112 protein-coding genes, 13 tRNA genes, 2 pseudogenes, 1 riboswitch and 2 other annotated features are annotated in these 107,323 nt (G+C 42.0%); of the genes and pseudogenes, 89 read left to right on the forward strand and 38 right to left on the reverse strand.

Going from position 1 to position 107,323, the window contains the following annotated elements:
• The first annotated feature begins 53 nt into the window (after nt 1–53).
• The 13 genes from C6W18_RS16650 (at nt 54) to C6W18_RS16710 (ending at nt 1,235) form a co-directional block, all read left to right on the forward strand.
• Nucleotides 54–126 (forward strand) — tRNA-Ala (locus C6W18_RS16650).
• A 25-nt stretch (nt 127–151) separates the two neighbouring features.
• Nucleotides 152–225 (forward strand) — tRNA-Met (locus tag C6W18_RS16655).
• Nucleotides 226–229: 4 nt separating this feature from the next.
• Nucleotides 230–306, forward strand: a tRNA-Ile gene (locus C6W18_RS16660).
• A gap of 7 nt (nt 307–313) precedes the next feature.
• A tRNA-Ser gene (locus C6W18_RS16665) sits at nt 314–406 on the forward strand.
• A 24-nt stretch (nt 407–430) separates the two neighbouring features.
• Nucleotides 431–507, forward strand: a tRNA-Met gene (locus C6W18_RS16670).
• A gap of 25 nt (nt 508–532) precedes the next feature.
• Nucleotides 533–609 (forward strand) — tRNA-Asp (locus C6W18_RS16675).
• 17 nt (nt 610–626) lie between these two features.
• Nucleotides 627–699: transfer RNA gene (locus C6W18_RS16680), tRNA-Phe, on the forward strand.
• A 27-nt stretch (nt 700–726) separates the two neighbouring features.
• Nucleotides 727–802, forward strand: a tRNA-His gene (locus tag C6W18_RS16685).
• Between the two features lie 11 nt (nt 803–813).
• Nucleotides 814–887 (forward strand) — tRNA-Gly (locus C6W18_RS16690).
• Between the two features lie 16 nt (nt 888–903).
• Nucleotides 904–980 (forward strand) — tRNA-Ile (locus tag C6W18_RS16695).
• Between the two features lie 6 nt (nt 981–986).
• Nucleotides 987–1,061: transfer RNA gene (locus tag C6W18_RS16700), tRNA-Asn, on the forward strand.
• Between the two features lie 4 nt (nt 1,062–1,065).
• Nucleotides 1,066–1,156, forward strand: a tRNA-Ser gene (locus C6W18_RS16705).
• Between the two features lie 7 nt (nt 1,157–1,163).
• A tRNA-Glu gene (locus C6W18_RS16710) sits at nt 1,164–1,235 on the forward strand.
• A gap of 76 nt (nt 1,236–1,311) precedes the next feature.
• Here the strand turns inward: C6W18_RS16710 and C6W18_RS16715 are convergent.
• The 3 genes from C6W18_RS16715 to C6W18_RS16725 form a co-directional block, all read right to left on the reverse strand.
• On the reverse strand, nt 1,312–1,788 hold the full coding sequence (locus C6W18_RS16715; RefSeq protein ID WP_034325148.1) for a TspO/MBR family protein: 477 nt from the start codon (nt 1,786–1,788) through the stop codon (nt 1,312–1,314).
• 86 nt (nt 1,789–1,874) lie between these two features.
• Nucleotides 1,875–2,609, reverse strand: a complete 735-nt coding sequence (locus C6W18_RS16720) for a TraR/DksA C4-type zinc finger protein (protein ID WP_034325147.1) — start codon at nt 2,607–2,609, stop codon at nt 1,875–1,877.
• A 117-nt stretch (nt 2,610–2,726) separates the two neighbouring features.
• Nucleotides 2,727–3,665, reverse strand: coding sequence for a 1,4-dihydroxy-2-naphthoate polyprenyltransferase (locus C6W18_RS16725; RefSeq protein ID WP_034325146.1), 939 nt, complete (start codon nt 3,663–3,665; stop codon nt 2,727–2,729).
• Between the two features lie 381 nt (nt 3,666–4,046).
• Here C6W18_RS16725 and C6W18_RS16730 point away from each other — a divergent pair, with 381 nt between their 5' ends.
• The 6 genes from C6W18_RS16730 to menC all read left to right on the forward strand — a co-directional run bounded on the left by C6W18_RS16730 (nt 4,047) and on the right by menC (nt 11,488).
• Nucleotides 4,047–5,465 carry an isochorismate synthase gene (locus C6W18_RS16730; RefSeq protein ID WP_105928306.1) on the forward strand — a complete coding sequence of 473 codons (1,419 nt, stop codon included), beginning with the start codon at nt 4,047–4,049 and terminating at the stop codon, nt 5,463–5,465.
• Nucleotides 5,458–7,200, forward strand: a complete 1,743-nt coding sequence (gene menD / locus C6W18_RS16735) for a 2-succinyl-5-enolpyruvyl-6-hydroxy-3-cyclohexene-1-carboxylic-acid synthase (RefSeq protein WP_105928307.1) — start codon at nt 5,458–5,460, stop codon at nt 7,198–7,200. Before C6W18_RS16730 ends, menD begins: the two co-directional genes overlap by 8 nt.
• Nucleotides 7,185–8,012, forward strand: a complete 828-nt coding sequence (menH, locus tag C6W18_RS16740) for a 2-succinyl-6-hydroxy-2,4-cyclohexadiene-1-carboxylate synthase (RefSeq protein WP_105928308.1) — start codon at nt 7,185–7,187, stop codon at nt 8,010–8,012. Before menD ends, menH begins: the two co-directional genes overlap by 16 nt.
• Nucleotides 8,013–8,026: 14 nt before the next feature.
• On the forward strand, nt 8,027–8,845 hold the full coding sequence (gene menB, locus C6W18_RS16745) for a 1,4-dihydroxy-2-naphthoyl-CoA synthase (protein ID WP_034325142.1): 819 nt from the start codon (nt 8,027–8,029) through the stop codon (nt 8,843–8,845).
• Nucleotides 8,846–8,915: 70 nt separating this feature from the next.
• Nucleotides 8,916–10,367, forward strand: coding sequence for an o-succinylbenzoate--CoA ligase (locus C6W18_RS16750; protein WP_105928309.1), 1,452 nt, complete (start codon nt 8,916–8,918; stop codon nt 10,365–10,367).
• Nucleotides 10,364–11,488 (forward strand): o-succinylbenzoate synthase, encoded by a 1,125-nt coding sequence (gene menC, locus C6W18_RS16755; RefSeq protein WP_105928310.1) that lies wholly within the window; start codon nt 10,364–10,366, stop codon nt 11,486–11,488. The genes C6W18_RS16750 and menC overlap by 4 nt, the downstream gene beginning before the upstream one ends.
• A 106-nt stretch (nt 11,489–11,594) precedes the next feature.
• Here menC and C6W18_RS16760 read toward each other — a convergent pair whose 3' ends face one another.
• The 4 genes and pseudogenes from C6W18_RS16760 to C6W18_RS16775 all read right to left on the reverse strand — a co-directional run bounded on the left by C6W18_RS16760 (nt 11,595) and on the right by C6W18_RS16775 (nt 14,439).
• On the reverse strand, nt 11,595–11,786 hold the full coding sequence (locus tag C6W18_RS16760) for a hypothetical protein (protein ID WP_034325139.1): 192 nt from the start codon (nt 11,784–11,786) through the stop codon (nt 11,595–11,597).
• Nucleotides 11,787–11,811: 25 nt separating this feature from the next.
• The gene (locus C6W18_RS16765; RefSeq protein ID WP_008360682.1) at nt 11,812–11,970 is read right to left on the reverse strand and encodes a DUF1540 domain-containing protein; all 159 of its coding nucleotides are present in this window, start codon (nt 11,968–11,970) and stop codon (nt 11,812–11,814) included.
• 72 nt (nt 11,971–12,042) lie between these two features.
• Nucleotides 12,043–13,089 carry a cytochrome d ubiquinol oxidase subunit II gene (locus C6W18_RS16770; RefSeq protein ID WP_189318114.1) on the reverse strand — a complete coding sequence of 349 codons (1,047 nt, stop codon included), beginning with the start codon at nt 13,087–13,089 and terminating at the stop codon, nt 12,043–12,045.
• Nucleotides 13,090–13,111: 22 nt separating this feature from the next.
• A pseudogene (locus C6W18_RS16775) lies at nt 13,112–14,439 on the reverse strand (cytochrome ubiquinol oxidase subunit I).
• Nucleotides 14,440–14,615: 176 nt separating this feature from the next.
• Between C6W18_RS16775 and C6W18_RS16785 the strand changes: the two are divergent.
• Nucleotides 14,616–14,858: a type B 50S ribosomal protein L31 gene (locus C6W18_RS16785; protein ID WP_105928311.1), complete on the forward strand. Its 243-nt coding sequence runs from the start codon at nt 14,616–14,618 to the stop codon at nt 14,856–14,858.
• Between the two features lie 77 nt (nt 14,859–14,935).
• On the opposite strand, the gene C6W18_RS16790 is transcribed toward C6W18_RS16785, so the two are convergent.
• On the reverse strand, nt 14,936–15,922 hold the full coding sequence (locus C6W18_RS16790) for a metal ABC transporter solute-binding protein, Zn/Mn family (RefSeq protein ID WP_034322628.1): 987 nt from the start codon (nt 15,920–15,922) through the stop codon (nt 14,936–14,938).
• Between the two features lie 214 nt (nt 15,923–16,136).
• Here C6W18_RS16790 and C6W18_RS16795 point away from each other — a divergent pair, with 214 nt between their 5' ends.
• Nucleotides 16,137–16,703, forward strand: coding sequence for a beta-class carbonic anhydrase (locus C6W18_RS16795; protein WP_034322641.1), 567 nt, complete (start codon nt 16,137–16,139; stop codon nt 16,701–16,703).
• Between the two features lies 1 nt (nt 16,704).
• On the opposite strand, the gene yidD is transcribed toward C6W18_RS16795, so the two are convergent.
• Nucleotides 16,705–16,929 carry a membrane protein insertion efficiency factor YidD gene (gene yidD / locus C6W18_RS16800; protein WP_034322626.1) on the reverse strand — a complete coding sequence of 75 codons (225 nt, stop codon included), beginning with the start codon at nt 16,927–16,929 and terminating at the stop codon, nt 16,705–16,707.
• Nucleotides 16,930–17,056: 127 nt separating this feature from the next.
• On the opposite strand from yidD, the gene C6W18_RS16805 reads away from it, so the two are divergent.
• Entirely contained in the window at nt 17,057–17,530 is a 474-nt protein-coding gene (locus C6W18_RS16805) for an S-ribosylhomocysteine lyase (protein ID WP_105928312.1), read from the forward strand.
• Nucleotides 17,531–17,653: 123 nt separating this feature from the next.
• A complete protein-coding gene (locus C6W18_RS16810) occupies nt 17,654–18,091 on the forward strand; it encodes a FixH family protein (RefSeq protein WP_105928313.1) in 438 nt (145 codons plus the stop codon).
• Nucleotides 18,092–18,099: 8 nt separating this feature from the next.
• On the opposite strand, the gene ytzI is transcribed toward C6W18_RS16810, so the two are convergent.
• Complete coding sequence (ytzI, locus tag C6W18_RS16815) at nt 18,100–18,246, reverse strand: YtzI protein (protein WP_034322620.1); 147 nt, start codon at nt 18,244–18,246, stop codon at nt 18,100–18,102.
• Between the two features lie 131 nt (nt 18,247–18,377).
• Between ytzI and C6W18_RS16820 the strand changes: the two genes are divergently transcribed.
• The 4 genes from C6W18_RS16820 (at nt 18,378) to C6W18_RS16835 (ending at nt 20,046) form a co-directional block, all read left to right on the forward strand.
• Entirely contained in the window at nt 18,378–18,815 is a 438-nt protein-coding gene (locus tag C6W18_RS16820; protein ID WP_034322617.1) for a Dps family protein, read from the forward strand.
• 121 nt (nt 18,816–18,936) lie between these two features.
• Nucleotides 18,937–19,128: a hypothetical protein gene (locus C6W18_RS16825; protein ID WP_105928314.1), complete on the forward strand. Its 192-nt coding sequence runs from the start codon at nt 18,937–18,939 to the stop codon at nt 19,126–19,128.
• Nucleotides 19,129–19,289: 161 nt separating this feature from the next.
• Complete coding sequence (locus C6W18_RS16830; protein ID WP_105928315.1) at nt 19,290–19,694, forward strand: phage holin family protein; 405 nt, start codon at nt 19,290–19,292, stop codon at nt 19,692–19,694.
• Between the two features lie 43 nt (nt 19,695–19,737).
• Nucleotides 19,738–20,046 carry a hypothetical protein gene (locus C6W18_RS16835; RefSeq protein ID WP_034322611.1) on the forward strand — a complete coding sequence of 103 codons (309 nt, stop codon included), beginning with the start codon at nt 19,738–19,740 and terminating at the stop codon, nt 20,044–20,046.
• 29 nt (nt 20,047–20,075) lie between these two features.
• On the opposite strand, the gene C6W18_RS16840 is transcribed toward C6W18_RS16835, so the two are convergent.
• Both C6W18_RS16840 and C6W18_RS16845 read right to left on the reverse strand, forming a co-directional pair.
• On the reverse strand, nt 20,076–20,867 hold the full coding sequence (locus C6W18_RS16840) for an AIM24 family protein (RefSeq protein WP_105928316.1): 792 nt from the start codon (nt 20,865–20,867) through the stop codon (nt 20,076–20,078).
• A 22-nt stretch (nt 20,868–20,889) separates the two neighbouring features.
• Entirely contained in the window at nt 20,890–21,543 is a 654-nt protein-coding gene (locus C6W18_RS16845) for a TerD family protein (protein ID WP_105928317.1), read from the reverse strand.
• Between the two features lie 246 nt (nt 21,544–21,789).
• Here C6W18_RS16845 and ytkD point away from each other — a divergent pair, with 246 nt between their 5' ends.
• Entirely contained in the window at nt 21,790–22,266 is a 477-nt protein-coding gene (gene ytkD / locus C6W18_RS16850) for an RNA deprotection pyrophosphohydrolase (protein WP_034322603.1), read from the forward strand.
• 33 nt (nt 22,267–22,299) lie between these two features.
• Here ytkD and C6W18_RS16855 read toward each other — a convergent pair whose 3' ends face one another.
• From C6W18_RS16855 to C6W18_RS16865, 3 genes are read right to left on the reverse strand one after another with little or no spacing between them, the layout of a single operon-like run.
• The gene (locus C6W18_RS16855; protein WP_105928318.1) at nt 22,300–23,094 is read right to left on the reverse strand and encodes an ABC transporter permease; all 795 of its coding nucleotides are present in this window, start codon (nt 23,092–23,094) and stop codon (nt 22,300–22,302) included.
• A complete protein-coding gene (locus C6W18_RS16860) occupies nt 23,081–23,851 on the reverse strand; it encodes an ABC transporter ATP-binding protein (protein ID WP_105928319.1) in 771 nt (256 codons plus the stop codon). Before C6W18_RS16860 ends, C6W18_RS16855 begins: the two co-directional genes overlap by 14 nt.
• A 15-nt stretch (nt 23,852–23,866) precedes the next feature.
• Nucleotides 23,867–24,868 (reverse strand): ABC transporter substrate-binding protein, encoded by a 1,002-nt coding sequence (locus C6W18_RS16865; RefSeq protein WP_034322595.1) that lies wholly within the window; start codon nt 24,866–24,868, stop codon nt 23,867–23,869.
• 173 nt (nt 24,869–25,041) lie between these two features.
• Between C6W18_RS16865 and C6W18_RS16870 the strand changes: the two genes are divergently transcribed.
• From C6W18_RS16870 to C6W18_RS16895, 6 genes are read left to right on the forward strand one after another with little or no spacing between them, the layout of a single operon-like run.
• Nucleotides 25,042–25,770: a carotenoid biosynthesis protein gene (locus tag C6W18_RS16870; protein WP_105928320.1), complete on the forward strand. Its 729-nt coding sequence runs from the start codon at nt 25,042–25,044 to the stop codon at nt 25,768–25,770.
• Nucleotides 25,739–26,485, forward strand: a complete 747-nt coding sequence (locus C6W18_RS16875; RefSeq protein WP_105928321.1) for a lysophospholipid acyltransferase family protein — start codon at nt 25,739–25,741, stop codon at nt 26,483–26,485. The genes C6W18_RS16870 and C6W18_RS16875 overlap by 32 nt, the downstream gene beginning before the upstream one ends.
• Nucleotides 26,470–27,597: a glycosyltransferase family 2 protein gene (locus C6W18_RS16880; protein WP_105928322.1), complete on the forward strand. Its 1,128-nt coding sequence runs from the start codon at nt 26,470–26,472 to the stop codon at nt 27,595–27,597. The genes C6W18_RS16875 and C6W18_RS16880 overlap by 16 nt, the downstream gene beginning before the upstream one ends.
• Nucleotides 27,594–29,075, forward strand: a complete 1,482-nt coding sequence (locus C6W18_RS16885) for a phytoene desaturase family protein (protein WP_105928323.1) — start codon at nt 27,594–27,596, stop codon at nt 29,073–29,075. Before C6W18_RS16880 ends, C6W18_RS16885 begins: the two co-directional genes overlap by 4 nt.
• 26 nt (nt 29,076–29,101) lie before the next feature.
• A complete protein-coding gene (locus tag C6W18_RS16890; protein ID WP_034322583.1) occupies nt 29,102–29,896 on the forward strand; it encodes an alpha/beta hydrolase family protein in 795 nt (264 codons plus the stop codon).
• Nucleotides 29,897–29,934: 38 nt separating this feature from the next.
• Nucleotides 29,935–30,177 (forward strand): DUF2584 domain-containing protein, encoded by a 243-nt coding sequence (locus tag C6W18_RS16895; RefSeq protein ID WP_034322580.1) that lies wholly within the window; start codon nt 29,935–29,937, stop codon nt 30,175–30,177.
• Between the two features lie 38 nt (nt 30,178–30,215).
• Here the strand turns inward: C6W18_RS16895 and pckA are convergent, their stop codons facing one another.
• Complete coding sequence (gene pckA, locus C6W18_RS16900; protein ID WP_034322578.1) at nt 30,216–31,802, reverse strand: phosphoenolpyruvate carboxykinase (ATP); 1,587 nt, start codon at nt 31,800–31,802, stop codon at nt 30,216–30,218.
• A 227-nt stretch (nt 31,803–32,029) separates the two neighbouring features.
• A riboswitch (SAM riboswitch) is annotated at nt 32,030–32,164 on the forward strand.
• 193 nt (nt 32,165–32,357) lie between these two features.
• Between pckA and metK the strand changes: the two genes are divergently transcribed.
• Together metK and asnB are read left to right on the forward strand one after the other, a co-directional pair.
• The gene (gene metK / locus C6W18_RS16905) at nt 32,358–33,560 is read left to right on the forward strand and encodes a methionine adenosyltransferase (protein ID WP_034322577.1); all 1,203 of its coding nucleotides are present in this window, start codon (nt 32,358–32,360) and stop codon (nt 33,558–33,560) included.
• Between the two features lie 148 nt (nt 33,561–33,708).
• Entirely contained in the window at nt 33,709–35,607 is a 1,899-nt protein-coding gene (gene asnB, locus C6W18_RS16910; protein WP_034322575.1) for an asparagine synthase (glutamine-hydrolyzing), read from the forward strand.
• Between the two features lie 142 nt (nt 35,608–35,749).
• Here the strand turns inward: asnB and C6W18_RS16915 are convergent, their stop codons facing one another.
• Nucleotides 35,750–36,265 carry a gamma carbonic anhydrase gene (locus C6W18_RS16915; protein WP_105928324.1) on the reverse strand — a complete coding sequence of 172 codons (516 nt, stop codon included), beginning with the start codon at nt 36,263–36,265 and terminating at the stop codon, nt 35,750–35,752.
• A 45-nt stretch (nt 36,266–36,310) separates the two neighbouring features.
• Here C6W18_RS16915 and C6W18_RS16920 point away from each other — a divergent pair, with 45 nt between their 5' ends.
• Both C6W18_RS16920 and C6W18_RS16925 read left to right on the forward strand, forming a co-directional pair.
• Nucleotides 36,311–37,090, forward strand: coding sequence for an alpha/beta hydrolase (locus C6W18_RS16920; RefSeq protein ID WP_105928325.1), 780 nt, complete (start codon nt 36,311–36,313; stop codon nt 37,088–37,090).
• A gap of 29 nt (nt 37,091–37,119) precedes the next feature.
• On the forward strand, nt 37,120–38,199 hold the full coding sequence (locus tag C6W18_RS16925) for a tetraprenyl-beta-curcumene synthase family protein (protein ID WP_034322571.1): 1,080 nt from the start codon (nt 37,120–37,122) through the stop codon (nt 38,197–38,199).
• 15 nt (nt 38,200–38,214) lie between these two features.
• On the opposite strand, the gene mnmM is transcribed toward C6W18_RS16925, so the two are convergent.
• Together mnmM and mnmL are read right to left on the reverse strand one after the other, a co-directional pair.
• Nucleotides 38,215–38,790 carry a tRNA 5-(aminomethyl)-2-thiouridylate-methyltransferase MnmM gene (gene mnmM, locus C6W18_RS16930; protein WP_105928326.1) on the reverse strand — a complete coding sequence of 192 codons (576 nt, stop codon included), beginning with the start codon at nt 38,788–38,790 and terminating at the stop codon, nt 38,215–38,217.
• Nucleotides 38,787–39,752 (reverse strand): tRNA modification radical SAM protein MnmL/YtqA, encoded by a 966-nt coding sequence (gene mnmL / locus C6W18_RS16935; protein WP_034322567.1) that lies wholly within the window; start codon nt 39,750–39,752, stop codon nt 38,787–38,789. The genes mnmM and mnmL overlap by 4 nt, the downstream gene beginning before the upstream one ends.
• A gap of 152 nt (nt 39,753–39,904) precedes the next feature.
• On the opposite strand from mnmL, the gene C6W18_RS16940 reads away from it, so the two are divergent.
• The 7 genes from C6W18_RS16940 (at nt 39,905) to C6W18_RS16970 (ending at nt 44,790) form a co-directional block, all read left to right on the forward strand.
• On the forward strand, nt 39,905–40,180 hold the full coding sequence (locus C6W18_RS16940; RefSeq protein WP_034322564.1) for a YtzC family protein: 276 nt from the start codon (nt 39,905–39,907) through the stop codon (nt 40,178–40,180).
• A gap of 142 nt (nt 40,181–40,322) precedes the next feature.
• On the forward strand, nt 40,323–40,502 hold the full coding sequence (locus C6W18_RS16945) for a hypothetical protein (protein WP_034322561.1): 180 nt from the start codon (nt 40,323–40,325) through the stop codon (nt 40,500–40,502).
• Nucleotides 40,503–40,519: 17 nt separating this feature from the next.
• Nucleotides 40,520–40,912 (forward strand): GntR family transcriptional regulator, encoded by a 393-nt coding sequence (locus C6W18_RS16950; protein WP_034322559.1) that lies wholly within the window; start codon nt 40,520–40,522, stop codon nt 40,910–40,912.
• A complete protein-coding gene (locus C6W18_RS16955; RefSeq protein WP_034322556.1) occupies nt 40,905–41,783 on the forward strand; it encodes an ATP-binding cassette domain-containing protein in 879 nt (292 codons plus the stop codon). The genes C6W18_RS16950 and C6W18_RS16955 overlap by 8 nt, the downstream gene beginning before the upstream one ends.
• Nucleotides 41,777–42,772, forward strand: coding sequence for an ABC-2 transporter permease (locus tag C6W18_RS16960; protein ID WP_105928327.1), 996 nt, complete (start codon nt 41,777–41,779; stop codon nt 42,770–42,772). The genes C6W18_RS16955 and C6W18_RS16960 overlap by 7 nt, the downstream gene beginning before the upstream one ends.
• Before the next feature lie 19 nt (nt 42,773–42,791).
• Nucleotides 42,792–43,490, forward strand: coding sequence for an ABC transporter ATP-binding protein (locus C6W18_RS16965; protein WP_105928328.1), 699 nt, complete (start codon nt 42,792–42,794; stop codon nt 43,488–43,490).
• The gene (locus C6W18_RS16970; RefSeq protein WP_105928329.1) at nt 43,480–44,790 is read left to right on the forward strand and encodes an ABC transporter permease; all 1,311 of its coding nucleotides are present in this window, start codon (nt 43,480–43,482) and stop codon (nt 44,788–44,790) included. Before C6W18_RS16965 ends, C6W18_RS16970 begins: the two co-directional genes overlap by 11 nt.
• A 57-nt stretch (nt 44,791–44,847) precedes the next feature.
• Here C6W18_RS16970 and C6W18_RS16975 read toward each other — a convergent pair whose 3' ends face one another.
• Both C6W18_RS16975 and ytvA read right to left on the reverse strand, forming a co-directional pair.
• Complete coding sequence (locus C6W18_RS16975) at nt 44,848–45,549, reverse strand: sunset domain-containing protein (RefSeq protein WP_105928330.1); 702 nt, start codon at nt 45,547–45,549, stop codon at nt 44,848–44,850.
• Nucleotides 45,550–45,633: 84 nt separating this feature from the next.
• Complete coding sequence (gene ytvA / locus C6W18_RS16980) at nt 45,634–46,437, reverse strand: YtvA family blue-light photoreceptor (RefSeq protein ID WP_105928331.1); 804 nt, start codon at nt 46,435–46,437, stop codon at nt 45,634–45,636.
• A gap of 424 nt (nt 46,438–46,861) precedes the next feature.
• On the opposite strand from ytvA, the gene C6W18_RS16985 reads away from it, so the two are divergent.
• The 6 genes from C6W18_RS16985 (at nt 46,862) to C6W18_RS17010 (ending at nt 54,463) form a co-directional block, all read left to right on the forward strand.
• A complete protein-coding gene (locus tag C6W18_RS16985; RefSeq protein ID WP_223249904.1) occupies nt 46,862–47,191 on the forward strand; it encodes a DUF4257 domain-containing protein in 330 nt (109 codons plus the stop codon).
• Between the two features lie 103 nt (nt 47,192–47,294).
• Nucleotides 47,295–47,516: a binding site (T-box leader), on the forward strand.
• A 97-nt stretch (nt 47,517–47,613) separates the two neighbouring features.
• The gene (gene leuS, locus C6W18_RS16990; protein WP_105928332.1) at nt 47,614–50,028 is read left to right on the forward strand and encodes a leucine--tRNA ligase; all 2,415 of its coding nucleotides are present in this window, start codon (nt 47,614–47,616) and stop codon (nt 50,026–50,028) included.
• Between the two features lie 130 nt (nt 50,029–50,158).
• A complete protein-coding gene (locus C6W18_RS16995) occupies nt 50,159–51,061 on the forward strand; it encodes an alpha/beta hydrolase family protein (RefSeq protein ID WP_105928333.1) in 903 nt (300 codons plus the stop codon).
• A gap of 47 nt (nt 51,062–51,108) precedes the next feature.
• Nucleotides 51,109–51,861: an NAD-dependent epimerase/dehydratase family protein gene (locus C6W18_RS17000; RefSeq protein WP_105928334.1), complete on the forward strand. Its 753-nt coding sequence runs from the start codon at nt 51,109–51,111 to the stop codon at nt 51,859–51,861.
• Between the two features lie 219 nt (nt 51,862–52,080).
• Complete coding sequence (locus tag C6W18_RS17005; RefSeq protein WP_105928365.1) at nt 52,081–52,941, forward strand: carbohydrate ABC transporter permease; 861 nt, start codon at nt 52,081–52,083, stop codon at nt 52,939–52,941.
• A gap of 25 nt (nt 52,942–52,966) precedes the next feature.
• On the forward strand, nt 52,967–54,463 hold the full coding sequence (locus tag C6W18_RS17010) for an extracellular solute-binding protein (RefSeq protein ID WP_105928335.1): 1,497 nt from the start codon (nt 52,967–52,969) through the stop codon (nt 54,461–54,463).
• A gap of 42 nt (nt 54,464–54,505) precedes the next feature.
• Here the strand turns inward: C6W18_RS17010 and C6W18_RS17015 are convergent, their stop codons facing one another.
• Together C6W18_RS17015 and C6W18_RS17020 are read right to left on the reverse strand one after the other, a co-directional pair.
• Nucleotides 54,506–55,345, reverse strand: coding sequence for an aldo/keto reductase (locus C6W18_RS17015; protein ID WP_105928336.1), 840 nt, complete (start codon nt 55,343–55,345; stop codon nt 54,506–54,508).
• Nucleotides 55,342–56,544 (reverse strand): MFS transporter, encoded by a 1,203-nt coding sequence (locus tag C6W18_RS17020; protein WP_411266079.1) that lies wholly within the window; start codon nt 56,542–56,544, stop codon nt 55,342–55,344. The genes C6W18_RS17015 and C6W18_RS17020 overlap by 4 nt, the downstream gene beginning before the upstream one ends.
• A 155-nt stretch (nt 56,545–56,699) precedes the next feature.
• On the opposite strand from C6W18_RS17020, the gene C6W18_RS17025 reads away from it, so the two are divergent.
• Entirely contained in the window at nt 56,700–57,071 is a 372-nt protein-coding gene (locus C6W18_RS17025) for a winged helix-turn-helix transcriptional regulator (protein ID WP_034322520.1), read from the forward strand.
• Between the two features lie 38 nt (nt 57,072–57,109).
• On the opposite strand, the gene C6W18_RS17030 is transcribed toward C6W18_RS17025, so the two are convergent.
• Complete coding sequence (locus tag C6W18_RS17030; RefSeq protein ID WP_105928338.1) at nt 57,110–59,410, reverse strand: helix-turn-helix domain-containing protein; 2,301 nt, start codon at nt 59,408–59,410, stop codon at nt 57,110–57,112.
• 231 nt (nt 59,411–59,641) lie between these two features.
• Between C6W18_RS17030 and C6W18_RS17035 the strand changes: the two genes are divergently transcribed.
• The 7 genes from C6W18_RS17035 to C6W18_RS17065 all read left to right on the forward strand — a co-directional run bounded on the left by C6W18_RS17035 (nt 59,642) and on the right by C6W18_RS17065 (nt 64,923).
• Nucleotides 59,642–60,607 (forward strand): ABC transporter permease, encoded by a 966-nt coding sequence (locus tag C6W18_RS17035; RefSeq protein WP_105928339.1) that lies wholly within the window; start codon nt 59,642–59,644, stop codon nt 60,605–60,607.
• A 17-nt stretch (nt 60,608–60,624) separates the two neighbouring features.
• Nucleotides 60,625–61,737: a glycoside hydrolase family 88/105 protein gene (locus C6W18_RS17040; protein ID WP_105928340.1), complete on the forward strand. Its 1,113-nt coding sequence runs from the start codon at nt 60,625–60,627 to the stop codon at nt 61,735–61,737.
• Nucleotides 61,734–62,258: a lipoprotein YteS gene (locus C6W18_RS17045; RefSeq protein ID WP_105928341.1), complete on the forward strand. Its 525-nt coding sequence runs from the start codon at nt 61,734–61,736 to the stop codon at nt 62,256–62,258. The genes C6W18_RS17040 and C6W18_RS17045 overlap by 4 nt, the downstream gene beginning before the upstream one ends.
• A 17-nt stretch (nt 62,259–62,275) precedes the next feature.
• On the forward strand, nt 62,276–63,565 hold the full coding sequence (locus tag C6W18_RS17050) for a Gfo/Idh/MocA family protein (RefSeq protein WP_105928342.1): 1,290 nt from the start codon (nt 62,276–62,278) through the stop codon (nt 63,563–63,565).
• Between the two features lie 24 nt (nt 63,566–63,589).
• Nucleotides 63,590–64,273: a YesL family protein gene (locus C6W18_RS17055; RefSeq protein ID WP_105928343.1), complete on the forward strand. Its 684-nt coding sequence runs from the start codon at nt 63,590–63,592 to the stop codon at nt 64,271–64,273.
• 54 nt (nt 64,274–64,327) lie between these two features.
• Nucleotides 64,328–64,639, forward strand: coding sequence for a rhodanese-like domain-containing protein (locus C6W18_RS17060; RefSeq protein ID WP_034322503.1), 312 nt, complete (start codon nt 64,328–64,330; stop codon nt 64,637–64,639).
• A gap of 101 nt (nt 64,640–64,740) precedes the next feature.
• The gene (locus tag C6W18_RS17065; protein ID WP_003217582.1) at nt 64,741–64,923 is read left to right on the forward strand and encodes a sporulation protein Cse60; all 183 of its coding nucleotides are present in this window, start codon (nt 64,741–64,743) and stop codon (nt 64,921–64,923) included.
• 40 nt (nt 64,924–64,963) lie between these two features.
• Here C6W18_RS17065 and C6W18_RS17070 read toward each other — a convergent pair whose 3' ends face one another.
• From C6W18_RS17070 to C6W18_RS17085, 4 genes are all read right to left on the reverse strand, one after another.
• On the reverse strand, nt 64,964–65,488 hold the full coding sequence (locus tag C6W18_RS17070) for a CbrC family protein (RefSeq protein ID WP_105928344.1): 525 nt from the start codon (nt 65,486–65,488) through the stop codon (nt 64,964–64,966).
• A 127-nt stretch (nt 65,489–65,615) separates the two neighbouring features.
• Nucleotides 65,616–67,148, reverse strand: coding sequence for a glycine betaine transporter OpuD (opuD, locus tag C6W18_RS17075; protein ID WP_034322497.1), 1,533 nt, complete (start codon nt 67,146–67,148; stop codon nt 65,616–65,618).
• A gap of 140 nt (nt 67,149–67,288) precedes the next feature.
• On the reverse strand, nt 67,289–67,486 hold the full coding sequence (locus C6W18_RS17080; protein WP_034322495.1) for a hypothetical protein: 198 nt from the start codon (nt 67,484–67,486) through the stop codon (nt 67,289–67,291).
• On the reverse strand, nt 67,483–68,754 hold the full coding sequence (locus C6W18_RS17085; protein WP_105928345.1) for a BaiN/RdsA family NAD(P)/FAD-dependent oxidoreductase: 1,272 nt from the start codon (nt 68,752–68,754) through the stop codon (nt 67,483–67,485). Before C6W18_RS17085 ends, C6W18_RS17080 begins: the two co-directional genes overlap by 4 nt.
• Nucleotides 68,755–68,929: 175 nt before the next feature.
• On the opposite strand from C6W18_RS17085, the gene C6W18_RS17090 reads away from it, so the two are divergent.
• Both C6W18_RS17090 and C6W18_RS17095 read left to right on the forward strand, forming a co-directional pair.
• Entirely contained in the window at nt 68,930–70,552 is a 1,623-nt protein-coding gene (locus C6W18_RS17090; protein ID WP_105928346.1) for a putative polysaccharide biosynthesis protein, read from the forward strand.
• Nucleotides 70,553–70,567: 15 nt separating this feature from the next.
• The gene (locus C6W18_RS17095; protein ID WP_034322487.1) at nt 70,568–71,284 is read left to right on the forward strand and encodes a pseudouridine synthase; all 717 of its coding nucleotides are present in this window, start codon (nt 70,568–70,570) and stop codon (nt 71,282–71,284) included.
• Between the two features lie 54 nt (nt 71,285–71,338).
• On the opposite strand, the gene C6W18_RS17100 is transcribed toward C6W18_RS17095, so the two are convergent.
• Both C6W18_RS17100 and C6W18_RS17105 read right to left on the reverse strand, forming a co-directional pair.
• A complete protein-coding gene (locus C6W18_RS17100) occupies nt 71,339–71,560 on the reverse strand; it encodes a DeoR family transcriptional regulator (RefSeq protein WP_008356419.1) in 222 nt (73 codons plus the stop codon).
• Nucleotides 71,561–71,929: 369 nt separating this feature from the next.
• The gene (locus tag C6W18_RS17105) at nt 71,930–73,228 is read right to left on the reverse strand and encodes an NCS2 family permease (protein WP_105928347.1); all 1,299 of its coding nucleotides are present in this window, start codon (nt 73,226–73,228) and stop codon (nt 71,930–71,932) included.
• A 94-nt stretch (nt 73,229–73,322) separates the two neighbouring features.
• Here C6W18_RS17105 and pepV point away from each other — a divergent pair, with 94 nt between their 5' ends.
• Complete coding sequence (pepV, locus tag C6W18_RS17110) at nt 73,323–74,723, forward strand: dipeptidase PepV (RefSeq protein WP_105928348.1); 1,401 nt, start codon at nt 73,323–73,325, stop codon at nt 74,721–74,723.
• A 28-nt stretch (nt 74,724–74,751) separates the two neighbouring features.
• A complete protein-coding gene (locus C6W18_RS17115; RefSeq protein WP_105928366.1) occupies nt 74,752–75,372 on the forward strand; it encodes a Type 1 glutamine amidotransferase-like domain-containing protein in 621 nt (206 codons plus the stop codon).
• A 53-nt stretch (nt 75,373–75,425) separates the two neighbouring features.
• Here C6W18_RS17115 and cysK read toward each other — a convergent pair whose 3' ends face one another.
• Entirely contained in the window at nt 75,426–76,355 is a 930-nt protein-coding gene (gene cysK / locus C6W18_RS17120) for a cysteine synthase A (RefSeq protein WP_105928349.1), read from the reverse strand.
• Between the two features lie 94 nt (nt 76,356–76,449).
• On the opposite strand from cysK, the gene thpR reads away from it, so the two are divergent.
• From thpR to C6W18_RS17145, 4 genes are all read left to right on the forward strand, one after another.
• Entirely contained in the window at nt 76,450–77,001 is a 552-nt protein-coding gene (gene thpR / locus C6W18_RS17125; protein ID WP_034322639.1) for an RNA 2',3'-cyclic phosphodiesterase, read from the forward strand.
• Nucleotides 77,002–77,030: 29 nt separating this feature from the next.
• Complete coding sequence (locus C6W18_RS17130; RefSeq protein ID WP_105928350.1) at nt 77,031–77,966, forward strand: hypothetical protein; 936 nt, start codon at nt 77,031–77,033, stop codon at nt 77,964–77,966.
• A gap of 48 nt (nt 77,967–78,014) precedes the next feature.
• On the forward strand, nt 78,015–78,944 hold the full coding sequence (locus tag C6W18_RS17135) for a YegS/Rv2252/BmrU family lipid kinase (RefSeq protein ID WP_034322471.1): 930 nt from the start codon (nt 78,015–78,017) through the stop codon (nt 78,942–78,944).
• 285 nt (nt 78,945–79,229) lie between these two features.
• Nucleotides 79,230–80,030 (forward strand): phosphotransferase family protein, encoded by an 801-nt coding sequence (locus C6W18_RS17145; protein WP_034322638.1) that lies wholly within the window; start codon nt 79,230–79,232, stop codon nt 80,028–80,030.
• On the opposite strand, the gene C6W18_RS17150 is transcribed toward C6W18_RS17145, so the two are convergent.
• Nucleotides 80,027–80,302 carry a YtzH-like family protein gene (locus tag C6W18_RS17150; RefSeq protein WP_034322465.1) on the reverse strand — a complete coding sequence of 92 codons (276 nt, stop codon included), beginning with the start codon at nt 80,300–80,302 and terminating at the stop codon, nt 80,027–80,029. The genes C6W18_RS17145 and C6W18_RS17150 overlap by 4 nt on opposite strands.
• Before the next feature lie 188 nt (nt 80,303–80,490).
• On the opposite strand from C6W18_RS17150, the gene trmB reads away from it, so the two are divergent.
• The 3 genes from trmB (at nt 80,491) to C6W18_RS17165 (ending at nt 83,869) form a co-directional block, all read left to right on the forward strand.
• Entirely contained in the window at nt 80,491–81,132 is a 642-nt protein-coding gene (gene trmB / locus C6W18_RS17155) for a tRNA (guanosine(46)-N7)-methyltransferase TrmB (protein WP_034322462.1), read from the forward strand.
• Nucleotides 81,133–81,248: 116 nt separating this feature from the next.
• Nucleotides 81,249–82,097, forward strand: coding sequence for a YtnP family quorum-quenching lactonase (locus C6W18_RS17160; protein WP_034322460.1), 849 nt, complete (start codon nt 81,249–81,251; stop codon nt 82,095–82,097).
• Nucleotides 82,098–82,171: 74 nt separating this feature from the next.
• Nucleotides 82,172–83,869, forward strand: coding sequence for an NAD-dependent malic enzyme (locus C6W18_RS17165; protein WP_034322458.1), 1,698 nt, complete (start codon nt 82,172–82,174; stop codon nt 83,867–83,869).
• A gap of 48 nt (nt 83,870–83,917) precedes the next feature.
• On the opposite strand, the gene C6W18_RS17170 is transcribed toward C6W18_RS17165, so the two are convergent.
• Entirely contained in the window at nt 83,918–84,232 is a 315-nt protein-coding gene (locus C6W18_RS17170) for a PepSY domain-containing protein (RefSeq protein ID WP_034322455.1), read from the reverse strand.
• Between the two features lie 199 nt (nt 84,233–84,431).
• On the opposite strand from C6W18_RS17170, the gene C6W18_RS17175 reads away from it, so the two are divergent.
• A complete protein-coding gene (locus C6W18_RS17175) occupies nt 84,432–85,505 on the forward strand; it encodes a M42 family metallopeptidase (protein ID WP_034322452.1) in 1,074 nt (357 codons plus the stop codon).
• Between the two features lie 249 nt (nt 85,506–85,754).
• Here C6W18_RS17175 and C6W18_RS17185 read toward each other — a convergent pair whose 3' ends face one another.
• Complete coding sequence (locus tag C6W18_RS17185; RefSeq protein WP_034322451.1) at nt 85,755–86,201, reverse strand: YtoQ family protein; 447 nt, start codon at nt 86,199–86,201, stop codon at nt 85,755–85,757.
• A 200-nt stretch (nt 86,202–86,401) separates the two neighbouring features.
• Between C6W18_RS17185 and C6W18_RS17190 the strand changes: the two genes are divergently transcribed.
• The 12 genes from C6W18_RS17190 to C6W18_RS17245 all read left to right on the forward strand — a co-directional run bounded on the left by C6W18_RS17190 (nt 86,402) and on the right by C6W18_RS17245 (nt 98,279).
• A complete protein-coding gene (locus C6W18_RS17190) occupies nt 86,402–87,430 on the forward strand; it encodes a PTS sugar transporter subunit IIC (RefSeq protein WP_105928352.1) in 1,029 nt (342 codons plus the stop codon).
• The gene (locus C6W18_RS17195) at nt 87,417–87,737 is read left to right on the forward strand and encodes a thioredoxin family protein (protein ID WP_034322446.1); all 321 of its coding nucleotides are present in this window, start codon (nt 87,417–87,419) and stop codon (nt 87,735–87,737) included. Before C6W18_RS17190 ends, C6W18_RS17195 begins: the two co-directional genes overlap by 14 nt.
• Before the next feature lie 20 nt (nt 87,738–87,757).
• A complete protein-coding gene (locus C6W18_RS17200) occupies nt 87,758–88,567 on the forward strand; it encodes a DUF1444 domain-containing protein (protein WP_105928353.1) in 810 nt (269 codons plus the stop codon).
• A gap of 19 nt (nt 88,568–88,586) precedes the next feature.
• Nucleotides 88,587–89,192, forward strand: coding sequence for a YtpR family tRNA-binding protein (ytpR, locus tag C6W18_RS17205; RefSeq protein ID WP_034322440.1), 606 nt, complete (start codon nt 88,587–88,589; stop codon nt 89,190–89,192).
• A 198-nt stretch (nt 89,193–89,390) separates the two neighbouring features.
• On the forward strand, nt 89,391–92,144 hold the full coding sequence (locus tag C6W18_RS17210) for a DNA translocase FtsK (RefSeq protein ID WP_105928354.1): 2,754 nt from the start codon (nt 89,391–89,393) through the stop codon (nt 92,142–92,144).
• Nucleotides 92,145–92,445: 301 nt separating this feature from the next.
• A complete protein-coding gene (gene murC / locus C6W18_RS17215) occupies nt 92,446–93,744 on the forward strand; it encodes a UDP-N-acetylmuramate--L-alanine ligase (RefSeq protein ID WP_034322432.1) in 1,299 nt (432 codons plus the stop codon).
• A gap of 226 nt (nt 93,745–93,970) precedes the next feature.
• Nucleotides 93,971–94,390: a DUF948 domain-containing protein gene (locus C6W18_RS17220; protein WP_024424855.1), complete on the forward strand. Its 420-nt coding sequence runs from the start codon at nt 93,971–93,973 to the stop codon at nt 94,388–94,390.
• A gap of 26 nt (nt 94,391–94,416) precedes the next feature.
• On the forward strand, nt 94,417–94,887 hold the full coding sequence (locus C6W18_RS17225) for a YtxH domain-containing protein (protein WP_105928355.1): 471 nt from the start codon (nt 94,417–94,419) through the stop codon (nt 94,885–94,887).
• 30 nt (nt 94,888–94,917) lie between these two features.
• Nucleotides 94,918–95,241 carry a bacillithiol system redox-active protein YtxJ gene (gene ytxJ / locus C6W18_RS17230; protein ID WP_034322426.1) on the forward strand — a complete coding sequence of 108 codons (324 nt, stop codon included), beginning with the start codon at nt 94,918–94,920 and terminating at the stop codon, nt 95,239–95,241.
• A 217-nt stretch (nt 95,242–95,458) separates the two neighbouring features.
• Nucleotides 95,459–96,535 carry a bifunctional 3-deoxy-7-phosphoheptulonate synthase/chorismate mutase gene (locus C6W18_RS17235; RefSeq protein WP_034322634.1) on the forward strand — a complete coding sequence of 359 codons (1,077 nt, stop codon included), beginning with the start codon at nt 95,459–95,461 and terminating at the stop codon, nt 96,533–96,535.
• A 453-nt stretch (nt 96,536–96,988) separates the two neighbouring features.
• Complete coding sequence (gene ccpA, locus C6W18_RS17240) at nt 96,989–97,993, forward strand: catabolite control protein A (RefSeq protein ID WP_034322424.1); 1,005 nt, start codon at nt 96,989–96,991, stop codon at nt 97,991–97,993.
• 64 nt (nt 97,994–98,057) lie between these two features.
• On the forward strand, nt 98,058–98,279 hold the full coding sequence (locus C6W18_RS17245; RefSeq protein WP_142392823.1) for a hypothetical protein: 222 nt from the start codon (nt 98,058–98,060) through the stop codon (nt 98,277–98,279).
• A gap of 16 nt (nt 98,280–98,295) precedes the next feature.
• On the opposite strand, the gene C6W18_RS17250 is transcribed toward C6W18_RS17245, so the two are convergent.
• The 3 genes from C6W18_RS17250 to C6W18_RS17260 are packed head-to-tail and all read right to left on the reverse strand — an operon-like array spanning nt 98,296 to nt 100,778.
• Nucleotides 98,296–99,468 carry an acetoin utilization protein AcuC gene (locus C6W18_RS17250; RefSeq protein WP_105928357.1) on the reverse strand — a complete coding sequence of 391 codons (1,173 nt, stop codon included), beginning with the start codon at nt 99,466–99,468 and terminating at the stop codon, nt 98,296–98,298.
• Nucleotides 99,465–100,106 (reverse strand): CBS and ACT domain-containing protein, encoded by a 642-nt coding sequence (locus C6W18_RS17255; RefSeq protein WP_105928358.1) that lies wholly within the window; start codon nt 100,104–100,106, stop codon nt 99,465–99,467. The genes C6W18_RS17250 and C6W18_RS17255 overlap by 4 nt, the downstream gene beginning before the upstream one ends.
• 39 nt (nt 100,107–100,145) lie before the next feature.
• Nucleotides 100,146–100,778 carry a GNAT family N-acetyltransferase gene (locus C6W18_RS17260; protein ID WP_058337273.1) on the reverse strand — a complete coding sequence of 211 codons (633 nt, stop codon included), beginning with the start codon at nt 100,776–100,778 and terminating at the stop codon, nt 100,146–100,148.
• A gap of 155 nt (nt 100,779–100,933) precedes the next feature.
• Here C6W18_RS17260 and acsA point away from each other — a divergent pair, with 155 nt between their 5' ends.
• Both acsA and tyrS read left to right on the forward strand, forming a co-directional pair.
• Nucleotides 100,934–102,658, forward strand: coding sequence for an acetate--CoA ligase (gene acsA / locus C6W18_RS17265; protein ID WP_105928359.1), 1,725 nt, complete (start codon nt 100,934–100,936; stop codon nt 102,656–102,658).
• A gap of 59 nt (nt 102,659–102,717) precedes the next feature.
• Nucleotides 102,718–102,955 (forward strand) — a binding site (T-box leader).
• A 53-nt stretch (nt 102,956–103,008) separates the two neighbouring features.
• A complete protein-coding gene (tyrS, locus tag C6W18_RS17270; RefSeq protein WP_105928360.1) occupies nt 103,009–104,277 on the forward strand; it encodes a tyrosine--tRNA ligase in 1,269 nt (422 codons plus the stop codon).
• Nucleotides 104,278–104,417: 140 nt separating this feature from the next.
• On the opposite strand, the gene C6W18_RS17275 is transcribed toward tyrS, so the two are convergent.
• The gene (locus C6W18_RS17275; RefSeq protein WP_105928361.1) at nt 104,418–104,774 is read right to left on the reverse strand and encodes an antibiotic biosynthesis monooxygenase family protein; all 357 of its coding nucleotides are present in this window, start codon (nt 104,772–104,774) and stop codon (nt 104,418–104,420) included.
• Nucleotides 104,775–105,045: 271 nt separating this feature from the next.
• On the opposite strand from C6W18_RS17275, the gene C6W18_RS17280 reads away from it, so the two are divergent.
• From C6W18_RS17280 to C6W18_RS17295, 4 genes and pseudogenes are all read left to right on the forward strand, one after another.
• Nucleotides 105,046–105,624, forward strand: a complete 579-nt coding sequence (locus tag C6W18_RS17280; protein WP_373465712.1) for an esterase/lipase family protein — start codon at nt 105,046–105,048, stop codon at nt 105,622–105,624.
• A 117-nt stretch (nt 105,625–105,741) separates the two neighbouring features.
• Nucleotides 105,742–105,960 (forward strand): hypothetical protein, encoded by a 219-nt coding sequence (locus C6W18_RS17285; protein WP_105928363.1) that lies wholly within the window; start codon nt 105,742–105,744, stop codon nt 105,958–105,960.
• A gap of 71 nt (nt 105,961–106,031) precedes the next feature.
• Complete coding sequence (locus tag C6W18_RS17290) at nt 106,032–106,595, forward strand: cysteine hydrolase family protein (protein ID WP_105928364.1); 564 nt, start codon at nt 106,032–106,034, stop codon at nt 106,593–106,595.
• A 280-nt stretch (nt 106,596–106,875) separates the two neighbouring features.
• Nucleotides 106,876–107,323 (forward strand): annotated as a pseudogene (locus tag C6W18_RS17295) (collagen-like protein); the annotation flags it as partial.

Raw genomic sequence — 107,323 nt, forward strand, 5'->3', positions numbered from 1 at the left:
TTTGGGACCAAGGGGTCGCAGGTTCGAATCCTGTCTTCCCGACCATCTTTTATGGGGCCTTAGCTCAGCTGGGAGAGCGCCTGCCTTGCACGCAGGAGGTCAGCGGTTCGATCCCGCTAGGCTCCACTTTCTAAAGGAATATTTTTATCATGGCGGTGTAGCTCAGCTGGCTAGAGCGTACGGTTCATACCCGTGAGGTCGGGGGTTCGATCCCCTCCGCCGCTATAAAGGACCTTTAGCTCAGTTGGTTAGAGCAGACGGCTCATAACCGTCCGGTCGTAGGTTCGAGTCCTACAAGGTCCACCATCTATACGGAGGAATACCCAAGTCCGGCTGAAGGGATCGGTCTTGAAAACCGACAGGGGTGTCAAAGCCCGCGGGGGTTCGAATCCCTCTTCCTCCGCCATATCTTTTTAAAAAACCATATCATCGCGGGGTGGAGCAGTTCGGTAGCTCGTCGGGCTCATAACCCGAAGGTCGCAGGTTCAAATCCTGCCCCCGCAACCAAATTTTTTCGTATCTCTTCTATATTGGTCCGGTAGTTCAGTTGGTTAGAATGCCTGCCTGTCACGCAGGAGGTCGCGGGTTCGAGTCCCGTCCGGACCGCCATTTTTAAATGAATACATGGCTCGGTAGCTCAGTTGGTAGAGCAACGGACTGAAAATCCGTGTGTCGGCGGTTCGATTCCGTCCCGAGCCACTTTTACAAATAAATATTGACAGTATGGCGGTTGTGGCGAAGTGGTTAACGCACCAGATTGTGGCTCTGGCACTCGTGGGTTCGATTCCCATCAATCGCCCCATACATATTTTTGCGGGTGTAGTTTAGTGGTAAAACCTCAGCCTTCCAAGCTGATGTCGTGGGTTCGATTCCCATCACCCGCTCCATTTGTATATCGTTCATGGGCCTGTAGCTCAGCTGGTTAGAGCGCACGCCTGATAAGCGTGAGGTCGGTGGTTCGAGTCCACTCAGGCCCACCATGATCTTCCGCAGTAGCTCAGTGGTAGAGCTATCGGCTGTTAACCGATCGGTCGTAGGTTCGAGTCCTACCTGCGGAGCCAAAATGGAGAAGTACTCAAGTGGCTGAAGAGGCGCCCCTGCTAAGGGTGTAGGTCGCGCAAGCGGCGCGAGGGTTCAAATCCCTCCTTCTCCGCCATTTATCTGGCCCGTTGGTCAAGCGGTTAAGACACCGCCCTTTCACGGCGGTAACACGGGTTCGAATCCCGTACGGGTCATTTTGAAAAGAGATCTTTCATAGATCTCTTTTTTCTTTTTATCAAAACGAAAGACCGCCATTATCGCGGTCTTTTTTTACATATTCATGGAATAGATCATATAAGACAAATATGTCGCAAAGAATCCCCATAAGACATAAGGGATCATTAATATAGAAACGACTTTACTGAGCTTTCGTGAGACGATGACAAGTGCGAGTGCTGTCAGTGCAACAAGCAGACAGTCAATGGTAGCGGCAAACAAATCTTTTTGTGTAAATTGAAAAAAGCTAAAGGCTTGATTGAACACGTAATTTAAAAGAAAAAGAATCCAAAACGGTAAAGTGATTTTTTGAAATCCGTACTTCCCATAAATAATCGCTGCAGACAACGAGATGAGAGCAAATAAGACAGCCCAGACAGCTCCAATCACGCCCCCACTAGGTGTCCATTCCGGTTTGTTTAATGCATCATACCATTCTCTGTCGATAGGGAACAAGAACCCTGCAATAGAGAATAGAGCGTATGTAATAAAGAAGACGATAATCGCCCAAATGATACTTTTTCTAGCCATCAAGAATCTCCTCCAATCAAATTCACTCTTAAAGTGATTTCCCAATTATTACATGATATAAACATAAAGCCCCCAATATGAGGGGACTATTGATTTTTTTCTGTATAAGGTTCTTCTTCGTACGGCTTCAAGTCACCAAACACCGTCATGACGCCTTCTTCATCTAATGCATCTTCATAAGCTTCGTGTGCTTTATTTGGATACACCTTGCTTGCTTTGCCTTCGATATCAGCAGCCGCGAATCCTTCATAGTCTTCAACATAATCTTCATCTTCTGATTGTGTATACACATCATCGTAAGTTTGCGGAGGAAATTCCATATCGGACGGGGTATCAGAGTTGCCGTAGCGTTCTACGTCTTGATATGCATCTTCTCCATCGTAGGCAGCACTTTCTTCATTTTCAAATTGTCCTGATGGCGGATTTAATAAATCCTCTTCAATGGGACGATTTTGTGAAACGGTCTGCTCTTTTGAATGCTCTAGGCATGTGACGGCGGTAGGCAAGGCTTCTAATCGTTCTTTAGGAATAGGGGCTTTACATACCTTACACACACCATATGATCCGTCTGCGATTGCTTGGAGTGCTTCATTGATGTCTGACAAATGTTCATGTGCCAAACTGTTTAAGGCAATATCTTTTCCGCGCTCGAACAGTTCTGTTCCTTGGTCACCAGGATGGTTGTCATAGGCAGACAGTTCTCCGACTGCATCATAAGGAAATGATACTTTCTGTTCTTCGTCATGGCTATTGGCTTCAATTTCTTGTTTTTCATCGAGAAGTCGCTGCTTCAAATGATGTAATTCGTCTTTAGACAACAAAGCGATCATCCTTTCATATCAAACATATTGTTAGTATGAACAATTTTGCATGTAAGACTAGTTCCAATTTGAAGCAATTCCTCATAAAAAAACGCCTACGGCTGCAGGCGTTGGATATTACGCAATATAATATTGTAGTATCAATGCGATCGTTAACAGGAAACCGAAAAAAGTATTGGTTTGAGCTGTAGATTTCATCGCATTCATTAATTCAATTGGCTTTTCTTTTTGCTTAAACTCTTTAATGGCTGTATATGCTTTTGGCACACTGAGTAAAACAAGAAGACTCCAAAGGCCAACGATATCTGTGAAGATATAAACAAAAATGAGTACATATGATACCAAAAACATGGAAAGTAGAATGTTCACTGCATTTTTACGTCCAGCAAGGATAGCAAGTGTTTTACGTCCATTTTCCTTGTCGCCGTCTAAATCCCGGATATTGTTCGACAGTAAGATGGCTCCAACTAAAATAGAAATTGGCAATGACACGAGAATAGCTTTTGACGTCAATGTGCCTGTTTGGATATAGAAACTAATGAGGATAATCCCTAATCCCATAAAAGCACCTGATACAAGTTCTCCAAATGGTGTATAAGCAATTGGTACAGGTCCACCGGTATAGAAATAACCTGCTGCCATACAAATAAGTCCTATAAGTGCAATCCACCAGCTAGACATCATGCAAATATAAACCCCAAGTAATAAAGAAAGCGCGAATAATGCATAGGCGAGGCTGAGAACTGTTTTTGGTTTCACACCATTTCTAACAATGGCGCCGCCGATGCCGACAGATTGCTCATTGTCCAACCCGCGAACATAGTCAAAATACTCATTAAACATGTTCGTTGCGATTTGGATAAACATAGATGCAAATAGCATAGCTAAAAATAGCCCAACATGTATTTGACCACTCGGAAGTGCTAGAACAGTTCCTAAAGTAACGGGAATAAATGCCGCTGTTAATGTATGCGGTCGTAGTAAATTCCACCAAATTCGCCAGTTTTTATCAGGCTTAATCGGTGAAAGCTGATCTGTTATCGATTGATGCTGCATAAAATATACTCCTTTAAATAAAAAAATACGTACACGTCCAAATTCCAGTTTAGCAAAGTTCAAAAAGGTGTCAATATATTGATGCGATGAAACATGAAAAAGATGTTTGCTAATCGTTTCCATATAGAGAGAAAGCTTGATCTTAGAACAGGTCCTGCCATTTTTCTTTAGATGCTCTCGTTTCGATAAGCGGGAGCGAAAAAATCTTGAAAGCGTGATATAATAAGGATTCGAGGTTTTAAAAGCTGTTTTCTTTACTAAGTTCATCTGTTAAGGTTTATAATAGAAAAACAGGTCATTCGACATACTCGAATGTTCATGTATTTTTTACATGATGGTTTTATTTTTTATGTTATTTCATGGATTTTGGAGGAATGTATCATGGTGACAACAGTGCAAAGTACTTTCCGGCAGGAAGCGCTTGCGACATTAGAAGAAGCGAATAACGTCAACCATGCTGTTTTGATAAGCTACTCCAGAAGAGTTGACGATCTAGATCCTCTTGCCTTTTTCCAAAGTGGCGAAGCGGATTTTTTAGGCGAGCGGTTTTTTTGGTCTGATCCAGAAAGCCAAATGATATTTTCTGGACTTGGCAGAGCGGCCGTCATTAAATCATCTGAGCAAGGCAAGGAACGATTCGATACAGTTCATCATGAATGGGAACAGCTAAAACAGCACATGTTCCATTTTCATGATGAGAAGGAGCTAAAGCAAGCAGCTGTTGGTCCGCTTTTATTTGGAGGATTTTCATTTGATCCGTATGAAGAGAAGGCGCGTCACTGGGAAGCGTTTGGCGAGGCTCATTTTTTTGTGCCATCTATGATGCTGACTGTCTCCAAAGAAGGCACGTTTCTTACGATCAATGAATGGAAGCAGGTGGACGGGAATGTTCATCAGCTCATTCAAGAGGTAGAACAGAAAGCCTCTCGTTTCGAGACATTACCGGTACGAACTGATGGACAAGCTGAGCTAGTTCATATGGAAGAGCTGGATGTGAAGGAATGGATGAAGGCAATCCTTGAAGCGACAGAACACATTCGTGCGAACGAATATGAAAAGGTTGTTTTAGCAAGAGAAGTCTTGCTTCACTATAAAAATCAAGTTGAACTTGCTCCACTATTAGCAGAATTATTAAAGCACCAAACGACGAGTTACGTATTTGCTATAGAACAGGGAAGACAAGCGTTTGTCGGAGCTACGCCGGAACGTTTAGTCAAAAAAAGCGGTGAAGAAGTCTTTTCATCTTGCTTAGCAGGTTCCATTGTACGTGGGAAAGATGAAACCGAAGATCAAGCATTGGGTGAGGAACTGCTTCACGATGAGAAAAATTTGATTGAACATCAAATTGTCGTCAATATGATTGAGCAAGCATTTGAGGCAAACTGCCATCACGTGCATAAACCTAATCAACCAAGTCTTTATAAAACAAAAAACATTCAGCATTTATTTACACCGATTGTAGGAGAAATCAAAAGCAGCTGTTCCCTCTTTTCATTAATAGAGCAGCTCCATCCAACGCCGGCATTAGGAGGATATCCGAAGGAAAAAGCGGTTGAGGTGATCCGTGAAATCGAACCGTTGAAACGTGGTTGGTATGCCGCACCGGTTGGCTGGATTGATTCTCAGGACAATGGAGAATTTGCTGTGGCGATTCGGTCAGGTCTTATTGAGGAAGACCATGTTCGTTTGTTCGCAGGCTGCGGAATTGTCGAGGATTCCCTTGCAAAGCAGGAGTACGAGGAAACGCAAGTGAAATTAAGACCAATGCTGTCTGCTCTTGGAGGTCGTCCTATTGAATAATCAAATCATGACAACATATATTGGCAGATTGATGGATGAATTTGTACAAGGTGATGTGAAGGAGGCGGTTGTCTGTCCTGGTTCTCGTTCAACCCCGCTTGCGATGTTGGCTCTTGCCCATCAAGACATCAATGTCCATGTGTTAGTGGATGAACGATCTGCTGCTTTTTATGCGCTTGGTCTTGCGAAAGCGAGTCAAAAACCAGTGCTGCTCATTTGTACATCAGGTACGGCAGCTGCTAACTTTTACCCAGCCATTGTAGAGGCGCATTATTCAAGGGTACCACTCATTGTTTTAACTGCTGATCGGCCGCACGAATTGAGGGAAGTTGGGGCACCTCAAGCGATTGATCAGCAATTCTTATTCGGTAAGTTTGTTAAATGGTTCACAGACTTAGCATTGCCTGAAGAAAGTCAAACGATGCTGCGGTATGTACAGACTGCTGCCGCTAGAGCAAGTCACATCTCAAAGCAGGAGCCAAAGGGACCTGTTCAGGTCAATGTGCCACTGAGAGAGCCGTTGCTTCCTGATCTGGCCATTGATCCTTTTCATAGAGAAGCAACAGACACGAAAAAGGTATTATCAGCAGGTCACGCTTTCCCAAATGATCATGTCATGTCTGAATTAGTGACAATCATGAACCAATCTACAAGAGGGCTGATTGTTGCTGGTGAACTTCATACGAAGGAAGAGCAAGAGGCAGTGTTGCGTCTTTCGAAAGCCTTGCATGTTCCCATTTTAGCTGACCCGCTTTCTCATTTGCGAAATGGGCATGAAAATGAAGAGTTGATTATCGATGCGTATGATTCTTTATTGAAAGATCAAGCATTACAGCAGCATCTATTGCCTGATATGGTGATTCGTTTTGGACCGATGCCTGTGTCTAAGCCTTTATTCAAGTGGTTGGAAAAGCATGCAGAAGTGAAGCAGATTGTCGTAGATGCTGGCGGAGGTTTTCGAGATCCTGGATTAAGTGCATCATACGTGATTGAAAGTCATGTGGCTACTTTTGTAGATGAAGTCTTAAATAGAGCGGATCAACGTGAGGATACAAATTACTTAAACTGCTGGCAGAGTGTCAATTCTTCTTTTAGAACGCATGCAGCCCAATATTCTGATGAGGACCTGACATTCGAGGGAAATGTGTATCGTCAGCTTCAGCACCTCTTGCCAAAGGAGAGTGTGCTTTTTATCGGAAATAGTATGCCGATTCGTGATGTGGATACATTTTTTGAAACTCAGTCGAAACCTTTTCGTATGCTGGCGAATCGCGGGGCAAATGGCATTGATGGCGTTGTGTCCACAGCACTCGGAACGTATGCGGCTCTGAAGCAACCGATTACCTTGGTCATTGGAGACTTGTCTTTTTACCATGATATGAACGGGCTTCTTGCCGCTAAGTTGATGGAAATTCCACTGACGGTTGTTTTGTTAAACAATGATGGTGGAGGAATCTTTTCTTTCCTTCCGCAGGCATCTGATGAGCCGTATTATGAGAAACTCTTCGGTACGCCGACTGGGTTGAATTTTGAGTATGCATCGAAGCTGTATGGGGGAACCTATTCGAAGCCAAAAACGAAGCAAGAATTACACGATGTGTACATGTCGCATATCCATGAGCCTGGGCTTCATTTAATTGAAATTGAAACAGACCGGCATTCCCGTGTAGGCAAGCACCGCCAGATGATGGATGAGGTTTTAGGAGAAGTGAAAAAAGAATGTCTTCTCTCATAATACGAATGCGTGATGGTGTTGCGTATGAGGTGGTGGATCAAAACCGATCGGCTGAGAATGCCACGTTATGTTTACATGGATTTACAGGTAGTGCCGCCTCTTGGCAGTTTCTGAATGCTTATACGGAGAATACAAGATTGATTCAGGTCAGCTTGCTTGGGCATGGCCGCACGGACTCACCAAAAAGCGTGAGAAGATATGCGATGTCGCAGCAGCTGATAGATCTTGCTGAAATTTTAGATCAATTAAAGCTTCACAAAGTGAATATTCTCGGATATTCTATGGGAGGGCGTATTGCTTTATCGTTTACCTCCCGTTATCCAGAACGTGTAAACAAACTGATCCTTGAGAGTGCGTCTCCAGGGCTTCGTTCTTTCAAGGAGCGGATGACAAGGCTAAAGCATGATCATCAGCTGGCTCAAAAGATTAGACATGAAGGCTTAACTCAGTTTGTGGATTTTTGGGAGAACATTCCGTTGTTTGCTTCGCAGAAATCCTTATCAGCAGGCACACTGGCTCAACTGAGAGAGGGAAGGCTAAAATCCAATCCCCTTGGGCTAGCTCGCAGCCTAGAAGGCATAGGAACAGGTTCACAGCCGTCTATGTGGCAGGCACTAAAGCATATCAAACTGCCTGTTTTGTTCATATGCGGAACGCTGGATGAAAAGTTCTGTCATATCGCCAAATGTATGCAGCAGGAGCTTGAAGGTAGTCAATTAACATTGGCAGAGCATGCTGGGCATACAGTTCATGTGGAACAGCCACATTTTTTTGGTAAAATAGTAAGTGAGTTTATTTTAGCGCAAGATTAAAGGAGGAAATATTGATGGCTATTGAATGGCAAACTGAGCGTCAGTATGACGAAATTTTATATGAAACGTATCATGGGATTGCAAAGATCACCATTAACCGTCCACATGTACATAACGCGTTTACACCAAAGACCGTCAGTGAATTAATTGATGCATTTTCACGCGCTCGTGATAATTCTGATGTTGGCGTGATCGTACTTGCAGGTGCTGGAGGTAAAGCATTCTGTTCTGGTGGAGACCAAAAAGTACGCGGCCATGGCGGCTATGTAGGAGACGATCAAATTCCGCGTCTCAACGTATTAGACTTACAGCGTTTGATTCGTGTCATTCCAAAACCAGTCATTGCGATGGTTGCAGGTTATGCGATTGGCGGGGGACATGTTCTTCATATCGTTTGTGATCTGACCATTGCAGCAGACAATGCCATTTTTGGACAAACAGGACCAAAAGTAGGCAGCTTTGATGCTGGTTATGGCTCAGGCTATCTTGCACGTATTGTTGGTCATAAGAAAGCGAGAGAAATCTGGTACTTATGCCGTCAATACAATGCACAAGAAGCGCTTGATATGGGACTTGTCAACACAGTTGTACCATTAGAGCAGCTTGAAGAAGAAACAGTGAAGTGGTGTGGGGAAATGCTAGAAAAGAGCCCGACTGCTTTACGATTCTTGAAGGCTGCATTTAATGCAGATACGGATGGATTAGCTGGGATTCAGCAATTTGCAGGGGATGCGACACTTCTTTATTACACAACAGATGAAGCAAAAGAAGGACGCGATTCCTTTAAGGAAAAACGCAAGCCGGATTTCGGTCAGTTCCCGCGTTTCCCTTGATTCAATGATATGAATGAAAACAGCTTAGTGCATCAGACTAAGCTGTTTTCTTTTACGAAAAGGAGGTGTCATGATGAAGCAACCCAATTGGCTGCTGCACCGTGCCTATTTAACGCCAGACCGAGTCGCGCTCATTTATCAAGATAAAAAGTGGACATTTCGCGAATTAGCCTTTGAAGTAGATGAGCTTTCAAATAGACTTGCACGTACATCACTGAAAAAAGGGGAGACGGTTGCGCTTTTGATGAACAATCATCCTCAAATGGTGATGCTTGTTCATGCTTGTTTTTTAATAGGATTAAAAATCGTGCTATTGAACAATAAGTTAACAAAAGTTGAAAGGCTCTATCAGCTTGAAGATGCAAAAGCAGCGGCTTTATTAACAGAACCTGTTTATGCAAATGATCATGATGGTGATTTACCTGTTTATACAATTGAAACTTTGCCTGAAGCTGATCAAGATCATAAAAAGAAAATCGAGAAAGACTTTGATTTGAATGAAACAGCGACCATCATGTATACATCTGGAACGACAGGGCGTCCAAAAGGGGTGGAGCAAACGTTTGGCAATCATTTTCATAGTGCTGTTTCCTCTGCACTGAATGTAGGCCTCAGAGAGGACGACCGCTGGCTTATTGCGCTGCCCCTTTTTCATATAAGCGGCTTATCAGCTCTATTTAAATCTGTTATATACGGCATGACCGTCGTGCTTCAACAAAAATTTGATGTCGATGAGGTAAAGGCTTCAATTGAACAGCATCGTGTGACGATGATTTCAGTTGTTCAAACGATGTTATCCCGTTTATTAAGTAGGTTAGAAGAATGTCCGTCTTCTTTACGCTGTCTTTTATTAGGCGGAGGGCCCGCGCCTTATGCCATGCTTCAAGAGAGCAAAGAGAAGGGCTTTCCTGTGTTTCAATCGTACGGTATGACGGAAACCTGCTCACAAATTGTGACACTTGCGCCTGAATTTAGTGTAGAAAAGCTTGGATCGGCGGGAAAACCTCTATTTGGGTGTGAACTGAAGATTCAAGATGGTGAACGCACTTGTCGACCTTTTGAGCATGGTGAAATCATGGTTAAAGGTGCAAATGTAATGAAAGGATACCTTCACCGTGAAGAAGAAACCGCTGCTGCCTTTGATCAAGGCTGGCTGAAAACAGGTGATATTGGATATGTGGATGAGGAAGGGTTTTTATTTGTGCTCGACCGACGTTCAGATTTAATTATTTCTGGTGGAGAGAATATTTATCCTGCAGAAATTGAAGCGGTTCTCTTAACACATCCGTATGTAAAGGAAGCCGGAGTGACGGGTATGTATGATGATAGATGGGGAGAGGTACCTGCTGCCTTTCTTGTGACAGACCATAAGATACCTGAGAATGAGCTCTATGCTTTATGTCAGTCGCATTTAGCCAAGTATAAATGGCCAGCTGTTTTTCAATTTGTGGACGAGCTGCCAAGAAATGCGTCGAATAAATTGCAGAGGCACAGACTCAAGTCAAAGGGGTTTTTTAGATGATTCAAATTGAACGAGTGATATTATATCATGTCACGATGAAGCTCAAGCAGCCATTTACAACAAGTTTAGGAACAATCTCAGAGCGTGAGTTTATTATTGTCGAGGTAAAAGATCAAACAGGATTGACTGGGTGGGGAGAGGTGTCTGCCTTCTCTTCCCCGTGGTATACAGAAGAAACAATCGAAACCTGTTATCACATGCTAAGGGCTTTCTTTATTCCGAATGTGCTGACGCGTTCTTTTACACATCCTTCAGAAATTCCAGATAGCCTATATCACTTTAAAGGCAATAGAATGGCCAAAGCGGGAATTGAAGCGGCTGTTTGGGATATTTATGCGAAGCGTGAGAATAAGTCCTTACGCGACGTATTAGGCGGCAAAAAAGAGAGAATTCCATCTGGTGTTGTGGCGGGTTTAGGACCCATTGATGAAATGCTTCAGCAAATTCAGCAATATGTTGACCAAGGCTACCAGCGTGTGAAGGTGAAGATTAAGCCGGGACAAGATATTGGACTTCTTCAAAAGATACGAGAGTCTTTTCCTGATCTTCCGTTAATGGCGGATGCAAACTCTGCCTATGAATTAAAGGATATTAGCAAACTGAAGCAGCTTGATGACATTCGTTTATTAATGATTGAACAGCCTTTAGCTGCTGATGATATTGTGGATCATCGTCATTTGCAAAAGCATTTAAAAACACCTATTTGCTTGGACGAAAGTATTTGTTCTTTAGACGATGCCCGAAAGGCTATAGAACTAGGCAGCTGTCAAATTATTAATGTGAAGCCTTCACGAGTTGGTGGGCTGACAGAAGCACTTAAAATTCATGCGTTTTGTAAGGAGCATCAAGTTCCGTTATGGTGTGGGGGGATGATTGAAACAGGCATTTCTCGCGCGCAGAACGTGGCACTTGCTTCGCTTCCGCAATTTATAATCCCAGGTGATATTTCAGCTTCGTCAAAATACTGGGAGCAGGATATCATTTTTCCTGAAATCAAAGTTGAAAATGGGTTTATTGAGGTGCCTCGTTCTCCAGGAATGGGTGTGGAAGTTGATTATCAAGCGCTCCGTTCTTTTTCAGATAAAATTGACGTATTTACAAAACATGATTTTGTGAAATGAAAACAAGATTATCACCTTTTGCACATCCAATAGAAAATATGTATAGTGGGGGAAAGTTTTTCCTTCCTGTCTGAACAAAAAAGAAAGAGCGGTGATCCGCTCTTTCTTACTCTTCTACCAGCTCGCTGTCGTACGCAAGCTGTCCAATATACTGATGCATCTCATGAGGCATGTTTGTTACATGACCATATTCATCATCCCAAAGGTTTAAAAAGGAGTGAGCTGCCTGATAAAATGTGGCTTCGTCCGCGTCATGAATATCGTCAAAAAACGTTTGAAGCAGCCGATCGTGTTTCAAAGTGAAGCGCCTCCTTTAATGAGACTTAAAGATCTTGAGGTTTAAACGTTTTACAGTCAGTTTCTTCACTTTTCTCAGCCGTATTTCCTGTATGGCTGACGACATAGATTGCATCTGCACCACAGCGATTTCCAGCATTCCAATAGGAACAGTTGTTTACTTCACAAAGGATTTTTTGACTCATACAGATGACCTCCTTTTGAGTATGTCTTTCTTTCTTTTATAATGTAACCGAAATGAACGTCGTCCATTCATGTTAATCTTCCTGACGTATATAACGCTTATCCTTCATAAACAATTTCCAGAAGAAATAGAACCCAGGAAATAAGATGATAAAACCTACAATATACGTAATAAATAATGCCCTAAATGTGACAGGGTCTGTAAATCCAGACATGATTGTAATATCTGGATAAGCCATATAGGGTAAATGTGCACGTCCATACACATAGCTTGCTAAGAAATATTGAATGGTAATCGCAATGACGGCTAAACGTGGTCTCCCTCTCCGATGCTTAAATCGGCTGTTTGGTATAAATAGGGCCAATCCTGCAAGCAAAAACATGAGTAGGGAAACAATCAGAATGGGGATGTTCTCCATCATTTTTGAAAACAGCCAATTGGCCTCGCTTCGAAGAGTCAGCATGATAAAGAAGGCCATCATGAGAGAAAGCGGACCAGTAATGAGAGCACCTCTTCTATAAATGCTGTAGGCTTCATCTTCATCTGCCACATTAGAGAAATCAGCTAAAAGCAAAGACGAGAGAAAAAGGGTGCTGAAAATCGCAAAGCCCACGAAGGAATAGACATTTGCACTTGTAAAGACCAGTCCTAAATCTAACGAGTAGATGTTGTTCTCCTGAAAGATAAACCCACCATGGGTAATCGGAAGAACCATGATGAGGATGGACGGAATGATAAAGCCGCTAATCCCTGAAATGTATGTGACGGCTTTCCGGTATTTTTTAGGCAGTGAATGAGAAAATACGAGAAACCCGCTTCGCAGTGCAAGAAGCAATAAAATGATGCTGCCTGGTATTAATAAAACGGTGCCAAGTACAAAGGTCGCACCTGGAAACAGGCTAAACAAAGCGACGACGATGGCCACAATGAATACGTTTGTCACTTCCCATGTTGGAGAGAGGTACTTATTTGCGATATTAGCAGCCTTTGTTTGCTCTCTATTCATATAAATCATCGACCAAAATCCTGCGCCGAAATCCATTGATGCCATCACTGCGTAGATAAAAACGAATCCCCATAAGATGGTGATTGCAATGAGCGCATCAGTTGTAACATCCATTTGCATCAAGATCGCTCCCTTTTTAAGATTCTGTTAACCGTAGGTCTTCTTCAATTGAATGTTTTCTAAAGTAGTACGTCAGTACAATAACGGTTGCTATGCCTAAAATGAGATAGACAATGGCAAAAAGAATGAAGAGTGTCCCAATAGAGCCTGATGACGTGACAACCTCTGAAGTTTTAAGCATTCGATAAATGACCCATGGCTGGCGGCCTGTACATGCAAAAATCCAGCCGAATTCAATGGCCAAGAGACTTAGTGGTCCGCCGAATAAGTAAAGAAAAAGGAGCCACTTGGGATAATGTTCACGTTTTAAAATTTTACGATAGAACAGTGCTAACACAGCAAATAGAATGAGCACTGATCCAATAATGACCCGTTAAATAACGTGTGAATAAATAAAGGCGGCCACTCGTCACGAGGAAAATCATTTAAGCCTTTGACCACCGTATCAAAACTATTTCCTGCCAGAAAACTAAGGGCCCATGGGATTTCAATCGCACCTTTAATTTCCTGCGAATCGGCATCAGTAAAACCACCTATTGCAAGAGGCGCATGTGATTGCGTTTCAAATAAACCTTCTGCACCCGCTAACTTTTCAGGCTGATATTCATACAGGAGCTGAGCGGATTCGTGACCGTTTAAGGCTGTAAGAAAAGAGAAAAGTCCACCTACAATGAGTCCAAGAAAAAGGGCTTTTCGATGAAACGAATAGAGCTTCTCGTTTTTTCTTGTTTTGAGCATTTTAAAAGCAGCCACTGAAGCAATCACAAAAGCACCTGTTGTAAAAGCAGACAGCACGACATGTGTAGCGGTCACAACAAAACTTGGATTGAAAAAGGCCTTCCAGGGCTCGATATTCGTGATTTCTCCATTGACCATCTGAAAGCCAGCAGGTGTTCCTTCAAAAGCATGTACGTTTGTAATCAGAATCGCTGAAGCGGCTGCGCCAATCACGACAAAAATTACGGTAATGATGCGCATAGCAGGTGAGAGGCGATCCGCTGCGTACACATAAATAGACATAAATAATGCTTCAATAAAGAAAGCATAGATTTCAATCTGAAATGGAAGTGACATGACCTTTCCGATAACCTCCATAAAACCTGGCCATAGTAGGGCAAGCTGCGTACCGGCAATGGTACCTGTTGGAATGGCAACGCCTAATAGGACAGCCTGTGCCTTTGTCCATCGCTTGGCCATGACGGCATAATGCGGGTCTTTCGTTTTTTGAAAGATGAGTTCAGCTAATAAAATCATTAGCGGGATGCCGACACCAAGCGAGGCATAAATAATATGAAAGCCCATTGTTGTGCCGAACAGGCTTCTAGCTAAAACGAGATCAGTCAATTTTTTCTCCGCCTTTCTTATCACTTCTCTTTTTCATGATGCTTATTATTCTCCACCATTTTTAGATTATTCTTCCTGACTAAGAAAGCTTGTTTTTTGACAAGTTGTAAAAGAGGGAGTAGAATATAATCATAAAGCGTAATCATTACGTTTTGTTATGAAAGGAGTTTTTGACATTGAAAAGAGATATTCATCCAACCTCACATGAAGTTGTATTTATGGACGTAAACAGCGGTTATCGCTTCTTGAGTAGATCAACAAAGACATCAAACGAAACTGTAGAGTGGGATGATGGGAAAACGTATCCTGTCATTAAGATAGAAACAAGCTCTGATACGCATCCATTTTATACAGGACGTCAGAAATTCGGAGAAAGAGGCGGCAGAGCCGAACTATTTAAGAAAAAATACCAAATGTAAAAAAAGAAGCACACCCTATAAAGGTGTGCTTTTTTATGCAGCAAAAAACCCCAGCTGGTCGCACGGGGTTCGAGGAATTAATCATTTAAAGCGGTTTTTAAGGTGTTTAAATTTTGTTTCATTAAGCTGACGTAGCTTTCACCATTTTTGGCATCATCTTCAGTAATGGATTCTAGATTTTTGAGTGTGAGGCTTTTTGCCCCAATTTCACTGCGGATCGTATCTGAGACTTTACTGCTGACGTTATTTTCAAAAATCACATATTGAATGTGATGCTTTTCAGCTTGTTGTACAATTCTTTCGAGTTGCTTTTGTGAAGGCTCTTCAGAAGCGGAGAGTCCTAATACACTGATCTGCTCAATGCCATAGCGCTTTTCCCAATAACCGTAAGCTGCATGAGAAACAAGAATTTCTTTATGTTTTGCTTTAGATAATGTTGTTTTGAATTCCTGATCTAACGATTGTAATTCTTTTTTTAGTTTATCATAGTTTTTTGTGTATTCATCTTTATGATCAGGATCTAATGAAACGAGTGTATCTTTAATGTTTTTCGCCATTTGCTGGGCGTACACAGGGTCTAACCATGCATGTGGATCTTTATCCCCGTGATCGTGTCCATCATGGTCGTGATCTTCACCTTCATGGTCATGATCGTCTTCGCCTTCTTCATGTGCATGTTCTTCTTTTGTCGATAACAGTTTGATGCCTTCAGCAGCTTTGACGGTTTTCACGCCTTGGTCTTTTAACGTAGCAGCTGTTTTGTCGGCGAATGCTTCAGCACCTGTGCCGCTGTAAATAAAGGCGTCACCTTCAGCCATTTCAACCATCGTTTTTGAACTTGGTTCAAAGCTGTGTGCATCTGCATTGGCAGGGTACACACTTTGAGCATGAACGTGAGAGCCGCCAATTTTTTCAGTGAAATCTTGAATTGGGAAGATCGTGGTGTAAATGGTTAATTTCCCGTCTGCCTTTCCTTTTGAAGCATTTGTCCCCGCACTGCTTGAGCAAGCGGCAAGACCGATCGCGAATAAAGCAGCTGTTAAAATAAAAAAGATTTTTTTCATGTAGAAAATGTCTCCTCTCGAACTATTAGATAGAAATGATTACGATTTAATGTCCTGAGTTATTGTATCGTAATAATTACGATTTGAAAAGAGGAAAATAAAAATTTCTCATCAAGCAGATGTTTCCTCTAAAAAAAACGATGCAAAACGTGACGAAATTTCAAACATTGTGCTATATTTATTTTTAAAAAACGATAAAGGAATGGACAAACATATGAAACTTTTAGACGAAATCATCGAATACAATCAACAATTTATTGAAGAGAAGAAATACGAAGAGTTTACAACAACAAAGTTTCCACAGAAAAAAGCTGTCGTTCTATCATGTATGGATACAAGACTTGTTGAATTGCTGCCACGTGCAATGAACATGAAAAATGGAGATATTAAGATTGTCAAAAGTGCTGGTGCTCTTGTTTCTCATCCATTTGGAAGTATTATGCGAAGCATTTTAGTGGCTGTCTATGAATTAAATGCTGACGAGGTTTACGTCATCGGGCATCACGATTGCGGTATGAGCAAAATAGATAGCCAAACACTTTTAAATAAAGCCATTGAGCGTGGTATTCCAGAAAAACGAATTGAAGTACTGGAATACTCAGGAATCGATTTTAAACAGTGGCTCAAAAGCTTTGGCTCAGTTGAAGAGAGTGTGAAGGACAGTGTGTCCGTTGTGAGAAATCATCCGCTTCTTCCATCAGATGTGCCTGTACACGGGCTTGTGATTGATCCTGGAACAGGTAAGCTTGACTTAGTTGTCAACGGATATGAAGAAAAGTAATTTATTTTTCCTTTTTAGGCGGAACTGGGTCGATGCCGCCGGGGTGCAGCGGGTGACATTTTAAAATCCGTTTGATTGTGAGCCAGCCACCTTTTAAAGCGCCATGCGTTTTGATCGCCTCTAGTCCATAGTTTGAGCAGGTTGGATAAAACCGGCAGCTAGGCGGTGTAAGAGGGGAAATACATTTTTGATAAAAGCGAATGATGCCGATAAAAATTGGTTTCATCGAGGTTCCTCCTTGTCTGTCTTTCACAGTATAAGAAAAAAGGACAAGGAAGGGAAGTTTTATAAACTAAACTGGTCGGAGAAATATGTTATAATATAGGAAATCGCAATTATAGGAGTGGTGATTAATGCCTTCAGTTGAAAGCTTTGAACTTGACCATAATGCTGTAAAAGCGCCTTACGTTCGTCATTGCGGCGTTCATAAAGTGGGATCAGATGGTGAAGTAAATAAATTTGATATTCGTTTCTGTCAGCCAAACAAGCAGGCGATGAAACCTGATACGATTCATACATTAGAGCATTTACTTGCGTTTAATATTAGAACACACTCAGAGAAATATGATCATTTTGATATCATTGATATTTCTCCAATGGGCTGCCAAACAGGCTACTATTTAGTCGTCAGTGGTGCACCGACACCAAAAGAGATCGTTGAACTGCTTGATACAACATTCAAGGATGCAGTTGAGGTAACAGAAATTCCTGCTGCAAATGAAGAGCAATGCGGTCAAGCGAAGCTTCATGATCTTGAAGGCGCAAAACGTTTAATGCGTTTCTGGCTTTCACAGGATCAAGAAGAGCTTTTAAAAGTATTTGGTTAATGGGATGATGAACCGGGCATATCATATGTCCGGTTTTTTATATGAAATCGCTCATCAGATGTAAAAACAGGGGATATTTGTTAAAATGGACATGTCAGTCAGTAAAAGAAGGGGGAAACTAGAATGCGAAAAATGATGGGAATCCTTCTGATGCTCGCGTTACTTAGTGCATGTGGAAACTCCGCAGCGAGCAACGACAAAGGAGAAGTGCCTGAGCTATTAGAAGTTAAGCTTACAGGGCCGGATCAAGTGGAGAAAAATGAAAGCGTTATAGTAAAAGCAGCTGTCACATATGGTGATACGCCTGTTGATGATGCAGATGATGTTCAATTTGAAGTGTGGAAAGATGGTGACAAGGATAACAGCAAGATGATTCAGCCAAAGAAAGAGAATAAAGGTGTATATGAATTGCATACAGCCTTCAAAAAAGATGGCCTTTATATCATACAAGTCCATGTGACAGCTAAACAGCAGCATAATATGCCGAAGACAAACATCCACGTAGGTGAGGTGAAAAAAGAAAGTTCATCTACTGAAGAAGAAGAAACCTCACATCATTGAAAGCGGTTTTATTTTGGATTAGGACGATGGTTTGGTTCAGCATCCTTTGGTGAATCGACTTTATGCTTATATTCATAAGCCTTCGCTGTCGTCCACAATGATAAAAAGACAACGATTGAGATAATGATAAAGCTGATAATCCCAAGTAACAGCATCTAACTCCCTCCTTATTTCCATATTAACATATATTTCATGCAGTCAAAATAGAAGAAATTGATGGCAGGTTTCAGTATAATAAAAAAAGGGTATTCTCATACTAAACGCAACTACATAAGGAGGAATTAACATGTCAGAAAAATTATTAGACGTCGTCAATAAACAAGTAGCTGATTGGACTGTGCTTTACGTAAAATTACATAACTATCACTGGTATGTAAAGGGAAAAGACTTCTTTACACTTCACGAGAAATTTGAGGAATTATATACAGAAACAGCCACATACATTGATGATTTGGCTGAGCGTATGCTTGCATTAAATGGAAAGCCTGTTGCGACAATGAAAGAGTGCTTAGAAATCTCTAGCATTCATGAAGCTGAAGGCAAAGAATCAGCTGAGCAAATGGTGAAAAATCTATTTGATGATTTCTCCAATATCGCAGAGGAATTAAAGCAAGGAATGGAACTGGCTGCAGAGGTTGGTGATGAAACAACAGGTGATATGTTACTAGCCATTCATCAATCCATTGAAAAACACAACTGGATGCTAAAAGCATTTTTAGGATAATACGAATGTGTAAGGAATGCCGATCATTAGATCGGCATTCTTTTTTGATGGATTTGTGACAGACAGCCCATTCAAATCATAGGGCTTTGAGCCGAAGAGAAAAGAGAAGGGAGGGGAGAAGATGTCCTCAATTGCAGGAATGATGAGTCAGCAAGTGGCAAGTATTCAAAAAACACTCAATATTAGTTTGTTGAATTCACAGCTTGCCACCAACACAGCACAAGCCATGGTGATGCTGGATCAAGTTCAGCAGCAGCCCCAAGCTGTTCAGCCTAAAGGTTCAGATGCTACATTTATTGATGTCAGGGTTTAACGAAGAAAGTCGCCTTTTGCAGGCGGCTTTTTTTTTTCGGTTTCATCAGTGTTTTCGAGCAAAATGACCCCGCCTTTCTTTTTTGTCGTCCAAGCTATTGATAAGTTCTGGCATATACTATTTACGTAAAGAGTTCCACTATGAAAGGATGTTGATGCCAAGTGAGCAAAGATTTAGGCATCTTTTCGTTGTTTACAGTTAGTTTGTCGGCAATGGGCTTTCTGTTTGGTGGAGCAGGATATTTACTGATGACATTAGTGACACTGATGGCCATTGAATTGATTTGTTCAAGCCTTAGAGAATCTGTGACTGGACAGCTCACAATGAAGCGGTTTTTTACTCGGCTAGTTCGAAAGGTTGTGACGATCTCCTTAATATCCATGGCACATTTCTTCGATGGTATGCTGAAAACAAACGGGACGATCAAGGATTTAGCGCTTATCTTTTATATCATTTATGAATCCTACCAAATCGTCTCGACAGCCAAAGCCCTCGGAATTCCCATTCCACAGTTATTTATTGATGTGTTAGACATGATTAAAAATAAATTGCGCAAAAAGCCGTAATTTGTCCATATCTGGTCATACTAAAGAAAAAAGGATGAATCAGATGGCGAGACACACGTACTATGTATCCGTGCAAGATGGGTCGATATCACAGCACAGAGATGCGGCTGCTTGGCAATTTCAAATAGAAGCAGACGATGATCAAATTTTGCAGCTGAGAGACTATTTTGACGAGCAGTATATGACAGATTGGAAAGGCTTCTTTCGGGCACATGTTCCATTCCTTGAATATCATTATGATAGTCCAAATGACGAAATGGATAGAAAAAGAAAAGAGATTTATGCGATGATTTATGAGCTGGGTAATGAAGAGACAAAAAACTTTATTGAGACAAATGGGTTAATGAATTGAAAAGGCATGTAGAGATTTTCTACATGCTTTTATTTTCGCGGATTTAAGATGCCTCCGATCAGATCACTGATCCCGCCTCTGTTTTCCTGCTGTGATTGATGTGAATTTGTTAATTCGTGAGAGGAGCCTTGGCTCTGAGGCTTGTAGCGGTTATCATCCAAACCGACCCGCATGCCGGATGTGCGTTCAAATGGCTGGATAATGACAATTTGGTCTTGTTCTTGGAATTCAAATAAATAGGATTCGCCAGAAGTTTGTCCAATGAAGGTTTTCCAGTTCACATCTAATTTGACTTTCGGTGCTTTGCCCGTCCAAGCGACAATAGCGTCAGGATCTACACGGCAGGGTGCTTTTAAAATAAGCGGGTTTCCGTTCGTTTTAATGGCAACCTGCGCCCCGTGACCTTGATAGGAGAGCTTTGAGGTAAACAGTCCTTTCTGTGATAAAATACCAACGCCTACTGGTGTCACACCGTAGTGGCATTCCTCAGTAAAGGCGAGTAAATCTTCGCTTTCTACGCTCACATGCTGCCAAGGGCCGCTCGGCTCTAGATTAATCACTGTCACGTGCTCGCTTGAATCAGCTAAATAGCAAGTACCTGGACCACTCACCTCCATCATCTCAAGGTTTTCACCTGTCAATTTCCTGCTGATATGGTTAAATACTTGGCTGACCATATTTCCTTTATTCGTTCCAAGTAATCTCTTGCGGTATTGAAATGTCCCTTGGTCTGCAATCATGGCGCCTTTTTTAGCAAAAAAGATCCCACTACCCTCTGCTTGTAAGGTGAGTTCTTCTATCGTGTTAAAATGAAATCCCATTAGTGCCGGCTCCTTTCCTCCATCAAGATGTGAATCCATAGATGCGGCATAAATCGTTTAAATCCAGGGTGGTACCTTGTCCGGTGGCGGTGATTTTCCATTCATGCTGATCTCTCGTTAGTTCAGCACAAATGATGGATGTGCAATACGAATAATCCTCTGTTAACTGAAAGGTACAAATCTCTTGTTGTGTGATTTGATCAGAAAGGCGCAGGTAGGCATTGGTGACTTGTCCAAAATGATGTGAGCGCTCGTGTGCATCATGTATCGTCGCTGTTACGACAATTTTATGAATATCAGGAGAGACTCTGCTTAATTGCATAATGATCATCTCATTGTCTCGATACCCTCCGCCAAACTGATGATCACCAAGATGACGAACAGCTCCGTCTAAGCTTTGCTGCTGGTGATAATAGATCAGATGTTTTGGAGACAACAGCTTGTCCTCCTCATTTAAGAGAAAAACTTGCGTATCTAAATCAATCGGCTGTCCAGACAAATCCCAGCTGAGTCCGATATGAATTTGGTCGATATTTGGATTGTCTTTCGTCAAGTCTAGCTTTTGCCCTTTCATGAGGTGTTTCTTGATCGCCTCATGAGGTGCGTCTTCTTTTTTGTTTTTGTTAAGCGGAATCGGTTGATTCTTTTCTTGTTTTGACCCATTTGTTATGCTCATGCTGTTTTCCTCCTCGTGTTATAGGACAAACACTGATTAATTTACGTCATAAGGGGCAAAAGGTTTCATGATTAAAAATGGACCGAAATGGAGATGATAAAAAGGTTTTAGCGAGAATACCTCATTTTAAATACAGACGAGATGGAACCACTCGTTTGTTTCACTTTTGATAAAAATTCTTCAGAGAAATGTGATCTGTGGTATGATGTTTTACAAGAAGCAAGGACAGGATATGAGGGATTTCACATGCATGTATTTAAAGACTATTATCATAATACGGTCAAGCTCTCTTTTGAAAAAAAGCCTTTTTCAAGTCATCCTAAGCATGTTTGGGCCATCTGCCGCTACCAGGGGAAATGGCTGCTCACTGAACATGAGGATCGGGGCTATGAGTTTCCAGGAGGGAAAGTAGAGCCAAATGAAGAAGCGGACCAAGCCGCTATACGGGAGATTCAAGAAGAGACGGGTGCTGTTGTTCGTGAATTAACGTATATTGGTCAATATCAGGTGCTTGGCAGAGAAAAGGTCATTGTGAAGAATATTTATTTCGCCGATATTGAAAGGCTTGTTAAGCAAGACACGTATTTTGAAACGAAAGGACCCGTTCTTTTCGCAGACTTACCAAGATCCATCTCAAAAAATAAAAATTTCAGTTTTATTATGAAAGATGATGTCTTAAGAAAGAGTCTTGCTTATTTAGAAAAGAACGGTTTGATTCGTTAAAAAAAGCGCAGGGAGACAGTCCCTGTGCTTTTTTTATTTTTGAAGAAAACGACGTTCAAGCCACTCAACGAGCTGATACATGATTGTAGCAAACACGGCGATAATGAAAAGACTTAAAAACACGAGTGTGAAGTTGAAGACTTGAAAGCCATAAATGATCATGTAGCCGAGCCCTTTTGAGGAAACTAGGAATTCCCCTACAATGACTCCAACCCAAGAAAGACCAACATTGACCTTAATGGCAGAGATCATCGTTGGAATACTCGCTGGCAAAATGACCTCACGAAAGACAACTCTTTTTTTCGCACCAAAGGTTTTCATTACTTTTAAATAGTTCTCATCAACCTCTTGAAAGGCTGTGTAAATGACAATCGTTGTAATGATCACACTAATGATCGCGCCCATGGCAACAATGCTGATCATGCCAGGTCCAAGTGCAACAATTAAAATCGGGGCGAGTGCGACTTTCGGCATGGCATTTAAAATGACTAAATATGGATCAAGAACGTTCGCGAGACGGGAGGACCACCATAAGGCGGCGGCGAGCAAAATGCCGCAAAAGGTACCAAGTAGAAATCCGAGCATCGTCTCAAACAACGTAATACTCATATGATTCATTAAAGAACCATCTGATATTTTTTGCACAAACAATTGGCAGACCGCAGATGGTGAACTAAAAATCAACGGATCTATGAGTCTAAAGTGACTGGCAAGCTCCCAAAGAGAAAAGAAGCTGGCGAAAATGATGAGCTGATAGACACGTGTGATGCGTTTTTCTATTCGAACTTTTTTTCGATAGGCTTCATGTAAAAGGTCACTGTGTTTCAACTGTTTTCAGCTCCTTCCATATCGTTTGAAAGAGCTCTTGGAAACTCGGTGTCTGTCTTGCTTCAAAAGGAGAGAGAGTCCTCAGTTCATCAGGAACGGTAAAGATCCGCTGGATAGAGCCGGGATGCTTTGAGAATAAGAAAATACGATCACTCATCGCAATGGCTTCACCGATGTCATGCGTCACAAGGACCGCTGTTTTTTGATAGTTTTTTAAGGTGTGAAAGACGAGATCTTCTAATGTCAGTTTGGTTTGGTAGTCTAGAGCTGAAAATGGCTCATCTAGTAAAAGCAGGCTGGGATCAACTGCAAGCGTTCGGGCGAGTGCTGCCCGCTGCCTCATTCCGCCTGACAGCTCCTTCGGATATTTTTCCTCCACATCATCAAGTCCAAGCTTTGGCAGTAAGCCAAGGGCAGCTGAAATGGCCTCATGTGAATCTTGTTTCGCAATTTTTAACCCGAGAATGACATTTTCCTTGATGGTTTTCCAAGGGAACAAATAATCTTGCTGGAGCATGTAGCCAATTTGATGCTCCTTTTGATTCGGTTCTTTTCCTTCGATTAAAATTCGACCTTCAGAGGGCAGTGTAATTCCTGCGATGATGGACAGCAGGGTTGTTTTCCCGCAGCCGCTGGGACCAATAAATGAGATGAATTCACCTTGGTCAATCTCCATATTGATGTGCTGAATGGCCGTTGTTTTTTCTTTTAAAGAGAAGTACGTGTGGGTCACATGGTCAATTTGAAGGAAAGACATGTGCTACCTCCTATTCTATTTGTGATCTGTGACCTTCTTTGCAATGGATGAATCGACAAGCTGTTTGTACGGGATAAATTCCGGCAATTCACCGCTCGCCTTCATGATTTCCTGTAACTTGTTCCATTCCTCTTCATTCAGAAGGGGATCTGTTGCATATGAGTGTTGCTGCTTGTAGCGTTTGATGGCAGTTGATAAGACATCAAGGTCCGTATCAGGAAAATGAGATTGGATCGTTTTTGCAATCTCCTCTGGGTGCTTGGCTTCTACCCATTTCTGCGCTTTGTAAATGGCACGAGTAAAGGCTTCAGCCGTCTCTTTGTTTTCCTCTAAGTAACTCTTCTTTGCCATGAAGGTGGTATAAGGCACCTTGCCAGAAGCCTCTCCAAAGGAGGCGGTAATGTACCCTTTTCCTTCTTTTTCAATTAAGGAAGCGGTCGGTTCAAATAACTGCACAAAATCGCCAGTTCCAGAGGAGAAAGCACCTGAAATGTTGGCAAAATCAATATTTTGGATCATGCGAAGATCCTTTTTTAAATCAATGCCTTCCTTTTTCAGGACATATTCACCGACCATTTGCGGCATGCCGCCTTTACGCTGTCCAAGAAAGTCTTTTCCTTTCAATTGATCCCAAGAGAATTGGTTTACTTTCTCCCTTGAAACAAGAAATGTGCCGTCTGTTTGTGTCAGCTGTGCAAAGTTGATGACAGAGTCTTTTGTGTCTTGTGCCTCCACATAGATAGAAGATTCAGATCCGGTCAGGGCGATATCGGCACCGCCGGATAAAAGAGCTGTCATCGTTTTATCGCCGCCCCAAGTGGTTTTTAATTCAACCTCTAAGCCTTCTTCTTTGAAGAATTCCTCTGATAAGGCGACATAAAGCGGAGCATAAAAAACCGAATGGGTGACCTCGGCTACTTGTACGGTCTGCTCTTGGTCTTGTTTACAGGCGACAAATGGAATAAAGAGCAGGACAACGAATATGAATGCCAGTCTGACTTTGATGGAACGATTCAAGAGTAATTCGCCTCCTTTGTTCTAGATCACTAATTAAAGTATGACAAAAGGGATTTTTGGTGAGTGCCTAGATGAAATAAGAAGCGCATTGTTTATTTATAGAACGTGTCTTTTTTTCTATACTAGAAGCATGAATGCTTTCTTGAATTTGGTAGAAATAAAGGGGCGGTTTCGTGTATAGAGTGAGTTGGGTATTTGTTGGATGGTATATGGTAGGCCTCATATTAATGGTCTTTTTTGAAGTGCCGGCATGGCTTCAGTTTGCAAATGGGATTTTTCTTGTGCTGTACGCTTGCTGCGTCATAGAGATTGGCCGAAATATTTATGGCTCATGGGGCATTATGATCAAAAGAGCAGCCGTTGTGGGCGTTCTTACGTTTACGGTTGAATGGATAGGAATCACAACCGGGTTTCCATTCGGGGCCTATGATTATTATCCGACGTTAGGTTTTCTTGTGGCAGGAGTGCCTTTAACGATAGCTTTTGCATGGGTTGGCGTATTTTTAAATAGTCTTTTTTTATCAAGTCAACAGTCAAAGTGGAAACGAGCTATTGAAACGGGGATATGGATTGTGCTGCTTGACCTCATATTAGATCCAGTAGCAGCTGAGCGGAAGTTTTGGGTGTGGTATGACGGCGGTGGTTTTTTTGGTATTCCTTTTGAGAATTTTGTGAGCTGGGGTATCATTGGAGCAGGACTCTCATTTCTTTTCCCGCTTGTCTCAATTGATCAAAAGGCACTGCGCTGGACGAGTCGTATTTATCAGGCCATGGTGTTCTTTTTTGGTCTTTTGGCATTAAAGGGCGGGCTCGATGTGATTTTTTATTTAGCACTTATGATTGTCATTTTGTGTGAAGGAAGGGTTCGATTTGAAAGAAAGCGACAAAAGCCGATCGTTTAGACGAATATTTTCTCTTTATCTTGAACGGTATTTACTTCATAAACATTTCCGCTTTGTGATGATGAAAGGCACGGTGGACCCAAAGGAAAAGCTGCCTGTTCTTTATCTCGCGAATCACAGCTCATGGTGGGATGGACTGATCATTTTTCTTTTAACAGAAAAAGCGTCTGAACTCGATCACTACATGATGATGGAAGAGAAGCAGTTAAAGCAATATGCTTTTTTCCGCAAGCTTGGTGCGTTTCCAGTTCATAAAGAGAAGCTGAAAAGCGTAAAACAGTCACTAATGACGGCAAAAGAGAGCATGCAGTCTGGTGCAGCAGTATGGCTTTTTCCGCAGGGGAAAATCATGCATCAGGATATGCGGCCGCTTGAACTGGAAGGCGGAGCTTCTTTTTTAGTGAGGCAATTTGAGCAGGTCGTGATCAAGCCTGTGACCTTGCAATATACATTTAATCAATTTCAAAAGCCAACAGTATCAGTCGTGTTCGGAGAAGATGCCTTAGTATCTGGCGGCTTACTTCGAAGCAAGGAAGCAACACGCATGCTCGGAGACCTGCTTGAAAAGCAGTTAAACTCTCATCAAGCGCAGGTCATCGCTGATCCTGATTTTTCAACAAACGAAGAATTTAGACAGGTGACAAGGACAAGCCGGTCAACAAGTGATGCGTTTGATTCCTTTAAAAAGTGGGTGAAAACATGGCGATCTTCTTAACCGTGATCAGTGTACTGCTGCTCTGCCAATTTATTTTTACTGTATGGAATATGAAGCAGTTTCCTGTACTACAGCCAGCGTCTGTTTCTCCCGATGAACCTATTTCGTTATCGATCCTGATTCCAGCAAGAAATGAGGAAAATCGGATAGAAGCATGTCTTCAGTCGATTGTTGATCAGCGTCTTTATCCGAAAGAGCTGATTGTACTAGATGATCATTCGACAGATCAGACAAGAGAGATTGTGGAGCGCTTCGCAGAGACCTATCCGTGGATTCGTGTGCAATCAGGTCAAGCATTGAAGCGCGGCTGGCTTGGGAAATCGTATGCTTGTTCTCAGCTTGCTGAAGCGGCATCTTCTGATTGGCTGCTATTTTTAGATGCAGATGTCAGGTTGAAAAGAGGGGCCATTGAAGCGGTGTACAAACAGTTATGCATGCAAAAAACAGGAATGCTATCAGGCTTTCCAGAGCAAAAAACAGGCACACCCTTTGAGCATCTTGTAGTCCCAATGATGATGTTTACGATTGGCTGTCATCTGCCAGTGAAATGGATAAGGAAATCCCAAAACCCTGCTTTTGCCGCAGCGCATGGCGGTTTTATTGCAATTGAAAAGAATTGTTATCACGAAATCGGCGGGCATGAAGCAATCAAGGATTCGCTAGTTGATGATATGGCCTTGGCTAGACGAGTGAAAGAAAAGGGCTTTCCGTTCACACTTGCAAGTATTCATCCATTTGTTTATATGAGAATGTACGAGAGTAGACAAGAAGTTTGGGAAGGCTATCGAAAAAATTTGTTCCCTGGTGTGAATCGAAGCATTGCTTTGTTAAGCAGTGTCTTTTGTTTATACACAATGCTTTATTTGGTTCCCGTCATTTGTTTCATGATCGCACTCATTCAGCTTGATGTGTTAAGTCTATGTTTAGCCATTCTTTGCTACGGGCTGGGTGTGTCAATCAAAGCGGCAATTGATATCGAGAATGGGAGAACATCTGCTATGGCCTTTTTATTGCCGATGAGCATTTTGAGCCTCATCGCCATTGGCTTTGCTTCTATGAAAATTGGGCTGAAAAAAGAGGGGTATGAATGGAAAGGGAGAAGGTACGAATGAAAAAAGTGATCATCATTGGCGGCGGACTAGGCGGATTATCAGCTGCGATTCGCTTACAGTCACGCGGGGTCCAGGTCACAATACTTGAGAAAGAAGCTGCTTTAGGTGGGAAGTTACAACGTCATCAAGGAGCAGGTTACTCTTTTGATCTCGGGCCAAGCACCTTAACAATGAAGGCGTATTTTGAAGAAGTGTTTACGTCTTGTAGCAGACGGATGGAGGATTATGTGACATTTTATCCGATTTCTCCACTTACCAAAAACGTTTTCTCAGATGGTCATACGGTTGAGTTTACGCCGGATATCGAGCAAATGGAATCACAAATTGCAGCATTTAGTCCTGAGGATGCGAAGCAATACCGTGCATTTTTACAGGAATCGAAGACGCTTTTTCAAAAGGCAGAGGAGCAGTTTTTAAATCGCTTGTTATTGACCTGGAAGGATAAGGTGGATCTAAAGCTGATGAAAGCACTTCTTGCTGTCAAACCGTTTACATCCGTTCAGCGCCTGCTGCGTCAATATTTTCGTCATCCTCATACATTGGCGATGTTTGGTCGGTATGCAACATACATTGGCTCTTCTCCCTACGAAGCGCCCGCTATTTTTAATATGATGGCTTATTTAGAAGGGGAAAAAGGTATTTATGGGATAAAGGGCGGCACTTATCGTTTAGTCGAGGCATTTGAAACACTCGCAAAGGAACTAGGCGTTCAAATTCACCTTAATGAACAAGTAAGCAAGATTCATGTGAAAGATCGGCGTATCCAAGGAGTGGAGACTGCTCAGCAGATGTATGAGGCAGATCAAGTGATTGCAGGGGCGGATGCACTGACTGTCTACCGTCATTTGATTGATGAAAAAGACCGCCCTAGCTTTTTAAATCAAAGGCTGTCAAACATTGAGCCATCGTTATCTGGCTTTGTTCTCTTATTAGGAGTACCCAAAGTCTATGAACAGCTGTCCCATCACACTGTATTTTTCCCTGAGCATTATGAACAAGAATTCAAGGATATTTTTCAGAAAAAGCAATTGCCTCAGGATCCGACGCTTTACATATGTTATTCGGGCCATTCAGAGCCAGCCTTAAGCGGAGGACCGGGAAGAAGCAACCTTTTTGTCTTGGCCAATGCTCCTTATGTGACAAAAGAGCAAAATTGGGACATGCTAAAGGAGACGTATCGTCAGCATATCAAAACCAGTTTAAAGGAAAAGGGTCTCTTTGATATTGATCAGTTTGTCGAATATGAAGCGGTTCAAACCCCGCTTGATTTGCAGCAGAAAACGGGGGCATATCATGGAGCCATTTATGGCATGTCTTCAAACTCGTTCAAGCAGGCGTTCTTCCGTATCAATAATCAGTCAAAAGACATTGAAGGGCTTTGGTTTGTTGGAGGGACAAGTCATCCAGGCGGCGGCACCCCGATGGTGACAAAATCAGGCCAGCTTGTTGCAGAAGCGATCAGCAAGCAATTGACGTAATACCGGATGAAAAGGAGAGAAATCAAGTGATTGTGGAAAAAAGAAGATTCCCGTCGCCCCATCCGCATATTCATTTATATACAGTGACCTATGAGGCAGATGGACTTCGGATAAAGGGGCTGCTCGCTGAACCAGCCGGAGAAGGTCTCTATGACGGCTTTTTGTATTTACGAGGCGGCATTAAAAATGTGGGTATGGTGAGACCTGGCCGAATCGTGCAATTTGCAGCACAAGGCTTTGTTGTCTTTGCTCCCTTTTACCGAGGGAATCAAGGAGGCGAAGGAAACGAGGATTTTGCCGGAGAGGATCGTAAAGATGCATTCGCTGCATTTCAGCTGTTGAAGCATCACAAAAAGGTGAAGCAGGATCGTATACATATCTTTGGTTTTTCACGCGGCGGTATTATGGGTATTTGGACTGCTGTTGAAATGAAACAGGAGGCCGCTTCCTTTGTGACATGGGGAGGCGTAAGTGATATGAAGCTCACCTATGAAGAGCGTGTGGACATGAGAAGAATGATGAAGCGCGTGATTGGCGGTCCGCCGCATAAGGTACCTGAGGCTTATGAGGTCAGAACGCCATTGAATGTTGTAGATCAAATGGAAGCGCCTGTTTTAATCATCCATGGAGAGCAGGATCAGAATGTATCCATTGAGCATGCGTATTTATTAGAAGAAGCGCTTCGCAAACACGGGAAGTCTGTGGAAACATGGTATTTTCACGGATACAATCATTATTTCCCGCCTCAGCATAATCGAGAGATTGTCAGAAGGCTGACGACATGGATGCACAGCCGAAAAAGCGGAAATGTGGTAAAATAAACGGTATAACGAATATAGAAAGTAGGGGGATTTTCATTATGGGAATGCCTGTTGAATTTAATACAATGATTGTTACAAAAGGAAATGAGACAAGAATTGAAGAAAATGTGTTTGAGCTCATGAAGGAAGGGTACCGCATTTATCCATTAAATATTCCGCTTGAGGTGCGCAAAACGAAAGACGGAGAAAAAACAGGGACAGCACATGTCGAAAAGCTGGAACTCACAGACAATGTTACGAAAGTGACTTACCGCCTTGTGTCATTGCATTCAACAAACTAAAAAAAGCTGAGGGGTATATTCCCTCAGCTTTCGTCTTTTTATACGAGTGGTCCGCCTTTTGCTTCAATGTCACTTGCCGCATGGCTAAATTTTTTGAAGTTCTTTTTAAATTCATTGGCAAGGAAGTGTGCTTTTTCTTGGTAAGCATTTTGGTCTTCCCACGTTTTAGCAGGTTGAAGTACTTCATCTGGTACACCTGGGATATGAAGTGGAATGTGTAATCCAAAGATGTCGTCAGTGATCATTTCAGCATTGTCAAGGTCACCTTCGATTGCTGCTTGCACCATCGCTCTTGTATGAGCAAGATTCATTCGTTTGCCCGTACCATAGCCGCCGCCAGTCCAGCCTGTATTTACAAGGAATACTTTTGCGCCATGCTCATCAATTTTTTTGCCAAGCATTTCAGCATAGACGTGAGCTGGAAGTGGCAAGAATGGTGAACCGAAGCAAGTAGAGAATGTTGTTTCTGGTGACGTCACACCACGCTCAGTTCCTGCTAATTTACTTGTGTAACCACTCAAGAAATGGTACATTGCCTGTTCTTTTGTTAAACGGCTGATTGGAGGTAAAACGCCAAACGCATCAGCTGTTAAGAAGACAATGGCAGATGGATGACCTGCAATACTCGGTTTCACAATGTTATCAATCATTTCGATTGGGTAAGCAGCACGTGTGTTTTCAGTAAAGAATGTGTCATCATAATCCGCTTCACGTGTTTCCTCATCAAGCACAACATTTTCAAGCACTGATCCGAAGCTGATGGCTTTGTAGATTTGTGGTTCTTTTTCTTCACTTAAGTTCACACATTTCGCATAGCATCCGCCCTCGATATTGAAGACACCTGTGCCAGACCACCCGTGTTCATCGTCTCCGATCAGCTTACGGCTTGCGCTTGCAGAAAGCGTTGTTTTCCCAGTACCTGAAAGGCCGAAGAATAACGCGACATCTCCCTCTTGACCAACGTTTGCTGAGCAGTGCATTGATAAAATATCTTGCTCAGGCAGCAGGTAGTTCATGACAGAGAAAATCGATTTCTTCATCTCTCCTGCATACTCTGTTCCACCGATAAGAATCGTCCGTTTTTCAAAAGAAACGATAATGAACGTTTCAGAGTTCGTTCCATCTGTTTCAGGATCTGCTTTAAAGTGAGGTGCAGATAAGATGGTGAAAGGTTTTTCGTTTGATGATGGCGTTGATCCATCAGGTCTGATGAATAGCTGCTTTGCAAAGAGATTGTGCCATGCAAATTCGTTTATCACTGTAATCGGCATACGGTATCTTTCGTCAGCGCCGGCAAACCCTTCAAAGACAAATAGTTCATCACGTTCTTTTAAGTATGAGACAACCTTTGTATATAAACGATCAAATGCATCTTTAGAGATCGGCTGGTTTACATGACCCCAATCGATTTTATGCTCAGAGCTTTCTTCTTTGACGATAAATTTATCTTTAGGCGAACGTCCAGTGTAAGCACCAGTTGTGGCGCGGACAGCTCCTGTTGATGTTAAAACGCCTTCATTACGTGCCAAAATCTTTTCAACAAGTTTCGGAACAGATAAATTTTGGTGCGTATTTTCTAATGAGAGCAATGACTGCAAATCTTCTTTTAAATCCACTGAGTTCATAAAAAAACCCTTCCTTTACCGTTGAATTTGTTTGTTTTGATTAGTATAACACATTGATAATAATAGTCTATACTATTTAAATATTTTTGTGTGTGTTTTTTCATTTCTGCTATGAAAATATGCTTTTTGGTGATGCTAATGATGTGGTGAAAAAAGCGGGGAGATAATTCCTATGAAGCATTGACATGACGCAAGGGTTTAAGATAAGATATCTTATTGAACGGATACTCTTATCCCGAGTTGGTGGAGGGACAGGCCCGATGAAGCCCAGCAACCGGTTTCTTACGAAAAAGGCATGAAAATGCTGAGAAACCAAGGTGCTAACCTGATGCAAGGTACAAGAACACCTTGAGCGATAAGAGTGAAAGGCATGCGATCTCAGACCCTTTCCTCGCAATGAAGGAAATGGTTTTTTTATTTTTGGGACATCATATGAACAAATTGCCAATAACATCTCTAATATAAACGTTTTCATATAAGAGGGAACGAGTTCCGTATCATATTGGAGGCCTCATCTTGGGATGATGTGGCCTTGTACAGGAGGAAATAGCCATTATGAGTCAAAATCGTCGTTTATTTACATCAGAATCAGTGACAGAAGGACATCCGGATAAAATCTGTGATCAAATTTCAGACAGCATTTTAGATGAAATTTTAAAGAAAGATCCAAATGCACGTGTCGCCTGTGAAACTTCTGTAACAACCGGTCTCGTATTAGTAAGCGGTGAAATTACAACGTCTACTTATGTCGATATTCCAAAAACGGTACGTGACACGATTAAGGAAATTGGCTACACACGTGCGAAATATGGTTTTGATGCGGAAACATGTGCTGTGCTAACATCAATTGATGAACAGTCTGCTGATATTGCGCAAGGTGTAGACAAAGCGCTTGAAGCACGTGAAGGAACAATGACTGACGAAGAAATTGATGCGATTGGTGCAGGTGACCAAGGGCTTATGTTTGGTTTTGCAAACAACGAAACAGAAGAGCTGATGCCGCTGCCGATTTCACTAGCGCATAAATTATCTCGTCGTTTAACAGAAGTACGCAAGGATCAAACACTTGCATACCTTCGCCCAGATGGAAAAACACAAGTAACAGTTGAATATGATGAACAAAACAAACCAGTTCGTATTGACACGGTGGTTATCTCTACACAGCATGCACCAGAAGTGACGCTTGAACAAATTCAAAGCGACTTAAAAGAGCATGTCATCCGCCCAGTGGTTCCAAGTGAACTGATTGATGAAGAGACAAAATACTTTATTAACCCAACAGGCCGTTTCGTGATCGGTGGACCTCAAGGGGATGCTGGTTTAACTGGACGTAAAATCATCGTTGATACGTATGGCGGCTACGCTCGTCATGGCGGCGGTGCTTTCTCTGGTAAGGACGCAACAAAGGTTGACCGTTCTGCGGCATATGCTGCTCGTTACGTAGCGAAAAACATCGTAGCAGCTGGCCTTGCAGATTCTTGTGAAGTACAACTTGCTTATGCAATTGGTGTTGCACAGCCTGTATCGATTTCAATTGATACATTCGGAACAGGAAAAGCTTCTGAAGAAAAATTAATTGAAGTGGTTCGTGCGAACTTTGATCTACGTCCGGCTGGCATTATTAAAATGCTCGATTTGCGTCGTCCGATCTATAAACAAACAGCTGCATACGGACATTTTGGCCGTCACGACTTAGATCTCCCGTGGGAAAAAACGGATAAAGCCGACACGCTTCGCAAAGAAGCATTAGGACAATAACAACATAGAAAACCGCTTATTTTAAGCGGTTTTCCTTTTGATTAAAAAAAATTCTACAAAAAGCAAAAAAATGTGAAACAAAATCGGACAAATAACTGTCTAATTATAGGTCTACTTTTAAGAAATAACATAACGTGGAGGCAATAATATGTGTGGGTTTGTTGGTGTATTTAATCACCGTCCATTGTCCGAAACTACTGAGCAGGAAGAGTTAATTAAACAAATGAATCGTCTCATCGTTCATCGTGGTCCGGATGATGAGGGATACTTCCATGATGAACATGTAGGATTTGGATTTAGACGTTTAAGTATTATAGATGTTGAACATGGAAAGCAGCCGCTTTCTTATGAAGATGAAAAATATTGGATTGTTTTCAACGGAGAAATTTATAACTATGTGGAGTTGAAGGAAGAGCTTGTGAAAAAGGGCTATACGTTCAGCACAGATTCTGATACGGAAGTACTTCTTGCCACATATCGTCACTATAAAGAAGAAGCTGCTTCTAAGCTTCGCGGAATGTTTGCATTTTTAATTTGGGATAAAGAAGCGCAGTTATTATATGGCGCAAGAGATCCTTTTGGCATCAAACCGCTTTATTTTACACAAATGGATGATCAAGTGTACTTTGCTTCTGAACGCAAAAGCTTAATGGCTGTGAATGAAAACATTTTATTTGATGAAACCTCTTTGCAGCAATACATGTCTTTCCAGTTCGTTCCTGAGCCAAATACACTTGATCAAAAGGTGCATAAAGTGGAGCCGGGTCATCAGTTTACACTGCGCCCAGGCAAGGAGATTGAATTTAAGACTTACTGGAAGGTTCAATTCAAGCCTGAACAAACACAAGAACAAAAATTAATAGAAGAAGTGCGCGATGCAATCTATGATTCTGTGAAAGTGCACATGAGAAGTGATGTACCTGTTGGTTCATTCCTTTCTGGCGGTATCGATTCTTCTTTCATCGTGTCTGTTGCAAAAGAATTACACCCTGAGCTGAAGACATTCTCGGTTGGCTTTCAGCAGGACGGTTTTAGTGAAGTGGATGTGGCAAAGGAAACAGCTGATAAGCTAGGCTTGCAAAACTTCAGTGCTGTCATTTCCCCTGAGGAATATATGAACGAACTTCCGAAAATTGTTTGGCATTTAGATGATCCTTTAGCTGATCCGGCGGCGATTCCATTGTATTTCGTGGCAAAAGAAGCGAAAAAACAAGTCACAGTGGTTCTTTCTGGTGAGGGAGCGGACGAGCTGTTCGGTGGATATAATATTTACCGCGAGCCTCTTTCTCTAAAACCATTTGAATCTGTTCCATCTATGCTGAAAAAGCTTCTTCTTCGTCTGGCGCGTTTAATGCCAGAAGGAATGAAAGGGAAAAGCTTTATCGTTCGCGGCTGTACGCCGTTGGAGGAACGCTATATTGGCAATGCGAAAATCTTCGAAGAGCCAGTGAAGAAAAACCTCTTAAAGCAGTATGATCCGAACATCACGTATCGTGACGTGACGAAGACATACTTCGAGGAAAGTGCAGGCTACAGTGATATTAACAAAATGCAATATGTTGATATTCATACGTGGATGCGCGGAGACATCCTGCTTAAAGCAGACAAGATGACGATGGCGAATTCTCTTGAGCTTCGTGTGCCATTCCTTGATAAGGTCGTATTTGAAGCGGCTTCTAAAATTCCAGAAGAGCTGAAAACAAAAGATGGTACAACGAAATATTTATTGCGTAAAGCAGCAGAAGGCATTGTGCCAGACCATGTGTTAAATCGCAAGAAGTTAGGTTTCCCTGTTCCAATTCGTCATTGGCTGAAAAATGAGATGAACGCTTGGGCGAAAGATATCATTAAAAACAGTCAAACTGATGAATACATTAACAAGGAATATGTTCTGGATTTACTAAATGACCATTGTGCTGGCAAAGCAGATCATAGCCGCAAGATTTGGACAGTCCTGATCTTTATGATCTGGCATAGCATTTATGTGGAGCGCAGTATTGATCCAGAGCAGTTGAATCATCAACCGAAAGAAGTCATCTTTAGTTAATGAAAAAAGGTTTTCAGCTTTGTGCTGAAAACCTTTTTTGTCATGATAGAAAGTGGTGGAAAAGGGTAAAATAACAAGCGGTTCACAGTTATTGCTTAATATCCTGAAAAAAACATGATAAAGTGAAGATACACGTATGATGTTAACGGGATAAAAGGGAACGATAGTATTGTCCCTTTTCTACATATTCTCTGCGGATACGGTCCATGTCTTGGATATCCTCATCTGTTAACAGTCGAACCACTTTGGCTGGACGGCCAAAAGCGAGGGAGCCTTTTGGGATGACCTTTCCTTGAGGGACAAGACTTCCTGCACCGATAAAGGCACCTTCGCCAATTTCCGCACCATCGAGAATGATGGACCCCATACCAATGAGGGCATGTTTTCGAATGATTGAGCTATGTAATGTGACTTGGTGTCCAATGGTAGCACCATCTTCAATAAGAAGTGTTTTTCCAGGACTTTGATGCAGACAGGATAAGTCTTGAATGTTGACGTTTTTTCCAATTCTCACTGGAGCAACATCGCCTCTGATGACGGTTTGGAACCAAACGCTCGAATATTCTCCAATCGTGACATCGCCAGTAATGGTGGCGTTATCTGCGACAAAGACCGATTCATGAATCTCAGGTGTAAACTGATGATATGGATAAATCACTTTTTCGACTTCCTTTCTAAATACAACATTTGTGAGGTGTTTACTTTGTGGACTTGGCATGCTGAAAGACCAGTTGGTACAATTGTGATTGTACATGGTGCCAGTGAATATCATGGCCGATATAAATGGCTAATCGAAATGTGGCGAACTGCCGGCTATCACGTCGTCATGGGTGACTTGCCTGGGCAAGGAACATCAACACGTGCGCGCGGCCACATTCGCTCTTTTCAAGAATACATTGATACAGTAGATGAATGGATCGAACATGCGAAGTCATTCAGACTTCCTACATTTTTACTTGGGCACAGTATGGGTGGACTCATTTCAATTGAGTGGGTCAAGCAGTATACCCATACGAAGATTGATGGCCTTATTTTATCATCACCTTGTTTAGGTCTGCAATTTAAACCGAAGAAGCTGATGGATTTTGCGTCAAAAGGTCTAAATGTGCTGGCTCCGTCTTTTAAAGTAGAGTCTGGACTGTCCATTGAACTTGCCACACGGAATCAGGCCGTTATTGAGGCAGATTCAAATGATTCACTTTATGTGACAAAGGTGTCGGTTCGCTGGTATCGAGAGCTGGTGAAAAATATCGATGCAGCGATGCAGCCAACGAATGTCTTTCGCTCGATTCCGCTCCTGTTAATGCAGGCAGGCGATGACAAGATCGTGGATAAAACAAGGGTGATCAAATGGTTCAATGGCATTGAATCGTACAATAAATCATACCGTGAATGGGAAGAACTGTATCACGAAATATTTAATGAGCCGGAACGAGAAGATGTGTTTAAGGCGGCAAGAGCCTTTACAGATCAATATATTTGATTGTGAGCTTAAGTTGGGGGTGGATTGATTTGTCAGTACCAGAGCGTCCTTTTGCACTGATGACGAAAGTGTATAAAGATATTTTTCCGCTAGTTCATCAGGAGCTAAAAAAGTGGCGGGCTCATGCAGAAATGATTGAAAATGAAGAACTGAGAACGCAGGCACTAGCGAGCATTTCCAGTAAAACCTTTCACTGTGAAGGCGGAGGAATCTTATCTCTTCTAGCAGGTGAAGCGAAAGAAACGTGTATTGAATTCATTGTGGCGTACCAAACGATCAGTGATTACTTAGATAACCTATGTGACCGCAGCACGTCGCTTGATCCAAAGGATTTTCATATGCTGCATCAAGCGATGAGAGATGCGCTTGATATTCATGCTGAGCTCAAGCCGTATTATCAATTCCGTGATGAGCAAGAGGATCATGGGTATTTACATGCGCTTGTCCGCACATGTCAAGACGTGCTGTCACGCCTTGAGCATTATCCGATCATTCAGCCGTATTTACATAAGCTGTGTGATTATTATAGTGATTTACAAGTACATAAGCACGTGGTCCCTCATGAACGTGTGCCTCGACTAGAGTCATGGTTCCGCCAATATGAAAAGGATTTGCCGAAGATGGAATGGTATGAGTTTTCAGCATGTGCAGGATCAACGCTAGGCATTTTCTGTCTTGTGGCTTATGCACTGCAGCCTGATTTTACAGAGAAGCAGGCGAAGCAAATTTACGAAAGCTATTTTCCTTATATCCAAGGTCTGCACATTTTACTCGATTACTTAATTGATCAAGAAGAGGATCGGCTTGGGGGCGATCTGAATTTTTGCTCATACTATGATTCTCATCAAGAGATGATGGACAGACTTCAGCATTTTATTGAAAAAGCGGATGAGCAGCTGAAAGGCATCCCTCACGAAAATTTTCACAAGCTGATTAACAGAGGATTACTAGCGGTCTATTTGTCCGATGAAAAAGTGACAGAACAAAAAGAGATGAATAAGCTGGCAAAACGGCTGATCAAATCAAGCGGGAAAACGTCGTTCTTTTTCTATATCAATGGAAGAGCCTATCGGACCTATCAGAAAATGCCTTGGATGAAATCCTCATAAAAAAGCTCAAATCCATTAGGATTTGAGCTTTTTTTCAATCGCGACCACAAAGGGCGGGTCGTTATGAATATTCATGTATTGATAAGACAAGACTTGTACTTCTTCATGGTGAAGAGACCTGCAATAGTCGAGAAGCACTTCTTTTTCTCTTTTTCCTTCAGGATGACCGTGGTAAATCACAAGAACGATCAGACCTCCGGGTTTTAGCCAGTCAATGAGTTGTTTGATCGCTTCAATGGTCGTATGAGCCTGAGTGGTGACGGCTTTATCGCCTCCGGGCAAGTACCCAAGGTTAAACACCGCAGCAGATATGTGTCCATAAACATCCGCTGGTAAGTGATCAGCCAGCTTTTCATGTCCATCGTGGATGAGGTGAACGTAAGGGTATTGCTCACCAAGCCTTTTGCTTGTTTGCTTTAAGGCCTCCTCCTGAACGTCGAATGCAAAAACTTGTCCATCTTTTCCTACAAGGTCGGCTAAATAGAGCGTATCGTGACCATTTCCCATCGTTGCATCAATGACGATGTCGCCTTTTTTACAAGCACGTTCTAACAGCTCTTTACTAAAAGGGAGCATGCGCTTTAAAATCATTTGGCCGCTTCTTCCAATCTGACGAAACGTTTGCCTTGATAGCTGTTTCGTCTTTCAAGTTCAGCATTAATGGCATTCAGTACTTCCCACTTATTTACGCTCCACATCGGACCAACCATTAATTCAATAGGACCATCGCCTGTAATCCGATGAATAATCATTTCTGGCGGCAGGATCTCCAGCTGATCACAAACAAGCTGAACATATTCCTCCTGGCTTAAAAACTCAAGCTTGCCTTTTTCGTATTGCTTGACCATTGGTGTTCCTTTTAAAAGGTGAAGCAAATGAATTTTGATTCCTTGTACATCTAAATCAGCGACAGCTTTTGCTGTTTCCATCATCATGTCTCGGTTTTCAAGAGGCAATCCGTTAATGATATGCGAGCAGACACGAATTCCGTGTTTTCGCAGTTTTTCTACACCTTCTACGTAGCATTCATAATCATGGGCACGGTTGATGAGCATAGCTGTCCGTTCGTGTACGGTTTGAAGGCCAAGCTCTACCCATAGATAAGTGCGCTCGTTTAATTCAGCTAAATATTCCACAACGTCATCTGGCAGACAGTCAGGTCTTGTGGCAATAGATAAACCAACCACTCCATCCAGGTTCATGACGGTTTCGTATTTTTCTTTTAAGACAGATAGGGGCGCATGTGTGTTTGTATACGCCTGAAAATACGCCATGTATTTTCCGTCTTTCCATTTTGTGTGCATCCGGTCTTTGATTTCATTAAATTGAGTGATGAGATCATCAGCCCGGTTTCCTGCAAAATCACCAGACCCAGCGGCACTACAAAATGTACAGCCTCCGTGAGCTACAGTACCATCACGGTTTGGGCAATCAAAGCCACCATCTAAGGCGACTTTAAACACCTTATGACCGAAGTGCTCACGCAAATGATAGTTCCATGTGTGATAACGTTTTTCGCTGTTTGAATATAAAAAAGGGTTATGCTGATCCAAGTCAGTAACCTCCTTGCATAATAATAGGCATCCTAAAAGTTTAACAAAAATTACGGAGTAGGACAATTGAATCTGTCCAACATTTTCTTTAGTGAAAAAGCTTCACCTGGGCAAAATAGGTGGGAGCGATGATGAAATGGAGGGATTGCAAGGTGGCAACAAGAAAATCAATCGATGAATTTATGCAAAAAAGCACTGAGACTCTTGAGTTTGCAAGTGAACAATTTGATTTGAGCTCACGCCAAGAGCATTATAACGAAGAAGAGTTTTCTAAAGCGCAGCTCATGCTTGAGGATGCGGTCAACGAATTAGAAAAATTAAAAGATGTCGCCAATGACCAACAAAGAGAGCGTTTAGACAGGGCGCGTGTTCAAATTCAAAGTTTGCAAAATCAAATGATTTTAGGTATTTCATACGATAACGAATGATAAACAGATCCTTCTTTTAAGGGTCTGTTTTTTTATTTTCAGAAAAGCTATTGACTTTTTGAGTGAGTGTTATTATTGTATTAAGTGTACTACGTCAACTAATACACTATAGACACTTAAAAGTGAAGAAAGGTGTTCAACCATGAAGAAAGAAAAAAAACCAATCAATATGAAGTGGATGGTACTGGCTGTTGCGTTAGCATGTACATTTTTTTTCGTTCTCGTTTTCATTGGTTTTGAGGTTCAGAAAGATTTGATTCCAAATTCGGTCCCTTTAATGCAAGGACATGATCAAGCAATAGGACTGCAAAAGCATGAATGAGGAAAGAGGGAGCCATTATGATTCAAATAGATCCAAGAAGCGCTGCGCCAATATATGAACAAATCATTGAGCAGTTAAAAATTTTGTGCCTAAAAGGTGTGATGAAACCTGGCGACAAACTGCCTTCTGTAAGAGAGCTCGCCACCATCATCATCGCCAACCCAAACACCGTCAGCAAAGCGTATAAAGAGCTTGAACGGGAAGGGATTATTGAAACACTAAGAGGCCGTGGAACGTATGTAACAGAAGGTGCACAGTTAAAGCTGAATGAAGGGAAGGTGTTGGAGATGAAGGAGCAATTAAGACAACTCATCATAGAAGCTCATTATGCCGGTATTGACATTCATCAACTCAAAGAATGGCTAGAAGAGATCGGCTCAAGTCTAAAAGGAGGACAACAAGTTGATTGAGGTCAGAAATGTATCGAAGAAATTAAATGGACGCGAAGTACTCAGTGACGTTTCCTTCGAGATAGGCGAAGGAGAGATCTTCGGTCTACTTGGCCGTAATGGCTCAGGAAAAACAACACTTCTCAGATTGATTCAGCAAATTCTTCTTCCGGATGAAGGGGAGATTTATTTTAAAGGTGTACTAGTGAAAGATCACCCCTTAGTGAAGCAAAATATTGTGTATATGCCGGTCGTGAATCCTTACTTTGACCGGTACAATTACGGACAGCTAGTCCAGCTATTAAAGCATATTTATCCGAAGTTTGACGTGACATATGCCAATGAGCTTGTGAACCGTTATGAGATTCCGGAAAAAGTGAAATATCGTGAATTGTCGACAGGTTTAAAGAAACAGCTGTCACTCATTTTAAGCTTTGCGATCAAACCAGCGGTCATTTTGTTAGATGAACCGACAGATGGAATTGATGCGGTCACAAGAAACGACGTTCTTCAGCTGATGATTGATGAGGTGGCAGAACGACAAACGACGATTTTCATTACCTCTCATCGCCTAGAGGATATTGAGCGTATGTGTAATCGAATTGGGTTTTTAGAAGGAAATCAACTCACAAGTGTCATGGATTTAGATGAATTAAAGAATGACTATGTCAAAATCCAAATGGCATTTGAAGAAGATATGAATTTAAGTATTAGAAAAAACGGCGTCTCCATTTTAGATCAAGCAGGTGTTTTCTATACAGCGCTTGTGCTCAAAACAGATGTTGAGGCAAAAGAGTATCTGAAATCGCTACAGCCGAAAGTATGGCATGAACTGCCTGTGAATTTAGAAGAAGTATTCATTGCGAAGTTTGGAGGGAAACGCAGATGGTAAAGCGGCAATTATTATATAAGGAGTGGAAGCAATCAGAGCTGACATTCATTTTAGTGATGCTTGTTGCAGTATTTGCGACGCCATTATCCTTCTTAATGGGATACTCATCCTTTCAAACTTGTTTAAACGATCCCACATGTACAACAGCGGATAATTACTTTTATTATAATTTTAGTTCTGACATTTTTATCGTCCTCTCATGGACGATGGGTTTGGTTTTTGCGATTATCCAGCTGGGATATGAAAGAAATAAAGGACAGATCGATTTTACTTTATCTTTGCCATTTAGTAGAAGTACCATATATCACACAAAGTTTTTTCTAGGTGCCGGAATTATCGCACTCGTTCATGTATTGTCATATGCCTTAACTTACTTACTCATATTAGGAATTGAACCAAAGGAGACGTTTGGGTTTAACAGTGGTTACTTCATCGCACTTGTGTCATCCTTGATGATTTATAGTTTGTGTCTCGCAGCAGGTGCTTTAACAGGAAACGCAACTAGTCAAATGATTGTTACCTTCAGTACAGCGATATTGCCTTATTTATTAATTTGGCTTCCGATGTTTCATTTAGACTTTATTTTTAAAACGAATAGAAACTGGGTCGATGTCAGTTATGACTACTTTATTATGCCCATTGCTCCAATTACTTATATAACGGATCGTTTTCAATATCGAGATCCAAGTGAATATCCAATTTGGTTTACTGGAGAAGAATTCATCGTACCAATTGTGATGATAATTGTATTTTATCTCATTGGTTTGTTTAGTTTTATTAAGCATCCAATTGAACGAAACGGCAGCTTCTTCCTTTACTCAAAAATGGATAGACCCATTCAGATTATGGTCATTGTCTTCGGTGTTCTAGGATTTGGCTGGGTTGGATTTTCGTCAGACAATTCCATGTTTGGTTATATCGCTGGCATGTTAATTGGTGGAGGAGTAGGTGCACTAACGAGTTATTTCTTAATCTATAGAAAAAGATAAAAGAGAGTAGGGGAGTAAGATGATTCAGATTCAAGAATTAGACCATGTATTTAAAATTGGTAAAAAGGGCAGAGAGAACGAAATTCCTGTGCTCAAAGGCATTGACCTATCCATCAAAAGAGGCGATATTGCTTGTATCGTTGGACGAAGTGGTTCGGGGAAATCTACCTTATTAAACTTAATTTCAGGATATATTACGCCAACGAGCGGACAAATTGTCATCGATGGCACCAATGTGACTGGTTTTAATGAAAAAGAATGGGCGGACTTTCGGTTAGATCATTTTGGCTTTATCTTTCAAAGCTTTCAATTGATCGGGAGCTTAACAACGTTTGAGAATGTTGAACTTCCGCTCACTTTAAAAGGTGTGAAGCCGTCTGAACGTAAGGCGAAAGTAAAAGAAATGCTCAAACGAGTAGGCCTTGAGCATCATGCAGAACATTATCCGAATGAGCTGTCAGGTGGACAGCAGCAGCGTGTGAGTATTGCAAGAGCTTTGATTTTAAATCCATCTATTATTTTAGCGGATGAACCAACAGGCAGTTTGGATTCAGAAACCGAAGGAGAAATTCTGGCCTTTATCCAGCAGCTCAATCGTGAAAAAGGAATTACGTTTGTCATCATTACACATGACGATGAAGTCGCTTCCATCGCAGACACAACGTTCCAGCTTCATGATGGTGTGTTAAAGAAAGGGGAACAGTCCATTGAAATTTAGAGATCAGGTCAAATTCATCAGAAGAAATATGAAGAAAAATAGATTGCGTGTGTTTATGACCATACTTGCAACGACAATGGCATGCTCTTTCTTAATCGTTCTAGCGTCAGTTGGTTTTGGTCTGCAAAAATCGGCTCAAGATGAAATCATGAAACAGCAAATCATCACAGAAATTAAAGTGTTAGGCAAAGAAAAAGGTGACGTCAAAGTTGACGATTTAAAGAAATATGATCATGCGAAATCTGTTGTTGCAAGAACGTCAATCATTTCATCGGTTAACGTCGAGCTCGATAATCGCTCAAGTGAAACACAGGCTGCTCTGACAGATATGAAAGAAGAAAAAGAGGCAGGCCTTGAACTAGACCGTGGAAAAGTCCCAACATCGGCGAATGAAATTGTGGTTGGGTATCATATGGCAGAACAACTTTGGACGGAAAAAGAACGAAAAGACTATGAAAAAGAAATGAATCAGACATCAAATGGTGAAGATACACCGGAAGAGCCAAAAGGCTATACGAAGGAAATTTTAAACAAAGTCATTCAAATCAAGGTGCCAAAACTTAATGAAGAAAATGAAGTTGTGAAAGAAAAGACGTTCGATTTCCGTGTAGTCGGCGTATTAAAGAAACCGAATTTGGAGTGGCAGCAGGATCATAAAATTCTTATTCCAAATGCTTATGAAAAAGAATTTGGTCAAGTGCTCGATCTGTCTCCTGATGCAGGAAATGTCGAAAAAATGACTTCTGTCTATGCTGATAAGTTCGACAATGTCGGTGCGCTCACGGATAAGCTGACAGATGACGGCTATCAAGTAATCTCTGTGACGAATCAGCTTGAAGGAATGGATATGTTCTTTACAGTCTTTAAAATTGGACTCATCTTTGTCGGATGTATTGCGGTCATTATTTCGGCGATCGGCATTTTCAATACGATGACAATGGCGGTAACAGAACGAACACAAGAGATTGGTATTATGAAAGCCATTGGTGCTAATCCTTCCATTATCAAGCGAATGTTCCTAATGGAAAGTGCTTATATTGGGGTGATTGGATCGGTCATCGGTATCATCATCTCGTATATCATTAGCTTCGCAGTCAACTTAATCATTCCAGCCATTTTGTCTTCCATGTCTGAGGGAGGATCAAGCGATCAATTCTCGATTACTTTCTCCTATATTCCGCTAAGTCTTGTGATCACAGCAACATTGATTAGCGCAGGGGTAGCGATTATTTCTGGACTGAACCCAGCACGTAAGGCAACAAAAACAAATGTATTAGCAGCATTAAGAAGAGAAATTTAAAAAAGAACCTCCTGTTCCCTAGTGGACTAACAGGAGGTTTTTTATCGTGAAGTATAGCTATTGCTTAGGTGCCCTGTACCCTGCTCGCTCTGCCTCTTCTACGGAGCAGAACAGCTTGGTTACATTTTTTGTTCGCGAGTAGTATCTGCTGCTCGGTGTGTGATAAATGCCATTCACACTTCCTTTGATGTTACAGGCGGCCGATTCTTTTTTTGTTTCCTTTTGTGACTCATGCCCGCCCGTATTCGTGCCTTCATCCTTAGGAGCGGAGCGCTGGACGGTTGAGGACTGAGTCTCTTTATTTTTTTTCTTGTTTTCTTTTTTGAGTGTTTCGTTGCTAGAGGTCAGCTTGTCTATTTTCTCTTCAAGCTCTTGAATGGTCTCTTTTTGCTGTTTGACCGTTTCTTTTTCTGAGGTGATGTTTTCTAGCTTTTTTGACAGTTTTTCTTTTTCTTTTGTCGCGTCTTCTAAAGAGGACGTAAGCGACTCTTTATCTTCCTTCAGATGGGAAATTTCAGATGCTAATTGTTTTTGATCCTTTAACAGCTGTTCCGAAGATGGATCTGCTTGTGCCTTCGGAGCATCTGTGGCAACAAACGGTAACGACATGATGGAAAAAACGAGACCAATAATCAAAAAAGGATAAAAGAGTCCTTTTGAAAAAATCCTTTGGTTCCGGTGTTTGAATAAGAAGAAATTAGCGGCATATCCTATGGCGAAACAAAAGCATAAAAGACCTATGATGAGTAAAAAGATCATCTAGTAGCCCCCCTAAATCTCTATTTACCCCTATCATACCTCATTTTTCCATTTTGTGGAGTGATTCAAATAAAAAAACCCTGTTCAAACAGGGTTTTCAGCTAATGGCAATCCTTTTATAGCTTCTTTTACCGTCAAATATGTGATGGTATGTTGGAAATCTGTATCCAAGTCTTTCATTTTCATCGCAAGCTGTGGTTTGATCCCAGTAATGATCAGTTCCGTTCCAGTTAAGCTGAGGAGATGGTGCAGTTTGAAAATTCGTGATGCGACGGAATCATCTACATCAATTAAACCAGAAAGATCGACGATTAAATAATCATCCTTTGAATCATCTAATATACAAGTTAACTTAGCGACAATGGCATCAAAGCGTTCTTCAGATAGTTTTCCGATGAGTGGAAGAGCGGACACACCATTTTTGATTGGGACGATTGGCGTCGAAAGAGAGGTGACTTCCTTTAAGGAATCTTCTAGGAGCTGTTCATATTCTTTCTGTTTCGTAATATCCTTTTGAAAGCCAATGAAAAATGTTTTGTCATCTTGTTCAATGTATAGAGGATCTATGTTGAGTTCATTCCAAAAAAAAGTGCCGTCTTTTTTATAATTTTTAAGCTGTGTGGTAATAGGTGTTTTGTTTTGTATTCCATGACGTATTAAATCAAGCTGATCTTGATCTGTGTCTTTTCCTTGGAGGAATCGACAATTACGCCCAAGAATCTCGTCTGGTTTGTATCCAGTCATTTGTGTAAAGCCATGATTCACATAAACGATAGGATTATCCTCTAAAGAAGGGTCTGTAATCACAACACCAATCCGCGCATGATCTAGCGCTTTTTTTATGAGTTCAAGCTGTTTTTGCAAGCCGAAGATGTTCGAGCTGACCATATTACCCTCCTTTGATGCTACTATAGACATTCAAATTGGTTTCTTTTCGAGCAAAATAATTCTTTATAAACGTAACATAACATATGTTCTGTTTCAATGATTGCAAACGCTTTGTTAAATTTGTCATCATAGTTTGTCCTCCATTAGAATAGAGTAAGTAAGGAGACTTTTCTTTAGAAAAAGAAGGAATCAATTGCTTATCATTCATAAAATACCAAAAATAGTTAATATGGATTAGGTAAAAATGATTCCAATGCATCAAGATTGTTTCTAGGTCATTCACATATAATGGAAGAAACAAGCTTTTTTTCTTCGTTAGAGAGAATAGACCTTTTACATGGATTATGACGTAACAGCAGAATGGCATTACAGGGGGCTGGACAGCCTGAAGTCGCTTTACTATTCTAAGGGCTTTAGGAAGGTGATGAAAATGCTGCAACAAGTCATTATTGCTTGCGCCATTGGAGGGGTCATGGGCATTCTCGGTCACGTAAAGAAAAAAGGCAGGCTAGAGAAGCCCAGAATGACAAAAAAGTTTATTTATCTAGGGTTTATTGAAGATTGGCTCGTTGGGATGATTGCCGCTACACTGCTTGTCTTATCCTCAAATCCCGATTCTAGTCTGCACTTGGTCATCTTATCAATTATTTCAGGTTACGGAGGAGAAGCAGTTCTGCGAAGCTTCGATTTTGTGAGAGAACAGCGTTCACAGGATGCAGACTCCAACCGTCATAACCGATCTCCACACGAATAATATCCTCTACTTTACCCTAGTCTAGGGTACATTCCCATTGTATACAAACCTGCTTGCACTTATGATCATAATTCTATAAAATACTACTTAGATGACGGTTACGATAAGAACAGTGAAGAGGAGTAGTAGGAAAGCAGTATTTGTCTTTAGAGAATTGACGGCTGGTGAAAGTCAATCAAATCTGCTTCTGAACTCGCCTCAGAGTTGCAGTTGCGTTAAAGCTTCTGTCGCATGTCTGCGTTAAAGATATTAAGTGAGCGTACGAACAGCAAGTTACGCTAACAAGGGTGGTACCGCGGGAACCAAAAAATCTCTCGTCCCTTTCCAGGGATGAGGGTTTTTTGTTGATTTTAGAAAAATCTGAATTCTTGCAGTGGTCATCTGAGCAGATAAAGCCGTACATATTAAAGGAGGTTTTCATATTGAGTTTTCAGCATCGGGAAATTGAAAAGAAGTGGCAGGATCATTGGCTGACACATAAAACATTCGCCACATCTGACTCGGAAGATAAACCAAAGTTTTATGCGCTTGATATGTTTCCATATCCATCAGGAGCAGGGCTTCATGTCGGGCACCCTGAGGGCTACACAGCAACGGATATTTTATCACGTATGAAACGTATGCAGGGATATGATGTTCTTCATCCAATGGGATGGGATGCATTTGGTCTTCCAGCGGAGCAGTATGCACTGGATACAGGGAATGATCCGGCGGTCTTTACAGAAGAGAACATCAATAACTTCCGCCGCCAAATTCAATCTTTAGGATTCTCATACGACTGGGATCGAGAAATCAACACGACAGATCCGAATTATTACAAATGGACACAATGGATTTTCTTAAAATTGTATGAAAAAGGATTGGCTTATATCGATGAAGTACCAGTGAACTGGTGCCCAGCGCTCGGTACGGTCCTTGCAAACGAAGAAGTCATTGATGGAAAAAGTGAACGCGGAGGACATCCAGTTGAAAGACGTCCGATGAAGCAATGGATGCTGAGAATTACGGCATATGCGGATAGGCTGTTAGAAGATTTAGAAGACATTGATTGGCCTGAAAGCATCAAAGATATGCAGCGTAATTGGATCGGACGTTCTGAAGGTGCGCATGTTCACTTTGAAGTAGAAGGACATAACGAACAGTTTACCGTTTTTACAACGCGTCCTGATACACTATTTGGTGCAACGTATGCGGTGCTTGCACCAGAACATGCGCTTGTTGAGAAAATTACATCAGCTGCTCAAAAAGAAGCAGTGGATGCGTATATCAAAGAAATTCAATCTAAGAGCGACTTAGAGCGGACAGATCTTGCTAAAACGAAAACGGGTATTTTCACAGGTGCGTATGCCATCAATCCATTAAATGGTGAAAAGATGCCGATCTGGATTGCAGATTACGTGTTAGCTACTTATGGAACGGGAGCTATTATGGCGGTACCTGCTCATGATGAGCGCGATTATGAATTCGCTAAGACATTTGATCTTCCAATTAAAGAAGTTGTAGCAGGCGGAGACATTGAAAAAGAAGCTTACACAGGTGATGGAAAACACATTAACTCTGACTTCTTAAATGGATTAGGGAAAGAAGAAGCGATTGAAAAAGCCATTGCATGGCTTGAAGAACATCAAAAAGGTGAAAAGAAAGTCACGTATCGTTTAAGAGACTGGTTATTCAGCCGTCAGCGTTACTGGGGTGAGCCAATTCCAATTATTCATTGGGAGGACGGAACATCTTCAGCTGTTTCGGAGGAAGAGCTTCCACTGATCTTGCCTAAGACAACGGAAATTAAGCCAAGTGGAACAGGTGAATCACCTTTAGCCAATATAAAAGAGTGGGTTGAGGTTGTAGATCCAGTTACAGGTAAAAAAGGACGTCGTGAAACCAATACAATGCCGCAATGGGCAGGCAGCTGCTGGTACTTCTTACGTTATATTGATCCACATAACACTGAAGAGCTTGCATCTCCTGAAAAGCTTAAAAAATGGCTTCCAGTTGATGTGTATATTGGCGGAGCAGAACATGCTGTACTGCATCTTTTATATGCACGCTTCTGGCATAAATTCTTGTATGATATCGGCGTTGTCCCAACAAAAGAGCCTTTCATGAAATTGTTCAACCAAGGAATGATTCTTGGTGAAAATAATGAAAAAATGAGTAAATCAAAAGGGAACGTTGTCAACCCAGATGACATCGTAGAATCTCATGGCGCGGATACATTAAGACTTTATGAAATGTTTATGGGACCTTTAGATGCGTCAATCGCTTGGTCTGAAACAGGACTTGATGGCGCTCGCCGTTTCCTTGATCGTGTATGGCGCCTATTCACAAATGAAGATGGCTCAATCAGTGACAAAGTGACGGAGCAATCTGGTGGCGCATTAGAACGCAGCTATCATGAAACAGTGATGAAGGTGACAGATCATTATGAAGGTCTACGTTTCAATACAGGAATTTCACAATTAATGGTGTTTATCAATGATGCCTACAAGGCTGATACACTGCCGAAAGAATATGCAGAAGGCTTTGTGAAACTTCTTTCTCCAATTGCACCGCATTTAGCGGAAGAGCTTTGGAATAAGCTTGGTCATGAAGGGTCAATTTCTTATGAAGCATGGCCGCAATATGACGAGGCAAAGCTTGTCGACGATGAAGTAGAAATTGTCGTACAGCTAAATGGGAAAGTGAAAGCAAAATTAACCGTTCCTGCTGATGCAACAAGGGAACAGTTAGAAGAACTTGCAAAAAATGATGCACGAGTAAAAGAACAGCTTGAAGGAAAAACCATTCGTAAAGTGATTGCGGTTCCTGGTAAGCTTGTCAATATTGTTGCGAACTAATGACTACACCCATCGGTATAAACCGGTGGGTGTTTGTTATTTCCCGGGACATAATTTTGTCGAAAACAAGGTGATTCTCTCATCGATCTCGTATTTTAAAAGTGGATCAAGAAAATGAGGAGTGACGTCAATGGAAAAGGAAAGCAAACGTGAACAACTGCTCAGTCTATTAGGAGAAATGCCAGAGCGTCATCGCGTGGAGGCTTATACGTTGAAAATTGAGGAACGTGAATCTTACTTAGTCGAAACACTTATTCTCTCTATTCATGGTGTAGAGGAAGTGCCCGCTTATTTTGTGAAGCCGAAGGACACAGTGAAAAAAAGACCGGTTGTGTTGTTCCAACATTCTCATGGCGGGAATTACGTAGATGGGAAGGAAGAATTGTTAAAGGGTGCTCATTATTTGCAAGCGCCTTCATATGCAAAAGAGTTCACGTCAAAAGGATATAGTGTGCTGGCCATTGACCATGCAGGTTTTGGTGAAAGAAGAGGGAGAACGGAAAGTGAAATTTTCAAGGAAATGCTTTTAACAGGAAAAGTGATGTGGGGCATGATGCTGTATGAAAGCATGTGTGCGATCGATTATTTGGTGTCTCGATCCGATGTGCTGCCAGACCGGTTAGCCGTTTTTGGGATGTCAATGGGTGGTCTTCTTTCATGGTGGACGGCTGCGCTTGATGAACGGGTCAGTGTGTGTATCGATCTTTGCGCACAGGTAGATCATCATACATTGATTGAAACGAACAATTTAGACCGGCATGGCTTTTACTACTATGTACCGAGCCTAGCCAAGCATTTTACAGCAGCGGATATCCAGGAAATGATTTTTCCAAGACCCCATTTAAGCTTGGTTGGAAAACTCGATCAACTGACTCCCGCTGAAGGTGTTGGACGAATTCAAAAGGTATTGAGTCAAACCTATCAAGCTGCTTCATTGAAAGAACGGTATCAGCTTGTTGGTCTTCATGCAGGTCATTTTGAAACAGCCGCGATGCGTCACGAAGCAACACGATTTTTGAAAAAGTGGCTCTAATCAATAAAAGGCTTGGACATACTACGCCAAAAGGAAGGAGGAGACATATGAAAAAAATCACCATCATTGGCGGGTGCGGTGTGATCGGCCGTCTTTTAACAAAAGGGCTCTCTTCAGAGTACAACATCAACATCATTGATCAAACAAGCTGTGTAGAAAAAGTCATTTTAGCAGATGCAACGAATGAACAGGAATTATATCAGGCGATTCCGCGAGATACAGATGTCATCATTCACCTTCTGAACATGGACATGACGCATGATGTGATGAATGCAGAGGAATTCGCAAAAATGAATGATGTTTTTTGGCGGAGCACTTATCATATGTTTCGTTCAGCGGCTCGGTTAAGCATACGAAAAGTCATTTTTGCAAGCAGCAACCATGTGACCGATCGTTATGAAAAGGATGGTCATTCTTTACTAAGGCGAAATATTACGACTGACGATGTGCCTGCGACAAAAAATGTGTATGGCATTTTAAAATTTGCCTCCGAACAGCTAGGACGTTTATTCCACGATCAAACGAGGATGTCTGTTATCAATTTGCGCATTGGAACCGTTGTGACAGATGAAATGGAGGAATTACACAAGAAAAAAAGAACGAAAAGAACGCTGCTTTCACATGAAGATCTTGTTGGGATCACAAAAGCGGCGATTGAAACGGAAGTTCCCTTTGGGACATATTATGCCGTATCAGAAAACGAAGAAAAGCCTTGGTCCACTGAGAAAACGAAGCAGGAGTTAGGCTATAGACCAGATGTCAATACGACGGAAATTCTTGAAGAAAATGATCAGGCATAGGGCATAATCATGTCATTAGCTCATGATCTTATTCTTTTGTTTCATGAGCATAAAAGCACGACCGGCATGAAGATCTGTTTGGTCTGTCAAGATGATTATAGACGCTTTCTTCCCCCGTTTGTTACATTTTAATCACGATATCGTCACAGGCTGCAGCTTATTTTCAGACGAAATGATAACGCTTACAAAAGAAAGGGCGTGATGAACATAGATCGTTCTATGAAAGGCCGATTGTTCAATTTATTTAATTACTCTTTTCTACTCATGTTCGCATTAATATGTGTGCTCCCGTTCATCCATGTCATTGCCGCCTCTTTTGCAACGGTAGAAGAGGTCATCTCAAAGAAGTTTATTTTGTTTCCGACGACGTTTTCTCTCGAGGCTTATCGCTATATTTTTTCTACAGATATTGTGTATCGCAGCCTCATTGTATCCATTCTCGTGACGCTCGTTGGAACAGCTGTCAGCATGTTTTTGTCCTCACTGATGGCATATGGGCTGTCTCGCCGGGAGTTAAAAGGCCGGAGAACACTCATGTTTCTCGTCGTCTTCACGATGCTGTTTAGCGGAGGGATGATCCCGACGTTTATTGTGGTGAAAACACTTGGGCTGCTTGATACCTATTGGTCACTCATTCTGCCGGTCGCCATCAATGCATTCAATTTGATCATTTTGAAAAACTTCTTTCAAAACATTCCGGCAAGCCTTGAGGAATCAGCTAAAATGGATGGCTGTAACGATTTAGGGATCTTTTTTAAAATTGTGCTTCCTCTTTCTTTACCAGCCATTGCGACCATTTCACTTTTTTATGCCGTGACGTATTGGAATACGTACATGACCGCCATCCTGTATTTAAATGATTCGGTGAAATGGCCGATTCAGGTACTACTGAGGCAGATTGTGATTGTATCGAGCGGAATGCAGGGAGATATGTCGGATATGGGCTCATCGACACCACCGCCAGATCAAACGATTAAAATGGCTGTCATTGTCGTGGCGACCATTCCGGTTCTGCTTGTCTATCCATTTATTCAAAAGCATTTCAACAAAGGGGCATTACTAGGTTCTGTAAAGGGTTAAAAAGATGGAACAACGGAGGGATCTTATGGGGAGAAAGAAATTATGGTTGATAGCGTTTGTTCTGCTGTTTGCAGCAAGTGGCATTCTGTCAGCGTGCTCAAGTAAAGGAGCCAGCTCATCAGATGAGAAGGTTGATTTAGACAAAAAAGTGAAGCTGACTTGGATGGCCATTTTGTATCATCAGCAGCCGCCGAAGGATTCAGTATTAAAAGAGATTGAGAAGCTTACAAATACAGAGCTTGATATTACGTGGGTGCCTGATGCTGTGAAAGAAGACCGTTTAAATTCAGCACTTGCCGCAGGGAATCTCCCGCAAATTGTCACGATCCAAGACATTAAGAATTCGTCTGCTATTAATGCGTTCAGATCAGGCATGTTTTGGGAAATCGGTCCGTATTTAAAGGATTATCCAAATTTAAGTAAGATGAACGAACTGATTAATAAAAACGCCTCTATAGACGGTAAGCTTTATGGAATTTATAGAGAGAGACCACTTTCAAGACAAGGGATTGTCATTCGAAAGGATTGGCTTGAAAATTTAAATTTGGATACACCAAAAACATTGGATGATCTTTATGAAGTAGCCAAAGCATTTACTGAAAAAGATCCGAATCAAAATGGAAAAGACGATACGATTGGCTTTACGGATCGAAATGATTTGATTTATGGGGCATTTAAGACACTTGGTTCATATGAAGGAATGCCAACAGACTGGAAAGAAGAAAATGGCAAATTCACACCAGACTTTATGACAAATGAGTATATGAATACAATGAAATACATGAAAAAGCTGCGTGACAATGGCTATATAAACAAAGACTTCCCAGTCACAAGTAAAACACAGCAGCAAGAATTATTCTCACAAGGAAAAGCAGGCATCTATGTTGGAAATATGGTAGATGCGGTGAACCTAAGAGATGATGCGACAGATAAAAACATGGAAGTGGATATTATCAACCGAATCAAAGGCCCAGATGGCAAAGAACGTGTATGGGCATCTGGTGGTCATAATGGCATCTTCGCATTCCCTAAAACAAGCGTGAAATCTGAGGCGGAGTTAAAGCGGATTTTGGCCTTCTTTGATCGCATTGCAGAAGAAGATGTGTATGGTTTAATGACTTACGGTATAGATGGTCAGCATTATAAGAAAGAAGAAGGAAATACATTTGTCCGGGAAGAAAGCCAAGTGAAAAGCTGGCAGACAGATGTACAGCCGCTTGTCAGTCTTGTAGGCATTGATAAACGCTATTTAAAAAATAAAGGGGATGCGGTTCGTACAAAATATGAAGAGCTGGAAGAAGATAATAAGAATATGATTGTCGCCAATCCTGCTGAAAGTCTGTATTCAGAAACGGCCTCAGAGCGAGGAAACGAATTGAAGAAAATCATCGATGATGCGACCTATAAGTTCATTCTTGGAGATATAAGCGAAGAGCAATTTAAGAAAGATGTAGAGAAGTGGAAATCAAATGGTGGAAATAAAATCATTGAGGAATATGAAGCTTCCTTTAAAAAATCATAAACAGAACACCCCCGCTTAGCAGAAAAAGCGGGGGTGTTTTCATTAAAAGTCGAAGTTATCTGGATCAGGGCCAATACGTTTGTTCTCATTTAAATCAGAAAGACGCTTCATATCCTCATCCGAAAGAGCAAAATCGAAAATATCGGCATTTTCTTTTAAACGATGTGCTTTCGTTGATTTTGGGATGGTGATGACACCCTTTTGCACATCCCAGCGCAATATAATTTGTGCAGGTGTTTTGCTGTAAGTGTCTGCAAGCTCCGTAATGAGCGGGTGATGCAGTAGCTCTCCCTGCATAAGCGGTGACCAGGCTTCCATTTGTATACCGCGTGTGTTCAAATACGTATAAAGTGTTTCCTGCGTGAGTTTTGGATGAAATTCCACTTGATTGATAGCTGGTATGATGTGCGCATCTTTTAACAGTTCGTCTAGATGATGCGGCTGGAAGTTGCTCACACCGATGGCTCTCACCTTTCCTTCACGATATAAGGTTTCTAGCGCACGCCAAGCTTCCTTATATTTTCCTTCAACCGGCCAATGGATTAGATACAGATCAAGGTAGTCAAGCTGAAGTTTTTTCAAGCTTTCTTCGTATGCTTGAAGTGTGGATTCATATCCTAAATCGGCATTCCACACTTTTGACGTCACAAAGATGTCTTCGCGGCGAAGTCCAGTTTCTGATAGGCCAAGTTGTATACCTCGCCCAACGCCTTCCTCATTGCCATAAATAGCCGCTGTATCAATACTGCGATAGCCTAATTGAATGGCTGTTTTGACAGCTTCGATTAATTCAGCTCCATCTTCAACTTTGAATACACCAAGACCGAAACCTGGCATGTTGACCCCATTGTTTAATGTTTTTGTACTTTGTAAATGGTTCATATTGAAAACTCCTTTATCGTTTGATTGTGTTCTGTTTGTTCCATTCGAAAACTGATCATTGTGAGAATGGCTGCCATGAGCACCATGATGCCGCCAACCCAGCCTGTATGCACAAGTCCAAGTGTATCTGTCACGATGCCGCCTAAAAATGAGCCGATGGCGATACCGGCATTAAAGGCAGCGATATTCATAGCGGAAGCGACATCGACTGCTCCAGGTGTGTATCTTTCTGCGAAATCAACGACGGCGACTTGCAAACCAGGGACATTCATGAAAGCAAACAGCCCCATTAGCATCACGGTTCCAATCCCTAACACCGTGAATTTGGCAGTGAAGCTAAGGATAAACAAGATGATGCTTTGGATGATAAACATATAGATCAGTGCTTTCATTGGTTGTTTATTCGCAGCTTTTCCGCCAATCACATTTCCAGCTGCGATGGTCATCCCGTATAAAAGCAGCATCAAGGCAACAGTTCCAGGTGCAAGACCTGTCACATACTGAAGAAGAGGAGATAAATACGTGAAGACAACAAAGGTTCCTCCGTATCCTGTCGCTGTAATGACAAATAGAAGCAACATTCTTTTTGTCTTTAATAAGGTCGCTTGATCCTTAAATGATGTTTTCATGCCCTGCTTTAATTGAGATGGAACGAGAAAATAATTGGCAACGAATGCGATCAAACCAATGATGACAATTACACCAAATGATGTCCGCCAGCCGAGCTCATGACCAAGAAATGTACCGAATGGCACCCCGGTCACAGTAGCTACTGTTAAACCAGTGAACATAAATGCAATGGCGCTTGCCCGCTTTTCTTTCACCACAAGGCTTGCAGCAATGGTAGAGCCAATGGACATAAAGACCCCATGGGATAAGGCTGAAATCACTCGTCCGATTAACAGTACTGAAAAAGTCGGGGCAATGGTGGCGAGTGTATTGCCAATTAAAAAGACGAGCATAATGAGCAAAAGCAATGTCTTTCTTTTCATGGTTGAAGTAAGTGAGGTCAGAATAGGTGCGCCAAAGGTTACTCCGAGCGCGTATAAAGAGACGGTCCAGCCCGCTTGACTGACGCTCACTCCAAAGTCTTCTGAGATCATCGGCAAAAGACCAACACTAATGAACTCAGTTGTTCCTATAGCAAAAGCACTAATAGCTAGTGCGAGAAGGGCAAAGTAGTTTTGTTGTTTCTTCATAAATAGGTTCACATCCTTCTTTGATGACATTTTGATAGACGAATCCGATCGGCAAGAGTTATTATCTAACATAGATGACGAAAAAAAAAGTACGTACTTTTTTGTAATATAGGTACTAAAAAGTGCCCATTCAGAACAAATAGGAGTGAGATTCAATGGAAAAGAAAAAGTATAATATCTCTGTGGAGGCGACGCTTGACGTCATTGGCGGAAAGTGGAAGTGCGTCATTTTATGCCATTTGACACATGGGAAAAAACGCACGAGTGAATTAAAGCGACTCATGCCTAATATCACTCAAAAAATGCTCACACAGCAGCTGAGAGAGCTTGAAAGTGACGGGGTGATTAACCGGATTGTGTACGAACAGGTGCCGCCTAAAGTGGAATATGAATTAAGTGAATACGGACAGTCGCTCGAAAGAATTTTGAATGCGTTATGTGATTGGGGAGCAGCTCATATTGAACGTGTGTATGGAGAGCCGCTTTCAGTCCTGGAAGACAGCATCTTAAATGAGCAGTTTAAATAAAAAAGTCCCGCTTCTTGTGAGAGCGGGACTTTTTTGCATTATGTTCCTTTTTTCTGGTCACGGTATTTCCCAGGGGTCGTGCCTTCTAGCTTTTTAAAGGAACGGATGAAATTTTGCGGGTTTTTATATTTTAGCTTTTCCGAAATTTCTTTCACGGACATATCGGTTTCCACAAGCCAGTTTTTGGCGACATGATGCCTGTACGACGAGAGATATTCACTAAAGGAGATATCCATTTCCTTTCTGAAAATACTGCTTAAATAATTTGGGTTGTAATGCAGGCGTGAAGCGATTTCATCCAATGTGAGATCTGAGTCAAATTCTTGATGAATGATATGAATGATTTTCTCTGAGATATTTTTGTATTGTGAGTCCTCACGTGCACCAAGCTGGTCAATAATTGGCCGAATGATCTCATGTTTTAGCCATGCCTCTGTATCTTCAAAGGTTTTAAACTCAAAGATCGTATCATAGAGCATTTTGTTATCTTCGACCTCAAATAATTCAATGCCCAACAAGTGCATTAGCTCAATCAAGTTGTTTAAGAAACGGGCAAGGGCGATATGGTATTCGTGCGGTCCCGCATTTTTAGAAAAAATAGATTGCAGGAGCACATGTAAATAATGATCAGCCTTTCCTTGATCTCCTGCTTTAATGGCATCAAATAAATCATGCTGCAGCTGTTTAGGGAAATGGGTTTTAAATGTTCTTCCTTGCTGGATATGCTCATATAAGATAATGGACTTTTTCTCTGCTTTGAGTCTGTATTTTAAGGCTTCTTTTCCTTCAATATAAGCATGTTTGGCCATGGTGAGGTCCTTAAACTGGCGGCTAATGCCGATACTGATAGACAAACCAAGCTCTTCCTCGATACGCAGTTGAATGGTTTCAGCTAATTGATTTAAATATTCAGTGAATTCTTCATCTGACTTCGATTGGTTCAGGACAATCGTCGTTTGATGCTGATTGACAACGGTTGGCTGAAGGTGCTCATCTTGTGGAATAATCTGCTCGATCAGTCCATTGATGGCAAACAAAAGCAAGTCAGCATCCTTTTTTTCATACGGTGTTCCTTTCAGCGTATCGATTTGGGTTACAAGCATGGATAAATGCGACCAGTCACGAGGGAATCCTAAACTTTGGAATCGGTTGTTAATCTCTTCTTCCGTCAGCTTTCCAAGGAGCAGGCGCACCATAAAGTATTGCTGTAAGTGAGTCACTTGCTGCTCAATGCGTTCCTCTAAATCATTGTTTTGATCTTTCATTTGTTTAATACTCGACTCAATCAACTCGAACTCATTTTGGAATGGCTGCTTATGCAAAAATGATTCATTGCGTGCAAATGACTCGTATAATAAGCGAATTGGTTTATAAAAGTGTCTGGAACCAAACCATGAAAATAGTAATGAAAGCGCTAACAAAATAAAGCAAATAATAAAGGTGATCCACCCAATTGATTTCGTTTGCTGCTTGAGTTCTGGAATAGATACAAAGGATAGGTACGTCCATTCGTTATAGTCTGATTTTTGAAACGTAATTTGATAGTTCAGTTCATCAATCTTCATGTCAAATTGTCCTGATCGACTTTCAAGTGATAGTACATGCTTGACGAAATCTTGATTTTTCAAGGATTCACCGATCTGTTCTTTGCGATTATGTAGCAGCACTTTTCCTTTTGTATCAATGACAAACATACTGTCAGGTTGAGAGAAGTCAGGCATGTTGTCAGCAATCGCGCAGCTCGGAATACTGGCGACGGCGATCCCCTTTTTTTGGACACTATTCATAGGCAGTTGTTTGATTAAGTTCACATTGTACTTGCAAAAGGACGCTTTTCCTTCTTTTGTCGAGACAAGTGGGTTATTCTCTTCAAGTGCCCAGCTGGAGTGACTCGGAATATTGAGGTAAGAGGCTAACGCTTTTTCTTGGTCTCCATTCGTGACATGATAAAGACCGGAATTGTTCATGTACCAATCCTCTATTTTACTGACGAGTGTAATATTGGAGAGATCGGTATCAAAGGTTTGCAGGTAGTTCAGTTCCTGCTGTACTTGATTATAAAGCTGGAATTGGTCTGGATTTAAAGGTTCTGTCAGTGTTTGAAGGAGAGGCGGCGAACTGACATAGTGAGTGAGAGAATGATCAACTGTCTTTAAAATATGCTCAATATTGGATTGCGTTTGTTTGACGCTGTCCAGCTTTTCATTTGAGATATTTTCAAGTGCTGTTTTTTGCGAATGCTGATAAGAAAAAATACCGACAATGATAACAGGAATCGTACTAAGCATGAAAAAAAACGTTACAAGCTTGTAATAAAATTTATACTGCCTTCTTTTCATAAAACCCCCCATTTCAAACGAAACAATCTTTTCCCCTTATTTTATTAATCCAAAAATCTGGTAGGTTTGTCAATAATCATTTTCTGAGATTAGGATCATTTTCTTATGTTTTATGTAACATTTTGAGTAGCTTCCCCTAAGGAAATATGATCTGTTGATATGATTGTAGACGGATTTTTCATCCTTAAGATACAGTTAACACATGCATCAGCATGAGGGGAGGCTTTATTAATGAAAACAGAGGATGTCACTGCCAAGGGTGTGCCTGCGGCAGCTTTAAAAAAAGAAAAGAGAAAGCGCTTACTTAATCAATTGCTTAGTCAAAAGTTTTTGTATTTAATGATTTTACCAGGGCTCATTTATTTTATTGTCTTTAAATATGTGCCTATGTGGGGACTCATTATTGCCTTTCAAGATTACCAGCCGTTTCTCGGTATTCTTGGCAGTGAGTGGGTTGGGTTCAAGCACTTTATTCGATTGTTTACAGAACCAACATTTTTCATCTTATTAAAAAATACGCTCATTTTATTTGCCATGAATGTCGTGATTTTCTTTCCGATTCCAATCTTATTAGCACTCCTTTTAAACGAGGTTCGATTGGCATTGTTTAAGAAATTTGTTCAGACGATGATTTATATCCCTCACTTCATGTCATGGGTGATTGTTGTGTCCTTATCTTTTGTTTTGTTAACAGTAGATGGTGGGTTAATTAATGAATTGATAGCTTTCTTTGGAGGTGAAAAGATTAACTTCCTCCTTAGTCAGGATTGGTTTAGACCGATGTACATTTTACAGGTGATCTGGAGAGAAGCAGGGTGGTCAACGATCATTTACCTTGCGGCGATTACGGCCGTGGACCCGCAGCTATATGAAGCAGCGAAAATGGACGGTGCCGGCAGACTGAGACAGATGTGGCATATCACCCTTCCTGCCATTAAAAGTGTCATTGTGGTTCTGCTTATTTTAAAAATCGGTGATACGTTAGAGCTTGGCTTTGAGCACGTCTATCTATTACTCAACGCAACAAACCGGGAAGTAGCGGAGATTTTTGATACGTATGTCTATACAGCTGGGCTCAAGCAAGGACAATTCAGTTATAGTACCGCTGTTGGTTTATTTAAAGCAGCCGTTGGACTCATTTTGGTCATGCTGGCGAATCGTTTAGCGAAGAAATTTGGGGAAGAAGGTATTTACTAAAAAGGGAGATGAGAAGAATGACATTATCTACTGAGAAGGTATCACCACTTGAGCATGCAGAGAAATTAGCACAAAGTATTATGAAAGCGCATACACCAATTGAGCTGCCGCCAGCTGGAAGATGGCATTATCATCAAGGAGTTTTTCTTTGCGGTGTGATGAAGCTGCACGCGGCAACGGGGAACGAGGCATATTTCGATTATGTGAAAAGCTATGCGGACTCGCTCATTGATGAGTACGGAAATCTGTTATTTCGCAGGGATGAGCTTGATGCGATACAAGCGGGACTCATTTTATTCCCCCTCTACGAAAGAACGGGAGAGAAGCGGTATATGCTGGCAGCGGAGAAGCTGCGCGGACTTTATCGCACGCTCAATCGCACGTCTGAGGGTGGCTTTTGGCATAAAGACAATTATGCTTATCAAATGTGGCTGGATGGTCTCTATATGGGAGGTCCTTTTGCATTAAAGTATGCCCAGTTTAAAGGAGAAGAGACACTTGTGGATATGGTTATCCATCAAGAGCATCTCATGAGAAAGCATACAAAAGATGAAACAACAGGGCTTTATTATCATGCGTGGGATGAACGAAAAGTGATGCCATGGGCAGACCCAAAGACTGGCTGTTCCCCGGAGTTTTGGGCAAGGTCCTTTGGATGGTATGTCCTTGCATTAGCAGATATGATCGAGGATCTGCCAGAAGAGCATGAGGGGCGAAAGGTGTGGAAGGAAACACTGACAGACATGTTGGAAAGTGTGGCAAAGTATCAGGATGAAGAGACAGGTCTCTGGCATCAAGTTATTGATAAAGGAAATCATAGCGACAATTGGCTTGAAAGCTCCGGATCGTGTTTATTCATGTATGCCATGGCAAAAGCCATGAATGAAGGGTATGTGAGTCTCCGTTATGTCGATCATGTAGTCAAAGCATATGAAGGCTTGATCCAGCATAAGACGGAGGAGAAAGAAAACGGCGATTTTACAGTGAACGATATTTGTATCGGAACATCTGCGGGATTTTATGATTACTACGTTGGAAGAGAGCGGAGTACAAATGATTTGCACGGGGCAGGCGCTTTTATTATGGCATTAACTGAGCTAGAGAAGCTGTCTGTTTTTCAAAAGGCATGAGAAGGCGTCAAAGAGCTGCGGCATGGCTTATCAGTTTCATCGCTGCCTTTTGTTTGTCAGCCTGTCAGGGGAAAACAAACGGTATCGATGTTCTTATTTTTTCTGACATGTCAAAGGGGATGAAAGATCAATTAATGGAGAAGGCTTTTCAGCCGGATCAAGAGATATACAACGTCCACATCTTCCCGGCGATTCCTGAGAAGCTTCTCGTTGAAATCACTGCAAAAGAGGGAGACGTGATGTTCGTCCCTGAAGAAATGTTTAGAACGTATGATGATCCTGAAAGCTTTCAGCTGCTTGAAGAGATGGGAGTAAATGATGAAGCGGCGGGACCATACACGATAGAGGACCCAAAGACGGGGAAAACGATCGATTATGCGGTTCAAATCAACAAAGGAACGAAAAAGCTAAACGGCTATACATTCCGATTACACCGAGATATGGTCGCTTTTATTCCCGTGTATGCTGAGAAATCCAAAGAGGCGCTGTCTCTCATGAAACAACTTCGTGAAAATCGATAGAAAAAGGGGTGGGGAATGTGAAACGGGTCGTGATTTGTGGGCTCAGTCATCGTGCTTTCAATATGTTTATTAAACCGCTCATAGAGGATTTCAATGAGCATTACAGAATCACAGGGCTCCTAGATATAGATGATCAGCGGTATACACTCTGTCAGCAGCGTTTTCCATCGCTGAGAGGGATCTCATTTTTTCATGAGGATGCATTTGATCAGATGGTGAAGGAAGCAAAGCCAGACATCGTCATTGTGGCAGGACGAGATGATACGCATGTCACGTATATCATGCAGGCACTTGACCATGATCTTGATGTCATCACTGAAAAACCGATGGTGACAACAGCAAAAGACGCGAAAAAAGTGATGGATAAAGAGGCAGAGAGCAAAGGGAAGGTGACGGTCACCTTTAATTATCGCTACAATCCATTTCATCGGAAGGTGAAAGAGCTCATTTTAGACGGGAAGATCGGAAGGATCACCTCTGTTGAACTGAGCTGGCTCATTGATACGTATCATGGAGCCAGTTATTTCAAAAGGTGGAATCGCACACGTCAATTCTCTGGAGGTCTGTCTATTCATAAGTCGACCCATCATTTTGATTTGGTCAACTGGTGGATTGATCAAAAGCCGAAGCAAGTATTTGCTTATGGGGCGCTCAACTATTATGGAAGCGAAAGTCCTTGGAATCCCTTACAGGATGAGGAAAAGAGGTATTGCGGAACATGCCATGTGAAAGATACATGTCATTATGAAGCAAGGTGGAATCCGCGGGTAGAGCGCTCGAAGGTGGAGGACGATCATATTGAATCAGGTCAGGAGCAAACGCAACAGTACTCAAATTACCGCCCAGATGCCTGTATTTTTGATAAGGAAATTGACATTGAGGATACGTATGTGGCGTCAGTGGCTTATGACCAAGGTGCCCTATTAAGCTATTCGATTCAATTTTCAGCTCCGTATGAAGGGTACCGGCTTGCGATTAATGGGACGAAGGGACGCATTGAAACAAATGAGTTTCATGTACCATCGAGAATTCCTTTTCAATTCCCGGAACAAACGATTTCTTACTATCCGATGTTTGGAGCAAAAGAGACAATTGAAGTCGTGAAGCAGCCAGGCGGACATGGCGGCGGAGATCCGTTGCTGCTAGCAGATTTATTTTTAGGAAAAGATCCGTTGATCCACTATGACATTTCGGCAGGAGCAGAGGCTGGTGCTTATTCGATTGCAATTGGGGAAGGTATGTGGCGCTCTGTCGCAGAAAAACGCCCAATCGAAATAGAAGAATTGTTTCAAAAAGAGACGGTGTAACGAGAAAGAGAGGAGGGAAAAGAGATGGATCATGATGGATCAATGAGTAGAATGCTGCGGATGTGTGAGTGGGTGATGCGGCTCGCCTATACCAATTTGCTATGGCTTTTGTTCACATTACTGGGGCTTGGGGTCTTTGGATTTATGCCTGCGACAACTGCGTTATTTTCCGTGATGAGAAAGTGGATACAAGGGCACGAACAAGTCAAAGTATTCCGCACCTTTTGGAAGGTATACCGCGAGGAGTTTGTACGCTCTAATCTGATTGGCGTGGTGCTGTTCATGATTGGGACGATTATTTATGTAGACCTTGCTTATATTTATCCAACGAGCTGGTTTTTACATATGCTTCGCTTTGCCATTTATATCTTTGGTTTTCTGTTTATTGTCAGCTTGTTTTATATTTTTCCGCTGCTTGCTCATTACGATTGGAAAAAGCGTCTCTATCTGAAATTCTCTCTTCTGCTTGGTCTCTCGTATTTGCAATATACGCTCTCTATGCTCGTTTTCTCGGCCGTCCTGTTTGTCCTATTTGCTTATTTGCCGGGGATCGTGCCGTTTTTTAGCGTGAGTATTCTCGCATATGGACACATGTGGCTAGCCTATCAAGTCTTTAAAAAGGTAGAGTTTGAAAGTGAGCAGCAGGCAGTAGATGTGCAGAAACGATTGCCATCTTTCCTTCAATCGAAGCGGGTGAATACGCAGTGATGTGAATGATTTGCTATAATGGTGTCACCGTGAACAAAAGGAGAGATGAGAGTCGTGTCAGTAAAAGAAATTTCAATAGAAGAATTAAAGCAAAAACTTGAGCAAGAAGAAGCCATTCAGCTAGTCGACGTACGTGAGGATGAAGAGGTAGCAGAAGGCATGATCCCAGAAGCAGTCCATATTCGAATGGGAGATATCCCTGAGAAACTAGATGCGTTCGATAAAACGCAGGAATATTATATCATTTGTCGTTCTGGTAAACGTAGTGAAAATGTCTGCTATTACCTAGAAGACCAAGGCTATCAAGCGACCAATGTGGTTGGAGGGATGCTTGCATGGACAGGAGAAACAAAACCGAAGCTGTAAAAAGGAGTCCTTTCATCGATGAGATGGAAGGCTTTTTTTGTTCATATGCCCGTCTCTATGTGCATAAAGATAGAGTAGCGAGAGAAGGGAGAGTGGCATATGTGCTAAAGGTAGCTGTATTTGATGAAGAACACGAAAAAGATTTACAGAGCGAAATCAATCTATTTTTAAAAGGAATGGATGACGACCAAATCATTGACATCAAGTACAATGTAGCAGTGATCTGTGAGCAAGGAGGAGAACAGCTCTACTGTTTTTCTGCGCTTATTTTATATAAAAAATAACCGGCATTAAAAAAGGACCTGATTGAAGGGTCCTTTTTGATTAACTAGCGTCAATATATAAACGATGCTTCTTGCAGTGAACACATTGAAAGAGATAGCCTTGTAAGTCTCCTCCGTTAACGAGCCATTGCTTAAGGTTCTCTTTCGTTAATCCTCCACCACTACAAATGTCTTCGATGTCCTCTGAGAGCTCTTCCTCTAAATGCTCAATCTCTTTCCATCCAACATATTGGACAATCGCGCAAAAATCACCGCAATGGCTTAACCAATATTCCTGCTGCCATCCGCAATAACCAGGCGTTCTGAAGATGAGTTCATCTACATATTCTTGTTGATTGACATCATCACAACTCACATCGTCTTGAAACGATCCATTGTATTTTTTAGCGGCTGATCCATCTTTAATGCACCAAGGGCAGATTCCTTCTATATCTTCAACGGAATAAAATGGACCGTGATACACATATTCGCTTTCTTTTTCACAAACAGGACATGTCTTATGCTCTTTTTTGATCACGTTTAATGAAATTGGGTCTGGGTTGTACTTGAACGTAGGTAACGTCATATAAACCTCCATTATGTAGAAAAGTGAATGATTCATCACTATTTTATAGGTATCCGCAAGGTCATGACAATCTTAAATGATCTATATAGAAAAAAGCCGTTCGAATAACGGCTTTTTCTTCTTACGATTATGCTTTTTTTACTCTTGGACTTCGTGGTTTATTCACTTTGTTTGCTTGTTTGATTGTCCTTCGTTCATCATTTAATGATCTATATAGCGATACGATCATCAAAATGATGACAACGGAGAACGGCAAAGCTGCGAGTTTTGCTGTATTTTGCAAGGCTTCAAGTCCGCCTGAAAATAAAAGCACTGCAGCAACAGCTGATTGGATGATGCCCCAGCTGACTTTGACACTGCCAGAAGGGTTTAATGATCCGTAGGTTGTCTGCATTCCAAGCACAAATGTGGCTGAATCAGCGGAAGTGATAAAGAATACCGCAATTAAAATGAGTGCTAGAATTGATGTAACCATCGCCAGTGGATATTCATTTAGTACACCAAAGAGCATCGTTTCAGTGGAAAGACCTGCAACATCAACAATATTCTTTTGCTGTAAGTCCATGGCAGATACACCAAAAATGGAGAACCAAAGGAATACAAGGATAGAAGGAGCGACTAAGACACCAACTAAAAACTCCCGAATTGTCCGTCCGCGTGACACTCTTGCGATAAAGATTCCGACAAATGGTGCCCAAGAGATCCACCATGCCCAATAAAAGATCGTCCATCCATTAATCCATTCTCTCTTTTCAGGATCATTTGGAGATAACCGAAAGCTCATTTGAACGATGTTGGATAAGTATTGTCCAATCGAGTCAGTAAATGAATTTAAAATAAAAACAGTTGGACCTGCCAAAAGTAAGAAAAACATCAGAACAGCTGCTAATACCATGTTGATATTACTTAAATATTTAATCCCTTTTCCAATACCGCTTAGTGCAGATGCAAGGAAGAGCACCGTCACAATCGCAATAATGATCAATTGTGTGCTAAAAGCATTCGGAATTTGAAATAGGTAATTTAATCCACCATTGATTTGTGCTGCGCCTAATCCTAAGCTTGTTGCAACCCCAACTACTGTTGCAAATACAGCAATACAATCGATGGTTTTTCCGATCCATCCGTGAATTCTATCTCCTAAAACCGGCTGCAACGTCGCACTGATTAAGCCGGGTGCATCTTTTCTAAATTTAAAGTAAGCGATGCAAAGTGCAACAATGGCATAAATAGCCCATGCATGAAGCCCCCAGTGGAAAAAAGTATAACGAAGAGAATCGCGGAAGGCCTGTGCGGTTTCAGTCTCACCTGTTGGTGACTGAATGGCATAGTGGCTGATCGGTTCAGCTGCTCCGTAAAAAACAAGACCAATTCCCATACCGGCACTAAATAGCATAGCAAACCAAGAAAATAGACCAAATTCAGGCTCTTCGCCTGGCTTTCCTAGTGTAATTTTACCGATTGGGCTAAAAATAAAGAATAGACAAAAGCCGACTAGCAGTGATACCACTAATAAGTAATACCAACCAAAGTCATTTGTAATGTATGTTTGAATTTGATCCGTCACATTTTGCAGTGTTTCTGGAGAAAAGGCTCCCCATAGAACGGCAACAAATGTGATCGCAATCACAATCCAAAATACACTTGATACGTTTTTCACACCATCTCACTCTCCTGTTGTTCTACACGTTTAAGCAGAGGATTTTGTTTAATATCCCCGCTCTCAACTATTTTCAAACAAAAAGAGGCGAGTTTCTCACTCGTCCTCCATTTTACCGTAACATGTTTTCCTTCCATTTATCAACCATCGATATGTGAAGATGATTTTTCCTCAATTCGTTTGCGAAGACGGTAGACATATTCTTTTAAACAAACTGCGAAAATGGTAAATGCCAAAACAATGGCGACTTTTAACGGGGTAATCGACAGCTTCATGAAAACAGCGGCTGTCAAACTAATAACGACCGCAAGTACGATTGGAAGTGCGCGTCTGATCATTGATCTCTCTCCTTTACTTCTAGTGCAGCATTCATGCCAGCAAGTCTGCCTGTCACAAGTGCTGACGTGATATTGTAGCCGCCTGTGTAACCGTGTATGTCTAAAATTTCTCCGCAGAAATAAAGACCGGCCATTTTTTTAGATGCCATTTTTTTCGGTTCAATCTCTTTGACAGAAACGCCGCCTCCTGTGACAAACGCTTTGTCTAAGGATAACGTACCATTTGCATGAACGATGAAATGTTTACAATCATGGGCAAACGCGCGCAGTTTCTCCTTGGCGAGACCAGAAAATGTGTCTTGCGGATCAATGCCATTTCGTTCTAAAAGGAACAATAAATAGCGTTCCTGCATCCAAGACTTCAATACGTTTTTAATCGCTTTTTTTGGTTCGTCCTTTAGGTCACGATGAAGCTTTTGAAACAGTTCCTCGTCATGAAGCTTCGGATATAAGTCAATTTGCAGGCGGACTGTTGGCTGTTTTTTCAGCTCTTTGACAACAAATCCGCTGCATCTAAGAACAGCTGGGCCTGATAAACCAAAGTGAGTGAAGATCATATCCATGACATGTGTGACGACTGGTTTTCCTTTTTTATTTAGAACACTTACGGCCACACTTCTTAAAGAAAGCCCTTGAAGTACTTTTTCTTTAATAAATGGCTCATCTGATGTAACCGGTACTTCTGTTGGGAAGAGTTCTGTAATGGTATGACCAGCGGCATCTGCCCATGCATAGCCATCGCCAGTCGAGCCGGTATGCGGCACACTTTTCCCGCCAACGGCGATGACGACGGCCTCACTTGAAATTTTTTCATCATTATTTGTAACAATTCCAGCTACTTGTCCGTCTTGATACAGAACAGTTTTAATCTTTTCATTCGTTCGAATGGTGACATTCAGAGCGCGAAGTCTGTCTAAAAGGGCATCCACAACGGATTGCGCTTTGTTTGAGACAGGGAACATGCGTCCATGGTCTTCTTCTTTTAGTTCAATGCCTAGGTTTTCAAAAAATCTAATTATATCCTCGTTATTGAACTCAGAAAATGCACTATATAGAAAACGGCCGTTTCCGGGAATATGCTTGATGATTTCTTCTACTGGAAGGCGATTGGTGACGTTACAGCGTCCACCGCCAGAAATGGCCAACTTTCTGCCAAGTTTGTTTCCTTTGTCAATTAACAGAACAGATGCACCGTGCTCTGCTGATGCAATCGCGGCCATCAGTCCAGAAGGTCCACCGCCAATGACAATGACATCATAATGTTTCATGTTACATTCCTCTTTCTACTTTCAGTCATTTCTCTATTATAACGAAGATCGGGAAAGGCTGAAATATGAATTGATTGGTTTTGTGACTTCTGCATTGGAATTGTTACCTGTACGATGAAATGATGTGGTAAAATAGTTGAGTTGAATATTCATTAGAAAAATGGTGGTTAAGCGCATGTCTAATAAACTGCTTCGTGGTACGTTGGTTTTAACGATTGGGACGTATCTCTCTCGTATTCTTGGTATGATTTACTTAATTCCATTTAGCGCAATGGTTGGAGCTACTGGTGGTGCGCTATTCCAATATGGATACAATCAGTATACGATCTTTTTAAGTATTGCTACGCTTGGTTTTCCAACAGCGGTATCAAAATTTGTCTCCAAATATAATTCAATCGGCGATTATGAAACAACTAGAAAAATGTTCAGGGCGGGTATGTCGGTCATGCTTGTCACCGGTATTATCGCCTTTTCTCTTTTATATTTGAGCGCACCAATTTTTGCCAAGATTCAGCTTGGCGGATCGAATGAAACAGGCGGTTTGACCGTCGACCAAGTGGTATATGTGATTCGGATGGTGAGTTTAGGTCTTTTGGTTGTACCAATTATGAGTCTTGTGCGAGGGTTCTTCCAAGGACACTCCATGATGGGACCGACAGCTGTTTCCCAAGTCATCGAACAACTTGTCAGAATCATCTTCCTATTAACAGCGACGTTTATTATTTTAAAGGTGCTTGACGGCGGGCTTGTTATTGCTGTCGGATATGCAACATTTGCCGCGCTTATCGGCGCATTTGGCGGATTATTTACGCTTTATTTATATTGGCTGAAGCGGAAAGACCGTCTCCTGTCCATGCAGCCTAATATAGGTGCTCACTCTGAGTTGACTTATAAGCAAATGTTTACAGAGCTGTTTAGTTATGCAGCACCGTATGTGTTTGTTGGACTTGCGATTCCAATTTATTCTTATATCGATACAAATACAATTAATAGAGCCATGATTGCATCAGGACATCAGGATATTAGTACAGCGGTCCTGTCCATTGTGACGTTATATTTACCGAAGCTAGTCATGATCCCTGTGTCACTTGCAACAGCGTTTGGCTTAACATTGATTCCGACGATTACGGAATCATTTACAGCACGTAATTACAAACTGCTCAATCGGCAAATTGATCAAACGATGCAGGTCATTTTATTCTTCGTACTGCCTGCTTCATTTGGAATCTCTGCTTTGGCAGGACCGGTTTATTGGTTTTTCTATCCGTCTGTTCATCCTGAGATTGGGATCTCTATTTTGTTCTGGTATGCGCCTGTTGCGTTATTGTTTTCTTTATTCACCATTAACGCAGCGATTTTGCAGGGGATTAACAAACAAAAATTTGCCATTGTCAGTCTTTTGTTAGGGATCATCATTAAAACGGTCCTAAATATCCCGCTGATTAGCTTGCTGCAAGGAAATGGTTCTGTGCTTGCAACTGCACTGGGCTACAGTGCGTCGATCTTGTATATGTTCATCATGATTAAGCGCCATGCAGGCTATTCGTTCCGTAGGATTTTCAAACGTTTTATTCTCATAAGTATTTTAACAGCGATCATGGCTGTTGTAGCTTTCGGGACAAGCCAGCTCGTGAATCAATTGATTCCTTATGAAGGCGGAATTGTACAAGCTGGTATCGTGATTTTGATTTCGATGATCACTGGCGGCGGTGTGTATATGTTCTTATCTTACAAGGTTGGATTACTAGAGCGTATACTTGGCAACCGTTTGCCGACATTTTTAAGAAAAAAGAGTTAAGAAGGGTGGATATTCATGAGGCTTGATAAATTGCTTGCCAATAGTGGCTTTGGTTCAAGAAAAGATGTGAAGAAGCTGGTTAAGGCCCGGGCTGTCACAGTGAATGGGGAAGTGGCGAAGCAGGTAAAAGATCATGTTGATCCATCAAATGATGAAGTGCTCGTACACGGAGAGCGTGTAGAGTATAAAGAATTTATTTATTTAATGATGAACAAGCCAGATGGCGTCATTTCGGCAACGGAGGATATGCGTGATGAAACGGTTGTCGATTTACTCGAGCCGGAGGATATCGCAAGGGAGCCATTCCCTGTGGGGAGACTTGATAAGGATACAGTCGGTCTTCTCCTCCTCACAAATGATGGGCAGCTTGCTCATCAATTACTTTCTCCGAAAAAGCATGTCCCGAAAACGTATGAAGTTCATCTGAAATACCCTTTAGGAGATCAAGACATAGAGCGTCTCGAGCAGGGAGTTGTCATTTTAGATGATTATCATACAAAGCCGGCAAAGGTTGAGGTAGTTGCGAATGAAGACGAAGATACACGCATCCGTTTAACGATTACTGAAGGGAAATACCATCAAGTGAAGCTGATGGCGCAAGCGGTAGGCAATGAAGTGATCTTTTTAAAACGGTTGTCGATGGGACCTGTCTTATTAGATGAAGATCTAGCCCTCGGGGAGTACCGTGAGTTGACGGATGAAGAATTAGACAGCTTAATGAATCGTGAATAGAAAAAGAACCGGCATATCGCCGGTTCTTTTGTTATATGGAAAGTCATTATACGCTTAAGATGATATTTTTACTTTTTTTCTCGTTGTTTCCCATTTGCCCCTGCTTGGACTATGAACAAGATCGTTATAGGCAAGCACGTTTAAGTCTCTTTGAATGGTTCTAGGTGTGATCCCGAATTCATCAACCAGCTCTTGTGTCGTCACAAGACCTTTCTCTTGAATGAACATATAGACTGATTTAATTCGAGTCATCATACGGTTTGTTGAAGGTTTCAAAAAACCACTCCCTATCAATAAGATCGGATGGACTTGACTAACCACAACTTACTACACTAAAACTGCGAAATGAGGACATGCAACAATGGTAAATGTTCGTGTTTCTTATTATTTTACTCTATTATACACGATATTATGCATCTAGTTCCACCAAAAAGTCAACTTTACGTGTTTTTTAATTTGTCTTCATGAAATAAAATATGTTATATAACATGAATTGAATGCGGTTACAACCCAATAAACATATGGGGTATGACGAAGGATGTCTCTTTAGAAAAACAAAAATAAACAAAGGAAATTTACAAAATAAAAAAATGATATTTACAAAAAGACACATTTCTCATTTGAAATGTGCCTTTTTTGTTTCTGTTATCCTTCTAAGAAAAAGAGCTGAATGAAAAATAAGACGGCAAAGATGAGAACAAGGACATGCACTTCTTTCCATTTCCCTTTCGCCAATTTCACAAGTGGATATGAAATAAATCCGAGTGATATCCCTGTAGAGATACTAGATGTCAGCGGCATGGAGAGAATAACAAGAAAAGCAGGAAATGCTTCGTCAAGCTCGTTCCAGCGAATGCGTGACACTGAGTTCATCATCAAACAGCCGACAATGATTAAAACAGGTGATGTGATGGAAGGTAAGGAAGAAATGGCTTGAACGAGTGGGCCAAAAAACAATGCCGCAATAAATAGTGCAGCGACCGTTAAAGAAGTCAGTCCAGTTCTTCCTCCCGCAGCAACCCCTGAAGATGATTCAATATAAGCGGTGGTTGGGCTTGTTCCAAACATAGAGCCAACCGTCGTTGCAGCAGAGTCAGCGAGCAGGGCTCTACGCACTTTTGGCAGCTGGCCATTTTTCATTAATCCTGCTTGTTCCGCCACCCCGATCATCGTTCCCGTTGTATCAAAAATCGTGACAAGTAAGAATGAGAAGACAACTGCATATAAATGGTGAGAGAACACGTCACCAAAGGCAGCGATTGGATTTGTAATCAGCATCCCTTCAGGCAGTGCTGGGACGTCCATCAGCATTTTGGGAAAATGAAGCTGACCTGTCGCGAGCGCAATGAGTGTGGTCGCTAACATGCCAATAAACAGGGCTCCATTTACTTGAAGAACCATTAAAATAACTGAAATCATTAAACCAACGAGCGTTAAAATGACAACTGGTGAGTTTAAGTTGCCAAGCTTCACAAGATTCTCCGGGTCAGCTGCAATGATGCCAGACTGCCGGAGACCGATGAACGCAATGAAAAGCCCGATTCCTGCTGTGATCCCGTACTTTAAATTATCTGGAATCGCTTGAATCAGTTGTTTTCTAAGGGATGTTAACGATAAAATAATAAAGAGTATACCAGCAACAAATACCGCACTGAACGCCGTTTGATAGCTGATGCCGCCACCGCCGACAACTGTAAAGGTGAAATAAACATTCAGTCCCATGCCTGGTGCAATGGCAATCGGATAGTTTGCAAATAGCGCCATCCAGAGCGTACCGACGACAGCAGCGATAATTGTTGCAGTAAAGACTTGGTCAAAAGGAATGCCTGCTTTTGAAAGAATTCCAGGGTTGACGGCTACAATATATACCATAGTAAAGAATGTCGTCATACCAGCGATTAATTCTTTCTTTATGTTGGTTTGGTTTTCTTTTAACTGAAACATAAAATCCTCCATTTACGAACATTATTACAAAACAATTAATATAATATTCGTTTTAAGGGTGGATTGCAACCTTTTTTCAAGGAGGAATAGAAAAATGAACTGGGAAGCTGAAGTTATACGAAAAAAAGAAGATCTGATTAAGGATACACAATCTTTTTTGCAAATTGAAAGTGTCCTTGATGAAGAAGGTGGGAAAGAAGGGAAGCCGTTCGGTGAAAAAGTGGATGAGGCCCTTCAGTATATGCTGAAAAAAGGGGAAGACGAAGGCTTCACAGTAAAGAATGTCGATGGCTATGCAGGTCATATTGAATATGGACAAGGCGAAGACATTGTAGGTGTGCTATGCCATGTAGACGTTGTGCCTGCTGGTGACGGCTGGACAACCCCGCCATTTTCAGCGGATATAAGAGAAAATAGAATCTTTGCAAGAGGGGCCATTGATGATAAAGGCCCAACCATGGCCGCTTTCTATGCGCTTAAGATTTTAAAAGATACGGGCATTCAATTATCGAAAAAAATTCGAATGATCATTGGAACAGATGAAGAAAGCGATTGGCGCTGTGTGGAACATTATTTCAAGCACGAAGCGATGCCGCAAATTGGCTTTGCGCCAGATGCCGATTTTCCGATTATTCATGCTGAAAAAGGAATTATTGATGCCATTGTGTCATTTACATATCAACAAACAGAGGACAATAAGCGCTATACACTCAAGCAATTCACATCAGGGATGAGGCTCAATATGGTGCCAGATGAGGCAATTGCCACTGTGACAGCTGCACAGGAACATGACGCAGAAGCGTTAAAAGCCGCTTTTGAAGCCTATCTCGCTGAAAATCAATTATCCGGTGTGGCAAAGAACACAGCGGATGGACTGCATTTCACATTAAAAGGTGTATCAGTCCATGCAATGGAGCCGGCGCATGGCATCAATGCGGGCATTCATATGGCGAATTTCTTATGTGAGCATGAATTAGATGAACAAGGGCTTGCCTTTACATCACAAATAAAGTCTTTATTTGATCAGGACACACGAGGACAAAAGCTAGGAATTGCTTGTAATGATGACATTAGCGGCGACTTAACCTTGAATGTTGGAACAATCCGCTATACGCAAAACGAGGAAGCGAAACTTGGCTTAAACGTCCGTTATCCCGTGACAGCAGACGGCAAGGACGTCAAAAAAGGGATTGAAAGCATCAAAGGGGCGTCCATTGAGAAATTTGATGACAGCCCTCCGCATCACGTCGCAAAAGATCATCCACTTGTGAAAACATTGCAGCGGGTATATGAGGAACAAACTGGAGACCCAGCAACTCTGATTGCTATTGGGGGAGGAACATATGCGAGATCTTTAGAAGCAGGAGTTGCCTTTGGCCCTCTATTCCCTGGCAGACCAGATTGCGCCCATCAAAAGGATGAATATATCGAAATCGATGACTTACTAAGAGCAACAGCTCTATATGCACAAGCTATGTATGAATTGGCAAAATAAAAAAGGGAAAGAGAAGAGGGGATTCACAGTGAAAAAAATGTTCTTATGCTCTTCATTCAAAGACAGCTATTCTCTCTTGTCTGACTTTGCGGGTGAATCATTAAAAGGAAAAAGCGTGACGTTTATTCCAACAGCTAGTGCTGTGGAAGAAGTAACGCACTATGTGGAGGCAGCAAAAGAGGCCTTTCATCAATTAGAGATGCAAATAGAGACTGTTCAGATGGCTGAGCAGACTGCCCAAGAGATCACACATATGATCGAACGAAATGATGTCATCTACGTATCAGGAGGCAATACTTTTTATTTGTTGCAGGAATTAAGAAAGCATCGCCTCGATCACGTCTTGAAGGAAGAAATCAACAAAGGCAAGTTGTACATTGGAGAATCGGCAGGGAGTATCATCATGGCACCAAGCATTGAATATATTTCACTGATGGATGATCAGGAGAAGGCGCCGGAGCTGCCAGCATTTCAAGGGATCAATGAAATCAGCAATTATCCGGTACCACATATGCACCATGCCTATTTAGGTGAAGCCGCGCAGCAAATGATCGAGCAGTATCAGCATACGCTCGCTTTATGTCCGCTCACTGATGAACAGGTTTTACTCGTTACAGGTGAGCAGGCTGAGGTGAAGTCGGTCAAATAGACGTGACCGTGAAACGAAGAAAAAGGAACAGGGACTCATCCCCTGTTCCTTTTTTAATCTTGAAAAACATCACTTGATAAATATCGTTCTCCCGTATCTGCTGTCATACAGATGACGATAGAATCCTTAGGCATTTGTTTGGCTGTTTCAATGGCAGCATAGCAAGCTGCGCCAGATGATGGACCAACTAAAATTCCTTCAAGACAGGCAAGCTGCCGTGTGATGTGGTACGCATCTTCATCGCTCACTTGCACAATCTCATCATAGACATGCTCATTTAAAATAGTTGGGATAAATCCTGGACTTGTGCCAACGAGCTTATGTTTGCCAGGTTTCCCGCCAGATAAGACTGGAGATCCCTTCGGTTCTGCCACACGTATGGTCAAGCCGGGGAATGCCTTTTTTAATTCCTCACCAGTGCCTGTAATGGTTCCACCCGTTCCAGCTGTTGCGACAAAGGCAGCAAGAGGATGTCCAAGTTGCTTCACAGCTTCCATGATTTCTATAGCTGTTGTTCCTCTATGAGCATCGGGGTTCGCCCCATTGTCAAATTGCATGGGAATAAAGCTTTGAGGAATTTGAGCAGCCAGTTCTTCTGCCTTGCGAATACAGCCTGGCATTTTTTCTTCTCCTGGGGTTAAGACGACCTGTGCACCGTATGCCTTTAAAATATTGATTCTTTCCTTTGTCATCGTATCAGGCATGACAAGTATAGCTTTGTAGCCTCTTGCTGCGGCGTTCATTGCTAAACCAATCCCTGTATTTCCGCTCGTTGGTTCAATAATGGTCGCCCCTTTTGTGAGCTTCCCCTGTTTTTCTGCCTCGACGATCATATTGTAAGCAGCACGATCCTTCACACTTCCACTAGGATTAAATGATTCAAGCTTTAAATAAACAGCCGCCGCATTGTCTGGCTGAAGACGCTGTAATTTTACAAGTGGTGTATCGCCAATTAGTTCTCCAATATTTTGTGCAACCTTCATCATGTGACACCCTTTCTTCTCATTCCGCATTTCTTTAGTTATACTATCATCAATGGGGATTCGTAAAGTTTGTTAAAAAAGGAAAGGTGATATGATGTCAGAAAGTCGTCATTATTTTATCGGGATTCACATCCCTGAACAACTTGCGCATCAAATCAAAACAGACATCGATCAAAGGAGTGGACTGTCATTTCAAAAATGGACAGCACCAAGTGATTATCATGTAACCCTTGTATTTTTAGGCGCCATTCCAAAAGAGCGTTTGGAAAAGATCATTCAGCTGCTTGAAAACCTTTCAAATGAAGCACCTGCATTTCCGCTAGAGCTGAATGAGTTAGGGCAGTTTGGTACGAAGGAGCGTCCGAGAGTCTTTTTTGCAAAGCCGAGTGAAAGCAAGCCGCTCATGCACGTAAGAGAAAAGGTGAAAGAATCCGTATTGTCAGCAGGTCATCCTGTGGAAAAGAGACCCTTTCATCCGCATATGACGATTGCGCGCAAATGGAATGCGGATCAGCCTTATGAAGAACAAGCGCCTTTACGTAAAGAGCCCTATATGATGGAGGTTTCTAGTATTGCTTTATTTGAAATACGTCCGAAAGAAACCCCGCGTTATCACGCAATCAAACAATTTACACTACATAAATAAATGATTCTAGAAGTTGGAGTGAGCAGCAGATGGCGCAAATTATCAAAATCCAAGATTATATATCACGATATGAACAAGACCCTCATCACTACATCAATCAATTTATTCGATTGAAAAAACAAAGATGGGACGAGTTGAAAAAGGCTTCTAAAGAGCAGGCGCAACATCAGTTTGCACAAATCTCTGAACAAATGCCTGAACAAGTGGAAGAAAAGAGAAAGAAATTCTCCTTAAAGAGAAAGCAAAAAGAAGCCGATATGAAAAAGGAACGGGACCTGAGTCTTTTTAACGAGCCAACTGATATAGAGCAAGGTGTCTTCAGAAACGTCCCTACCGAAGAAACGAAGCTGATTCACTTTTTTAAGGATCATCTATATGATGTTCAAATAAAATGGGCCAGCTCGACGCTATCTCACATTTCAACCGTATCCCATCACATTCGGTATGATGAAAAGCTGCGTATGCTTGCAAGGCAGCTTCCAGATTCTTATTTTGTGATGTACAAGCCGGTGCTGCTCATTCAAAAAGCTGAGATGGAATTATGCCCCGTGCTCATTACGCCGCTGGAAGTGATCTGTTTATCCTTCTTAGAGGCAGAGCCAGACAGCGTATACATCGGATCAAAGGAACGTTTTTGGGAAAAACGGGCGACGGGGAAAGCAGTCCAGTCCGTCTTGAACCCTTGCTCAAGCCTTCTGCGCTCTGGAACCGTGGTGTCAAAGATTTTACAGCAAAGTGGTGTGGACCTTCCTGTGAAAAAGATCCTGATCAGCCGAACCTCTTATATTGACTTACCTGAAGTGCCATACGGGATGGAGGTTGTCGATAAGAAAAAGGCTGAGGAATGGTTTGAAAAGCAGCGGAAAAATACGGCGCCGACAAAGCATCAGCAATTTAAGGCGACAAAGGCATTGCTTGCTCATGGTGAATCAGACAGTAGAAGAAGGCAGGAATGGCTCGATTAAAGGCATGATGGAAGGTCGCGTAAAATGAGACCTGAGTGGAGCTAATATATGAATGAATGGTACTTTATCGTCAATCCAGCAGCAGGACATGGAAAAGGACTCCGCATTTGGAGGAGCATAGAGAAAGAATTACAAAAGGTAGAGATCTCATACCGGTCGTTTCTCACTCAGCATGAAGGCCATGCAGAAGTATTGGCGAGACAGATTAGCGCTATGCAAGATGACAGGCTAAAGCGCCTGATCATTATTGGCGGTGACGGCACCATTCATGAAGTACTGAATGGCTTAAAAGAAATTGATCATGTGCAGCTGAGTTTTGTCCCCGCTGGCCACTGGAATGACGCAGCGAAGGGGCTCGGCATCCATCGTCATGATGTGTTAAAAGAAGTGAGAAAACAAAAGAGAATGCTCACCAAAACATTTTCTCTCGGTTCCTTTCAGGATCATGCAGAAAGCCCGCAATCTGTTCTCTTTCTCAATCATATTGGTGCTGGGTTTGACGCGCATGTCTTGAGGAAAACGGTGCATTTCAGAGGAAAAAAGTGGCTGAAGCGACTCAAACTTGGGTTTATCATCTACCCGCTGTCATTTCTCCATTCTTTATGGTCATTTAAGCCGTTCGATCTTGCTCTTTTTATTGAAAAGGAGAAGAAAGTCTTTCGCCAAGTGTGGTTTGTGATCGTATGCAATCATCCGTATTATGGCGGAGGGCTGGAAGCAGCGCCAGAAGCAAGTGCGAGGCAGCCAGGCTTTCAAACGATCGTAGTCACGGATTTGAATCCATTCAAAGTCCTCTTGTTTCTAAGTGCGATGGTGTTTCGAAAGCACCTGACGATGAAGGGAGTCACCCTGTTTCAGCATGAGGAAGCATACTTGGAGGCAGATGAAAAAATCTTATTTCACGCAGACGGTGAAGTGATCGGCGCAACCCCTGTCTTTGTGAAGGCTAGTGAACGAACCTTAAAATTACGTGCTTAAATGACTGCCGGCGTATGCGCCAGCAAAAGAATCATGAAAAAAGCCTTCCTTTTCATAAGGTTCTTGTCCTGATTTTTTAGTTTTGCTTGACGAGTATAAGAAGGTAGCGATAAAATCTATAGGACGGCTATTGTTTAGCATCTCATTCTCAATAGCTGTCCTTTTTGTTTTTATGATCATATAAATAAAAAAAGAAACAGCCAATTGACCTTCAATCGGCTGAATTTTGTCGACTAAAAAAGCATGATTTAAAATATTTTAAGAAATGATGGGTTGAAAATTGATATGAACTGGTTGGGACAAATATTAGGTAGCGAATGGCACATCTCTCCCGCTGGAGGCGCTACGGGAGATGCGTACTTCGCAACACACAATGACCAAAAGTTATTTTTAAAACGCAATACGTCACCGTTTCTTGCGGTTTTGTCAGCTGAAGGCATTGTGCCGAAGCTTGTCTGGACAAAACGGATGGAAAATGGGGATGTCATTACTGCGCAGCACTGGCTGAGCGGCAGGGAGCTGAAGCCAAAGGACATGAATGATCGTCCTGTTGCGGAGCAGCTCAGAAAAATTCATACATCTAAAGAGTTGCTCGATATGCTGAAACGATTAGAAAAGCACTCGCTTGACCCAGAATCCATTCTGATGCATCTCAAGCAGTCCATCTTAAAAGAGCAGATTGAATCACATGACATCTCGCGTGCTATCCAGTATTTAGAGAAGCATGTGGGGGCTGTCCATTTTGAGGATAAGGTCGTATGCCATTGTGACCTCAATCATAATAATTGGCTGCTGACAGATGAAAACCAGCTCTTTTTGATCGATTGGGATGGGGCAATGATTGCAGACCCTGCAATTGATCTTGGACCGCTTTTATATCATTATGTTGATGAAGAGAACTGGGAAAGCTGGCTCTCTATGTACGGCGCCCCGCTGACGGACAATTTGCGGAAACGCATGGCGTGGTACGTGCTCGCTGAAACCGTATCGTTTGTCGTTTGGCATAAAAGAAAAGGAAATGAAAAGGCGCAAAAAGAAGTGCAAGCGGAGCTAAACGCACTGCTAAAACGGTTAAACATCCATTAAGACAGTGGAATGTTTTCGACCCACTCAGACAGATGAGATTGATGCTCCTCGATATGTGCATCAATTGAGCTGACAGAGGTGCCCTTTTGGCTGTAATCATAAATATCTGTTAACAGCTGTCGAACATCAGCATCAAGATCCTCTTTCGCCAGCATTAATTGAATCACGCGTCCCACCTGTTCATATTCTGCAACAGTACCACAGCAATCCAGCTGGTGATCGGTTAAGATATCTTTGATTAATTGAAGCTGATGTTGGCGGTTTAATCCCATACATATGCTCCTTTCTTGCGTGTCGTTTATGTGGTTAAACTGTGCATCTAGCGCCCAATTTATACATGCGGCAGACCAGCTCAAATAGAGGCTGGTCTTTTTCATATGTGCATATGAGATGCTGTCTTGCGGGTCTTTATGTTTCATGGTATCTTGATAAAATGTAAAGAAAATAGAGGTGTATCAAATTGAGAATGCGACATAAACCATGGGCGGATGATTACTTAGCTGAAAATGCTCATATTGCTCTAGCAAACCCTGAACAGTATAAAGGGAAATGGCATGAGCTGTTTGGAAATGATCATCCAATCCATATTGAAGTTGGGACAGGAAAAGGGAGCTTTATTGCTGGAATGGGCAAGCTTCATCCTGATATCAACTATATTGGCATTGAATTATTTAAAAGTGTCATTGTGACAGCAGTAGATAAAATCAAAGAGACAGATGTTGATAACGTGAAGCTTTTGAACATCAACGCTGAGACACTGACAGATGTGTTTGCGGAAAATGAAATTGATCGAGTATATTTAAATTTCTCTGATCCGTGGCCTAAAGCAAGACACGAAAAGCGCAGATTGACCTTTAAAGCCTTTTTAGAGCGATATGAACATATTCTCCGTCCAGGCGGTGAATTACATTTCAAAACAGATAACCGCGGGTTATTTGAATATTCCTTAAAAAGCTTTTCTGCTTACGGACTGCTTTTAACGTATGTAAGCCTTGATTTACATGAGGATGATCTAGAAGGAAATGTGATGACCGAATATGAAGAGAAATTCTCTTCTATGGGACAACCCATCTATCGATCAGAAGTGAAATTCCCAGAATAACCTATGAATAAAGCTGGCTGCATTGGATCATTGCAGTCAGCTTTTTTTAATGAAAAGATTGGTGCATGCGATTTTTGGCTGTATTTGCTACGATAGAAAAAGGAGGGATGACAGCAATGGAGACAATGAAAATAGGCGAAATGGAACTGTTCTGGTTAAACGGGGGAGATACTCACATGGACGGCGGTGCGATGTTCGGTGTGGTGCCAAAGCCGTTATGGTCAAAAAAATATCCAGTAAACGATCGCAATCAAATTGAATTACGGTGTGATCCAATGCTTATCCGGTGGAATGGTCTTCATCTATTAGTGGATTCCGGCATCGGATCAGGGAAGCTGACGGATAAACAAAAACGCAATTACGGCGTGACAGAGGAGACCAAAATGGAAGAATCGCTTGCGGCTCTCGGTCTACGCCCATCAGACATTGATTACGTATTAATGACTCATCTGCACTTCGATCATGCCAGCGGGTTAACAAAACGTGAGGGCGATCAGCTCGTGTCTGTTTTTCAACAGGCAAAAATCATCACATCCAAAATCGAATGGGATGAAATGAGAGCGCCGAACATTCGCTCAAGAAATACATATTGGAAAGAAAACTGGGAGCCTGTAGCAGATCAAGTGGTCACATTTGAAGAAAGCATCGAAGTGACAAAAGGCATCGAGCTGCATCACACAGGCGGTCATAGCAATGGACACAGCATCTTAACGCTCACAAGTCAGGGAGAAACAGCGATTCATTTAGCTGATATCATGCCAACACACGCTCATAAAAATCCACTCTGGGTGCTGGCATATGACGATTATCCGATGACCTCGATTCCTGCTAAACAAAAGTGGCAAGCATTCGCAGAAGAACAAAATGCATGGTACTTGTTTTATCATGATGCCATTTACCGCGCTGTGAAGTGGGATGAAGACGGGCAAATCACACATGAAGTCAAAAGAGAAACAGGAAGATAAAAGATCATCTGTATGTTTTTTTCGCCTTTCACACAAAATAACGACAAAATGAACTTGTGAAAGGAAGAGTGCAGGTGAACCAATTTTATCGTGTACAGGGTGATGTCATCGAGACACCATTAAGAGGGATGGAAGTCATGTCTGTCCCTTATCTAAACAAAGGCGTTGCATTTACAAAGGAAGAACGGGAAGAGCTTGGTTTAAAGGGATTTCTCCCGCCTAAGGTTTTAACGTTAGAAGACCAGGCAAAGCGTGCATATGAGCAGTTCAAAGCACAGCCAGATGAGCTTGGGAAAAATGTCTATTTAACATCTCTTCATGACAGAAACGAAGTGCTCTTTTATAAATTATTAAATGAACATTTGGCTGAAATGCTTCCGATCGTATACACCCCGACCGTAGGAACGGCCATTCAGCGTTATAGCCATGAGTATAGAAAGCCCAGAGGACTTTATTTATCCATTGATGACCTAGAAGGTATGGAAGAGATTTTCGCTTCCTACGGTGTAGATGAATCGATTGATTTAATCGTGGCCACGGATGCAGAGGGCATATTAGGCATCGGAGACTGGGGCGTTGGCGGAATAGCGATTTCAGTTGGGAAATTGGCTGTCTATACAGCGGCAGCAGGTATTGACCCAAGCCGCGTGCTGGCAGTAGTGCTTGATGCCGGGACGAATCAAGAAAGTCTCTTGAATGATCCGCTTTATGTCGGAAATCAGCACTCTCGCGTTCGAGGCGAACGCTACGATCAGTTCATTGATCAATATGTAGAGCTTGCCCGTGCCACCTTTCCAAATGCGCTCCTTCACTGGGAAGACTTTGGTACAAAGAATGCCCGCGCCATTTTAGAAAAATATAAGGACCGTATTTGTACATTTAATGATGATATTCAAGGAACTGGAGCAGTTTCGCTTGCTGCGGTTTTGGCATGTGTAAAAGCATCGAAGGTCCCGCTGAAGGATCATCGAATTGTCATCTTTGGAGCGGGTACGGCAGGTATTGGCATAGCAGAGCAAATCCGTGATGCCATCGTAAGAGACGGTGTCAAAGAAGAGGAATCTTATGATCATTTCTGGTGTATTGATAAAACGGGATTACTGACAGATGATTCGGCCGACATTCAGCCATTCCAAAAGCCGTATGCAAGACGTTCTGACGAAGTAAAGGATTATGCCCGTAATGGTCCAAAGCATTCCATTGATTTGTTAGAGGTCGTCAAGCAGGCAAAACCAACCATTTTAATTGGTACCTCGACAGTAGGAGGGGCATTTACAGAGGAAATTGTGAAAGAAATGGCGTCACACGTCGAGCGCCCAGCGATTTTACCGATGTCTAATCCGACACCTCTTTCAGAAGCAAAGCCGGAGGATCTGATCGAGTGGACAGAAGGACGTGCGCTTGTGACAACGGGAAGTCCATTTGATCCCGTGGAATACAATGGGGTCACATATGAAATTGGGCAGGCAAATAATGCCCTTGTTTTTCCAGGTCTTGGTCTTGGAACGATTGTGTCTAAAGCCCGTCTGATGACAAATAGCATGTTTGTTGCGAGTGCTGAAGCCATTGCCAGCATGGTCAATGTCGGAAAACCTGGTGCGGCGATGCTGCCAAGTGTCGATCAGCTTCGAACGGTTTCAGCCACAGTGGCTGTCCGTGTGGCGCAAGCGGCGATTGACGAAGGGATTGCCGAAGAATCGCCAGATGATCTCATACAGACTGTGCAAGACGCCATGTGGCACCCTGTATACAAAAAAATCAAAGCCATATAAAATAAAAAAGAAGCTTCGCAAGGACACGCCTTTGCGAAGCTTTCTTTATCAAGCAACAGAATCAATGACATCAACGATCATGCCTGTTTTTGCATCAATCATGACTTCGTACTGTTCAAGCTCGCCAAAGGCAGAGCGTGTAATGCCAGATTTGTACACATCAACTGTTTCACCATTTACGGTATACGGCTCTGGTACCGTATAGATCCAAGAGCCATCGATCGGACCGCGCTGTTTAAAAGCAGATTTCACAATTTTTAACGCTTTTTCAGACGAGATATACGTAGGGAAAAATACTTTCTTTGCAATCATTGCAGCGGCTACGCCAATACTCGCACCAATCAGAACATGTTTTAACTTCAACGTGCTGCACCTCCGTATTGCTGTTTTTTCCATTATACAAAACTTGTCCATTGATGTTAAGAAATCCGAATACTTGAGAGCATATTCAAAATTTCTGGACAGATACTTGGAAAACCGAAAGAATTCTTATAGTATAAAGTGAGTGTTATTTTTATAGGAATATATATGGTCATTACATAGAAACGAGGTAAATCGTAGAATGAACGAAGAAACATTGTCGCTTTTCCGAAATTTAACAGAATTACAAGGAACTCCAGGTAATGAGCACCATGTGCGTGCTTTTATGAAAAAGGAACTTGAGAAATATTCCGATGAACTCATTCAGGATCGTCTTGGCGGAGTGTTTGGCGTACGTAAGGGTCCAGAAAAGGCACCAAACATCATGGTGGCTGGTCATATGGATGAAGTGGGCTTCATGGTATCATCGATTACGAAAAACGGGATGATTCGTTTTCAAACACTTGGTGGCTGGTGGAGTCAAGTCATGCTGGCTCAGCGTGTGGATGTTCATACCGATCATGGGCCAATTCCTGGTGTCGTGTCTAGTACACCTCCTCACCTTCTGACACCAGAACAAAAAAGCAAACCTGTGAAGCCGTCAGATATGCTGATTGATATTGGTGCAGATAGCGAAGAAGAGGCAAAAGAGCTTGGCATTCGCCCAGGACAGCAAATCGTCCCTGCAACGGTCTTTACCCCAATGGCGAATCCAAAAAAGATCTTAGCAAAGGCTTGGGATAACCGCTATGGCTGCGGACTTGCAATTGAATTATTAAAAGAATTAAAAGACGAAACCCTTTCATGTCAGCTGTATTCAGGTGCAACAGTTCAGGAAGAAGTAGGGCTTAGAGGTGCAGAAGTAGCAGCCAATATGATTCAGCCGGACCTATTCTTTGCTTTAGATGCGAGTCCTGCAAATGATGTAACGGGTGACAAAACACAATTCGGCCAGCTTGGAAAAGGTGCACTTCTTCGTATTTTTGATCGAACGATGATTACGCACCGTGGCATGAGAGACTTTGTGCTCGATACGGCTGAAACAAATAACATTCCATACCAATACTTCGTATCACCAGGTGGTACTGATGCTGGACGTGTTCATATTTCGAATAAAGGTGTGCCATCTGCAGTTATTGGCGTTTGTGCGCGCTATATTCATACAAGTCATTCTGTCTTACATGTGGATGATTACGCTGCGGCAAAAGAGCTAATTGTTCGTCTTGTTAAAAGCTGTGATCAAAGCACGGTGGATTCTATTTATCAACAGGTGTAAACGTCATAGAAAAGGCTGCCTCTTCAATGAGGGCAGCCTTCAGCGTGTAGACAAACCCTCGCATTCTTTGTCAGTCCTGCGTGCCGATGCTCACGAATGTCAAATTCGCTCCGCTCCGGTACTCGTCCTTCCTAGACTGCAAAGGTTTTCTATCACGCTGAAAAGGAGACAAAGGGCTAAAATAAAGGTCATTTTAGCCCTTTGTCAACAGTGTAAAGGCTGCCTCTTCAATGAAGGCAGCCTTCTTTCTTATTGCTGTTCAAACACGTAAGATAACGCCTTGATCGCTTGATTCACTGTTTCCACAGTGATATTTGCTTTGTTTGATAGTTCCTTTAATGGATGGTGTAGTTCCTTTGGACGGATCAAAATAAGAGGTTTTCCTTTGGCGATGGCAGAAGATGCATCCATTGCAGTGTTCCACTGTTTATATTTCTCTCCGAAGCGTGCAATGACAACATCTGCTTTATTCAATAAAATCTCAGTGCGGAAATTGTTCAAATCAGAAGCAGCATCGTCTTTTAAAATGGCATTTGGTTGCTCGCCTAAAATGTCTTCACCAATGTTGTCCGAGCGGTCATGATTCTCCATTGGACCAACAAATGTCACAGGTAACTTCAAAGATTGGCTTTTCTCCTTGATTTCATCACGCCACTGGCTATGAATTTCTCCAGCTAAATAGACGATTAATTGCATAACGATCTCCTCCTTGTGCACAAACTTAGTAAAGGTTTGCCCTGTTTCTTTTCATGTTACACAAGAAGTGCTTGATAAAGCAAAAAAAATATGATTATGATATTCATGGTAGAGACTATTTTTCATCGTAAGAATACTACATATAATGGGAAGGACAGGCCTCTTCGTCTTTCCTATGAGAAAGCGGGAAGACGACGTTGATGACTTATTTGAAAAGAAAGGGTATTTCCTTTTCGCCAAAGGTGTATTTCATTGATGCACTCTCTTATATGGCTTTAGGTCTATTTGCAACATTAGTGGTAGGGCTTATCTTAAAAACAGCAGGCGGCCTGTTATCACTTCCACTCATTATCAAAATGGGAACACTCGCCATGGGGCTTATGGGACCAGCGATCGGCGTAGCGGTTGCGTATCGCTTAAATGCATCTCCTCTGATCATTTTTGCAAGTGTGGTCTCAGGTGCCGCAGGAGCAGAGCTTGGAGGACCTGCTGGAAGCTTTGTGGCAGCATTAATTGGTGTAGAATTAGCTAAACTTGTTAGTGGAGAGACAAGAATTGATATTATCCTAACGCCGCTTGTCACCATTATGACGGGCTTTTTCACCGCCGCTTTGATCGGGCCTGGGATTGAAGGTATGATGACAGGTCTAGGCAGGCTCATCATGTGGGGAACAGACCAAAGTCCGCTGATCATGGGTATGCTAGTGGCGACCATTGTTGGACTTGCCCTCAGCTCACCGATCTCTAGTGCTGCGCTTGCGCTGATGCTTGATTTAAGCGGGACAGCGGCGGGTGCTGCAACGATCGGCTGCTGCGCTCAAATGGTTGGCTTTGCCGCTGCAGGCTTTAGAGAAAATCGCTTTGGCGGTCTTGCGGCTGTCGGCATTGGGACGTCAAAACTGCAGCTGCCGAATATTGTGAAAAACCCCCTCATCCTTATTCCGCCGACGATTGCGGGCCTTATTCTTGCGCCAATTGGTATTATTGGCTTTGGGATGGTCAATAATGCGGCAGGGGCGGGTATGGGAACGAGCGGTCTTGTTGGACAACTGATGACGCTGACAGTCATGGGGTTTCATCCATCCGTACTACTCGCGATTGCTCTCTTGCATATTGTTGGTCCGGCAGTGATTAGTTTGGTAGTATCAGAATGGATGAGAAAGAAAGGCTATATACAATTCGGAGATTTAACCATACAAACTGGAGGAATGAAACATGAAAAAAATTGAATCAAACGAAGAATTACAAAAAGTAATTCAACAAGACTTAACGGTATTACTATTCTCAGCTGACTGGTGCCCTGACTGTACATTTATTGAACCATTCTTACCAGAACTTGAAGCAAACTACCCAGAATTTGAATACTTCTATGTCGATAGAGATCAGTTCATTGACACTTGTGCAGAGTGGGAAATTTACGGCATTCCAAGCTTTTTAGTCTTTAAAAACGGACAAGAGATCAACCGCTTTGTCAGCAAAGATCGTAAGACGAAGGAAGAGATTGAAGCATTTTTAACAGATTCTCTTTCTAAATAACGAAAGGAGAGTCTAAAACCATGGCAAAAATGACATCAAGACAGCTTGCGAACGAACTCAAAAGCCGTCTGACGAGTGACAGCTGGTCACACCAGTTTGACCGGGAAAAAGATACGCTACGTATCGAAGATAAACAAACAGGTAAGGGCATCACGCTTGAGCTTCCACCAATTATTGCGAAGTGGGAAGTAAAGCCTGATGAAACACTGGATGAGATCGTTTACTATGTGAAAGAGGCGCTAAGCGCGATGAAAGGCGAAGCGCAGCACATATCTGGTAAAGAAAAGCAAATCTATCCGGTCATTCGTTCAACTTCCTTTCCTGAGACATCAAGTGACGAGATTCCGCTTGTTTTTGATGAGCATACAGCTGAAACAAGAATCTACTATGCGCTTGACCTTGGAAGTACCTACAGATTAATTGATGAAAAGATGCTTCAAAAGGAAAATTGGACAAAAGAGCGAATCAGGGAAACCGCAAGCTTTAACGTCCGCTCACTTGAAACCGTGGTGAAAATGGATGAAGTCGCAGGCAATCGTTTTTATTTCTTCCGTGCGAACGACGGATATGATGCAAGCAGACTTTTAAATGAATCGATTTTACAAGAATACGCGCAAAAAATAGAGGGGCAGATGGCCATATCTGTTCCCCATCAAGATGTATTCATCATTGCAGATATTCGCAATGATTCAGGCTACGATATTTTAGGGCAAATGTCGATGAGCTTCTTCGCTAGCGGGACGGTTCCAATTACTGCATTGTCATTTTTATATGATGAGGGCAAGCTCGAACCAATCTTTATTCTTGCGAAAAGCAGACCAAAACAGTAGTAGAAGGGAATTTTGAAGAATGAATGCTTTTTATAATGCAGAAGGTGTAGGAGACACACTTCTTATTTCATTGAAAGATGTGACAAGAGAAGAAGTAGGTCATGAAACGTTTGGGGATGTTGTAAGAATCTTCAATCAAGAGACAAAAGAAACAACAGGCTTTAATATCTTCAACGCATCCACTTACATGAAAATTGAAGAAAACGGATCTGTACCGCTTTCTGAAACGCTTGTTCAAGATATCAATGAAATTTTAAACCGCAACGGTGTCAGTGAAACGTTGACTGTCGATCTATCGCCAAAATTTGTTGTCGGCTATGTGAAAGAAAAGGAAAAGCATCCTAATGCAGATAAATTAAACATTTGCCAAGTAGATGTTGGCGAAGAAACATTACAAATCGTGTGCGGTGCACCAAACGTCGATCAAGGTCAATATGTCGTTGTTGCCAAGGTCGGTGCAGTGATGCCAAGCGGTTTGATCATCAAAGATGCTGAACTAAGAGGTGTGCCATCAAGCGGAATGATTTGTTCAGCAAAAGAATTAGATCTTCCGGATGCGCCTGCTGAAAAAGGGATCCTTGTTCTAGAAGGAAGCCACCAGGCTGGCGAACCCTTTGAAGCTTAACCTCCCATAAACGGGCACTGATGAGCGAAGAATGTGTTATACGAAAAGTCACTAAGTACGTACTTAGTGACTTTTTTTCATCTACATACAGCCTGAACAGCAAAAGCGGCACTTTTCTCGCTTTTCTGCATGAAAAAGCAGTGGTATACTAAAAATCGCCCAAGAAAACGTAAGGGGAGTTAAAGTGAGTGATAAACGATGAGTTGGATAGATAAATTTTTTAGTGTGTTTTTAGGAGATGAAAAGAAAGAAGAAGCTGAGAGACCGCATGAAGGTCCGGCTGCGCCAAAGCAGGCAGCTTTTGAACAGCATAAAGAATATAAAAAAATGGAAGATACGAAAGTCTATTATGAATATCCGAAAGGCAACTTCCGCTTTCCTCTTGTTCCAGATGAACCCGCTCGTGACGGAGTGAAGCAGCAGGAGAGAAGGCACACGAGACCCAGTCAGCCAAAGGCAAAGCAGACGACCTATCAGCCAAAACAAACGTTGCAGCCTGATATAAATAAAAAACCATTCAAAACAGAGCAAATCCCTTCGCCGATCTATGGCTATCATCAGGATATGCGTCCAAAACGAAAAGAAGGCAAAGAAGAAGCACCCTCTGTTCAAATGAAGGCCACAGAAGAAACAGCACAGCGTGTTACTTTGTTATCAGAAGAGGCAGAGCGTGAACGGAATGTGAGACAGCAAATGAACATCCCGTCTATAAGGAAAGAAAATCGCATGGCAGAAGCTGCTTCAGCTCCTGCAGAAGAGACAGCGGATATGCAAACAGGTGCGACGCCTCTTACATTGCAAGAGGAACTCGCCTATCAGGATCACGTTCAGTCGACGATGGAGCGCTTAAATGACGAATCTTTTATCCAAGCAGAGGAAAGGGATCAAGCCTTTTCACAGCCAGAAGACCATCACGAAGCTGTTTTACATAAGCAGCAAGCCTCAACATACCAAGACGAGCCGGTAGAGCCTGAGCCGGAACAGGTCGTCTCAGGCGATCAAGAAGAAAGAAAAGACGAGCCGACCGATCAGCTTGAAGACCATGCTGAGGAAATAGAAACATTGACATTCGAAACAGCTGAAGACTCACAACCAGCAATTGAAATGGAAATAGATAGCCAAGTAGAAGAAGTGGCGGTGACAGAAGCCATCACACCAGAAGCCAGGGAAGAAGCAGAGACTGATTCCATAGAAGAAAGACAAGCAGACGTGCTAGCAGCAGAATTTGAAGAAGCAGAAGCTGAGCCAGTGATCAAACATGACCTACAAGACGATCAATCTACGGAAGAGCCTGAAATCGTAGATGAGCAAGTCATGCCAGCAGAATCAGTAACAGATGAACGGACTGTCTCTGAGTCAGCAGAAACCTTCATGGATCAGAAAGAGCAGCGGGAACAAACGCTTGAAGTGAAGCGACAAGAACCAAAACAGACAACTCCGCAGCCAAAGCGTTCAAGCGGTCAAACCTCAACGGTTCCTTTTAACGTCATGATGTTAAAAAGTGACCAGCGCGTGCAAGGACAGAAGAAAACGTCTGATGCACAAGGATATGTTTTTCCAAGCTTAGCCCTTCTAGATGTACCTCCGGCTCAAAAAGAAGAGGACGGGGCATGGGTGAAAGAGCGGGCAGACCTGCTCAATGCAACGCTTAAAAATTTCAATGTAAGAGCAAATGTGGTCCATGTCACGCAGGGCCCTTCTGTCACAAGATTTGAAGTACATCCTGAACCAGGCGTCAAAGTGAACAAAATCACGAACCTGTCAGATGATATTAAACTCAGTTTGTCCGCAAAGGATATTCGAATCGAAGCACCGATCCCAGGAAAGAACACGATCGGAATCGAAGTGCCGAACCTGCACAGTAAAATGGTGTTCTTAAGAGAAATGATCAGAAGCAGTGCATTTAGAGACAATCCATCTCCTTTAACGGCAGCGCTCGGATTAGATATCTCAGGTCAGCCCGTCGTGGTTGATTTGCAAAAAATGCCGCACGGCTTAATTGCTGGAGCAACAGGTTCGGGAAAAAGTGTCTGCATTAATACCATTTTAGTAAGCTTGATGTTTAAAGCCTCACCAGATGAAGTGAAAATGCTCTTAATCGACCCTAAAATGGTTGAATTAGCGCCGTATAATCACATTCCACATCTCGTGAGTCCTGTTATTACTGATGCCAAGACAGCGACAGCTGCCCTGAAATGGGTAGTCGATGAAATGGAAAGACGCTATGAACTGTTTGCTCACTCTGGTGTGAGAGAAATTAAACGATTCAATGAACTTGTGAAAGAAAAACAAATGGGTGAAAAACTTCCGTATCTCGTCGTTGTCATCGATGAGCTGGCTGATTTAATGATGGTCGCACCAAATGAAGTCGAAGAAAGCATTTGCCGGATTGCACAAAAAGCAAGAGCGTGTGGTATTCATTTACTGATTGCGACTCAAAGACCATCCGTTGATGTCATCACAGGTCTCATTAAAGCCAATATCCCAACAAGAATTGCTTTCTCTGTCTCAAGTCAGGTAGATTCTAGAACCATTATTGACATGGCAGGTGCAGAAAAGCTTCTCGGAAAAGGAGACATGCTCTTCTTAGAAAATGGCTCCGGCAAGCCGACAAGGCTGCAAGGGAACTTTGTATCAGACCGCGAGATCGATCAAGTGGTGGCACATGTGAGGAAACAACGCAAGCCTGTGTTTCTTTTCGAACAGGAGGAATTAATGCTTCAAGGCTCTGCGATTACAGACGAAGACGAATTGTTTATGGATGCCTGCCGATTTGCAATCGAGCAAAATAGTGCGAGTACATCCAGCCTGCAAAGAAGATTTAGAATTGGCTACAATCGTGCAGCCAGATTGATCGACATGATGGAACGTGAAGGCATGATCTCTGGGGCGAAAGGCAGTAAGCCAAGAGAAGTCCTCATGACACTCAGTGATCTAGAACAATTGATCTAAACAAACCACTTCATTTTTTTGATAAACATGGTATGATAGCACATAGGTGCAATTTTGTAATTGGACACTTTTTGCGTGCCTGTCTGAACGCTTTTTATGTAAAATGAGCTGAAACAGGTGTTAGAAATGGGAAAGTTGTCGGATACTAATCATAGTTAATATTGATTAGAATAGGAAGATCGGAAAAAATCTTTATTTGGAGCTGCGATCTGTGATCTGCTAGAGACGAAAATCACAAGTTGCAAATTGAAATGAGCGTCATATACTGTAAGTCAGATAGACGTTTGTTGGAGGTACAATTATGACTGTTTATCATTTTGTTGGAATAAAAGGGACAGGTATGAGTCCACTGGCCCAAATTCTTCATGATACTGGGTATACTGTCCAAGGATCGGATATCGAAAAGCATATCTTTACACAAAAAGCATTAGAAGAACGAAACATTAAAATTCTTCCATTTGACCCAGATAATATTCAGCCGGGGATGACGGTCATTGCAGGAAATGCATTTCCTGATACACACCCTGAGATTGAACGTGCTCTTTCTGAAGGGATTCCTGTGATTCGTTACCATAAATTCCTTGGAGAATACATGGATTCATTCACAAACGTTGCGATTACTGGTGCTCATGGTAAAACATCTACAACAGGACTGCTTGCTCATGTGATGCAATCAGCAAAGCCAACTTCGTACTTAATCGGTGATGGATCTGGAATGGGGAAAGAAAACAGCGAGTATTTTGTATTTGAAGCATGCGAATACCGTAGACATTTCCTCAGCTATCATCCAGACTATGCGATCATGACCAATATTGATTTTGATCACCCTGATTATTTCTCGGACATTGATGACGTGTTTGATGCGTTTCAAAACATGGCGCTTCAAGTGAAAAAAGCCATTATCGCTTGCGGAGACGATGAGCATCTGCTCAAGATTCAAGCGAAAGTACCTGTTGTGTACTACGGATTCAATGAAGAAAATGATTTCCAAGCACGTAATGTTGTGAAAAATACGGAAGGCACCACATTTGATGTATTTGTACGCAATACGTTTTATGATACCTTCTACATTCCTGCATATGGAAATCATAATGTCCTCAACTCGTTAGCAGTGATTGCTTTATGTCATTATGAAGCCATTGATGTCGATTTGATCAAAGGTGCATTAACAACATTTGGCGGTGTGAAACGACGCTTTAATGAAAAAGTAGTAGGTGAACAAGTCTTAATTGACGATTATGCACATCACCCAACTGAAATTGAGGTCACCATTGAAGCGGCACGTCAAAAATATCCAGACCGTGATATTGTCGCTGTTTTCCAGCCGCATACCTTCACACGGACACAGCAATTCTTAACTGAATTCGCTGATAGTCTCAAGAAAGCTGATTATGTGTATCTTTGTGATATCTTTGGTTCAGCTCGTGAAAACATTGGAAAATTAAGCATCGAAGATTTACGCGGAAAAATTCCGCAAGCCCAGTTGATTGATGAAGAAGAGACATCTGTGTTGAAAGCGCACGAGGATGCAATTTTGATCTTTATGGGAGCCGGAGACATTCAAAAATATTTACGTGCTTATGAGAAAGTTGCTGTATAAATGTAAAGATCGTAAAAGTGCCGTTTTCAATCGGCACTTTTTTATGTTGAATAAAATGTGACAAAGGGGCTAAATGTGTCAAGAACTGCTGCTTTTTTTCATTCGCTGTGGACAGGAATTAGCCAATAAGTGTAGAATTATTAATCAATCGGTCATTCTAGCGATGTTTGAATGATACAACGAGAGGGTATTGAATTGAATATGCCCGCAACAAAGGAGGTATCAGATGATTATTATTCTATATCTAAGCGTTGCACTAATCGCAATTGCTTTCCTCATTCTTGTCATCTATTTGTCTAAAACATTAAAATCCTTACAGCTGACATTAAAGAATGTCGCATCAACTTTAGAAGGTCTTGAAGGACAGATGCAAGGTATTACCACAGAGACAGCACAGTTGCTACATAAGACGAATCAGCTTGCTGAAGATATTCAAGACAAATCGGCAAAACTCAACACAGTTGTGGATGCGGTGCAGGGAATTGGCGGCTCGATCAACCAATTTAATACAAGCATAAAGCAGGCAGCTGGAGCAGTTTCTTCTTCCGTTGAAAGAAACCAAGAAAAAGTCACGGATGTTGTAAGCTGGAGTAATGCAGCACTTGAAATTTATAAAAAATGGAAACAACGTAAACACCAAAAATAAACCATTTTCGCATAGGAGGAATAATCATGAGCAAAGACGGAATCAATAGCAAAGACTTTTTGATCGGAACACTTATTGGTGGCATAGTTGGTGCAACAACAGCTTTATTCTTAGCACCGAAGTCAGGGAAAGAGCTTCGCGATGATTTGAACAACCAAGCGAATGCTTTAAAAGACAAAACAGATCGACTCACAACAGATGCAAAGGAAAAAGGCACTGAATATGTAACGATTGCGAAAGATAAAACGTCTGAATTGTCTCAGCTGGTGGCAGAGCAGTCAAACCAGATTTTAGACAAAGTCAAAGACATAAAAGAGCGTGCAGCTGGAAAAGCTAATCAAGTGAAAAGTGAAGCAAAAGATGCTGCAGCTGATCTTGCGAGCGAAGCGTCAGATGTAGCAGACGAAGCAAAAGTAAGAGCACAAGAAGCAAAATCAGAAATTGAAGACGGCATCAAAGATGTCAAAGAAAAAGTAGAACAATCTACTAAAGGCTAAATCGCTGCTTAAGTTAGGAAGGAGCACATCATGTCAAAGCAACTCATCGAAACAGAAGAACAGTTTGATCAACTAATGAATCAAGACGGAACCTTTGTCTTTTTTAAGCACAGTTTGACATGTCCAATCAGCCAAGCTGCTTTTCAAGAGTTTGAAGCATTTGCGTCTGCACATAAAGACGTGCCTACTTATTTCTTGCAAATTCAAAACACAAGAGAGCTTTCATCCTATGTGGCTGAAAAGTCGGAAGTAAAGCACGAAAGTCCCCAGGCATTCGTCTTTAGCGGTGGAAAAGTAAAATGGCATGCATCTCACTCAAGCATTACAAAAGAAGCGCTTGAACATAATATGTAGAAAAAGCGTCAGCAACTGCTGGCGTTTTTTTTATAAAAAAAGGTTTACTCGAACCAAAAGTATGCTATAATCTTACATACAATACTTTATCGCTTAAAAGCGTTTGGGTAATAAAGAATTTTTTCGTGACAATTCCGAAATCTTTGTTTATAATAAACCCTATCCTGAGAGAATGAAAAAATAAAAAGCGAGAGCAGGCAGAGGAAGGATGACAAAAATGAGCAACAATGAACTAGAACAATTGAGACAGCAAGCAGATGAACTAAATCTTCAAATCTTAAAACTGATCAATGAAAGAGGAAACATTGTAAAAGAAATTGGTAAGGCAAAAGAAGCGCAAGGTGTCAACCGTTATGATCCTGTCAGAGAGCGCACAATGCTAAACCAAATTCTTGAAGAAAATGATGGCCCATTTGAAAATTCAACGGTTCAACATATTTTCAAAGAAATTTTCAAAGCAGGTCTAGAGCTTCAAGAAGATGACCACAGCAAAGCACTTCTAGTTTCTCGTAAGAAAAAACCTGAAAATACAATCGTGAATATCAATGGAGAAGCAATCGGTGATGGAAAACAGCGTTTCATCGTTGGACCATGTGCCGTTGAAAGCTACGAGCAAGTAGCAGAAGTAGCAGCAGCAGCGAAACAGCAAGGGATTAAACTTCTTCGTGGTGGGGCATTTAAGCCTCGCACAAGTCCTTACGACTTCCAAGGACTTGGCGTAGACGGTCTAAAGATTCTAAAGCGTGTAGCTGACGAATACGGTCTTGCTGTCATTAGTGAAATCGTAAACCCTGCTCATATTGAAGAAGCGATCGAGCATATTGATGTGATTCAAATTGGTGCACGTAACATGCAAAACTTCGAGCTCTTAAAAGAAGCCGGATCTGTGAAGAAACCAGTTCTTTTAAAACGCGGTCTAGCAGCGACCATTTCCGAATTCATCAATGCAGCTGAATACATCATCGCACAAGGAAATGACCAAATCATCCTTTGCGAGCGCGGGATCCGCACATACGAAACAGCGACAAGAAACACATTAGATATCTCTGCTGTGCCAATCTTAAAACAAGAGACTCATTTACCAGTATTCGTTGATGTGACGCACTCAACTGGACGTAGAGATCTTCTTCTTCCGACAGCTAAAGCAGCTCTTGCCATTGGAGCGGACGGTGTTATGGCAGAAGTGCATCCAGACCCATCTGTTGCGTTATCTGATTCAGCGCAGCAAATGGACATTCCTCAATTCGAAAAATGGTTAGAAGCCTTAAGACCACTTGTAAACATTCACGCATAACACAATAGGCAGAAAAGCCGCCGGATAACAGCCCGGCGGCTTTTTTATGGAAAAAACACAATAGAATTGGAAATGAAAGGTAGGGGACACATTGCAAGCTTAAAAAGGGCTTGTTCACAATGTTTTCATTTTTAAAATTCAATAGAATCTGCTAAGATCATTGTCATAACTGACGTTCACGATGACTTTTGATGAAATATGATTCAATTTACAGGTAACAAGCTCATTAAAGTTTGTTTAATTTAGTTATAAAAAGAAAGGGAACGTTTTCATATGAAGAAAAAACGTGTATAATTTCATAAAAGAATGTCATTTTGATGTAGATTGAAAAATTATGTGTCTCTTTTCATCGTTTTAATGACAAATAGGATATTATTTTTCCTCGTATCTGATATGTCTCTACCTAATTGGTGAATGCTATAGATATGAAGTGTATTTGAAGGAGTGATTTATGTGAATAATGTTACAATATATGATGTAGCAAGAGAAGCAAATGTAAGTATGGCAACGGTATCACGCGTGGTGAATGGAAATCCGAACGTAAAACCAACAACAAGAAAAAAGGTGCTTGAAGCGATTGATCGTCTTGGCTACCGTCCAAACGCAGTGGCACGAGGCCTTGCAAGTAAAAAAACAACGACGGTTGGGGTTATCATCCCTGATATTTCTAGTATCTTCTATTCAGAGCTTGCACGCGGGATTGAAGATATCGCTACGATGTACAAGTACAACATCATTTTGAGCAACTCAGATCAAAATACAGATAAAGAGCTGCACTTGTTAAATACGATGCTAGGCAAACAAGTGGATGGGATTGTCTTTATGGGCGGCAACATCACAGATGTGCTTGTCGAAGAATTTAAGCGCTCTCCTGTACCAATTGTTCTTGCAGCATCAGTTGAAGAGCAGGCACAAACACCATCTGTGAACATTAACTATGAGCAGGCCATTTATGATTCAGTCCAATTATTAATTGAAAAAGGCCATAAACGAATTGCGTTCGTATCTGGTCCAATGTCAGAACCAATTAACTCTGTGAGAAAGCTTGCTGGTTATAAGCGTGCACTAGAAGAAGCGGGTATTGCTTTTGATGATGTTCTCGTTGCTGAAGGTGATTACTCCTATGACTCAGGAATTGAAGCCCTTGCCAATCTGCTTGAGCAATCAGACAAGCCGACGGCTGTCATTGCAGCAACAGACGAGATGGCTCTAGGTGTCATTCACGGCGCACAGGACAGAGGTGTATCAATCCCTGAAGACTTAGAGGTTATTGGCTTTGATAACACAAGACTTTCCCTCATGGTACGTCCTCAGCTGACAACGGTTGTTCAGCCGACATATGATATTGGCGCTGTTGCTATGAGACTGCTGACAAAGCTAATGAACAAAGAACAAGTGGACGATCAAATTGTGGAACTGCCACACAGAATTGAAGAAAGACAATCAACAAAATCATAAGATAAAAAGAAAGCAGGCTCACGTCATCAGTGAATGCCTGCTTTCTTTATATGGAGGTGCTTTGTTGAAACCTTTTGTTGTTGGCTACACTTGTTTGATCATGATATCCTGTCTCACTTCATGTCAAAAGCCATTTAGCGGAGAATATATTGAGTACGGTGAGGTATTGGGTGGTAGTGGCACAATCAAATTGCTAGAGCAGCATGAGATCCCTTACCGAGTGAGAGATGGAGTCCTTTATATTCCAGAAGATGCTGTTGAACAGGCCGTCTCATGTTGTTCATAAACAAAAAAGACCATCATCAGGTCTTTTTTTGTGCATTTTTCTTTTCTCTTCTAACAGGCATGAGTGCTTTTTCTACTGTTTGTGCATTTTTTTCTGTGATTTCTACTTTTCTTGGGATCGGTGGATATAAATCGTCAGGGTCGAACCATGTGGATGGGAGGGTGACAGGTGATTGCTTATTCCATGCCCGAATCCAGTCCTGAGGAAGGTCAGCTGGCGGTGTGATGCCTTTCATCTCAAGCCAAATGCGGCTCCACGCTCTTGGGACAACGCGCCAAATATCATATCCACCTCCGCCAACAGCGATCCATTTGCCGTCACAATATTGATGCGCAAGCTCATGGGCAAGTCTAGGAATTTCCTCATATATTTTCATGGTGGCGGATAAATGGGTTAACGGATCATAGTAGTGTGCATCCGCCCCATTTTGCGTCAAAATCACGTCTGGTTTAAAAAAAGCAGCAATCTCAGTCACTGCTGTTCGGTATGCTTCGAGGAACGATTCGTCTTCTGTAAATGCATCGAGCGGTATATTATACGCATAGCCATAGCCTTTATCATGTCCTCTTTCCTGTACTTGTCCAGTTCCAGGGAACAAGTAGCGCCCCGTTTCATGAATGGAGACAGTACATACCTCTGGATCGTCATAGAAGCTAAACTGTACACCATCTCCGTGATGAGCATCCGTATCAATATATAAAATCCTTGCGCCATATGTCTTTTGAATATATTGAATGGCTACAGAGCTGTCATTATAAATACAAAAGCCAGATGCACGTCCTTTAAATCCGTGGTGAAGCCCGCCGCCAAGGTTGAGTGCATGCTGCGAATGGCCCATCATCACTTGATCAACCGCTGTTAATGTTCCGCCAACAAGAAGAGAAGCCGCCTCATGCATCCCTGCAAACATCGGTGTATCCTCAGTGCCAAGGCCATAACGTTCACCTTCTGCTGTAGACAGCTTTCCTTCACTTGCCCGCTGCACAGCTTGAATATAATCTATCGTATGGACGAGCTTTAATTCCTCCAGCGTAGCCATACGCGGTGCGACGATCTCATCATCCGTTAACGCCTTCATTTTTTGAAGAAGATCATATGTTAAGTAGACACGAAGCTGATTGAAGGGATGATCTTGATGAAACTGGTACGTTTGAAAAGATGGTGAAAAAACAAAGGTCGCTTCCTTCATTTAACCGTCTGCTCCATAGGCCAGATCACTTTGTAGCCTTTTGCACGAATCAGCTTCGTCACATGATCTGCATGAATGGTTTGAAGGCGGAATACGAGCACCTTAGAGGCTTCATTTGCATGCGGGTACACAAGCACACTCAGCATTTGAATATGCTGCTCCTTTAAAATAGTCGTAATGTCTGCGAGCCCTTCTGTCATCTGCTCCACTTCAACCTCTAAGTGTGACCCAGGCTGATCTGCACCTGTCAGTCTGACAAACGTACGAAGTAAATCTGTCTTCGTGATAATGCCTACAAGCTTACCGCGTCTCACTACTGGAAGGCAGCCAATTCCATGCTCAAAAAAGACACTTGAAATCTCCTCAACGAAATCAAGCGGATGGGCGGTAATCGTCTCTAACACCATGATCTCTTCTACTGGCCGCTGAATAAAAAGCTGCCTTTTTTCTGTTTCGAAAATACTTGGACTGGCATTTTTAATATCCCGATCTGTCACCATCCCAATGACAGAATCTTGATCAGATACGATGGGAATATGCCGAATGTGATGTGCACTCATTTTTTGAATGGCTTCTTCGATCGTATCGGTTTTTCGCAGCGTGATCACATCACGCTCCATAATTTGTTCAATCATCATTGTTTACCAAACCCCTTTGCCAAAAAAACGAATTGAACGTTAATACATAAAGCGTTGATGGAAACGAAGGCGATCAAAACGCTCGATCGAATCAGGACTCACGTTTTTTCCGATTCTCGCCATTAAACAATTGGCCGGATGTGAGCTGATCTCAGGCTCGTCTGTTGCAAACCAAACAAGACCACCTGCGTTCATCATTTTCTCCATCATTTTACGGTACTCCCAAACGTTTTTCTTTGTCCCCTTTAAATCCCAATGCCAGTAATATTCAGTTGTAATAATGATGTAGTTCTCCATTTGCTCATCCATCATGCTCACATCAAGTAAATGCTTGCCGAGCGAGCATCCTCTAAATGGAGGAGCGACTTCAATGGCACCAAGCTCAATTAAATTGTCCATGTTGCCTTCTGACCAGCGCTCAAGCGGATCAGGATACAAATACGTGACATAGCCTACGACAAGCTCATCCACTCTTGCAATGATAATACGCCCTTCTGGAAGATCTGCTATTTCAACAAGTGCTTGTTTTTGCTCCTCAGGCGTGCGAAATGCCGTTAGTCCTTCATGAAACGTATAGTTCGCAAGCTCTGATGCAGGTACTGGTCCTTCAATCAGGATAGAACCTGTTTCTCGTTCAATTGTTTTTGAATAATAAGTTTTAGGATGCTCCACGTATCCACCGCCTCAAATTCTAGTGAGTCGTCTCTATTTTAGCTTAAATCTTGCAAAAATTAAAACGGTTTCACAATAAGTTTTTTAAAAATTGAGAAAAAAAGTCATCTATACTATAATGGTCATTGTAAACGTATGCAAAGGGGGACTGTTTGATGAAAGTGGAAACGCTACCATCAGTAAAAGGGGACTATCATTTAAATGATTATGAGCAGGCATACAAAGAATTTTCATGGGAGGAAGCGAGAAAAAACTTCTCCTGGTATGAAACAGGAAAAATAAATGCAGCCTATGAAGCAATTGACAGACATGCGGACTCGTTTCGTAAGAACAAGGTGGCGCTTCATTACAAAGATTCACAGCGGGATGAAAAGTATACGTTCAGGGATATGAAAATCAACACAAACAAAGCGGGAAATCTATTCAGAGAAAAGGCGCATGTGCAAAAAGGGGATCGTGTCTTTATCTTTATGCCAAGATCACCTGAGCTCTATTTTCTTTTGCTTGGTGCTGTCAAAATTGGTGCGATCGTTGGCCCGTTATTTGAGGCATTTATGGAAGGTGCCGTCAAAGATCGTTTAGAAAATAGTGAGGCAAAAGTCATTGTGACGACGCCTGACCTGCTTGAGCGCATTCCATTTGCAGAGCTTCCAAAGCTTGAATCAGTCGTCATTGTCGGTGGAGAAAAGGAAGACATCGATGACGTGCGGACAATTCACTACAAAGAGGCATTTGAGGAGGCAGCAAAGGAACTTGACATTGAATGGATGGATGAAAAAGACGGTTTCCTGCTCCATTACACGTCAGGGTCAACTGGTACGCCAAAAGGTGTGCTGCACGTCCATGGAGCGATGGTGCAGCAAGATCAGACCGGTAAATGGGTGCTTGACCTGAAAGAAGAAGACGTCTACTGGTGCACAGCTGATCCAGGATGGGTAACAGGGACAGTGTACGGTATTTTTTCACCGTGGTTAAATGGGGCGACGAATGTCATTTTAGGAGGCCGGTTTAATCCTGATACGTGGTATGAAACCATTGAATCACTTGGTGTGTCCGTTTGGTACAGTGCACCCACAGCCTTCAGAATGCTGATGGGGGCAGGCGACGACCTCATTCAAAAATATGACCTCAGCTCGCTTCGACATGTCTTAAGTGTAGGAGAGCCTCTCAATCCTGAAGTGATCCGCTGGGGAGACGCTGTATTTGGCAAACGAATTCACGACACTTGGTGGATGACGGAAACTGGTGCACAGCTGATTTGTAATTATCCATGCATGGACATCAAACCAGGCTCGATGGGGAAACCAATTCCAGGCGTAGAAGCCGCGATTGTGGATAATGCGGGAAATGAACTTCCGCCATACCGGATGGGCAACCTTGCAATCAAAAAGGGCTGGCCGTCCATGATGTATACGATCTGGAACAATCCTGAAAAATATGAATCTTACTTTATGCCGGGAGATTGGTATGTTTCAGGAGATTCAGCATATATGGACGAAGACGGATACTTTTGGTTCCAGGGACGTGTCGATGATGTCATCATGACGTCAGGAGAGCGGGTCGGTCCATTTGAGGTGGAAAGTAAACTGGTAGAACATCCGGCTATTGCAGAGGCTGGTGTTATTGGAAAGCCAGATCCGGTACGTGGTGAAATTATTAAAGCATTCATTGCTCTCAGGAGCGGATACGAGCCGACGGATGAGCTGAAAGAAGAGATTCGTACGTTTGTGAAAAAAGGACTTGCTGCACACGCGGCACCAAGAGAAATTGAGTTTAAAGACAAGCTGCCAAAAACGCGAAGTGGAAAAATTATGAGACGTGTGCTAAAGGCGTGGGAGCTGAATTTACCGGCTGGCGACCTTTCGACGATGGAAGATTAATTTTTTTCGTCAGTTGACTTGATATCAAAAGTATGTTAAAAATGACATTAGTTGAATATGAAAAGGTTTTGACTGAGATTCAGTAGAATGATCTTTCCCTGTCCAAGAGAGCTGACGGTTGGTGCGAGTCAGTACAAAGAGATATTCGAATTACCCTCACGAACCGCTTTTACGAAAAGGAGCATGAAGGCTGCCTGATTAGTGAAAGAACGGATCTGTCCGTTATCAGTGTAAGTGAAAAGACGTGATATTTTGTCTTTTAAGCAGGGTGGTACCGCGATATATATCGTCCCTTCGTTCATTCGAAGGGGCGTTTTTTATGTTGAATTGTAAAAAAAGGAGATTTGGATATGAGTCAATTGATGGAAGATTTATCGTTCAGAGGATTAATTCAGCAGCAAACAGATGAAGAAGGTTTAACAAAATTATTAGCAGAAGAAAAAATCAAACTATACTCCGGCTTCGATCCAACAGCTGACAGCTTGCACATTGGTCATTTATTGCCGATTTTAACATTACGCAGGTTCCAAGAAGCAGGCCATCACCCAATTGCACTTGTTGGCGGCGCGACTGGACTAATCGGAGACCCAAGCTTCAAAAAGGCAGAACGTTCACTAAACCCAGCAGAAATCGTGGAACAGTGGTCAGAGAAAATCAAAGGACAGCTCTCTCAATTTCTTGATTTTGAAGCAGGCGAGAACCCAGCCGTCATCGTGAATAACTACGACTGGATCAGCCAAATGAATGTCATCACGTTCCTTCGTGATATTGGAAAGAACTTCGGTGTGAACTTCATGCTGGCAAAAGATATCGTCAGCTCACGTATCGAAACAGGGATTTCGTACACAGAATTCAGCTACGTCATTCTGCAATCTTTAGACTTCTTAAACCTTTACAGAAATGAAAACTGTAAGCTGCAAATCGGCGGAAGCGATCAGTGGGGAAATATCACGTCTGGACTTGAGTTGATCCGTAAGTCTGAAGCAGAAGGGGCAAAAGCATTCGGTCTCACGATGCCGCTTGTCACAAAAGCAGATGGCACAAAGTTCGGTAAAACAGAAGGCGGCGCAATCTGGTTAGATAAAGAAAAAACGTCCCCATATGAATTCTACCAATTCTGGATCAACACAGATGACCGTGACGTCGTGAAATACTTAAAATACTTTACGTTCTTATCAAAAGAAGAGATCGCATCGTATGAAGAAAAAGTACAAACAGCACCTGAAAAGCGTGAAGCACAGCGCCGTCTAGCAGAGGAAGTCACAACACTTGTACATGGCCGTGAATCACTAGAACAGGCTGTGAACATATCAAATGCGCTATTCAAGGGCGAGATCAAATCACTTTCAGCCGAAGAAGTCAAAGTAGGCTTTAAGGATGTTCCATCAATTGAGAAAAGCAGCACAGAAGAATTAACACTAGTCGATATACTAGTTGAATCAAAGCTGTCTCCATCAAAGCGTCAAGCACGTGAAGATATTACAAATGGTGCAGTCTACATCAACGGAGAGAGACAAACCGATAAAGATTATATCCTTTCAGCTGAAGACCGAATTGAAAACCAATTTACGGTTTTAAGAAGAGGGAAAAAGAAATACTTCCTTGTGACATATCAATAAACCTGATTGAAATAGCAAGTATCATTGAAGTGCACCTCAAATGTTAGTACACATAGGGGTGCTTTTCTTTTTTAATGCTATTCATCAGAGCAAGCATCTTTTTAAAAAAGAGACTCACCATGTTACAGGGCCGTATTCTCTCAACCGTTTGCTTCTTGTTCAAGGAGTGAATCTTCGTTTGTATAAGCATGTTCTACCTTACAAATTCGGGTTGTATAGGATTCGTACCAATCTGCTTTCCACTTTTTTTGAACACGCTGATGTGCTGTATGTTCTTTCCATTCTTTGATTGCTGCTAATGAATCCCAATAAGATACAGTGATCCCAATACCATGTTCATCTCGTACACTTTCTATTCCAAGAAACCCGTCTAGGTCTTTCGCTAATTGTTCCATTTTTTGAGCAGTAGCAGCGTATTCTTTCTGCTCACAATTTGTTCGTTTTGATGTAAAAATCACCGCATAGTAGGGTGGTGCAGGTGTTTGCGTAAAAAGCATCTAGTAGTACCTCCTTTTGTCTATTCATATTATATATGAAAGAAAGAAGGTCTCGTAGTCTATTTGGTTTGATTTAAAAAAGGCCAAGGTGCTTTTTGATTATTTATATTGCTGTAAAATCATTTGATAAATATTACCTTGTTCACTTTTCTGACATATTTTTCTTGTATAAAATAGAGTCGTATAAGATGAATAAGGGGGAATGAAAGTGATTCTTTTTAAGAAAAGGAGTTTGCAAATTCTCGTTGCGTTTGCATTAGTGGTCGGATCAATGGCTTTTATCCAGCCGAAAGAGGTCAAGGCGGCTGAGCATAATCCGGTCGTGATGGTACATGGCATGGGAGGTGCCTCTTATAACTTCGCGGCGATCAAAAGATACTTGGTGTCACAAGGCTGGGATCGAAACCAATTATATGCAATTGATTTCATAGACAAAACAGGCAATAACCTCAATAATGGACCGCGTCTATCTAGATACGTCAAAGATGTACTAGCCAAAACGGGCGCCAAAAAAGTAGATATTGTGGCGCATAGTATGGGCGGAGCCAATACGTTATACTATATTAAAAATCTAGACGGCGGAGATAAAATTGAAAACGTCGTCACACTAGGTGGTGCGAATGGACTCGTTTCACTCAGAGCATTACCAGGCACCGATCCAAATCAAAAAATTCTTTACACATCTGTCTATAGCTCAGCCGATCTCATCGTCGTCAACAGTCTCTCTCGCTTAATAGGCGCAAGAAATGTCCTCATCCACGGAGTTGGACATATCGGTCTATTAGCCTCAAGCCAAGTCAATGGCTATATTAAAGAAGGGCTAAACGGCGGAGGACAGAATACGAATTAAAGGAAAAATGAAAAAAGACAGCGACATGTGCTGTCTTTTTTCATGTTATTAGAGAGTGTGTGACGAATAGATCATGAGAGAGGGAGGGAGGAACGTGAAAGCAAAAGGAGGCAGACGATGACGCAAAAGCTCAAGCTATATTTCTTAGGCTATTTTCTCTATTTTCCGTGCTCATTTCTCATCATCTATTTCATCTGGATGAATATCGTCAAATCAGTTCAAATGGGAGAGGTGATGTCTAACTGTACCTCGATCATCGGTATCTATTACATTTTTGCTAGTGTATGGTTTGTCTTGTTGATGCAAAAACAAGCAAAACATCATGAAGAGAAATAAAAGCATGTACAAATGGATCACCATTCCTTACACTACATGTAGTGGATAAGAATTTTCGGAGGTGGGCGTTTGTGCAGAAGAATCAAAAGGCTTTAATCATTGTGGATGTCCAGAAGGCGTTCGAGCATGAAAAATGGGGAGAACGAAATAACCTTGATGCAGAGAAGAATATCAGTCGTTTATTGACGTTTTGGAGAGAGAAAGGCTGGACAGTGATTCATATCCAGCATACATCTGATCAGCCACATTCCTTATTTCATCCTACGCACGAAGGTCATCAGTTCAAAGACATGGTAAAGCCGCTAGATGAAGAAACTGTGATAAAAAAGAAAGTAAATAGCAGCTTTATTGGCACCAATTTAGAGGAACATTTAAGATCGAACCGTATTGACACTGTCGTGATCACAGGTTTGACAACACCTCACTGCGTGTCAACGACAACAAGAATGAGCGGGAATCTAGGCTTTAACACGTATCTCATCTCAGACGCAACCGCTGCCTTTGGACTAACAGATCAAAACGATACATACTATGACCCGGGCACAATTCATCGTCTCTCACTCGCTACATTGCATGATGAATTTGCTACTGTCATGACAACAGAGCAATTGATTAGTGATTTGATGGAAAAATAAAAGATCATACTTGAGAGAAACATGGAACAAAAATCCTCTAGAATTCTAGGGGATTTTTTTATGATAGATAATATGGATTTGAACAGTTTCTTGAGACTTGCTAGTTATCATGAAAAAATATACAAATTTAGCGCAAAATTCAATCAAGTTTTCACAACCAAAAGGCGAGTATGAAAAATTATGTTTGTTTTACACTTATCTTTATTCTTTGGCTATTTAATTTATCTGCACTTATTTATAGCTGTAACATATCTATAATGATAAAGGAGATGAACAAAGGATGGGTTGTGATAAGTATAAAAAGTGCCCTAAATGTAAACAGAAACTATCAAAATCAAACTGCTGCATCATTTGTGAAACAAAAGTAATTGTAGGACGACGAGGATTACGGGGATTACGAGGGGTTCGAGGAGCCACAGGAGCGACCGGTGCAACAGGAGCCACAGGCACGGGTGCAGGAGTGACCGGTCCAACGGGAGCAACGGGGGCTGCAGGAGCCGCAGGAGCGACTGGTCCAACGGGAGCCACAGGAGATACGGGAGCCACAGGAGCTATAGGTCCAACGGGTCCAACAGGAGATACGGGAGCCACAGGAGCTATAGGTCCAACGGGAGCCACAGGAGATACGGGAGCCACAGGAGCTATAGGTCCAACGGGTCCAACAGGAGATACGGGAGCCACAGGAGCTATAGGTCCAACGGGAGCCACAGGAGATACGGGAGCCACAG

The organism is Bacillus sp. LLTC93, from assembly GCF_002993125.1.
In the GTDB taxonomy this organism is placed as follows: Bacteria; Bacillota; Bacilli; order Bacillales; family Bacillaceae; genus Bacillus; species Bacillus zhangzhouensis.

Coding starts and splice junctions, on each gene's coding strand:
- C6W18_RS16810 (WP_105928313.1), top strand. CDS start 17,654: ATGCGAAAAATGATGGGAATCCTTCTGATGCTCGCGTTACTTAGTGCA.
- C6W18_RS17200 (WP_105928353.1), top strand. CDS start 87,758: ATGGCAAAAATGACATCAAGACAGCTTGCGAACGAACTCAAAAGCCGT.
- C6W18_RS17210 (WP_105928354.1), top strand. CDS start 89,391: ATGAGTTGGATAGATAAATTTTTTAGTGTGTTTTTAGGAGATGAAAAG.
- C6W18_RS17025 (WP_034322520.1), top strand. CDS start 56,700: ATGGAAAAGAAAAAGTATAATATCTCTGTGGAGGCGACGCTTGACGTC.
- C6W18_RS16880 (WP_105928322.1), top strand. CDS start 26,470: ATGGCGATCTTCTTAACCGTGATCAGTGTACTGCTGCTCTGCCAATTT.
- C6W18_RS16730 (WP_105928306.1), top strand. CDS start 4,047: ATGGTGACAACAGTGCAAAGTACTTTCCGGCAGGAAGCGCTTGCGACA.
- murC (WP_034322432.1), top strand. CDS start 92,446: ATGACTGTTTATCATTTTGTTGGAATAAAAGGGACAGGTATGAGTCCA.
- ytkD (WP_034322603.1), top strand. CDS start 21,790: ATGCATGTATTTAAAGACTATTATCATAATACGGTCAAGCTCTCTTTT.
- mnmM (WP_105928326.1), bottom strand. CDS start 38,790: ATGATTTTAAAGCGCATGCTCCCTTTTAGTAAAGAGCTGTTAGAACGT.
- thpR (WP_034322639.1), top strand. CDS start 76,450: ATGTCAGAAAGTCGTCATTATTTTATCGGGATTCACATCCCTGAACAA.
- C6W18_RS17225 (WP_105928355.1), top strand. CDS start 94,417: ATGAGCAAAGACGGAATCAATAGCAAAGACTTTTTGATCGGAACACTT.
- cysK (WP_105928349.1), bottom strand. CDS start 76,355: ATGAAGGTTGCACAAAATATTGGAGAACTAATTGGCGATACACCACTT.
- C6W18_RS17135 (WP_034322471.1), top strand. CDS start 78,015: ATGAATGAATGGTACTTTATCGTCAATCCAGCAGCAGGACATGGAAAA.
- C6W18_RS16790 (WP_034322628.1), bottom strand. CDS start 15,922: ATGAAAAAAATCTTTTTTATTTTAACAGCTGCTTTATTCGCGATCGGT.
- C6W18_RS16860 (WP_105928319.1), bottom strand. CDS start 23,851: ATGTCTTTCCTTCAAATTGACCATGTGACCCACACGTACTTCTCTTTA.
- ytpR (WP_034322440.1), top strand. CDS start 88,587: ATGAATGCTTTTTATAATGCAGAAGGTGTAGGAGACACACTTCTTATT.
- C6W18_RS17130 (WP_105928350.1), top strand. CDS start 77,031: ATGGCGCAAATTATCAAAATCCAAGATTATATATCACGATATGAACAA.
- C6W18_RS16885 (WP_105928323.1), top strand. CDS start 27,594: ATGAAAAAAGTGATCATCATTGGCGGCGGACTAGGCGGATTATCAGCT.
- C6W18_RS16820 (WP_034322617.1), top strand. CDS start 18,378: ATGTCAGAAAAATTATTAGACGTCGTCAATAAACAAGTAGCTGATTGG.
- C6W18_RS17080 (WP_034322495.1), bottom strand. CDS start 67,486: ATGATCAGACGCGCACTTCCAATCGTACTTGCGGTCGTTATTAGTTTG.
- C6W18_RS17160 (WP_034322460.1), top strand. CDS start 81,249: ATGGAGACAATGAAAATAGGCGAAATGGAACTGTTCTGGTTAAACGGG.
- C6W18_RS16750 (WP_105928309.1), top strand. CDS start 8,916: ATGATGAAGCAACCCAATTGGCTGCTGCACCGTGCCTATTTAACGCCA.
- ytxJ (WP_034322426.1), top strand. CDS start 94,918: ATGTCAAAGCAACTCATCGAAACAGAAGAACAGTTTGATCAACTAATG.
- C6W18_RS17280 (WP_373465712.1), top strand. CDS start 105,046: ATGGCTTTTATCCAGCCGAAAGAGGTCAAGGCGGCTGAGCATAATCCG.
- C6W18_RS16805 (WP_105928312.1), top strand. CDS start 17,057: ATGCCTTCAGTTGAAAGCTTTGAACTTGACCATAATGCTGTAAAAGCG.
- C6W18_RS16945 (WP_034322561.1), top strand. CDS start 40,323: ATGAAGAAAGAAAAAAAACCAATCAATATGAAGTGGATGGTACTGGCT.
- tyrS (WP_105928360.1), top strand. CDS start 103,009: ATGAGTCAATTGATGGAAGATTTATCGTTCAGAGGATTAATTCAGCAG.
- C6W18_RS17015 (WP_105928336.1), bottom strand. CDS start 55,345: ATGAACCATTTACAAAGTACAAAAACATTAAACAATGGGGTCAACATG.
- C6W18_RS17035 (WP_105928339.1), top strand. CDS start 59,642: ATGAAAACAGAGGATGTCACTGCCAAGGGTGTGCCTGCGGCAGCTTTA.
- C6W18_RS17020 (WP_411266079.1), bottom strand. CDS start 56,544: ATGAAGAAACAACAAAACTACTTTGCCCTTCTCGCACTAGCTATTAGT.
- C6W18_RS17000 (WP_105928334.1), top strand. CDS start 51,109: ATGAAAAAAATCACCATCATTGGCGGGTGCGGTGTGATCGGCCGTCTT.
- C6W18_RS16960 (WP_105928327.1), top strand. CDS start 41,777: ATGGTAAAGCGGCAATTATTATATAAGGAGTGGAAGCAATCAGAGCTG.
- C6W18_RS16835 (WP_034322611.1), top strand. CDS start 19,738: ATGGCGAGACACACGTACTATGTATCCGTGCAAGATGGGTCGATATCA.
- C6W18_RS17145 (WP_034322638.1), top strand. CDS start 79,230: ATGAACTGGTTGGGACAAATATTAGGTAGCGAATGGCACATCTCTCCC.
- C6W18_RS17090 (WP_105928346.1), top strand. CDS start 68,930: ATGTCTAATAAACTGCTTCGTGGTACGTTGGTTTTAACGATTGGGACG.
- metK (WP_034322577.1), top strand. CDS start 32,358: ATGAGTCAAAATCGTCGTTTATTTACATCAGAATCAGTGACAGAAGGA.
- C6W18_RS17285 (WP_105928363.1), top strand. CDS start 105,742: ATGACGCAAAAGCTCAAGCTATATTTCTTAGGCTATTTTCTCTATTTT.
- C6W18_RS16725 (WP_034325146.1), bottom strand. CDS start 3,665: ATGCAGCATCAATCGATAACAGATCAGCTTTCACCGATTAAGCCTGAT.
- ytvA (WP_105928331.1), bottom strand. CDS start 46,437: ATGGTCAGCTCGAACATCTTCGGCTTGCAAAAACAGCTTGAACTCATA.
- C6W18_RS17055 (WP_105928343.1), top strand. CDS start 63,590: ATGGATCATGATGGATCAATGAGTAGAATGCTGCGGATGTGTGAGTGG.
- acsA (WP_105928359.1), top strand. CDS start 100,934: ATGAAAGTGGAAACGCTACCATCAGTAAAAGGGGACTATCATTTAAAT.
- C6W18_RS16840 (WP_105928316.1), bottom strand. CDS start 20,867: ATGGGATTTCATTTTAACACGATAGAAGAACTCACCTTACAAGCAGAG.
- pepV (WP_105928348.1), top strand. CDS start 73,323: ATGAACTGGGAAGCTGAAGTTATACGAAAAAAAGAAGATCTGATTAAG.
- C6W18_RS17255 (WP_105928358.1), bottom strand. CDS start 100,106: ATGATGATTGAACAAATTATGGAGCGTGATGTGATCACGCTGCGAAAA.
- C6W18_RS16985 (WP_223249904.1), top strand. CDS start 46,862: ATGAAAATGCTGCAACAAGTCATTATTGCTTGCGCCATTGGAGGGGTC.
- menB (WP_034325142.1), top strand. CDS start 8,027: ATGGCTATTGAATGGCAAACTGAGCGTCAGTATGACGAAATTTTATAT.
- menC (WP_105928310.1), top strand. CDS start 10,364: ATGATTCAAATTGAACGAGTGATATTATATCATGTCACGATGAAGCTC.
- C6W18_RS17070 (WP_105928344.1), bottom strand. CDS start 65,488: ATGACGTTACCTACGTTCAAGTACAACCCAGACCCAATTTCATTAAAC.
- C6W18_RS17175 (WP_034322452.1), top strand. CDS start 84,432: ATGAACGAAGAAACATTGTCGCTTTTCCGAAATTTAACAGAATTACAA.
- C6W18_RS16895 (WP_034322580.1), top strand. CDS start 29,935: ATGGGAATGCCTGTTGAATTTAATACAATGATTGTTACAAAAGGAAAT.
- C6W18_RS16965 (WP_105928328.1), top strand. CDS start 42,792: ATGATTCAGATTCAAGAATTAGACCATGTATTTAAAATTGGTAAAAAG.
- C6W18_RS16975 (WP_105928330.1), bottom strand. CDS start 45,549: ATGATCTTTTTACTCATCATAGGTCTTTTATGCTTTTGTTTCGCCATA.
- C6W18_RS16715 (WP_034325148.1), bottom strand. CDS start 1,788: ATGGCTAGAAAAAGTATCATTTGGGCGATTATCGTCTTCTTTATTACA.
- C6W18_RS17195 (WP_034322446.1), top strand. CDS start 87,417: ATGAAAAAAATTGAATCAAACGAAGAATTACAAAAAGTAATTCAACAA.
- C6W18_RS17105 (WP_105928347.1), bottom strand. CDS start 73,228: ATGTTTCAGTTAAAAGAAAACCAAACCAACATAAAGAAAGAATTAATC.
- C6W18_RS17040 (WP_105928340.1), top strand. CDS start 60,625: ATGACATTATCTACTGAGAAGGTATCACCACTTGAGCATGCAGAGAAA.
- C6W18_RS16845 (WP_105928317.1), bottom strand. CDS start 21,543: ATGAGCATAACAAATGGGTCAAAACAAGAAAAGAATCAACCGATTCCG.
- C6W18_RS17010 (WP_105928335.1), top strand. CDS start 52,967: ATGGGGAGAAAGAAATTATGGTTGATAGCGTTTGTTCTGCTGTTTGCA.
- C6W18_RS17235 (WP_034322634.1), top strand. CDS start 95,459: ATGAGCAACAATGAACTAGAACAATTGAGACAGCAAGCAGATGAACTA.
- C6W18_RS17085 (WP_105928345.1), bottom strand. CDS start 68,754: ATGAAACATTATGATGTCATTGTCATTGGCGGTGGACCTTCTGGACTG.
- C6W18_RS17045 (WP_105928341.1), top strand. CDS start 61,734: ATGAGAAGGCGTCAAAGAGCTGCGGCATGGCTTATCAGTTTCATCGCT.
- C6W18_RS16765 (WP_008360682.1), bottom strand. CDS start 11,970: ATGAGTCAAAAAATCCTTTGTGAAGTAAACAACTGTTCCTATTGGAAT.
- C6W18_RS17190 (WP_105928352.1), top strand. CDS start 86,402: ATGACTTATTTGAAAAGAAAGGGTATTTCCTTTTCGCCAAAGGTGTAT.
- C6W18_RS17005 (WP_105928365.1), top strand. CDS start 52,081: ATGAAAGGCCGATTGTTCAATTTATTTAATTACTCTTTTCTACTCATG.
- C6W18_RS16770 (WP_189318114.1), bottom strand. CDS start 13,089: ATGGATGTTACAACTGATGCGCTCATTGCAATCACCATCTTATGGGGA.
- C6W18_RS16825 (WP_105928314.1), top strand. CDS start 18,937: ATGTCCTCAATTGCAGGAATGATGAGTCAGCAAGTGGCAAGTATTCAA.
- C6W18_RS17250 (WP_105928357.1), bottom strand. CDS start 99,468: ATGAAGGAAGCGACCTTTGTTTTTTCACCATCTTTTCAAACGTACCAG.
- menH (WP_105928308.1), top strand. CDS start 7,185: ATGTCTTCTCTCATAATACGAATGCGTGATGGTGTTGCGTATGAGGTG.
- C6W18_RS17220 (WP_024424855.1), top strand. CDS start 93,971: ATGATTATTATTCTATATCTAAGCGTTGCACTAATCGCAATTGCTTTC.
- C6W18_RS17030 (WP_105928338.1), bottom strand. CDS start 59,410: ATGAAAAGAAGGCAGTATAAATTTTATTACAAGCTTGTAACGTTTTTT.
- C6W18_RS17150 (WP_034322465.1), bottom strand. CDS start 80,302: ATGGGATTAAACCGCCAACATCAGCTTCAATTAATCAAAGATATCTTA.
- C6W18_RS16795 (WP_034322641.1), top strand. CDS start 16,137: ATGAAACTTTTAGACGAAATCATCGAATACAATCAACAATTTATTGAA.
- C6W18_RS17275 (WP_105928361.1), bottom strand. CDS start 104,774: ATGCTTTTTACGCAAACACCTGCACCACCCTACTATGCGGTGATTTTT.
- C6W18_RS17185 (WP_034322451.1), bottom strand. CDS start 86,201: ATGCAATTAATCGTCTATTTAGCTGGAGAAATTCATAGCCAGTGGCGT.
- C6W18_RS16995 (WP_105928333.1), top strand. CDS start 50,159: ATGGAAAAGGAAAGCAAACGTGAACAACTGCTCAGTCTATTAGGAGAA.
- yidD (WP_034322626.1), bottom strand. CDS start 16,929: ATGAAACCAATTTTTATCGGCATCATTCGCTTTTATCAAAAATGTATT.
- pckA (WP_034322578.1), bottom strand. CDS start 31,802: ATGAACTCAGTGGATTTAAAAGAAGATTTGCAGTCATTGCTCTCATTA.
- C6W18_RS16950 (WP_034322559.1), top strand. CDS start 40,520: ATGATTCAAATAGATCCAAGAAGCGCTGCGCCAATATATGAACAAATC.
- ytzI (WP_034322620.1), bottom strand. CDS start 18,246: ATGCTGTTACTTGGGATTATCAGCTTTATCATTATCTCAATCGTTGTC.
- C6W18_RS17095 (WP_034322487.1), top strand. CDS start 70,568: ATGAGGCTTGATAAATTGCTTGCCAATAGTGGCTTTGGTTCAAGAAAA.
- asnB (WP_034322575.1), top strand. CDS start 33,709: ATGTGTGGGTTTGTTGGTGTATTTAATCACCGTCCATTGTCCGAAACT.